This is a genomic window from Paenibacillus sp. alder61, from assembly GCF_020179875.1.
Classification (GTDB): domain Bacteria; phylum Bacillota; class Bacilli; order Paenibacillales; family Paenibacillaceae; genus Fontibacillus; species Fontibacillus faecis.
This window is the reverse complement of sequence record NZ_JAIUDG010000012.1, coordinates 57,672-173,014: the sequence shown is the minus strand read 5'-3', so window position 1 is coordinate 173,014 and position 115,343 is coordinate 57,672. Positions and strand designations below refer to the sequence as shown.

The following is a 115,343-nucleotide window of genomic DNA, read 5'->3' as shown; positions in this document are numbered from 1 at the left end:
TGACCGAACCGGATCCGAACGGACCGGAACGGTGCATGAAGATGGCGATTCGCGATGCGGGCATCGACGCTTCCGAGGTGGATTACATCAACGCTCACGGTACATCGACGCCGGTGGGCGACCGCTCGGAGACGATCGCCATCAAGCGTGCGCTGGGGGATCATGCCTCCAAAGTCGCGGTCAGCTCGACCAAATCGATGACCGGCCATCTGCTCGGCGCAGCCGGCGGCGTGGAAGCGGTCATCTGCGGTCTGACGCTGAAGAACGGCGTTATTCCGCCTACGATCAATCTGGAGCATCCGGATCCGGAGTGCGACCTGGATTATGTTCCGAACGTAGCCAGACAAGCCGACGTTAAAGTGGCCATGTCCAACTCTTTCGGATTTGGCGGGCATAACGCCACGATCATTCTGAAGAAATTCGAAGCATAAGGGGACAGTCTGTTGAGCGGAGATCTGAAGCAGTTACAACAAAAACTTCAACTGGCATTCCAAAACAGACAGCTCTTGAAACAGGCCTTTACTCATGCGTCTTATGTAAATGAGCACCGGTTCAGCCATCATGAGGATAACGAGCGTCTGGAATTTTTGGGAGATGCCGTGTTGGAACTGACGGTTTCGGAACATTTATATCGGATTTTCCCGGACCGGCCGGAAGGAGAATTGACCAAGCTGCGCGCGGCGATCGTTTGCGAGCCGTCCCTGGTCAAATTCGCCGAGAGTCTGGAATTCGGCAAATACGTCCTTCTGGGCAAAGGTGAAGAATTGACCGGCGGGAGGACGCGTCCGGCTCTTCTGGCCGATGTGTTTGAGTCCTTCGTCGGGGCGCTTTACCTCGATCAAGGGCTCGAGGCGGTTACGTCGTTTTTGCATCATCACGTGTTCTCCCAGATTACCTTGGACGGCAAGCTTCAAACGACGGATTACAAAACCGAGCTTCAGGAGCTTACCCAACATCACAACATGGGCGTACTGGAGTATCGGATCATCGAGGAGCGAGGACCGGCGCATGAACGGGAATTTGTGTCCGAGGTCTACATGGAAGGACAGGGATTGGGCCGCGGTACCGGCAGATCCAAGAAAGAGGCCGAACAGCAAGCCGCTGCGGTAGCGCTGGAGCGGTTGAAGCAGGAACTGTCCTAAGTGGAACATTCTCATAAGGAAGAGCCGCGTCTCTCGATTGCAGCCTTAGCCGACATCAAGTCGGTTAAGGCTGCTTTCGTGTTTATGGATAGCTTATAGTCTTGGGGCGGAGGAGCGGGCGCAAACCTCTTTTCTTCGCCTGTCCCGGGGGCCTGCGGTATGGTACAATAGTCGTTAGAGGTGATCGTGAACGTATGTTTTTGAAACGGATCGAGTTAGCAGGTTTTAAATCCTTCGCCGACAAAACGGAAATGGAATTTGTCCGCGGAATTACGGCTGTGGTCGGGCCTAACGGCAGCGGCAAGAGCAATATTTCCGACGGAATCCGCTGGGTGCTGGGCGAACAGAGCGCCAAATCGCTGCGCGGCGGCAAGATGGAGGATATCATTTTTGCCGGGAGCGATGCGAGAAAGGCGGTCAATTACGGGGAAGTATCCCTGACGCTGGACAATTCCGATCATGCGCTGCCCTTGGATTTCAGCGAAGTGACGGTCACCCGGCGGGTGCACCGCAGCGGGGAAAGCGAATACCTGATCAACAAACAATCCTGCCGGCTCAAGGATATCACCGAGCTGTTCATGGATACCGGAATCGGCAAAGAAGCTTATTCGATCATTGGACAAGGGCGGATCGAAGAAATTTTGAGTACCCGGTCCGAGGATCGCAGAGGGATTTTTGAAGAGGCTTCGGGGATTGTCAAATACAAAAGCCGCAAACGCGATGCTCGCCGCAAGCTGGATGAAACGGAGCAGAATTTGCTGCGCATTCACGATCTGGTCAGCGAATTGGAGGATCAAATCGGTCCGCTGAAGGAGCAATCGGAGAAAGCCCTGAAATATAAAGAGCTGCGCGAGCAGTTGAAAAATAAAGAAATTTCCCTGTACGTCCACCAAATCGAGCAAATCCACGAAACGTGGAGCGAGGCGAACAGCCGGCTGACCAAGCTTCAGGATGAGCATACCGCCTTGTCGACGGTCGTGTCCGCGCACGATGCCAAGCTGGAAAACGAGCGGCTGGCTCTGCGCCGGGTGGAGGATCAAATCGAGCTGCTGCAAGCCCAGCTTCTGGAGTATAGCGAGAGCTACGAAAAGAGCGAAGGCTTCGGCGAGGTTTTGAAGGAACGCGCCAAGAACCTGACGCAAAACCGCGACCAGCTTCGCCAGTCGCTTGCCGTGAGCGAAGAGCGGTATGCGCAGCGGGCTGCGGAGATGGAGGCGCTCGCGGCCAAATTCGCGGTTTCGGAGAAGCAGTTGACGGAGTTGCGGACCGAGCTTTCCGCCGAAGAAGCGAAGCTGGTCGGAGTGACGGGCGGAATCAGCCAGGAGCAGGAGGAAGGGCTGAAGGGCCAGCTCCTGGAGATCATGAACCTGATGGCCCATACCCGGAGCGAAATCCGTTATGCGGATCAGCAGAAAGAAGGCGTGCAGCGCAGAATGGCCCGCTCCGAGGAAGAGGGAGCCAAATGGCAAGACGAGCTCGATCGGCTCAAAGGCAAGAAGCAGGAGCTGGAGCGGACGCTCGAGCAGCTTGGCAAGGAAATCGCCGATTTGCGGAACAAGTATATCGCCGAGAGCGAGAAGCACCAGTCCCTTCAAAGATTGATGGAAGAAAGCCAAAACGGGATCCGTAAGTGGGAGCAGAAGCGAGAAGGCTTGATCTCCCGCCGGGACACGATGAAGGAGATGGAAGAGGATTTCGACGGGTTTGCGCTGGGGGTCAAGGAAGTGCTTAAGGCCGCGCGCAAATCGGCGCTTCACGGCGTTCACGGCGCGGTCGCCGAACTGATCCGCGTACCGGAGAAGCTGGAGATCGCCGTGGAGACGGCTTTGGGCATGGCGATGCAGCACATCGTCATGGAGAATGAAGCGGTCTCCCGCCAGGCGATCGCTTTTCTGAAGCAGCGCCAGCTCGGCCGGGCGACTTTCCTGCCGCTGGACGTCATCCGTCCGCGCCAGATCTCCGCCTCGGATAAGCGCATGCTGGAGGAAGCCGACGGTTTTGTCGGCATCGGCGCGGAGCTCGTCGGCTACGAGCCGCGCTATGCCGACATCGTCGGCAGCCTGCTGGGCAATGTCGTCTTTGCCAGCGATCTGGAGCGGGCGAACAAAATGGCGGCCCGCTTGCAATACCGCTTCCGGATCGTGACGCTGGAAGGCGATGTCGTCAACGCGGGCGGTTCGATGACCGGCGGCAGCCAGCATCGCAAGAACAGCAACCTGCTCGGACGTAAACGCCAGCTGGATCAGCTCGCCGCGGACATCGCCGAGAGCGACGAGATGCTGGCCAAGCTCCGCCAAGGCTTGCGGGATATCCGCGAGCAGCTGGCGGGCGCGGAGAAAGAGCTGGAGAAGCTTCGCGAGGCGGGTGACCAGAAACGGACGGAGGAGCAGGGCGTTGCCGGGACGCTGAAGCAGATCGACCACGAGTGGCGTCATGTTTCGGAGCAGTTCCAGCTCTACGGCCAGGAGAAGGGCCATTATCTCAAGGAGCTTGAGGACCTGGACAAGAGCAAGGCCGAAGCCGAAGCCAAGCTGCTTGAGCTGGAGAAGGAAGAACAGTCCGTTCAGCAGTCCATCCAGGCGGCGGAATTCGCCCGCAAAGCCAATGAATCGGCGAAGGAAGAACTGCAGGATTTGCTGACCGGACTGAAAGTACGGGAAGGCAAGCTGGATCAGGAGGTCTTCTCGCTGCGGGAGCAGCTCAGACGGTCCGAGGAGGATTGCAGCTTGCTTAAGCGGGAGCTCGATCAGAACCGCAGCATCCTTCAATCGATCGAAGCCGACCTGGCCCAGAACGAGCGCCAGTCGGTCACCCAGCGCGAGGAGCTGAACGACTACAAGCTGAAAAAAGCGCGCGCCGGCGAGCAGTTGGAGCTGGAGCGGGCTTCCCGCATGGCGCTCGTCAAGAAGCTCGAGGAAGGCGAGAGCGAGACGAAGGAGCAGCGCGTCGCGCTCAAAACCGTGGAAGAACAGCTTCGTCAGACGGAAATCCAGGCGAACCGGCTCGATGTGGAGCTCGATAACATCCTCCGCAAGCTGGCCGACGATTACGAACTGACGTATGAACGGGCGAAGCAGCTTTACGACGTTCCGGAGGACGTGCCGCAGACCCAGGCCGAGATCAAGGAGCTCAAACGGCAAATCTCGGTGCTCGGCGAGGTCAACCTGGGCGCGATCGAGGAATTTGAGCGCGTAAATGAACGCTACCGTTTTCTCAGCGAGCAGAAGGATGATCTGGTTGAAGCGAAAACGACGCTGTACCAGGTGATCAAGGAAATGGACGATGAGATGTCCAAACGGTTTAAAACGACGTTCGACGCGATCCGCCGGGAATTCGTTATCGTCTTCTCCAAGCTGTTTGGCGGAGGACGAGCCGATCTGATTCTGATCGATCCGGAGAACCTGCTGGAGACGGGGATCGACGTGGTCGCCCAGCCGCCCGGGAAGAAGCTGCAAAACCTGCAGCTTCTCTCCGGCGGGGAACGGGCGCTGACCGCGATGGCGCTGTTGTTTGCGATCCTGCAGGTCAAGCCAGTGCCGTTCTGCGTGCTTGACGAGGTGGAGGCGGCACTGGACGAAGCCAATGTGGCGCGGTTCGCCCAGTATCTCCGCGAGTTTTCGGAGCAGACGCAGTTTATCGTCGTGACCCACCGGAAAGGAACGATGGAGGAAGCCGACGTGCTGTACGGCGTTACGATGGAGGAAGGCGGGGTTTCCAAACTGGTTTCCGTCAAGCTGGAGGATGAGGAAACGATGGAAATCGCCTGAGACTTAACATAGATCTAGGAGGGAACCTATGAGTTTTTTTAAGAAACTGAAGGAAAGCATCGCTTCCAAAACCGAATCGGTCACGAAGCAGTTTAAGGAAGGGTTGGAGAAAAGCCGCAAGGGGTTTGTCGAGAAGGTCACGGAACTCATTACCCGGCGCAAAAAGATCGACGAGGAATTTTTCGAGGAACTGGAAGAAATTCTAATTGGTGCGGATGTCGGCGTTAACACGGTGATGAAGCTGATCGACGAACTGCGCTCCGAGGTGAAGAAGCGCCGGATCGAGGATGCGGCCGAGCTGCAGCCGATTTTGTCGGAGAAGCTGGTGGAACTGCTGCGCGGCGATGAAGACAACGACCTGCGTTTGAATCCCGACGGGATCACCGTCTTTCTGTTCGTGGGCGTCAACGGGGTCGGCAAAACGACGACGATCGGCAAACTGGCGCATCACTTCAAACAGCAGGGCAAAAAAGTGATTATGGCCGCAGGGGACACCTTCCGGGCCGGAGCGATCGAGCAGTTGGAAGTGTGGGGCAAACGCGTCGGCGTGGACGTGATCAAGCAGCAAGCGGGATCCGATCCGGCGGCGGTGATGTTCGACGCCGTGCAGGCGGCCAAGCAGCGAGGCGCGGACATTCTGTTGTGCGACACGGCCGGGCGTCTGCAGAACAAAACGAACTTGATGGAAGAGTTGAACAAAATTTTCCGCGTCATTCAGCGGGAGATTCCTGGCGCACCGCACGAGGTGCTGATGGTGCTTGACGCCACCACCGGCCAGAACGCGCTTAATCAGGCGAAGCTTTTCGGCGAGAAGAGCGGGGTGACCGGGCTCGTGCTGACCAAGCTCGACGGAACGGCCAAGGGGGGGATCGTCATTGCGATCCGTCAGGAGCTTAGCCTTCCTGTCAAGCTCGTCGGTCTCGGCGAGAAGATGGAGGACCTGCAGAAATTCGATTCCGAACAGTTCGTTCACGGCCTCTTCGCCGGCTTGATCCGCGAAGAGGAAGAAGCCGAGGAAAAAGCGGAGTAACCGATGTGGGCGAACGCCCATAAGATGATTGAGGACCGTTTCGTCGGGAACATTTGCATAACGAGTCATTTGCGGAGGTGAAAAGATGGCCAATACACATACTTATCCGCGGCGCGAGGAAATCGCCAATGCCATTACCCACGGCATCGGCGCGCTGCTCAGTTTGGCCGGATTGGTGCTGCTGATCGTATTTTCCAGCATGAAGGGAACGGCCTGGCACGTCGTCAGCTTCACGATCTACGGGGTGAGCATGCTTTTGCTGTACCTGTGCTCCACGCTGGTCCACAGTTTCAAGGAAGGGAAAATCAAGGATCTGTTCGAGTTCCTGGATCATTCGTCCATCTACATTTATATCGCCGGAACGTATACCCCGTTTATGCTGGTTGCGATCCGCGGACCGCTCGGCTGGAGTCTGTTCGGGATTGTATGGGGGATTGCGCTGCTCGGCGTCGTGTTCAAAGCGTACTTCGTGAAACGATTCCTGTTCATGTCCACGTTTTTTTACCTCATTATGGGCTGGCTGATCGTGATCGCCTGGGGGCCGTTGACGGCGGCCGTGCCGGAGCCGGGAATCGTGCTGCTTGTAGCGGGTGGGCTTCTGTATACGCTCGGCACGGTGTTTTACGTATGGAGGGCCTTCCCTTATCATCATGCGATTTGGCATCTGTTTGTTCTGGGAGGCAGCATCACGCATTTCTTCGCGATTCTGATGTACCTGCTTCCGCATCGGTAGGACGGATTGGAATGTTGATTCAGGGGGAGCCGCAGCTTGGGTTTACAGGCTGCGGCTGTTTGTTTTGTGAATATTTCGCATGTTAAGGAGTTTTACTTGACAATGCATGCGCGATTGGGTATGATTAGGAACGTTGATGCGCTGTAAAGTGTTTTTCCTTGACGGAGGGGGTGCCCAAGTGAGTCAGGAGAATAAGCTTGAGAAGACCAATCGGATCAACTTGTTGTTTGATTTTTACGAAGCGTTGCTGACCGAAAAGCAGCAGACGTTTCTCAGATATTATTTTCTCGATGATTTTTCCTTGGGCGAGATCGCCTCGGAATTTGCAATTAGCCGCCAGGCGGTGTATGAACATATTAAGCGGGCCGAAGAGATGTTGGAGGCTTACGAGGAAAAGCTGGGGCTGCTTCGGAAAGACGAAGAGCGCAGCGAACTGCTGTCCCGCTTGCAGCAAGTGCTTGAGGAGAGCGGGATGTCTCAGATACATAAAGAGACGGCCAAGCAGCTGCTCCGGCAAGCGGAACAGTTGTAGCCAAGCGGTTGGACAAGGACTATGGAACGGAGGTGACCGGTGAATGGCTTTTGAAGGTTTGACGAATCGATTGCAGAGCGTGTTCAGCAAGCTTCGCGGCAAGGGCAAAGTTTCGGAGGACGATGTGAACGAAGCGATGCGTGAAGTTCGCCTCGCTTTGCTGGAAGCGGATGTCAACTTTAAAGTGGTCAAGGATTTTATCGCCAAAGTGAAAGAGAAAGCTGTCGGCAGCGAGGTGATGGACAGCTTTACGCCGGGCATGGTCATCATCGATATTGTAAACAAAGAGCTGACCGAGCTGATGGGCGGCAGCCAAGCCAAGCTGGCGAAGAGCAACCGGCCGCCGACCGTCGTGATGATGGCGGGTCTGCAGGGCGCCGGGAAGACGACGACTTCGGCCAAGCTGGCCAAGCTGCTCCTGAAGGGCAATCACCGGCCGCTTCTGGTGGCGGGGGATATTTACCGCCCGGCGGCGATCAAGCAGCTGCAGGTGCTCGGCGAGCAGATCAAAGTTCCGGTATTTACGCTGCCGGAAGGCAACAGTCCGGTGGAGATCGCCAGACAGGCGCTGCAGCATGCGAAGGACAACGGCAACGACTACCTGCTGATCGATACGGCCGGCCGGCTGCATGTCGACGAGGCGTTGATGGAGGAGCTCCGTCAAATCCACGAGGTCACGAAGCCGGATGAAGTGCTGCTCGTGGTCGATGCGATGACCGGTCAGGATGCGGTAAATGTCGCCGAAAGCTTCAATGCGCAGTTGGAATTGACCGGGGTTGTGCTCACCAAGCTGGACGGGGATACCCGCGGCGGTGCGGCGCTGTCGGTCAAAGCGGTGACGGGGTGCCCGATTAAGTTCGCCGCTCTCGGCGAGAAGATCGATGCGCTGGAACCGTTCCATCCGGAGCGGATGGCTTCCCGGATTCTTGGCATGGGCGATATGCTCTCGTTGATCGAGAAAGCTCAATCCAATATCGATGCCGAGAAGGCCAAGGAAATGGAACGTAAGATGCGCAATGCGGAATTTACGTTTGATGATTTCCTGGAACAGATGGATCAGGTGAAGAAGCTCGGTCCGATCGATCAGATCATGGACATGATTCCGGGCATGGGCAAGATGAAACAGATGAAGGACATCAAGGTCGACGAGAAGCAAATGAGCCGGGTGGAAGCGATCGTGCACTCCATGACGAAGCAGGAGAAACAGAACCCGGACATGATCAACCACAGCCGCCGCAAGCGGATCGCCGCGGGAAGCGGAACTTCGCTGGCGGACGTGAATCGTCTGATCAAGCAGTTTGATGAAATGCGCCGCATGATGAAGCAGTTCTCGGACATGATGGGCCCGAAAGGCAAAGGGTCGAAAATGATGAAGCAGCTCGGCAAAGCGGGCAAAGGCATGAGGTTTCCTTTCCGGTAAGAGTTCGTTCGATTGCCGGATGAAATAGATTTAAATTTGATTCTTTAAAGGAGGTGAATTTCGTGGCAGTTCGTATTCGTTTGAAACGCATGGGTGCTCATAAAGCTCCTTTCTATCGTATCGTGGTGTCGAATTCCCGTTCCCCGCGTGACGGCCGTTTTATCGAGGAGATTGGTTTCTACAACCCGGTTGCTGAACCGGCTGTAGTGAACATCGACGAAGAGAAAGCGTTGAAATGGCTGCAAGACGGCGCGCAAGCATCCGATACCGTTCGCAACCTGCTCAGCAAAGCAGGCGTGCTGAAGAAATTTCATGAGCTTAAGCAGCAAAAATAATTGCTGATTTCGGAGGGTCCTAATGGAACAATTAGTCGGCGTTATTGCGAAGGCTCTTGTTGATCATCCGGACGATGTCCGTGTGGAGGTCGTGGAGAAAGAACACCTGATTGTCTATGAGCTGTCCGTACATCCCGACGATGTAGGGAAAGTGATCGGCAAACAGGGGAGAATCGCCAAGGCGCTCCGCACGGTTGTGGCATCGGCAGCCGTTAAGATGGATAAGCGGGTTACCGTGGACATCATGTCTTAAAAATATACGAAAGCGGGTTAGGATGTTTGTCCTAGCCCTTTTTCGTACATGCTGAAGCTTGAGGGAAACGGGAGAAGCCACCCGTACAGAATAGAATATAGCTCAAACCGAAGTTCGGGCGGATCTATCGCAGGACTGCGGCGAAATTGCGAAAAGTTGTTTGGGAGGTAAAAATGTCGGACTCATTATTGCAGGTAGGAAAAATCGTGAATACGCACGGCATTCGCGGCGAATTGAAGGTGCTGCTCCATACCGACTTTCCGGAGGTGCGCTTTGCGCCGAAGTCGAAGCTGTTGATGATCGATCCCGAAAAGGGCGGTCCCATTCAGGTAACTGTGGCGGCGGCCAGACCTTACAAACAGATGTATATCGTGAAGTTTGAGGAATACGGAAATATCAATGACGTGGAAAAATACAAAGGTTATGATTTGAAGGTGCCGAAGGAAGAAAGTGTGGAGCTGCCGGAAAACGAGTATTACTTCCACGAAATTATCGGGTGCCGGGTCGTGGACGAAGAGGGCCGCGAACTCGGCGTGATCGAGGAGATTTTGCGCCCGGGGGCCAACGATGTGTGGGTCGTGAAGCAGCCTAATCGCAAGCAGCTCCTGCTCCCTGTGATCGATGAGGTGGTCCTGGATGTGGATGTCAAAGCGAAGCTCGTCAAGATTCATCTGATGGAAGGACTGCTCTGACATGCGCATGGACGTCTTGACCCTGTTTCCGGAAATGTTTGAAGGCGTGTTTCACAGCAGCATTCTGGGGAAAGCCCGGGAAAAAGGCATTGTCAACCTGCACGCGGTGAATTTCCGCGATTATGCGGGAAACAAGCACGGCAGCGTGGATGATACGCCCTATGGCGGAGGCGGGGGGATGGTGCTGAAGCCGGAGCCCATTTTTCATGCGGTGGAGGATCTGCTGGAAAGACGTAGGGAAGCGGGGGAGGAAGCGGGTCGCCCTCCGCGGATCATCCTGATGTGCCCGCAGGGAGAAAGCTTTACGCAGCGGAAGGCGGAGGAACTGGCCGCCGAGGATCATTTGATCTTCATTTGCGGGCATTATGAAGGCTATGACGAGCGGATCCGCGAGCATCTGGTAACCGACGAGCTGTCGATCGGCGACTATGTACTCACCGGCGGAGAGCTGCCGGCCATGGTCATTATCGACAGTGTCACCCGTCTGCTCCCCGGCGTGTTGGGCAACGAAATGAGTGCCGTCACGGATTCGTTCAGCACGGGGATGCTGGAATATCCCCATTATACGCGTCCCGTGGAATTTCGCGGCTGGAAGGTGCCGGATATTTTGCTGAGCGGACATCATGCCAATGTGGCCGACTGGCGCCGTAAAGAAGCGCTGCGCCGGACCTGGCAGCGCCGGCCCGATCTGTTGGAGAATCTTGATTTATCCCCCAAAGACCGGAAGTGGCTGGAGGAATTCGAGAAAGAATCCGGGCGGAACATGCAGGAATAAAAGAAAATTGAAATAAATCCATCAAGGAGAACCGTCGTCGATGAGGCTGCGGTTCTTTTTTTCTTACTTGGGGAATAGGACGTCGCATCGTACTCATAGGATGAACTTGGTGATCCGATGGCGAAAGTGGGGTGGCGAACATGACGATGACATAGAAACGGTCACCTTTTACAGGCTTGCGGCATATAATGAAAACCTAATGTGGAAATGCGGAGTGCGCGGGGTGTTACATTCACGTCCAAACGGGGTAAATAAAATTGCAGGACCTTCGTTCGATGAGGGTCGCAAGGGTTGCAAGGAATGTAGGAGGCAAGTGAATATGGAACAACATGTGAACCAGACGGAATCTGTACAGCAGCAGCCGTTTTCCGATCAGGAAACGACCCAACAGGAAGACGATGTATTTATGACTGTGGATGATATTTTAAAATTTTACGGTGAACGAACCTAAGGTTTACTTCAAGGAGGTTATCATCATGCTTGAATTTTTGATCGATCCGCTCGAGACGGAACAGGAGCTGTTAAGCGAAGTACTGCCCTACGAATAAAAAGGGAAGAGATCATCTCACGGCGGTGTCGGAGACGTCTTTCTATAAGAATAGAGGCTAGAAAAAACACCTTATTCAGGTAGAAACCCGAATAAGGTGTTTTTGTTTGGTTGATATGATCGGAGTAGCGGGATTCGAACCCACGGCCTCACCCACCCCAAGGGTGCGCGCTACCTGACTGCGCCATACCCCGATAAGTTAAGTGTTAAAATTCGCGTGTTTACGCGGTTTCCCGGACATTGTTCGGTAGCTCAGGCGAAGGATTTGCGCCTCCATATACAATTTACATTACGATTATACTTCATAGGCGCACACCCTTGCAAGAATTAAACGCGCACCCCTGAGGATAATTTTCCGTACTAAAGTAGTTTTTTCGGTCTCATACCGCAAATCCCTTGTAGATTTCGCGTTCATCTCTTCGGAGGTGGGATCTATAGTTTGACTTTTGAATTGCATACTAGGTGCCTCGTCAGGCAACCTTGGCTAACAAGAATTCCTGCATATCTGCAAGTTTTTTTCCTGTTCGGAGCAAAAATTTCAAAATTCCTGCGATTCTGCAGGAATTTTCGACGAAACTAGCTCGTTTCTCTAAAATCGCTAGAAATACCTGCAGATTTGCATCTTTTTTCGCATACCCTTGTGGATCGGCCTAAATACCTGCAGATTTGCATCTTTTGGAGTTGGAAGCGCACCAGGCACCTTGGTAGTAGTGGGCTTAATACGGATTTGGATGTCTGTGGGTTTGAGACTGCGTACTTTTCGCGTATCACACCCACTTTAATTTATAATTGACGCAGCGGGTTCTCGTTTCCTCCTACTACGATGTCTCATGAGGCAATAGACAGCAGTGTAGAGGGTTCTTTTCACATTTTTCACCTGCAGCTCATTAGAATTAAAAGGAATTACTCCAGTTAATTTGGTGCATATGCGGCTTTAGAGGCGAAATAGCTGGAGAACCTCCCGCTAATTCGCTTGAAATTGAGTATATCGGTAATAGGGCCGCGAAATAGATGGAGTTTTTCCAGCTAAATCCGGTAGAAGAGCCAAGATCGGTACATTAACGGGAGATTTTCCCGTTAATGATGTGGGGATGTCGGTGACGTATCTCCGAAACTATTTCATATCCTTCCCCAACGCCAATTCTTTAGTTCAACCTATCTAGCCTTCTCAACATTTCCACCCGTAGTTTGGATAATCAATTCATTATTTTCATTAATTCTTTGCCTTAATCCTTTTAGTATTTCATGAACGCTATATTCCATCAGAAGGACACCCTTTCTGCTATCCCGCAAACCAGGATGTATATAAATTATTTTTTTCTTACTAGTGGGGCCCTTATCATTAAGAGCCCCGCATCGTTTACTTCATTCGCACGCTATTCCATCGCCGTCGCGGTCCAATTTTTTACGGTATCCCGGATCACCTTCGTAAAGAGGTGCGGCACCGGCCTCTCTGGCAGCGGAACAGTTTTTGTAGTACACGTCACTGCTCGATTTCTTTGTGGTGGTTGTTGTTCTTTTCTTGGTTGTTGTTTTCTTCGATTTGGATGTCGTCGTTTTCTTTTTCGTCGTCGTTTTTTTAGTCGTTGCAGTTTTATTCGCAGTTGCTTTCGTTGCCGCCGCAAAGCTGTCTTTTTCGGCCGCGGTTGAGGACCCCACGGACATCGTCAGCACAAGCGTACAGGACAGTATGAAGGTCACTATTTTTTTTGTCATCCTAACCTCATTTCCTTTCATGGTTGAAATTTCCTTGGTTTATTTCGCCATATGGTTCTTTTTTCCTCCCTCAAGAATTAAGAAAATGGCCAATTCCGTTACGGCTTGGACAGCCGGGCAGATCAATAAAGGTCTTTTAGGCCTTTATTTTGTCGAACTCGGCTGGGCAGTGAGAAATAGCGGAGTTTTAGGCCCTTATTTTTGGAAAAAGCAGGCCAAACCTTGATTTTGGTGCCTGCATCTGGGAAATAAGACTTTTTTGACCGCTATTTTCCCCGTGGAGCCGAATCGGCTTGAAATAACGCCCCAAAAGGCCGCTATTTCAGAGGGCGGTTTGAGAAATTGTAGGACTTCGGATTCAATCCGTCTATAATAGCTGCTTATAGCAATTTTTGATGAGGCTATGTCATTCAAAATTAACGGTTGACGGACAGAATAAGGATGAATAAAATGAGAAATGCAAACGTTTTCAGTATAGCGCTTACATATACGTTGTTTAATCATCTCTGAAAGCCGCGAGTTACCGGAATTGTCCGGCTTTGTCCCATAAAAGGGGCAGGGGACTTTAAACTTATTTGCGCAAGCGTTTGCATGAATTTTGTCGATTCCCGAAACAAAAAGGAGGCTATGCACAATGAGGTTGAGGTTGGATGCAGCAGGTAGGCGGGTTTGGGCTATTCTGGTAGTTGTTTCGCTGGTTGTCTCGATGATTTGGATCCCTCCCGCCGCCAAGGCGGAAACAACTCAGGCGAAGGTTGTTCTGGCAGGCGATTTGCAAACGCGTCTCGGAGCGGGCAAGGATTGGGATCCCGCGGCGGCGGCCACCGAGATGACGTATGTGGGCGACGGCGAGTATAGGTTCACCGGAACATTGCCGGCCGGTACATATGAGTATAAGGTGGCCATTGACGGCGATTGGAAAGAAAGCTATGGGAGCGCTCACTATAGTCATCCCGGCGGGGCTGGTTCGGAGGGGAGAATCCAGCTTCGTTTGACCGGGGATACCGAGGTTACCTTTTATTACAATCACAACACACACCGGATTGCGGATTCCACAGTTTACAAACCGCTATCGGCGGATCATTTGCCGCGAGTGACCGGCAGCTTCCAGCACGGAATCGGCGAATCCGCAAATCGGCCTCCAGCGGAAGCGGAGCTGATTCTGAAGGATCCGGACTATGACCAAGTGTATTCGGTAACGGCCGTGGTGTATGCCGGGGCTCATGAGTTCCAGATCAGCCTGGGAGATGGACCGGCAAGCGAGGTATATCCGAGTGCGAAGGAACCGCTTTTTTTGACGGAAGATCGCGAAGTCACTTTTTTGTATAATTCGATCGACCATAAAGTCTCCGTAGATTTCGCCGCTCCGCTTTCCGGAAATCCGGGTTCCGTGAACCCGGTGCCCGCCGACCATTTACGGGTTCACTATAACCGGACGGACGGGGATTACGGCAATTTGGGGCTCTGGCTGTTTGAGGACGTGGCGGCTCCGTCCACGGATTGGCCTGGAGGGGCGACCGCTTTTCCCGACGGGCAAACGGACAGTTACGGAGCCTATGTCGATATCCCGTTGGCGGCCTCCCCTAAAAAGATAGGGATGGTTGTCGTCAACACGAAAACCGGTGACAAGGATGGCGGCGATAAAGTCGTTGAACTGGTATCGCCGCAGATGAATGAGGTTTGGCTGAAGGAAGGGACGGATACGGCATACAGCTTTGAGCCGGTCGAGCTTCCGGCCGATACGGTGAGGATTCATTACGCCAGACAGGATCGGCAATATGAAGCTTTTGGGGTTTGGTTGTGGGGCGATGTCGAAAGCCCGTCCAGCGATTGGCCGACCGGAGCTACGATGTTCACGGGCGCGCAGCGCGACAGCTTTGGCGCTTATGTGGACGTCAAGCTGAAGAGCGGTGCGCAAAGCATCGGTTTTCTGATGCTTGATCCTTCCAAAGGGGATGCGGGGAAGGACGCGGGCGATAAAAGCTTTGCCATGATGGACCGTTTCCGCCACTTGTTCATAAAGGAAGGGGACAATACGGTCTATGTTTCCCCTTATGGGGAGACTCCGACCGGACTCGTATCGGCGGAAGTTGTGGCAGCAGGAAAACTGCGGCTGAGTCTTACTTCGACCGAAGGCTTGGAGCCCGAGACTTTAAAGCAGGAACTGCAAATCATGAACAGGGACGGCCAGGCCGTTACGGTCCAACGGGTGAATATGACGGGGGCGACAAGCGTAGAGGTGGAAGCCTCGTTCACTTTGGAAGAACTACCGCTTCAAGTAACATACGCGGGGAAAACCGTCTCGGCCGTGAGCGGCTGGAGAATGCTGGATGAGCTGTACTACTATGACGGCGATGATTTGGGTGCGACTTACCGGGCGGGCGGAGCGGAGTTAAAACTATGGGCGCCGCTGGCCGAAAAGGTATCCGTTCAAGTTTTTGATAAAGATGACGCGGTCCGTTCTGTCGGAGTACCCCTCGAACTGGACAAAGGCGACAAGGGGGTATGGTCGCTTGCGTTAAAACCAGGGGATATGGGGATTCCGGACTTCAAAGGCTACTTCTATCAGTATGAGGTAACCCATAACGGGGTCCCCAAGAAGGTGCTGGATCCGTATGCCAAGTCGATGGCGGAATTCAGAGTAAATACCAAAGGCACGGTAGGGCCCGACGGGGATCCGGTCGGTAAGGCGGCGATCGTAGATTTAACTGAAACGAATCCGCCGGGGTTTGATTTCGCGGATATTCCGGGTTATGAGCAAAGGGAAGATGCGGTGATTTGGGAAATTCATGTTCGTGACTTCACTTCGGATCCCGCCGTCGCCGCGGATCTGCACCAGACTACCTGGGGAACGTATGATGCTTTCGCCAAGAAGCTGGAATACCTTAAATCCCTTGGCGTGACGCATGTTCAATTGCTTCCGGTTATGGCCTGGTATTACGGGGATGAAGCCAATATGAAAAGCCGGGAAGCCGCTTACTCCGCTAAGGACAACGAGTATAACTGGGGATATGATCCGCACGGTTATTTTTCCCCGGACGGCGCGTACTCCGAAAATCCGGCCGATCCGCATCTGCGCATCAAAGAGCTGAAGGCGATGATCGATGCGATTCACGATGCGGGCATGGGTGTCATCCTGGACGTGGTTTACACGCATATGGCAAAGGCGGATTTTCTCAATGACATCGTACCTAATTATTACGCATTCCAGGATCAGAACGGCAACTTTATCGGAGGCTTCGGCAACAATCTGGCGACCAATCGTAAAATGGCTGAAAAATTGATGATCGACTCGGTCAAGTATTGGTTCACCGAGTACAAAATCGACGGGATGCGCTTCGATATGATGGGGGACGCCACCTATGAGGCGGTTCAAAACGCCTACAATGCGGCTGCCGCGATCCATCCGAAAGCGCTGTTTATCGGTGAAGGCTGGAAGACGTTCAGCGGCGCGATATCCGATCCGTCCCTTGCCGGCAAAGGCGCGGACCAGGATTGGATGGATCAGACGGACGACGTCGGCGTCTTCTCCGACGAGTTTCGCAATGAACTAAAATCGGGATACGGCAGCGAGGGGGAGCCCAGGTTTATCACCGGGGGCGCACGCGACATTCAGACGATCTTCAAAAACATAAAAGCCCAGCCCGGCAACACGCCGGCCGATGATCCCGGGGACATGGTCCAATATATCGAAGCTCACGATAATTTGACCCTGCATGATATCATCGCTCAGGCGACCAGGAAGGATCCGGCCGTCCCAGCCAATGAAGCGGAAATATTGAAGCGGTTAAGGCTCGGCAATTTGCTTACTCTGGTGTCTCAAGGCACCGCCTTTCTCCATGCCGGACAGGAATATGGACGGACGAAGCAGTGGCATGGACAGGGGGTTCCGGAGCAGAAGTATCACGAATTGAAGGATGAAAACGGGAAATCATTCGGTTATTTTATCCATGATTCTTACGATTCTTCCGACGCCGTTAACAAGTTCGATTGGACCAAGGCCACGGATGCGAACGTTTATCCCGAGCACGTGAAAACCAAGGAGTACACGGCAGGGTTGATCGAGTTAAGAAAATCGACGGACGCCTTCCGGCTCGGCGACCAAGCGTTGGTCAATACGAATGTGACATCGCTGCAGATTCCTGAAATAAATGCGCAGGATCTCGTTATCGCGTTCAAAAATAAAGCGACGGACGGCACCGGCAACTATTATGTCTTTGTCAATGCCGACAATAAAGCCAGGACGCTAACGCTTTCCGAAGATCTGACCTCGGGCGCCGTACTTGTCGACGACGATGAGGCCGGCAAAGATCCCGTTACGGTAAAGTCCGGATTTACGCTAACCGCGGGCTCGATCACACTGGAACCTCTAACGGCCGTGGTCATCCGGACCGATGCGGCCGCAGCCGTAATTCAAGGCTTGTCGGTCGACAAGGACAGCTATTCCTTGCCCATCGGAAAGACGCACCAAACGGCGGTTTATGCCAATTATGAGGACGGCGGCAAACGAACGGTAACCAAGCAGGCGGTATACGCCTCCAGCCGTCCGCAGGTCGCCTCGGTGACTAGTACCGGTCTGGTCCGAGGGAACGCGGAGGGGGTTGCGGTCATTTCCGTAACGTACGGCGGCTTCCAAAAAGAGATCACCGTTACAGTGACCGCCGATGCCGTAGACGCCAAGCGGTACGTACAGCTGAACTACATCCGTCCGGATCGCGATTATACGGATTGGAACTTGTGGGTGTGGAATACCGGAGTGAAGAACGACGAAATCCGTTTTGACAAAATCGAAAACGGGATCGCGACGGCCCTGATCGAGGTGTCTCCCGACGCCACAAACGTAGGATTCGTCCTGCGGAAGGGAACGGATTGGAGCACGGCCAAGCAGGATATTCCGGACGACCGGATCATCCCGCTTACCCCGGGGGAAGGTTTTACAAAAGTCAATGTAACTAGCATGGTGCATGCGTTGGATATTTTGCCGAGTATTCAGGGACCTGTCCTTGAGGACGGCAACATCACGTTCCTGTATCGGGACGATCAGCTGTTTCGTGAAGGCCGCCTCGATACGATATCCGAAGTGAAAGTCGTGATCAACGGAAAAGCGGAAACGCTGAGGTATATCCCGGAAAAAGAGTGGTTCAGCTACACCCTGAAGGGGGCGGCCCCGGGAACGTACGAATATACGTTTTTGGTCACCCGAGAAGGGGTAACCCGCGAGCTGACCGATCCGAAAAATACGGTGAACGGGAAATCCGTCCTTGTCTTCTCGGTACCGAAGGTTACCGTCGAAGCGGAGGTGAATCCGGGGACTATCGCGGCGGATGAAAACGCGGTGTTGAGCATCAAGGCGATGACGTCCGAATCCGAATCGGTGACGTTCAAGGAGGCGCATATCGACCTTTCGGAGCTGGGCGGACCGGCCAAGGTGAAGCTTGATCCGCAGCTTCTTGAGCAAAGCATCGCCGTGAAGGATACGGTGACGCCGGGGAACAAGAGCATACCGGTCACGCTGGTCGACCAGTACGGCAACCGCCACTCGGGTACGGCCAAGGTGACCGTTAGCACGCGGGCGCAGGCGGGGAAGGCCGATTTTGACTGGGATGAGGCGCGGATTTATTTTATTCTGACAGACCGGTTTATGGATGGTGACCCCGCCAACAATGCGGAAGTGGACAAAAATCACCTGGAAGCCTATCACGGCGGAGATTTCAGGGGCTTGATCGACAAGTTGGATTACTTGGAAACCTTAGGCGTCAACACGCTCTGGATTACGCCCATTGTCGATAACATCGATTATAATGTGGGAGCTGGATTTAACGGCAAACAGTATGGCTACCATGGCTATTGGGCTAAAGATTTTACCCGGATCGACGAGCACTTGGGCGACTTGGAAACGTTGAAAGAGCTGATCGACAAAGCGCATGACCGCGGCATAAAAATCATGGTCGATGTGGTTCTCAATCATACCGGATATGGACTAAAACCGGGGGATGACGCTCCGGGCGTCACCCAGCAGGATAAGGAGCGGTTTGCCGGCATGCTGCGGACGGACGGCGTCTCGGCGGATACGGACCCGGTGAAAGGCGAACTCGCCGGGCTGCCTGATTTGTTAACCGAAGATCCGGAGGTCCGGCAGCAAGTGATCGAATGGCAGGCGGGTTGGCTTGAGCGGGCGAGAACGGACCGGGGGGATACGTTCGACTATTTCCGGGTGGACACGGTCAAACACGTCGATGATACGACTTGGAAGGCATTTAAAAATGCGCTCACGGCGATCGACCCCGATTTTAAACTGCTCGGCGAATATTACGGCGCTACCGTCCAAAGCGACGGGGGGCAGCTGCAGAGCGGTCAAATGGACAGTTTGCTCGATTTTGGCTTTAAGCACGAGGCGAGAAAACTGGCGAATGGCGACGTTGAATCGGTCGAGGCCTACCTCGCCGAGCGCGAAGCCCGGCTGGACAATACGAGGATGATGGGGCAATTCCTCAGCAGTCATGACGAGGACGGTTTTTTGACCCATTATGTCAACGGGGATAAAGGCAAACTGATGGCCGCCGCAGCGATGCAAATCACGGCAAAGGGCCAGCCGGTCATTTATTACGGTGAAGAACTCGGACGTTCCGGCAAAAACGCAGGGGATATCAGCAAAGGGGAACTCGGCGAAAACCGGAGCGACATGCCGTGGGAACGGCTTGAAGCGGAGAATAAGCTGCTCACGCACTATCAAAAGCTCTTGAACATCCGGGGCGAGCATTCGAAAGTGTTCTCCAAGGGAGCGCGTACCCCGATCGCCGCCTCCAATGAGGAAGGCTACCTGGCGTTTGCCAAGCAATACGGCGGGGAGCAACTCGTGACGGCCATTCACGTGAAGGAGGAAGCCAAGCAAGTCACCTTGCCGGTTCCGTTTATGGCGGGCGGCAAAGTGAAGGATCTGTACGGCGGATCCGAGTACCGGGTGAGTGCGGAGCAAAAAGTCACGGTGACGCTTCCGGCCATGGCGGATGGCGGAACGGTTATTCTAGCTCCGGTTCCGGCGGGTGGCGGCAACTCCGGCTCCGGCGGCAACTCCAGCTCCGGCACCGGTGGCACGGGCTCGGACGCTGCCTCCGGATCGACGGCCGATCACTGGCCGGCGGCTCCCGGCCGAAAAGTAGTCGACGGGCAAACGCTACAAGGCGGCGATGCGAAGGTAACCATTCTCCTGGAGGCGGGTGACCAGGAAGCGATTCTTCCGCGCAATGCGGGGGAACTGCTCGGCTCCAAATCGCTTGAGCTGAGAAGAGCCGGTGTCGCATTGACGATCCCGTCCAAACTGCTTCAGGCCGTGGGAAAACAGACCTTGGAAGGTCCGTCCCGGGAGGCGTTCATCTCGATCAAGCTGCGGGAGTTGGCGGCATCCGAGTTGGACCCGCTGTGGGCGAAGGTGGCGGATACCGGTACGGTACGGCGCGGCGGCGCAATCATTGATTTGGGCATCGCCGTTATTACGAAAGACGGAACAACGAGCGGGCCGGAACCATTCCCGGCGCCCGTCACGATCTCGATCTCGCTGGATCCGGATAGCCATATCGACGGCAATCTGGCCGGAATATACCGGTTGACCGACGGCGGCTCGCTCATCTATATTCCCGGCCAACGGACGGGAGGGAAACTCGTAGCGGACATCACGCATGCCGGACATTACGCCGTTCTGGAGTTCGACAAGACGTTCACCGATCTCGTAGGTCACTGGGCGGAGCCTGCCCTGAAGCAGCTTGCGGCCCGGCACATCGTAAACGGGACCGGCGCAGCGGAGTTTCATCCGGGCCGGCAGCTTACGCGGGCGGAGTTTGCGGCCATGCTTGTTCGGGGATTGAATTTGGACGTTCGGGACGAGAGGGCTGCTAGTGATCGGGAACGCGCAGCCTGGTATGAGTCGGCGGTGACGACGGCCCATCATTACGGCCTGATGAACGGGAAAGCGACGGGCGGCTTTGCGCCGAACGATCCGATGACGCGCGAAGAAATGGCCGTTATGCTGATGCGCGCTTACCGAATGACCGAAGAAGCGATAACCGCATCTCCATCGATGACATACAAGGACAGGGGGCAAATATCCGCCTGGGCGGTCAAAGCGGTCGACGAAGCCGCGGTACTAGAGCTTATGAAAGGGCAAGGGGGCGGAAAGTTCTCCCCTAAAGCTTACGCGACCCGAGCCGAGGGTGCGCAGGCGGTGCTGAATTTGCTGACCAAGCTGGAGATGAAGTAAAATAAAAAGAGATAGAAATTCGATGTTTAGCGTTATGGATTAGGGAAATGACCAAATGCGCGGGCGAATCCCCCTTCGCCCGCGCACAATAAAACTCCTTGCTATGCATAGAAAATTATGATAAAATTCTTTTTGTTGTGAATTCGGTGGTCCTCTGCGGATGATGAGGGAGAACAAGGGGTTCTCCGGAAGAGGCATGAACACCTGAGTGGAAGGAGGGAGTCCTAGATGAATATCGTACAAGCGATTACGCAAGAACAACTTCGCAAAGATATTCCGAGCTTTCGTCCTGGTGACACTTTAAAAGTGTTCGTAAAGGTTATTGAGGGAACTCGTGAACGTATCCAGTTGTTTGAAGGTGTTGTTATTAAGCGTCGTGGCGGCGGAATCAGCGAAACTTTTACAGTTCGTAAAATTTCGAACGGTGTAGGCGTGGAAAGAACTTTCCCGCTTCATTCCCCGAAAATCGATAAGATCGAAGTGGCTCGCCGTGGTAAAGTGCGTCGTGCGAAGCTGTACTATCTTCGTGAACTTCGCGGTAAAGCAGCGAGAATTAAAGAAGTACGTCGTTAATTCGTTAACGATCAGGGGGCTTGGATTCATCAAGCCCCTTTACTTTTTTTATGAAGGAAATTTTGGTATGATTTCAGCGGAGCTGAGGCATCTTCTTATAAACAGGCTTTCCTTACATATTTGACGAAGAGAGGTCAGGAACTATGGAGCATCAAGTTCAATCCGAGCAACCGGTCTCGTCGGAAACCCCGCAAGATCCGCCCAAAAAGGAAAAAAGCGAGGCGATGGAATGGCTGAAAGCTATTGTCATCGCTGTCGTACTGGTTCTCCTGATTCGCTGGCTTTTCTTTGCCCCCTTTATTGTGGACGGTCCGTCGATGCAGCCTAACTTCCACACCGGCGAGAGGATCATCGTGAACAAAATTATTTACGATATCCGTGCGCCCAAGCACGGTGAAGTCGTCGTATTCCATGTTCCTTCCGAGGGGCGTGATTTTATCAAACGGGTGATCGGCGTACCCGGAGACACGGTGAAAGTGGAAGGGGATACGGTTACCGTCAACGGTAAGGCGATTGAAGAACCCTATATTCAAGGTATTCTGAATGAAAAACATAGCAATAATCAACTCTATAATACGGAAGCGAATTTCCCCAATGACTTCGTTCCGGAAGGCGTCGTGCCGGAGGGACACATCTTTGTGCTTGGCGATAATCGCTCCAACAGTACGGATAGCCGGCGAATCGGGTTCGTACCGTACGGCGACATTATCGGCCGCGCGGATCTCGTATTCTGGCCTTTGAAGGATATCCAGTTCATCAAGCATCATTAAACGACATCCGGTTGGCCTGGCTAATCGGGAGCTAGAGGTGAAAGAGCATGACAATTCAATGGTTTCCCGGACATATGACCAAGGCCCGCCGCCAGATCCAGGAGAAGCTGAAGCTGATCGACGTGGTGATCGAACTCATCGACGCCCGGCTTCCGTTATCCAGCAGAAATCCGATGATCGATGAGATTTTACAAGGTAAGCCGCGCCTCATTGTTTTGAATAAGGCGGATTTGGCCGATCCGTCGATTACTCGGCAGTGGATCGATTACTTTAAGGAAGAAGGCCATACGGCCGTTCAAGTGGACGCCACGAGCGGGCAGGGCGTGAAGGAAATTCCGGTAAAGGCGAAGGAACTGCTCAGGGACAAAATCGAGCGTCAATTGGCCAAAGGAATAAATCCGCGTGCCGTTCGGGCGCTGATCGTGGGGATTCCGAATGTCGGCAAGTCGACGCTGATCAACCGCCTGGCGGGACGGAGCATCGCCGCGACGGGCGATCGTCCCGGGGTGACCAAAGCCCAACAGTGGATTAAGGTAGGAACGGAGATGGAACTCCTGGATACACCGGGTATTCTCTGGCCCAAGTTTGAGGATCAGAATGTAGGTTACCGGCTGGCCTTGACCGGGGCGATCCGTGAGGAAATTTTGAATGTCGAGGACATCGCTTTTTTCGGAGTCAAATATTTGGCAAAGTACTACTGGGACCCGCTCAGGGAACGTTTTGACCTGAAAGAGCAGCCGCAGGATACCGAGAACCCCGACGAAATCGTGACCGTCATGGAAGAGATCGGGCGGAAACGCGGCTGTATCGTCAGCGGCGGCCGGGTGGATTTGGAGAAGGCTTCGGGAATCTTTCTTCGTGAGCTTCGGGCGGGAAAACTGGGCAGATACAGCCTGGAAGCCCCCTATTGACGTAAACGAACGTTATGGGATTCTTATACAAAGCACGCAATCCTTTGGGATTCGTGCTTTTTTTGTTGTTAAAGAGTTGATGTCTAATATAGGTAAGGTAAATTTTAGGCATCTACTCTCAAAATAGATAGCACGTGCCGATAATAAAGGTAATGCGTTGAAATGTCTTCAGTCATGTCCATGCATAACCAGACAAGTCGGCCGGAACTCGGAAGAACTTGAACTTCACAACCCAGAGGAGTAAGCTTGTAAGGGTTGCGTCATGAAGGAGGCACTATGAGCGATCTTTTAATTTACGAAAAAGAATACTGGCAGTCATACCGCAATATCGCCGGTATTGACGAAGTCGGACGAGGCTGTCTGTTCGGCGATGTGGTGGCGGCGGCGGTCATTTTGCCGCAAGGTTTAGTCCTGGAGGATGTCAATGATTCCAAGAGGTTGAGTCCGAAAAAAAGGGACATGCTGTATGATCTTATTATGGAACAGGCGGTCGCGGTAGGAATCGGCTATGCGGATTCCGAGACAATAGATCAAATAAATATTAAACAGGCTACGCGTCTGGCCATGAAGCAGGCGGTAGAGCGTTTGGCGGTAACTCCGGATTATCTTCTTATCGATGCCGAGAAAATCGATTCGCCGATCCCACAGTTATCGGTGATTAAAGGAGACGCCACGAGCCAATCGATCGCGGCGGCTTCCATCGTGGCGAAGGTGACGCGGGACCGTCTATGTCAGGGCACCTGGGATGCGCTTTATCCCGAATACGGGATTGCGGTACATAAAGGGTATGCCACGAAGTTTCACAGGGAGCAGATTCTGGCTCTCGGCCCAACGCCTATGCATCGCAAAAGCTTTATGCGGAACTTATTTGTGGAAGAACAAACCTTATTTTGATAAGCCCGCCCCGCAAGGGCGGGTTTTCCTTCATCGCAAGACATTTTTTATACAACTTGGGCGGACGGGAGTGGAATCATATGAATATTGGACCTTTACTGCGCGGGATGATCGGGGAGAGTCGGCCCGGCACACCGAAAACCCTGGATCTAAAAGCCGGTCAGGTCGTTCGGGGCACGGTGCTAAGCGTATCGGAGGACGGCCAGGAGGCGGTGATCCAGGTACAAGGGGTTAAACTGCATGCCGCGCTGGAAACCCCGCTGAAAGAAGGGCAGACGACATTACTGCAGGTACAGCCGCCGTCCGATGAAGGACTGCTCATGCTTAAGCCGATTCAGACTTCACCTGGAGGCACGATGTCAGCCGCCTCGCTGGCGAGCGCGCTCGAAGCGATGGGGATGCAGGACACCCCCGAGAATCGGGATCTTTTGCAATTGATGCAGACGAACGGAATTCCTTTGACCAAGGAAAACGCGGCGAAATTGCTGGCGCTGGCCAGCCAGAAACCGGCCGGAGCTCCGATGGCGGAGTGGGTTCATGCGGTGGGGATCGCCATGAACCGAGGCCTTCCTCTCACGGGCGAAACGGTTAGAGGCCTGCATCAGGCCGTGTTCGGTCCGCCGCTGCATACGCTTTTATCCACTTTGGAGGAGCAGCTCGGGCAGTGGCTCAGGCAAGACGCTTCGGCGGAAGCCGGTTTGCCTGCGAATAGAGATGCCGCAGGGACGGCATGGAGCGGAAAAGGCGGAATGCCCGCCGGGACGGCCCCGAACGAGGGGGCCGGAAGAGCCGTTGTGCCAACCGCTTCGCAAGAGGTGGCACCGCAAGGGAAGGCCGCGCCTTCGGACGGGGCCTTACGGCCGGTCGGCGGCGGCATGGCTGCGCAGGCCGCCGACTCGCCTGAGCCCCCCGCCACTATGGGCCAGGGGGCTCAGGCTAAGCCGGAGAGCGGGCTTTCGCCGCAGCTTCTGCAGAAGCTGCTGACCGTGCTCTCCGATGTAAAAGCGGCCGTGCTGCTGGAAGGCACGGCCGCGGGGAGCGCGTCCCCGTCCGCTGCGGGGACGGCCGGGACCGGCACCGCCAGCGGACAGCCGCTGGCGGGCGCCCCTGCCGCTGCCGGCGAAGGGCCCGCAGGGCCTTCGCCGCAGCAGCGCCCCACCCCCCACGCGGAGCCGTGGGTGGGGCGCGTGCTGAAGCTGCTCGGTGCGGAGCACGAGCAGCAGGTGCTGCGCGCGGGCGCCTCTGGCGAGCCCGCGCACAGCGCCGCGCCGCCGCCTGCCGGAGGCACGGCGGCGCAGGCCGCCCCGGGCGGCGGCGCGGGAGCGCACGCGCCGTCGCCCGGGGGCGCTGTGCCCGGCGGCGTGCCGCAGGCGGCGCCCGGGCAGCCGGGCCAGGCTGGCGCGGCCGTTCCGGCCGGCGCCGCCGGGGCAGGCCCGCAGGAAGCGGCGCCGACGCACCCGGCCGGGCCGGCGGTGCTGCCGGGCCCGGCTTCGCAGGAGGCGGCCGATTCCGCGGCGGCCCATGCCCGCGACACCTTGAAGAGCCTCCTGCTTCAAGTCGCCGCCGCCGACGACCTGCCGGCCCCGCTTCAGGAGGCCGCCCGGCAAGTCGTTCAGCAGTTGACCGGTCAGCAGCTGCTGTTGACGACGGACCGCACGGCTCCCTTCGCCCAGGTGACGATGTTTCTGCCGTTTATCGGACCCGACGGAGAGCAGACCGCCGCGGTACACATCGAATCGCGACGGGGAAGAAAAGGCGAGCTGGACGCGGATAACTGCCGGCTGTGGTTCGACTTGCAGATGAAAGCGTTGGGACAGCTGATGGTGGATGTGCAAGTTGCGGATAAAAAAGTGCTGCTCAAAATTTACAGCGAACGGGACATCGCCGGCGCCTTCCTGGAATCCAGACAACCGGAGATCGAAGCCGCGCTGGATGCCGCGGGATACCGCCTGTTGTCATTAAAAGCCGAGCCTTTAATCCCGCCGGGGGAAACGGGAGAAAAGCCGGGGCACGAGTTGGCGCCTTCCTTGTCCTACGCCCCCAGTCCCTATAAAGGGGTGGATTATCGCGTATGAGCGGGAAGGACGAACAGCGTGCGCTTTCCTTGAAGAAAGCCGTCGCCTTGAAATATGATCCGCAGAAGCACGATGCTCCGGTCGTTGCGGCCAAAGGCAGCGGGCTGCTGGCGGAGAAAATATTGGACCTGGCCCGGGAGAACGAAATCCCGGTTCAGGAGGACGCCGCGTTGGTCGAGGTGTTGTCCAAAATCGATCTGGACCGGCAAATCCCTCCGGAGCTGTATACCTTGGTCGCCGAGATCCTCAGTTTTATTTACCGCTCGGACAAGCTTGCGGAAAGAGGGATGGACCTTGAATAAACGTTACGCCTCTTTATCGGGGGACGGCAGTTCTTCGGCTCGTGATGAGCGTGTGGTCCGAGGGCGGCGGGCCGAGCAGTTGGCGGCCGATTATCTGGTCGAGCAAGGCTACGAAATTCTGCATCGGAACTGGCGCTGCCGCAGCGGGGAACTGGACCTCGTGGCCAAAAGGGATGGCGTGCTCGTCGTCGTGGAGGTACGCAGCCGAAAAAGCCGCAATTCGGCCTTCGGTACGCCGGCGGAATCTATGACGGCTCGCAAAATCAAGCAGGTTCGCGATACGGCCGCGGTCTATTTTCAACAAACCGGCAATTCCGCCGCGATCATTCGATTTGATGTCATCGCCGTCACGTTTGGCTACGGGGACGAATTCACCCTGGAACATATTCAGGCGGCCTTTTGAAACGGGTCGTAAAAATAAAACGAAGTTAAACAAAAGAAGAAGTACAAAACCGTGACGGTTCTGTACTTCTTTTTCTACTTTATGGCGCCGCGCGGTTTTAGCCCCCTGGAAAGCGAAGCCGTCCCCCCGCTTGATTTTGCTGGCATAGAGAGCGGCCGCCGCGATCCTCTCTTTTTTCTGCGAACGATCGTTCCGCCCCTGCCCGCCGATGTGACCGGCTTCGAGTAGGATAAACCGCTGCGGGTCATTCTGCTTCGTTTGGATCGGAAATTTCCTCCGGCCGTTCTCCGCTTTCTGCGTTTGATGCGCGTCCGTCCCCTCATCCCTCTCCCGATAGCGGGGGCCGCGGAGTAACGGGGTGCTTGTTTGCTCCAGGGCGTCAGGTTAAGGTAGTTCAGGTACAGTTCCCATCCCGGGGAAGTGCGGTCCCAACATTTATCGGTGCCGGCAAAGTGGACGATTTTATTCGTGTAGTCATGGTCAGCGGCCGCCATGTTAAAAAAGTTGAAACGCAGGTCGAGCGGGAGGTAGTTCCCCCCATAAACCGCATTTAAGGCATCCTGATCAGGCATGGAGGTATTCGGAAAGTTGCGGAAAAAATTCAGCGTTTCTTCATACCAGCCAGGGTTCTGGCGGATATTGTTTAGCCCGAATAATATTACCCCGGAGTTAAAATAGAGATCCGGATTTAATCCCATGGAACTGATCGTATGCGTTACATTCATAATATTCTGGTCCCATACGGCGCCCAAATAAGCCTCATTTAACTCGGTTTGCCACAGTTCTTCAATATCCATGTTCACCAGAACGTCGCAATCGAGATAGATGATTTTGTCGACCGGCACGATCGCCGGAATCAGCAGTCGATACAGGGAGGCAGGAGTCCAAACATTGACCGAGGCCACACTCTCCATGAGCTGACGCAGATCTTCGGGGAGGATTACCGGATAAAACTGGATCGTGTGGTTAAAACCCGTCGCCAAATCAAAAAGTTTCTGCCGGTTATCTTCACTCAGCGTTTCATCGTGCAAAATATGGACGTTCACAGGGGATTTGGTGTTATAGAAAATCGATGCTAGAACGACACCTGCATGCTCAGCGTATTGCCCATCCTTATCCTGAAAGGCCAAGGCCAGTTCAATCATCTGATTTATCCTCTCTTTAAGTAATGGTTGTATGCACATTATACGTTCGTGGAGAGGGAGTGGGTAAGGCGCTTTCCCCAGTCGGAAAGCCTAAATTCGCAATATCGCCCGTTAAAAAAGGCGGTTCTGGTTTGGCTTATTAGCCGGACACATCCGGCTGCCTTCGATCAAGCTGGCGATATTGAATCGCTTCGGCAACCTGTTCTTCCCGGATATCCTCCCGTCCCTCCAGATCGGCAATCGTGCGCGACAGCTTCACGATCCGGTCATAGGCGCGCATACTGAGTCCCAATGCCTCAAAGGAGGCGTCCAACAGCCGGGCTGCTCCTTGGCTCATCTGGGCATATTGTCGCAGCAGGCTGCCGGATAATTCGCTGTTCCTGGAAATCTTCAAGCCTTGGTAGCGCCGAAGTTGGATCTGTTCGGCCCGACGCACCTGCTCGCGCATTTCCTTCGTGGATAGCGGCTTCGTATCCTCCTGCCGACGCTGGGGGCGGGGGACTTCCACTTGCATATCGACCCTGTCCAGCAGGGGGCCGGAGATCCTCTCGCGATATTGGGCGATGCGAAAAGGCGAACAGGTGCACGACGGTTGCGGGAACTCCGAGCCGAACCAGCCGCACGGGCAAGGATTTAAAGAACCGGCGAGCAAAAAATGAGCCGGGAAGGTGAACGCCGCCCGCGAACGGCTGATCGTAACGACCCGTTCTTCGAGCGGCTGCCTGAGCACTTCCAGGACATTGCGGGAAAACTCCGGGAGCTCGTCCAAAAACAAGACGCCTCTGTGCGCGAGGCTGACCTCTCCCGGCTTGGGGATGCTTCCGCCGCCGATCAGGCCCCCGCCGGAGATCGTATGATGCGGCGAACGAAACGGCCGCCGGGTTATCAAGCCGTCCTGCTGCTTCAGCTTGCCGGCAGAACTGTAAATTTTGGTTACCTCCAATGACTCGTCGGGGGTAAGAGGCGGCAATATGCCGGGGAGGCGGCGGATCAGCATCGTTTTACCGGTACCGGGCGGGCCGATGAGGACAATGTTGTGCATTCCGGCCGCGGCAATGGTCAGGGCCCGTTTGATCGGCCGCTGCCCCAGGACGTCCAGATAGTCCTCGAACGGGATATCCGGCTGTTGGGAGGGACCGCCGCCAGGCACACGGTCTCTTGTTTGCATCAAATGGTCCAAGGAGTGGAGAACGACCGGTTCCGTACGATTTTGGTCCCTTTGGTGGGCCGGTACCAGTTCACGGAGATGGCCGATGCCGAAGACGGTGATTCCGTCGAGCAGCAGCGCTTCGGGGACGCTGACGCTGGGAACCAGGACAGCCTGGAACCCGTGCTTGCGGGCCAAATCCACCATCGGCAGAATTCCCGGGACCCCGCGCAGCGCTCCATCGAGAGCCAATTCACCGATGATCAGGAGATTTCCGCTCGCCGGAAGGGTGACCTGGCCGCTAGCGGATAAGAGCGCGAGCGCGATCGCCAGATCGAAGGCCGTGCCTTCCTTGCGCAAATCCGCCGGGGCCAAATTGATGGTCACCCGCTGCAGCGGAAAGGCGAAGCCGCAGTTTTTGATCGCCGCCCGGACACGGTCGACCGCTTCCCTGACCGCGGAATCGGGCAAGCCCACCACCTGGGTCTGCGGGATCCCGCTGGCCAAATCCACTTCGACTTCGATCAAAACGCCGTCAATCCCGTAAAGACAGGCGCTGTAGAGTTTTCCATACATAAAAAAACACCTCTCTCCCGTTCAAAGCCGTCTAGGCCGGATTTGGGAAAAAAGGTGCTTCCATATTTTCCATATTCTTATGTCCGTATCTTAGAAGTTTCCGCGGAAAAAGTCAAGTTGTCTATCTATTAATACAATCGACAATTTATAGCCGACCCAATGACTTAACTCCGTTAAGAACCGATCCAATATTTCATTGGATGGAAATCTGCATTCGAGCAGATAACAACTTTCCCCGCGTTGGGATGGGTTATGACGCCAAGGCCGACCATAAGCTTAGAAGACCGCCCAGCAAAAGGAAGGTGCCAAGGATCACCGCTACAAACCCGGAAAATTTCATAGACTCCAAATAAGATTCGCTCGGTTCCGAATCGCCCTTGATTTTCCACCCTTCGTTGAACCTCCAACCGAAAGAAGGCTTGTTTCTGACGAAAAAACCATAAGCGATGATCGCGATACCGGCCAGCATGAGTACAATGGCGATAAACATAAGCTCAGCTCCTTTCACAGGGAACGGGACTAATTTCAATACTACCAATTTATCGAGGGGATTGCGAGAGCCTTTCTCTTTCATGCGGGTTTGATTTTGATATCTACGCAAAAAAGCAAGTATAGACAGCACAATTCATGATTTCGTTCCTTTTGACGAAAACAAAGAAAAAACGCGGTTTCCATCGAAATTTAGCATAGCTAAAACGCTAACATAGCGGTAAACCGGTGTGCAAACCCATTAAATTCATCTCAAAATGAGATTATTATGATATAAAAAAGTTGTGTATAAATCATGAACTTTTTAAGGAAAGCGTTTTAAAAACATGGTACAATAATTTGGGTTTTACTATTGTTTGACTACCATTAAAACCGCCTGTTGATAGGAGGATTCCAAGCATGAATATCCATGAATATCAAGGAAAAGAAGTCCTTAAGCAGTACGGGGTCGCCGTCCCCAAAGGTCAAGTGGCATTTACGGTGGAAGAAGCCGTAGAGGCGGCGAAAGCGCTGGGCAGCCCGGTGGTTGTCGTCAAGGCGCAAATCCATGCCGGCGGCCGCGGGAAGGCCGGTGGTGTCAAGGTTGCGAAGAACCTGGATGAAGTTCGCGCTTATGCCCAGGAGATTCTGGGGAAGGTGCTGGTTACCCATCAAACGGGACCGGAAGGGAAGGAAGTCAAGCGTTTGCTGATTGAGCAGGGCTGCGATATCAAGAAGGAATATTATGTCGGTGTCGTAGTGGACCGGGCGACCGGGCGGGTCGTGATGATGGCTTCCGAAGAAGGCGGTACGGAAATTGAAGAAGTGGCGGCGAAGACGCCTGAAAAAATATTCAAAGAGGTAATCGATCCGGCGATAGGACTGCAGGCCTACCAGGCCCGGAGACTGGCCTTTGCCATCAACATTCCGAAGGAATTGGTGAATAAGGCTTCCCAATTTATGCTGGCGCTTTATCGCGCGTTTGTCGATAAGGACTGCTCTATCGCGGAGATCAACCCCCTTGTCGTTACAGGGGACGGGGATGTCATGGCGCTCGACGCCAAGCTGAACTTTGATTCCAACGCGCTGTTCCGGCATCCGGATATTTTGGCCCTGCGCGATTTGGAAGAAGAAGACGAGAAGGAAATCGAAGCTTCCAAGTATGATCTCAGCTACATCGCATTGGACGGGAATATCGGTTGTATGGTGAACGGTGCCGGCTTGGCGATGGCCACGATGGACATCATTAAAACCTACGGCGGGGACCCGGCCAACTTCCTGGACGTAGGCGGCGGTGCGACGGCCGAGAAAGTGACGGAAGCGTTCAAAATCATCCTCTCCGACTCTAAGGTGAAGGGGATTTTCGTTAATATTTTCGGCGGTATTATGAGATGCGACGTCATCGCCTCGGGCATCGTGGAGGCGGCGAAGCAGGTCGGGCTGGATCGTCCGCTCGTGGTTCGTTTGGAAGGCACGAATGTGGAGAAGGGGAAATCGATTTTGGCCGAATCCGGACTTGCGATCGTGTCCGCGGATTCGATGGCGGACGGCGCGCAAAAAATCGTTTCGCTCGTATCTTGATCTCATCACCATATCCATGAACGGGAGGCTCGAAGCATGAGTATTTTGGTCGATAAACATACAAAAGTCATCACCCAGGGAATTACGGGGAAAACCGCCCTTTTCCATGCCAAAGGGGCGCTGGATTACGGGACGCAAATGGTCGGGGGAACTTCGCCCGGCAAAGGCGGGACAACGGTGGACATCTCTTTGGAGAACGGCGAAACCGTCAGCCTTCCGGTGTTTAATACGGTCCGCGAAGCTAAGGAAGCTACCGGGGCTACCGCCAGTGTCATTTACGTACCTCCCGCGGCTGCCGCGGATTCGATTCTGGAGGCGGTTGAAGCGGAGATGGATCTGGTCATCTGCATCACGGAAGGCATTCCGGTGCTGGACATGGTCAAAGTCAAGAGATATATGGAAGGCAAAAAAACGGTTCTGATCGGGCCGAATTGTCCGGGCGTCATTACCCCGGGCGAATGCAAAATCGGCATCATGCCGGGATACATTCACTTGCCTGGCCACGTCGGTGTCGTATCGCGCAGCGGTACGCTCACGTATGAGGCCGTGCATCAATTGACGACCCGCGGCATCGGTCAGTCCTCGGCGGTGGGAATCGGCGGCGACCCCGTCAAGGGCTCGGAATTCATCGATATTTTAAAGAGATTCAACGAGGACGAGAACACCTATGCGGTCATTATGATCGGGGAAATCGGCGGTACGGCGGAGGAAGAAGCGGCCGAATGGATCCGCGACAACATGAAGAAGCCGGTCGTCGGCTTTATCGGCGGAGTTACGGCGCCTCCGGGGAAACGTATGGGTCATGCCGGCGCGATCATTTCCGGGGGCAAAGGGACGGCCAGCGAGAAAATCGCCAAGCTGGAGGAATGCGGCATCCGCGTGGCGCCGACGCCTTCCGAAATGGGAGCGACGCTGGTGAGTGTGCTCGAAGAGCGCGGGATCTTGAATACCTGCACGACACACTAGGAAAGTTCTGCTATAATCAAAACAGAGGTAAGCAACCTTCTGTTCCCTAAGGGATGGAAGGTTGCTTTTTTTGTTTGATTATAACGGAGAAAGAGGTCGGAAAGGATGAATAAGCGTTGGGTCCTGATCGGACTCCATGAATGCCCGGGTTTGGGGTGGAAGAGAATAGCGGGGATTTTGTCGAAAGATGAGGATTGGGTGCATGCCCTGGATTTCGAACCGGGCGATTGGACGGCAAGGGGGCTTGAACCCGAATTGGCCCTTCGTGTGACGGAGCGGTTCACGCCCGGCTGGATCGAAGAGCGAGCGGAAGTGATGCGACGGAAGGGCATTGAACCGGTCACGATTTTGGATGAGTCATATCCTATATTAATGAAGGAAACGGGAAAACCACCGTGGGTGTTGTATACCATCGGCAACCGGGAGCTCCTGAACCGATTATCCGTCGCTTTGGTCGGAACCCGGGTGCCGACCGCTTACGGCCGCAAAGTGGCTGCCTGGCTCGCGGAGACTTTATGCGGCTCGGGGATCACGGTCGTCAGCGGACTGGCCCGCGGCATCGACGGCGTCTGCCACGAAGCCGCGCTGCGGGCGGACGGATCGACCGTCGCGGTGCTGGGAACGGCGATCGACGTGGCTTATCCGCGAGAACATGCCGCGATGTACAGACAAATCGCGGAGCGGGGGCTGCTGGTGTCCGAGTACCCCTCGGGCACGCCGGGGCATCCCGGGCTGTTTCCGCAGCGCAACCGGATCATCGCGGGAATAACGCGGGGAACGGTCGTCGTGGAAGCCGATTCCCGCAGCGGTTCGCTGATCACCGCGGACCAGGCGCTGGAGGAGAGCCGCGACGTGTTTGCCGTACCCGGCCCCATCACGTCCCCAAAGAGCCGGGGGACATTGGGCCTTCTGAAGCAGGGGGCGAAGCTGGTGACGGAGCCCGGGGATATTTTGGAAGAATACGCGTCGCTCCTGCCGAGGGCCGGTGTGTGTCCCGAAGCGGCGGCGCCGGGAGCCGAGTTGACAACTGACGAGCAGGCCATATACCATATGTTGGAGCAGGGGGACGCTTCATTCGAGGAACTGCTGGCACGGTCCGGGTGGGATTTTGGACATTTACATTCAGTTCTGTTATCTTTAATCATGAAAAAAGCGGTAGTTCAACTGCCGGGTTCTGTTTATAGGATTATATAGTCCATTCTTCGGTGAGTGGTTTCTCATAATAAGGCTATATATCAAGAATTCTAAATATCGAGAAAATCAGTAGTGAGCTGTATGAGAGGAGGATGAACCTGTGGCGGATTCTCTCGTCATCGTCGAGTCGCCGGCCAAGGCGAAAACGATTGGCAAATATTTGGGAAGCAAATACATCGTGAAGGCTTCAATGGGGCATGTTCGCGATTTGCCCAAAAGTCAGATCGGGGTTGAGGTCGAGAACGATTTCAGTCCAAAGTATATTACAATCCGTGGGAAAGGTTCGGTATTAAAGGAACTAAAGGACGCTAGTAAAAAGGTGAAGAAAATTTATCTGGCGGCTGACCCGGATCGCGAAGGAGAAGCGATCGCCTGGCATTTGGCCCATGTTCTGGACGTGGACCAGACGGAAAACTGCCGCGTCGTCTTTAACGAAATTACCAAGGAAGCCGTTAAGGATGCGTTTAAAACCCCGCGCAAAATAAATATGGACCTGGTCAACGCCCAGCAAGCGCGGCGAATCTTGGACCGTTTGGTCGGCTACAAGATCAGCCCGCTTTTGTGGAAAAAAGTAAAGAAAGGCTTGTCGGCCGGCCGCGTTCAATCGGTTGCCGTCAAAATCATCCTCGACCGCGAGAATGAAATCTCGGCTTTTGTACCGGAGGAATATTGGAGCATTACGGCCAAACTCAAAACGGGCCAAACCCCGTTTGAGGCCAAGTTCCATCAATATAAGGGAGAAAAGCTGGAGCTCGGCAACGAGGATCAGGTGAAGGAAATTCTGAAGTCGATCGAGAAAGCGGAATTCCGGGTCGCCGATGTGAAGGAAAAGGAACGGCTGCGTCACCCCGCGGCTCCTTTCACGACCAGTTCTCTGCAGCAGGAAGCGGCGCGGAAGTTAAACTTCCGTGCGGCTAAGACGATGTCCGTGGCCCAGCAGTTGTACGAGGGCGTCGATTTGGGCAAAGAGGGGACCGTGGGTCTGATCACCTATATGCGTACGGACTCGACGCGGATTTCCACCACAGCCCAGGACGAGGCGAAGGAATATATCGTCGGCAAATTCGGCGGGGATTTCGTGCCGGAATCGCCCCGGCAGTACTCCAAAAAAGCGGCCGGAGCCCAGGATGCCCATGAAGCGATTCGCCCGACTTCCGCTATGCGGGATCCCGAATCGGTCAAGGCGTTTACCAGCCGCGACCAGTACCGGCTGTATAAACTGATCTGGGAACGCTTTATGGCCAGCCAAATGGCGTCCGCGATTCTGGATACGATGTCCGTGGACATTGCCGCAGGCGACGCGACCTTCCGGGCCGTCGGTTCCAAAATCCGCTTTCCAGGATTCATGAAGGTCTATGTGGAAGGGAACGACGACGGAGCCACCGAAGACGACAAGTTCCTGCCGCCTCTGCACAGCGGGGATAAGCTTGGCGTGGAAGAAATCGAACCCAAGCAGCATTTTACTCAGCCGCCCCCTAGGTACACGGAGGCCCGGCTTGTGAAAACGCTGGAGGAACTTGGCATCGGCCGCCCGAGTACGTATGCTCCAACGCTGGAAACCATTCAGAAACGCGGTTACGTGGCGATCGAAGAGAAGAAATTTGTGCCTACCGAACTCGGAGAGCTCGTCATCGAACAGATGGAGCAGTTTTTCCCGGAGATTTTGGACGTTGAATTTACCGCCCATATGGAGGGCGACCTTGACCACGTTGAGGAAGGTTCGGAGGATTGGGTAAGAGTCCTTGGCGAATTTTACGAGACCTTTGAGAAGCGGCTGGAAGTCGCGGAAGAAGAAATGAAGGAAATCGAAATCGAAGATGAGGTTTCCGATGAAATCTGCGAAAAATGCGGAAAGCCGCTTGTATATAAACTGGGCCGTTTCGGCAAATTTTTGGCCTGCTCCGGGTTCCCGGACTGCCGGAATACGAAGCCGATCGTCAAGGACATCGGGGTCACCTGTCCGAAATGTAAAGAAGGGCATGTCGTCGAACGCCGCAGCAAAAAAGGACGCGTGTTCTACGGCTGCGACAGATATCCGGAATGCGACTTCGTATCTTGGGATCGCCCGTCGCCGAAGCCTTGTCCGAAGTGTGATTCTCTGCTAGTGATCAAGCGCAACAAGCAGGGAGGCAAGCTGCAATGCACGGCTTGCGATTACACAGAGGCGATCGAGGAGCAGGAGGACGAAGCGGCGGCGGAATAATTCAAATGAGATGGAATTGAAATTTGCGAAACAGCCAGAGATGCGGGGGAATTCTAAAGTGACAGAGAAAAATAGGGTTACCGTGATCGGGGCGGGCCTGGCCGGCAGTGAAGCCGCTTGGCAGCTTGCGAGCCGCGGCGTGCCCGTAACGTTATATGAAATGCGGCCGGTTGTCAAAACGCCGGCCCACCATACGGATAAATTTGCGGAACTCGTATGCAGCAACTCGCTTCGGGCGAACGGTCTGACCAATGCGGTCGGCGTTTTGAAAGAAGAAATGCGCATGTTGAACTCGCTTGTTCTCGGATCCGCGGACCGGAATGCCGTGCCGGCGGGAGGCGCCTTGGCCGTCGACCGGGACGGTTTCTCCGGCGAGATTACGCGCACGCTTCATGATCACCCTTTGATCGAGGTCGTGAATGAAGAAATCCGGGAGATCCCGCGGGACGGTATCGTCATCATCGCCACCGGCCCGTTGACCTCCCCGGCCTTGTCGGAGCAGATCCGGAGTTTGACCGGCGAGGACTATTTTTATTTCTATGACGCGGCCGCTCCGATTGTGGAGAAGGATTCCATCGATATGAGCAAGGTTTATCTGGCCTCCCGCTATGACAAGGGAGAGGCCGCTTATTTGAACTGCCCGATGACGGAAGAGGAGTTCGATGCTTTTTATGAGGCGTTGATTACCGCTGAGGTCACCCAACTGAAAGAGTTTGAAAAAGAAGTTTATTTTGAAGGCTGCATGCCGATCGAAATCATGATGCGCCGCGGCAAACAGACCGCCTTGTTCGGTCCGATGAAGCCGGTCGGGCTTGTGAACCCGCATACGGGCAAGCTTCCGCATGCGGTCGTGCAGCTGCGTCAAGACAATGCGGCCGGCACACTCTACAACCTGGTGGGCTTCCAGACGCATTTAAAATGGGGGGAGCAAAAGCGGGTCTTCTCGATGATCCCCGGTCTTGAAAATGCGGAATTTGTCCGTTACGGGGTCATGCACCGCAACACGTTTATCAATTCGCCTAAACTGCTGCAGCCGACCTACCAGTTGAAGGAGCGTCCTACGCTCTTTTTTGCCGGGCAAATGACCGGGGTGGAGGGATATGTGGAATCCGCCGCTTCGGGTCTCATCGCGGGGATCAACGCGGCTCAGGCGTATGCCGGGCGGGAAGGGATCGTCTTCCCTGAAGATACGACGCTCGGAAGTATGGCCAGGTATATTACCACCGCGGACTTCAAGCATTTTCAGCCGATGAATGCGAATTTCGGGCTGTTCCCGAAACTGGATACCCGACACCGCAAAAAGGCGGAGAAGAACGAAGCGCTGGCTCGCCGCGCGCTCGACAGTCTGCGCGCTTTCATGGAGCGCACGGGGCTATAGGGCCGGTTTGAGGCATAGGATGATAAAGGGATTCAGGTTATATGCAAGTGGAATTGAGTGATGAAAGGAAGCGGTAGCTATGGTTCCTAGTTTTCATGCGACCACGATTTGCGCGGTTCGGCATAACGGCAAAGGGGCGATCGCCGGAGATGGCCAGGTGACCTTCGGCGAGAGCGTCGTCATGAAGCAAACGGCCAAGAAGGTTCGCCGTTTGTACAGAGGCCAGGTTCTGGCCGGCTTTGCGGGTTCGGTGGCCGATGCCATCACCTTGTTTGAGAAGTTTGAAGGGAAGCTGGAGGAGCATCACGGGAATTTGCAGCGGGCGGCGGTGGAACTGGCGAAAGATTGGCGTCAGGACCGGGTCTTACGCAAGCTTGAGGCGCTGATGATCGTGATGGACCACTCCGGCATGCTGCTTATTTCGGGGGGCGGAGAAATCATCGAGCCGGATGACGATGTGCTCGCCATCGGTTCGGGCGGAAACTTCGCCCTATCGGCAGCCCGTGCTTTAAAACGCCATGCCGGTCAGCTGGAAGCCAAGGACATCGTGCGTGAAGCGCTTCAGGTCGCGTCGGAAATTTGCGTGTACACCAACAGCAACATTATCGTTGAAGAATTGTGATCGGGGGAACGAACTTATGCCTAACGCCAATTTAACGCCCAGACAAATTGTCGCCGAATTGGATAAGTATATCGTGGGGCAAAAGCAGGCGAAGAAATCGGTTGCGGTAGCTTTGCGAAACCGCTACCGCCGGAGTTTGCTTAGCGAAGACGTCCAGGATGAGATCGTACCGAAGAACATCCTTATGATCGGTCCCACCGGCGTGGGGAAAACGGAAATAGCCCGGCGCCTTGCCAAACTGGTGGGGGCCCCGTTTATCAAAGTGGAAGCCACGAAATTCACGGAGGTCGGTTATGTAGGCCGGGATGTGGAGTCGATGGTGCGCGATCTGGTGGAGACCGCCATTCGCACCGTCAAGCTGGAGCGGACGGAGAAGGTGAAGGATAAGGCTGAGGAGCTAGCCAATGAACGGCTTGTGCACATTCTCGTGCCGTCCCCCAACAAGTCCAAGAACAGCCGCAATCCGTTTGAGATGTTGTTCGGTAACCAGAATGCCGGGGAGACGAGCGGAGCCAGCCAGGAGAAGTCCGAGGAGGACGGCGATCTGGCGGAACGCCGCCGCCAGGTCCGCTTTAAGCTGCTTGCCGGACAGTTGGAGAACGACATCGTGGAGATCGAGGTGGAGGATAATGCTCCAACCATGATGGATATGTTTGCCGGCCAAGGGAACGACCAGATGGGGATGAATATGCAGGAGATGTTCGGAAACCTGCTGCCGCGCCGCACGAAGCGCAGAAAATTGTCCATCAAAGAAGCGAGAAAGGTCCTGACCCAGGAAGAGGCGTCGAAGCTGATCGATCATGATGACCTGGTTCAAGAGGCGGTAGAGCGTGCGGAGCAAACCGGGATTATCTTCATCGACGAGATCGATAAAGTCGCCAGCCGGGGCCAAGGTTCCGGTCCGGATGTGTCCCGGGAAGGGGTTCAGCGCGATATTTTGCCTATCGTCGAAGGATCGACGGTGATGACCAAATATGGACCGGTCAAAACGGACTATATTCTCTTTATCGCGGCCGGCGCCTTCCATATAGCGAAACCGTCGGATCTGATTCCCGAGTTGCAGGGGCGTTTTCCGATCCGGGTCGAGCTCAGCAGCTTGTCGCTGGATGATTTTGTCTCGATTTTGACGGAGCCTCAGAACGCCTTGACCAAGCAATATACGGAGCTTTTGCGGACCGAAGACATTGAAATTGAGTTTTCTTCGGAAGCGATTCGCGAGATCGCCGCCATTGCGGCCAGCGTGAACGCCAATACGGAGAACATCGGTGCGAGAAGACTCCATACGATTCTGGAGAAGCTGCTTGAGGATCTTTCGTTTGAAGCGCCTGAATTAACTTTGGAAAAAATGACGATTACTCCCGAATATGTACGAGAGAAGCTGGGGGATATCGCCAAAGATCGTGATTTAAGCCAGTATATTTTATAAGCAAAGCAGGACCTGTTCTATTTTTCACCATAAATATTTAAGGCCGTAAGACCCAGTCCTTCCATCGGGTTTACGGCCTTTTTTCGTGGCCCCCAGGATTTAACATGGAAAAAGTCGCTGTCGAAATATTGCGAAAAATTGAAATAATTTCAAAAAGTGCAAAAAATATCGTCAATTTCGTCAAAGATAGTGCTTTTTTCTTATTGTAATAAAGTCGATTCTCCCTGAAACTTAGGATATATGACATTCTCCTATTTTTTTCTACACTAGGACGTTGGAAAGACGTAAAAAACTAGGTTTTTGTCGAAAAAAAGAGGAAAAGTTTGAAAGCTGTTGAATATCTTAAACCTGTACTAATTAATGAGTTATAAGGGGGGAAATTAGATGCAGTTATTGAATGGTATCGGGTTCCAACGCTTGGAAACCGCTTTGCAGGCGGCCAATCTTAGGCAGGGGGTTCTTGTCAATAATATTGCAAACGTAGATACCCCTTACTTCAAACGATCGGGTGTATCTTTTGAAAGTCTTTTGCAGCAAGAAATGAGCGGAGCGACAAGAACCCTGGAAGGACGCAGAACTCACTCGAAACATTTTGCAATAGGTCTATCGGCCCGTTTGCCCGGACCCGAAGTTCATACCGATCAGTCAACGATGATGAACAATAACCAGAACAATGTGGATATTGATAGCGAAATGACTCAGTTGGCTGAAAATCAGCTCCGCTACAATTCTTACATAGAACAAGTCAATTACCAAATCAAAATGAAGCGAACCGCTTTGGAAGGGAGATAACGCATTTTGAAGATCAGCAACGCTTTCACCATTAGTGCTTCCGCATTAACCGCCCAACGTCTGCGAATGGATGTCATCTCGTCAAATATCGCCAATGCCGAAACGACGAGAGCGCAGGTTGTGGATGGCAAAGCCGTCCCTTACCGCCGCAAGATGGTAGTGATGTCCCCGATGAAAAGCGACTTTGGCCAGGCTTTGGGCTCCGCGCTCGGAAACAGCCAGCCGAGTCAAGGCGTAAAGGTTACGCAAATCAAGGAAGATTCGGCTCCGTTTAAACCGGTCTATAACCCCACACATCCAGATGCCGACAGCGAAGGCTATGTTTATATGCCTAATGTGGACATTTTGAAAGAGATGGTGGACGTCATTTCCGCCTCCAGGTCCTACGAAGCGAACGTCACGGCTTTGAACGCCTCTAAAGCCATGATGACGAAAGCACTTCAAATCGGTAAATAGAATCTTTCAGAAAGATAGGAGTGTTGAGTTTTGATACAGGCTATGAATTTTAACGCCTTGAAGGCTGTAGACAACATTGATCAGCCAAGCAAACCGGTTTCCCCCACGCCCGCGGAATCGCTGAAAGAGTTCGGCGCTTATCTGACGGATGCCTTGAACGGAGTGGACGCCCAAGAAAAGAACGTACAGTCCATGAACAACAAATTTCTGCTTGGTGAAGTAAGCGCGGACCAGGTGATGATCGCCTCGGAGCAAGCGATGTTAAGTTTGCAGTTGACTACGCAAGTTAGAAATAAAGTGATAGAAGCTTATCAAGAGATTATGCGTACGCAAATTTAATAAAAAAAGCATGCTTCGGATGAGGTGACGTTGTGAACGAGAGAATTGCCCAGTATCGGGATAAATTGACCGGGTACTGGAACCATTTCAGCAAAAAACAGAAAACCTTGCTCATTTCCACTGTAGCTATCGTATTATTGGCCATCGTCCTGTTAACGATCCAGTTCTCAAAAACGGAATACGAAGTGGCCTTCACCGGGCTGGACTCTACGGATGCCGCCGGGATTATCAGTCATCTGGAATCGGGGAAAATCCCCTACAAACTCGGACCGGACGGTACCACGATCTCGGTTCCGAGCAAAGACGCCGCTCGCGTCAAAGTCGATGTGGGTTCCAAAGGAATCGTCCAAAACGGCTCCATCGGCTGGGAATCCTTCAACGAGAGTTCTTCCCTGATCGGGATGACGGACAACGAATTCGGCGTCAAATACAAGAGCGCATTGAACGGCGAGATCGAGCAGCTCTTGAAACGGATGCAGGGCGTAAACGACGCCAAAGTATTGATCAACCTGCCGGCCGAGAATGTGTTTGCCAGTCCCGAGGAGCAGGAGAAAGCTTCCGCATCCGTGGTGCTGACGTTTAAGCCGGGTTACCGACCTACGCAAGAAGCGATTGACGGATATTTTAACCTCGTTAAAACATCCGTGCCTAATCTGCCGGTCGAGAACATCTCCTTGTCTTCGAGCGACGACACCGTGCTGTTACCTGCGGGACAAGGCGGTAAAATCGGTTCGCTGACGACGGCGGTTCAGGAAAATATGGCTCTTCAGAAAAAGTTCGAGAGCGACGTAAAGCAAAGCGTCAAACAGTTCTTGTCCAGATTGATGGGTCAAGACAAAGTGGAAGTGCTGGTGACTTCCAAGCTTAATTTTGACCAGGTCAGCCAAAAGGAAAATCTGGTTACACCCGTAGATACCGAAAATATGAAAGGTATCGAAATCAGTGCGCAAAAAATCCAAAAGAGCTACACCGGTCAAGGAAGTCCTGACAGCGGAGTAGCGGGGACCGGTGAAACGGACGTTTCGAATTACCCAGGCACCGAAGCGGGAAGCGGGGGCTCCTCTTCGGAAGAATCTTCGTCTACGATCAACTACGAAGTGAACCGAATTACCAAGGATATTGTAGCCAGTCCCTACGTTATTAAAGATTTAACCATTAATGTTGCGGTTGAACCACCTGCCGGCCAACAAACTTTGGACGATACGACACAGAAGGCGATTGAGAACGTCTTGACCAATATCGTCGGTTCCTATTTGGCTGATTCCGGTACTACTTATACAGACGCAGATTTAATGAGAAAAGTTTCAGTGTACTCCCAAGCTTTTCATAATTCTGATGAAAAACGTTCCGGTTTGAGTCTCTCAAGCCCGATCGTATGGGGAGTCGGGGCCGCGGCGCTGCTCGCCATCGCGGGGATCGTATTCCTCCTGATTCGCAGAAGACGCAAGGCTGAAGAGGTGGAAGAAGAAATTCCTATGCCGCTTACACCGGAATTCCCTTCCATCAACTTGGAATCTGTTACAAACGAAAACCAAGTGCGCAAACAGCTTGAGACGCTGGCCAAGAAGAAGCCGGACGAATTCGTCAACTTGCTTCGCACCTGGCTGGCTGACGAATAGAGGTGAACGCATTGTCAAAATCAACAACAAGCCAAGTTTTAAGCGGAAGACAGAAAGCGGCAATTCTGCTCATTACGCTTGGTCCGGAAGTGTCCGCCCAAATCTTCAAGCATTTGCGTGAGGACGAGATTGAACAGCTGACCCTGGAGATCGCCAATGTCCGGAAAGTGGACAGTGCCGAGAAAGAGATGATTATGGCGGAGTTTCACCAAATCTGTCTCGCCCAGGAATATATTTCGCAAGGCGGCATCACTTACGCCAAAGAAATTTTGGAGAAAGCGCTCGGTCAATCGAAAGCGATCGATATCATCAATCGCCTGACGGCCACTTTGCAGGTCAGACCGTTCGATTTTGCCCGCAAAGCGGATCCGAATCAAATTTTGAACTTTATTCAGAACGAGAACGCGCAAACTATCGCCCTCGTCTTGTCATACTTGCAGTTCGAACAGGCCGCCGTCATTCTGTCTTCCCTCCCTCAGGAGAAGCAGGCCGAAGTGGCGCGGAGAATCGCGGTCATGGACAGCACGTCTCCGGAAGTCATTTCCCAAGTGGAGCGCGTCCTGGAACAGAAGCTATCCGCTACCGTGACCCAGGATTACACCAGCGCCGGCGGTATCGAAGCGATCGTTCAAATCTTGAACGGCGTCGACCGCGGGACGGAACGTACGATTCTCGACTCGCTGGAAATCCAGGACCCGGAGCTTGCGGAAGAGATCAAAAAGCGGATGTTCGTATTCGAAGACATCGTCAATATCGACAACCGTTCGATTCAGCGGATTATCCGCGACATCGAAAACGCGGACCTGCAGCTTGCGCTTAAAGTGGCGAGCGAGGAAGTTCGCGAGGCGGTTTTCCGCAATATGTCGAAGCGGATGTCCGACACGTTCAAGGAAGAAATGGAATTTATGGGGCCCGTGCGGCTTCGTGACGTGGAAGAAGCTCAAACCCGCATCGTAGCAACGATCCGCAGGTTGGAGGATGCCGGAGAGATTATAATCGCCCGCGGCGGAGGAGATGACATCATTGTCTAATTTGATCAAAGTATCCCAATACGTTCCGGTGGACATTTTGAAACAGCTGAATTTGGCCAAAACGTATGAGGCATCCGAGGAACAGCGATCAGACGATGATATGGCTACTGTGCAGGAAGAAGTGTTTTCGGCGCAGGACGCCGCGGCGGAAGAAGCCAGAAAACAGATGCTGGCCGACGCCAAGGCATTCGCGGAAAGCCAGGTGAAGGCCGCTTCCGATCAGGCCGAGCAGATGCTGGCCGAAGCCAGGCAGCAGATTGAAGCCTGGTGGACCGAACGGCGGGAGCAGGACGAACATTTGGTCGAAGCCGTGAAGTCGGAAGCTTTTAATGAAGGTTTTGAAGAAGGACGCGTGCAGGCGGAGCAAACCCTTAAGATCAAGATCGACGAAATGATGAGCGAGGCGAGCGCCGTTTTGCAGCAGGCTTATATCGAGAAAGAGCGGATCATCCAAGAAGCGGAACCGTTTTTGGTGGAACTGAGCTGCGCGATCGCCGAGAAGATCATCGACAGGCAGCTTGAGCTGAAACCGGAATATTCGGTGGAACTCATTAAGAAGAGTTTGTCGCGAAAAAGGGAGCAGGGTGTGCTGACGCTTTGCGTGTCGCCCTCCCAGTTTGCTTTTGTTCAAGCGGCGCGTGAAGAGCTTAGTCTGGTGATCGATTCGCAAGCGGAACTGCAAATTCTACCCGATGCATCGGTTCAGGACCGGGGCTGCGTGATCCGCTCCTCCTTCGGAAGTGTGGACGCCAGAATCGATACCCAGCTTTCCGAAATCAAGAAGGAACTGCTGCGGATTTCGCGGCAGACCGAGGAACGGGGAATGACGAATGACGATCATTAATCCGGCTCGTTATCTCGACCATCTCCGCCAGTTGGATCCGGTTCGGATCAACGGCAAGGTGACCCAGGTCATCGGTCTGATGGTGGAATCGGAAGGTCCGGACGCGAGCATCGGAGATGTTTGTTACATTTACCCGAGCAAGTCGTCGCAGCCGCTGCAGGCGGAGGTTGTCGGCTTCCGGGATAACAAGGTTCTGCTCATGCCGCTCGGCGAACTGACGTCGATTGGTCCGGGATGCGATGTGGTCGGCACCGGCAAGCCGTTGACCGTGCAAGTCGGTTCGGAACTGCTCGGCAAAGTGCTCGACGGTTTGGGTCAACCGCTTGACGGCTCCGTTCTTCCCTCGCGGATGAGCCACTATTCAACCCATAACAAACCGATGAACCCGCTCAACCGGCCGCGCGTGGCCGAGCCGATCAGTATCGGCGTAAGGGCGATCGACGGTTTGCTGACGATCGGGAAGGGCCAGCGGGTCGGGATCTTCGCCGGCTCCGGGGTCGGAAAAAGTACTTTGATGGGGATGATCGCGCGCAACACCTCGGCCGATGTCAACGTCATCGCGCTGATCGGCGAACGGGGGCGCGAAGTGCTCGATTTTATCGAACGTGATTTGGGCCCCGAAGGGTTGGAACGATCCGTCGTCATTGTGGCGACTTCCGACCAGCCGGCCCTGATCCGAATGAAAGGCGCGCTCATCGCCACGACGATCGCGGAATATTTTCGGGATCGCGGCTTGAACGTCATGCTGATGATGGACTCGGTCACCCGTTATGCCATGGCGCTGCGGGAAGTGGGACTTGCGATCGGCGAGCCGCCGGCCATGCGGGGGTATACCCCTTCCGTATTTGCCGCACTGCCCAAGCTGATGGAACGGGCGGGAACCGGGCCGACCGGTTCGATCACCGCGTTCTATACCGTATTGGTTGACGGGGACGACATGAACGAACCTATCGCCGACGCGGTGCGGGGGATTTTGGACGGGCATATCGTTCTGAACCGGAATATCGCCAATAAAGGACATTTTCCGGCCATCGACATTTTGGCCAGTATCAGCCGCGTCATGAAGGATATAGTGACCGATGAGCAAAACGATGCCGCCGAGAACTTGAAGAGGCTTCTGGCCGTTTACCGGGAATCCGAGGATCTCATTAATATCGGGGCGTATCAGCAGGGCTCGAATGCGGAAATCGATGAGGCGATCAGTTACATTCAACGGATCTGGGCCTTCTCGAAACAGAAGGTCAATGAAAAAGTGACGCTGCCCGAAGTGCAGGAACAACTTATTTCCGAATTTGCAAGGAGCTGACTAGGAAAGCATGAGATTCCGTTACGTATATCAGAAGGTCGTGGACTTGAAGTCCAATGAGAAGACTCAGGCTGAATGGATGCTGTCGGCGGCCGTAGGAATTCTACAGGCGGAGCAGTACTCTCTGGAACAGCTGGTGGAAGAACGGTCACGAACCCATGCGGCCATTCAAAACGAGATGGAGAACAAGGCTTCGATGATCAAGCTGCAGGAACTTCAACGGTATATGGACTATCTTGAAACCTGCATTACGCGAAAAATCGGAGATGTGCAGCGGGCGGAAGTGAATGTCGATCAGAAGAAAACCATTTTAACCACTAAAATGCTGGACGAAAAAGTGTGGTTGAAAGCCAGGGACAAAGCGAAGGAAAAGTTCCAGCAAGAAATGCTTCTTCGGGAACAAAACGAATTGGATGAAATGGCAACGGTCCGGTTCGCCATGAGAGCCCGTTAAAGGAGTCGGGGCGTACAATGGGTTTGCGAAGGAGGAGAAGAAATGGCACAGACTGAACTGGATGAGGAATTGGAGGAGTCAGGCGGAGGGTTTTCGAGGTTTCTGTTCTTTATGACCCCGATCTTGTTCACGATCGTACTGCTTGGCGTGCTGCTGACCTTGTTCAATGTAAATATCAAACGATCCTTGCTGGACATCGGCGAGAAAATCCCGATCGTCAAAGACTGGATCCCGGACGAGCAAACAGGGGATGCCAAGGAGTCGAAAAAAGACGAGAAAAAGCAGCAGGAAAGCACCGATGCAACCGTCAAACAGCTGAAAGAACAGGTGGCCAAACAGGAAGAGGAACTGAAACAAGCCAACCAGCTTGCGACCGAGCAGAGTACGAAGGCGAAGGAGCTCCAGGAACAGCTGGATACCGCGCAAGATGCGGAGGAAGAGCAGAAAAAGGCTGAAGAGGAAGCGGCTTATTTGAAAGAAGTCAAAAAGCTGGCCTCGATTTATTCCTCGATGAGTCCGAGCAAGGCGGCGGCGATTTTTGACAAGCTGACCACCGACGAAACGCTTCAGATGTTCAGTGTCATGAGCAACGAGAGCAAAGTGGCGATCCTGGAAAAGATGGATCCCGAAAAGGCGGCGAGTATTTCCATCCGATTGAAGGACGTGAAACCCGCGGAAGATCTGGCGATTGCGGCCTTGCAATCCAGGCTGAAAAAGGAAGCCGCGGAACAGACGCCCGCCAAAACCACCGGGAACGCGCTGGACGACGCGCAGCTCAGCCAGACGTTCCGCACGATGTCGGCGGACTCCGCTTCGAAGCTGATTATCCAGACCTATAAGATCAGTCCGGAAAAAGCTTTGAAAATCTTGAAGTCGATCGATGATACGACGCGCTCCAAAGTTCTTGACGCCATGACCAAAGCGGATGAGAAGCTGTCGGTGAAGATCGTTAACCAACTGGTCGGCAAGTGAGCAGCAGGGGATGACTTTTTGGACGACCTCTAGGGAAAGGAGGTGAAAAGAAAATGAGTCAACCATTAACTAATGTAGGAGCTACTACGGCTTCCGCAAAGACTTTGTGGTACGGAAACGCCGGTAAAGCGACGGGGACGGAAGGGGCGACAGCAACTTTTGGCCAAACCCTTGTGTCGATGCTTGCCGGTGAGGCGAACGCGCAAGACGGTCAGTTGACCGCGCAGTTGGCGATTATGTCCGGCTTGACGGAATCCTCGAACGGGATGGCGGCGGAAGGTGAGGGCGGAAGCTTGAAGACTCTCCTGGAAGACCTGCTCGAACAGTTGGAGCAATTGGATGAAGCGATGGCGGATGATAATCCGGAATTGCTGGCCATGCTGCAAGGCTGGCTGCAAAACGCGCTTCACTATCTCCAGAACATGCAGCAAGCCGCTGGTTCTGAGACGGCTCCAAACAATTCGGGGATTCCGGCGCTGGCCGAGCATGCCGAAACGATTCGATTCGCGGTTCAGGATACGCTGGTTCAACTGGTCGCGGCTTCTTCCAACGCTTCGGCAAACGCCGAGCTGAATTCGTCGCAGGCTAAAGCGCTTTTGGAATCGCTGCAGACGCTTCTTGCCTCGGCCGGAATCACCGGGGAAAGCAAGGCGCCGTCCGGAAAGTATGCATCGACGCTGGCTGAATTGAAAGGCATCGTGAAGGATAAAGCTTCGGTTCATGCGGATCGGAACGTGTCGGCCGCAGAGAAGAATACAGCGGAAGCCGCCAAAGTGCCGGCGATTTCCCAAGCCGAGACCGCTCCGGTCAAAGCTTCGGCCTCGGCATCCGCAGTGCTGCTGACGGGTGAAGAGACAAACGCCGCTGCCGTTGAATCTTCGGATGGCGAACATCCGCTCCAATCCGGGCATATTGTGACGGCGGGTCAATTGGCCCTTCGCGACGCGGCGGCTCCGCTGAAGGCACCGGCTCCTCCGGTACCGGTTGAAAAGTTCGGCGATGAAATGTCCCGCTTCTTGGTAAGCAAACTGGAGATTATTCAGGCCGGTGGCGTGTCTGAAGCGAAAATTTCGCTCTTTCCCGAGCATCTGGGGCAGGTAGACGTCAAAATTACGATGCAAAACGGGCAGTTGATCGCTCAGTTTATGACGGAGCACGCCTTTGCCAAGGAGTCGCTTGAATCCCAAATGGCTCAGCTCAGATCGGCATTACAGTCCCAAGGGCTTCAAGTCAACAAATTGGAAGTTACGCAAAATACGCCGTTGTCCTCCCATATGTACCAGGATGGACGTCAACCGGGAAGCGGTACGGGACAGCAGCAAAACGGAAAGCGTCGTGAGGTGGTTTCCGAGGAAGAACTGCTGGGCGTCCACGATCTGAACGAGGAATGGAATGAATGGATCTCGAGCGTCAGAGAGAGAGAAGGAACGTTGGGAAGTTCCTTTGTAGCTAGAGCCTAGCAGAAAGGAGGCTGATTTCATGGCTGAAGTTATACCGCCGAAGGTCAACTGGCCTCATTATTCGACAGAGAATGTCCAAAGAGCCAGCAAAAAGGATACCAAGCTGGGCAAAGACGATTTTCTCAAGCTGATGATGGCTCAGATGAAGTACCAAGACCCTATGTCTCCGATGGACAACAAAGACATGGTCGCGCAGATGGCGCAGTTCACTTCGGTCGAACAGTTGACCAACATCTCCGATCAGCTAAAGGCCATGAGCGCGTCGCTTGGCAACAGCTCGGGCTTAATCGGTAAAATGGTAAGCTGGGCGGGCGAAACGAAGACCGGCAACTACGATATTGCGACCGGAAAGCCGGAAGTGATCACAACGACGGAGCGTGGTTTGGTCGATTCAATCATCGTACGCGGCGGTGTTCATTATGTGAAAGTCGGCGATAAGGAAATCGAACTTTCCAAGGTTGAGAAGGTGGAAAACGCACCTGAACCGGAACCCGAGCAACCTGCCGGAGGAGACGGCGGTTCGGGCGGCGATACGCCTCCGCCTACAGGACAAGGAGCGGGTGCGGAGTGAGCGACCCAATCCGTGTAGGGCACCTGTATACCGGCCGAATTCAGCCGGGGGCGGTCCCCTACTCCAGAAATCAGCAGGCCGAGAGTTCCTCCCATGGATTAAGTTTTGAAGAGATGCTCCAGGATCGGCTGCTGCATTTCAGCAACCATGCCGTGAAAAGACTGGAGCAGCGCGGGATCGAACTTAAACCGGAGGAACTGAGTAGGATCGAGTCGGCGATTGACAGCGCGGCCGCCAAAGGCGCGAAAGAGACGCTGATCTTGATGAAAGATACGGCCCTGATCGTCAATGTGAACAACCGCACGGTTGTAACGGCATTGTCCGGGAACAGCATGAAGGACAATGTGTTTACTCAGATCGATAGCGCAGTAATTATTTCTTAGCATTTTGGCTGGCCCGGATTCGGAAGCCGATCAGGGCCGCGGATCGACTGAAGCGGTCCTAACCACAATTTTGTCCCAGGGAGGAATTTACGAAATGTTAAGATCCATGTATTCGGGTGTGTCGGGGATGCGCGGGTTTCAAACGAAGCTCGACGTCATCGGCAACAATATTGCCAACGTAAACACCGTTGGTTTTAAATCGGGACGCGTCATGTTTAAAGATATCATGAGCCAGACCATCGCGGGGGTAACCGCACCTACCGACGAGACTGGCGGTATGAACGCCAGACAAATCGGCCTCGGGGTGTCCATCAGCTCGATCGACACGCTGCATACCGGCGGAAGCGCCCAGACGACGAACAATCCGCTGGATTTGCGGATCGACGGGGACGGCTTTTTTATGGTCAAGCTGACTGACGATCAGGAGGTCCCATTTCTGACTCGTGCCGGTGATTTCCACCTGGACGCGAATCGCCGTTTGGTGACTTCCGACGGTTTGTACCTCTGCGATGAAGGCGGGGGGATAATGGAGCAAATTGCTGATGATGTTACCGCATTTTCGATTTCAGCAAATGGTGTCATCATGCAGAAAATGAACACCGGAGCGACCGAGCCCGGCCAAACCGTTGGAGTGGCCAAGGTCACTAACCCGGAAGGTCTTGAGAAAATCGGGGGCAATCTCTATCGCACGACCTTGAACGCACAAAACGGCGATCTGGTGATGTCTGCTCCGAATAGCCAAGAAAACGGGACGGGCGCTCTCGTACCGGGTCAATTGGAAATGTCGAACGTCGACCTGACGGGCGAATTTACCGAAATGATCGTGGCGCAGCGTGGTCTCCAGGCAAACTCCCGGATTATCACGACTTCGGATGAAGTGCTCCAGGAAATCGTAAACCTGAAGCGTTAAGATGAAGGTTAACGGGGGAGGAAAACCTTCCTTCCCCCGGTTTAATTGGGAGGTTAAACATGATTTCTGTAACCAAGCTCAACGGTGCGCAAATGTGGCTTAACGCCATTATGATCGAAACCGTGGAAGAAACACCCGATACATACGTGACCCTGGTCACCGGCAAGCGTATTATCGTGCTGGAGAAGGCGGCCGAAATTATCGCGATGATCAATGAATATTACAGCGAGATCGGTATCCACGCAGCAACTATTAAAGTGCAACAAACGGAGGAATTGTCATGAAAAAGATGGCACCATGGCTGATTACGATATTGCTGGCCATAACCCTGATCGTAATGGCCGCCTTTCTGCTCGTCAATCAGATGACGGGACCGGCTTCGGGCGGTGAAGTGAAGGCTGCGGTTGACGAAGTAACCGTTCCTAAACACTTGACTGCGGATGAACTGGTTGAAGTGACTTCAACCATTAATGATATCAAAACGAATCTATCCGATCCGAATTATGTCGTTGTCCTCGATTTTGCGTTCCAGCTCGATAGCGCCGCTTCCAAGGAGGCCTTTGATAAAATCAAGGATTTCAAAATCACGCCGATCATTATTAAAACACTGGCGGATACCAAGCCGGAAGAATTGAACGGGGCCAGAGGCAAGGACAACTTGAGTTCGAAATTGCTGAACCTGATCAACAAGTCGCTGCCGGAAGGAAAATTGATTCAAATCGATATTACCAAATTCATTATTACGGCGATCTAGACTAATATCGGTCTTTGATTATTTTTCCAAGGGGGTGAGTTGTTTGGTAGATGTGTTGTCGCAAAATGAAATCGATGCCTTGCTTGCCGCGCTTTCTTCGGGTGAGATGGATGCCGAGGAATTGAAAAAGGAAGAGACGCAGCGAAAAATCCGGGCTTACGATTTCAAAAGAGCGGTTCGTTTTTCCAAGGATCATATCCGTAGTTTGACGCGTATTCATGAAAACTTTGCCCGTTTTCTCACCACCTATTTCTCGGCACAGCTTAGAACGTTTGTCCAGATCAATGTGGTTCAGGTTGAACAGCTTCCGTATGATGAATTCATCCGGTCCATCCCGAAGATGACGATCCTTAACATCTTTGAGGCGGAGCCGCTGGAAGGCCGAATGGTGCTTGAGGTTCACCCCAATGTCGCATTCGCCATGTTGGACAGATTGCTGGGGGGGATCGGAACGGCGCCATCGAAAATCGGTTCTTTAACGGAAATTGAAACGATTATTATGGAACGAATTTTCAGCCGGGCATTCGAAAGCTTGCAGGAAGCTTGGAAAACCGTGATTGATATCAATCCGCGGATGGAAGCTCTGGAGACCAATCCTCAATTTATGCAAATCGTTTCTCCGAACGAAACGATCGCGTTGATTTCGCTCAGCACGAAGATCGGAGACACGTCAGGGATGATCAACCTTTGTATCCCGCATGTCGTAATTGAGCCGATTATGCCGAAACTTTCGGTACACCATTGGTTCGTCTCCCAGAAAAAAGCGAGGGTACCAGAAGAGGTGGATGCGCTCCGCCATCGTGTGAATAGAGCCAAGCTTCCGATCATCGCAGAGCTCGGGGAGTCCCAAATTACCGTTCAGGAATTTTTGGAGCTGTCCGTAGGCGATGTGATATCCCTGAACAAACCGGTGCAAGAAGGCTTGTCCATCAGGGTGGGCGATCGATTGAAATATATCGGAAGTCCCGGTACGTTAAAAGACCGAGTTGCCGTTCAAATTGATGAAATTGTCAGCGAAGGAGTTGAGGAACTTGACGAGTAAAGATTATTTGTCCCAGGAAGAGATCGATGCCTTGTTAAAACAGTCCAATCCGGACTCGGCACCTGAACCGACGGTATCCGATTACTTGTCGCCGTTGGAGCAGGACGCTCTGGGCGAGATCGGTAACATCACTTTCGGGAGCGCGGCTACGGCTCTCTCTACCCTGCTTAGCAAAAAAGTGGATATCACGACTCCCAAGGTATCCATTATCACGAGATCTCAGTTTGAAACCGAGTTCCCGAAACCGCATGTTGCCATTCATGTCCAGTATGTAGACGGTTTTGAAGGCGTCAATTCTCTGGTTATTAAAACTAGGGATGCCCAAGTTATTGCCGATCTCATGTTGGGAGGCGAAGGAAACCCGGCCGACGAGGAATTGAATGAGATTCATATCAGTGCCGTTCAGGAAGCGATGAACCAGATGATGGGTTCCTCCGCGACGTCCATGTCGACGATCTTTAACCGGTTTGTAAATATCTCTCCGCCGGGGATCGATATTTTGAACATGACGAACGGGGACGGTGTAGCCAGCCTGCCGCCGGATGAAACCTTGATCAAAATTTCGTTCCGGTTGACGATCGGCGATTTGATCGATTCGACGATTATGCAGCTGTTGACCGTTAAATTCGCCAAGGAAATGGTCGACAGCCTTATCAACGGCTCTTCCGAACCCGCGGCGCAAGAGACTGCAGCTGCAGCTCCGGCCGCCGCGCCACCGGCTTACGAGGCTCCGGCTCCGGCTTATCAACAACCGCCCGCGCCTGCGCAGCAGCCGATGGCGCCGCCGATGCAACAGCCGCCGATGCAGCAGCAGGGTTACTATTATCCGCCGCAAGAACGGCCTTACGGCGAACCGCAGCATTTTGGCGGGGTGCCCGGACGGAACGTGAACGTACAGCCCGTACAATTCGCCAATCTCGGCAATCCGGCATACGGTCAAGCCGACGTTAACAATTTGAACTTATTGATGGACATACCGCTTAAGGTCACCGTAGAATTAGGAAGGACCCAAAAGCAGATTAAAGATATCCTCGAATTGTCGCAAGGTTCGATTATCGAGCTGGACAAGCTTGCCGGCGAACCGGTGGACATTTTGGTCAACAACAAGTTGATCGCCAAAGGCGAGGTTGTTGTTATCGACGAAAACTTCGGTGTTCGCGTTACGGATATTGTTAGCCAGTGGGATCGCATACAAAATTTACAATAGTAGAAGTTTAGGGAGGATTTTAAATCAATGGCAAACCGAATTCTTATCGTAGACGACGCAGCATTTATGAGAATGATGATCCGGGATATTTTGACGAAAAACGGGTTTGAGGTTGTCGGGGAAGCACAAGACGGCGCGCAAGCGGTGGAGAAATTCAAGGAATTGCGCCCGGATTTGATTACGATGGATATTACCATGCCTGAGATGGACGGCATTGCGGCGTTAAAAGAAATCAAAAAGCTGGAGCCGAACGCCAAGGTAATCATGTGCTCCGCCATGGGGCAGCAGGCGATGGTTATCGACGCCATCCAAGCCGGCGCGAAAGACTTTATCGTCAAGCCGTTCCAATCCGATCGGGTTATCGAAGCGATCAACAAAACACTTGGATTGTAGGCGAAACCGATGTTTCTATCGCAAAACGACGCTCCTTCGTTTGGTGGGGATGTCAATCTTTGGGGGAATTTGATTAATGTCATTGTCGTACTGGCAATAATCATTGTTTTGATCGTAGTCTTAATCCGTTTCCTGGGAAAGAAAAACCGGTTATTCTCCCAAAGCCGTTCGATCCGTACGATGGGAGCTGTCGGTCTCGGTCCGAACAAGTCGCTCCAGGTGATCGAAATCGGCAGCAGCGTGTATCTTGTCGGCGTGGGTGAGAATATCACCTTGCTTGACAAGATTACCGATCCGGAAGAACTGGCGGCTTTGCAGCAGGCTTTTGAAGAGGAGGGGACGGAGTTTGCCGGAGTGACTTCGGTTCTGTCTGGCCTCGTCTCCCGATTCCGCAAAGCGCCTCCGCAGGAAGCGGAGGAACTCGAAGGGACATCGTTTCACGAAATGTTTCACTCCCAATTGCAAAAAATGCCTAGCCGTAAGCGTCAGATGGAGGAATTGCTGAAGGATCAGGAAGAACAATCTACAGATCGGTTGAGGGATTCATGAAGAACAAAGTGCTAATTGCGACATTGCTTTTTACGTTGTGGAGCGTTTTGGCAGTAACCATCGCTTCCGCGGCTCCCGTCGATCCTATTCCGGAGATCGGGATACAAATCGGGGGAAATACGGGAACAGAGGGCGGTACCAGTTCGCTGTCGCTCATCTTACTCATAACGGTGTTAAGTATAGCGCCGGCAATCCTGGTTCTGATGACCAGTTTTACGCGAATCGTGATTGTGCTCGGGTTTGTCCGCAGTTCGCTGGGAACACAGACTTCGCCGCCCAATCAGGTTCTGGTGGGACTGGCGCTGTTCCTGACACTGTTTGTCATGAGTCCAACGCTGTCGACGATTAATGAGGTGGCTCTGCAGCCCTACATTAAAGGGGAGATCACCCAGACGGAAGCTTTGAACAAAGCGGCCGTTCCCATGAAAAAGTTCATGTACTCGCACACGCGGCCGAAGGATTTGCAATTATTTATGAGTTACACCAAAACCGAGAAACCGAGCAGTTATGAAGAAATACCGATTTCGGTGCTGGTTCCCGCGTTCGCCATCAGTGAACTGAAGACCGCATTCCAGATGGGATTCATGATATTTATACCGTTTCTTATCATAGATATCGTTGTTTCCAGTGTGCTTATGGCTATGGGGATGATGATGCTTCCGCCGGTCATGATTTCACTGCCGTTTAAAATTTTGTTGTTCGTCTTGGTGGACGGATGGTACCTGATTGTGAAGTCTCTATTGGCCAGCTTCAACCCTTAGCGAGGCTAGGGATGTAAGGCGCGGCCAGGCGCATCCGGATGGATCTACTATTTCATAGAGGGGGAAAACGGTTATGAGTTCGGAGTTTATTATCGGTTTGGCCGGACAAGCCGTTTATACCGTGTTAAAGGTTAGCGCTCCGATGTTGGTCATCGGTTTGGTCGTCGGCTTAATTATCAGTATCTTTCAAGCCACGACCCAAATTCAGGAGCAAACGCTCGCCTTCGTTCCGAAAATTGTCGCCGTGCTGCTGGCCTTGCTGATGTTCGGACCGTGGATTTTAACGACGCTTGTCGATTTTACTTATGGTATCTTGAACAATCTCTCTAATTATATCGGTTAGGCTGCGGCGAACATGGAGATCATTTTACACGCAATTTCAGTATTTATGCTAATTTTTTGTCGAATGACAGCCTTTTTTGTAGTTGCCCCCATTTTTTCATCACGCGGCGTTCCCATGAACTTCAAAGTGGGGATTGCCGGAATTATCTCGTTGCTGATCCTGACGATTCAGGGAACGAATCAGGCCATTCCGAATGATCTGGGATACATTCTGCTCGTCTTTCGCGAAGTGTTGATCGGCTTATTGATGGGCTATGTGGCTTATCTGATCTTTTCCGTCATTCAAACGGCCGGATCGTTTATCGATATCCAGATCGGTTTCGGTATCGCCAACGTGATTGACCCGATGACCGGCGCGTCGGCCCCGGTAATCGGCAACTTTAAATACTTGATCGCCACGCTGCTGTTTCTGACGATCAACGGGCACCATTATTTGCTGGACGCGGTTATCCGCAGTTACAACTGGATTCCGCTCTCCAACGAAGCGTTTCAAAGATTGTATCACGGCAGTGTGACCGAGTTTTTGGTGCGTACCTTTAGCCAGGCCTTTACGCTGGCTTTTCAGATGTCCGCTCCGCTGGTCGTGGCCTTGTTTTTAACCGACGTGGCGCTCGGTTTTCTGGCCCGGACCGCACCGCAGTTTAACGTTTTTGTCATCGGGATTCCGGTGAAAATCATAGTTGGGCTGGTGGTGCTTCTGCTGTTGGTACCGGGGTTTATCGTCGCCTTCGAACACCTGTTCGAAGTGATGTTTAAGGCGTTGCACAATCTGTTCGGCACACTCGGAGATCGACCTACGTAAGGAGGGGAGTCGCTTATGATCTATCGGTACAGCCTCGATTTGCAGATGTTTGCCGGAGAGAAGACGGAGAAAGCGACACCCAAAAAACGTCAGGACGCGAGAAAAAAAGGTCAGGTGGCCAAGAGTCAGGAGGTTTCCGGCGCGCTCATTCTGCTGGCCACATTTATGTGCCTGATGGCTTTCGGCGCCTATATCAAGGAACGGCTCGTCGCCCTGTTCAGCGACGTTTTCTATCACAGGCTTACGACCGATGTGACGAAGGAGAACGTCATGGTGATGCTGGGGGATTACGGGGTGCAAATTTTGTTGCTGCTCGCCCCTGTCTTTCTGGTCGTCGTCGTTATGGGCGTGATCGCCAATTATGCGCAAGTCGGCTTTCTGCTTACCGGGGAACCGCTTAAGATGAAATTCAGCAAACTGAGTCCCATCCAGGGGTTTAAAAAGATCTTCTCCATGCATGCGCTTGTCGAATTTCTGAAATCGGTTTTTAAACTTGTGATTATCGGCTATCTCGTATATTCCACCATTTGGGGGGCAAGGAGCAGCATCGCCGCGTTAGGCAAGGTCCCGGTGGAGGAAGCATTTCATTTTACGGCAAAAATTACGATGAATTTGGGGATTAAAATCGCCGCGGCGCTGTTAGTCCTGGCGGTGCTCGATTATATGTACCAACGGTACGAGCACGAAAAAAGTTTGAAGATGTCCAAGCAGGACATTAAGGACGAATATAAAAAAATGGAAGGCGACCCGCTGATCAAAGGGAAAATCAGGGAACGACAACGCCGGATGGCCCTGCAACGAATGATGCAGGAGGTGCCCAAAGCGGATGTCATCATTACCAACCCGACGCATTTCGCCGTTGCCTTGAAGTACGACGGAACGCAAATGGAAGCTCCCCAGGTCATCGCCAAGGGGCAGGATTTCGTCGCCCTGCGGATTAAGGAGATCGCGAAGGAGCATGGCGTTGTGACGATTGAAAACAAGCCGCTGGCACGGGCGCTGTTCCAGAGAGCCGAGATCGGGGATACGATCCCCGGGGATTTGTTCCAGGCTGTAGCCGAAGTGCTTGCGTATGTATATAAATTGCAAGGCAAAGTGAAATAAGATCGGGATCGGAGGAAGAACCGGTGAAGAAGTATAAAGATCTATTCATCCTAGTCGGCATTATCGGTATTGTTCTACTAATGATCGTCCCGATCCCGCCGTTGCTTTTGGATATTCTTCTTATTATTAATATATCGATTGCTCTCATGATTTTGCTTGTCGCGATGAACACCAAGGAGGCGCTGCAGTTCTCCATCTTCCCGGCGATGCTGTTGATCACCACATTGTTCCGGCTGGCGCTGAACGTGTCGACGACCAAACTGATTTTGGGACATGCCGAAGCCGGTGACGTTGTCGCCACATTCGGTTCATGGGTTTCCCAGGGGCAGCCCGTCGTCGGTTTTATCGTGTTTCTGATTCTCGTGGTCGTTCAGTTTATCGTTATCACGAAGGGTTCGGAGCGCGTGGCCGAGGTAGCGGCGCGGTTCACCCTCGACGCGATGCCGGGGAAACAGATGAGTATCGATGCCGACTTGAACGCGGGGCTGATCAATGAGCAGCAGGCCCGCGAACGGCGGACCAAAATCGAACGCGAAGCCGACTTCTACGGCGCGATGGACGGGGCGAGTAAATTCGTCAAGGGCGATGCGATCGCCAGTATCATTATTTTGCTGATCAACCTGATCGGCGGTTTTATTATCGGGATGTCGATTCATGGCATGGCGTTTGATAAAGCGCTCTCCACTTATTCGATCCTGACGATCGGTGACGGCTTGGTCAGCCAGATTCCCGCTTTGCTGATTTCGACCGCCGCCGGTCTGATCGTGACGCGGGCTTCCTCCGAAGGGAACCTGGCCGAAGACATCACGGGGCAATTGTTCACCTACCCGAAACTGATCTATATTGTGGCCGGCACCCTTACCCTTTTAGGACTTTTTACCCCTATCGGACCATGGACCACCCTTCCTTTTGCCGGACTGTTGGTGTTTGCCGGACGGCGGATGCAGAAAAACATGAACCTCAAGGCGATTCAGCAGGAGATTCAGGAGGAGGAGCAGCAGATCGAAGAGGTGCGGAGTCCCGAAAGTGTTATCAATTTGCTTCAGGTCGATCCGATCGAATTCGAATTCGGTTACGGTCTGATTCCACTGGCGGACACGGGGCAAGGCGGGGATTTGCTTGACCGGATCATCATGATCCGCCGGCAGTGCGCGCTGGAATTGGGTCTGGTCGTACCGGTGATTCGAATTCGGGACAATATTCAACTAAAACCTAATGAATATGTGATCAAAATTAAAGGAAATCTCGTCGGCGGCGGTGAATTATTACTTAATCACTATTTGGCGATGAGTCCAGGGATGGATGACGACACGATAACGGGTATTGAGACCCAGGAGCCCGCCTTCGGTCTTCCGGCCCTCTGGATCGATGAATCCACGAAGGATAGAGCCGAGTTATCCGGCTACACGGTCGTGGATCCGCCGTCGGTGGTTGCGACGCATTTGACGGAACTGATCAAAAAGCACGCCCATGAACTGCTTGGACGTCAAGAAACGAAGGCTCTGGTCGACAATCTCAGAGAGAGTTATGCCGTGCTTGTCGATGAATTGATTCCTTCGGTGCTTTCGATCGGGGATGTTCAGAAGGTGCTGGCCAAACTGCTTCGCGAGAAAATTTCGATTCGGGATCTGGTGACGATCTTCGAAACCTTGGCCGATTACGGGACATATACGAAAGACCCGGACGTTCTCACGGAATATGTGAGACAGGCTTTGTCCCGGCAAATTACGCAGCAGTATACCCAGCAAGGGGAAACGATGCGCGTGATTACGGTAGGTCCTACGCTGGAGAAAAAAATCGCGGAAAGTGTCCAGCAAACCGAACAGGGGAGTTTCCTGGCGCTGGATCCGGTATCTACCCAAACCTTGTTTCAGAAGCTTTCCGAACAAATCAACCGTCTTTTGCAATCCGGTCAGCAGCCTATCGTTCTGACATCACCGACCATCCGGATGTATTTGCGTCAAATTATTGAAAGAAGTATGCAGGATATCCCGGTGCTGTCGTATAGTGAGCTTGAGCCGAATGTTGAAATTCAAAGTGTCGGAGTGGTGAACTTATGAGAGTGAAGCGTTATATCGTCGACACGATGCCTGACGCGATGGCCAAAATACGCACAGAGCTGGGTGCCAATGCCGTAATTTTAAGTACGAAGGACTTGAAGGTCGGCGGGTTTCTGGGCATGTTCGGGAAAAAGAAAATCGAAGTCATAGCCGCTTCGGAGGGCGAAGAGGATGTCCCGGCTGCGGCGAAGCCGCAGCCAAGGCCTGTGCGGCCGCCTGCGGCTCCCGTTGCCAGACAAGCGGTACCTGAGGCCTACCGCAAGTCCTCGCAGGCCTTGAATTCCGCTGCGGCTTCCTCAACGGACGAAACCGCGCCCCCTGCGGCGACGCCGCCGCGAAGGGAGGTTGCGGAAAGGCAGCCAGCGGGGGCTCCCTTAGCCGAGCCGCCTTCTTCACCGCCGCCCAATCCTTCCCCGCTTTCGGCAGACATCCGGGAGGCTGAAGAGCAGACGGCCGCCAGCCGCTGGGATGAGGCGATCCGGCAGGCCCGCCGGGAAATCGACGACCCGCCTTCTTCACCGCCGTTAACGGGGGCCCAGCCGATGCATTCAAAGGAAGAACGGCTTCTGGAAGAATTGCGGGAGATGAAGTCCTGGATCGGCCAACTGGCGAGGCAGCAGCATGAAAACCGCGAGCTTCCCGAACCTTTGCCGGAGCTCAAGCAAAAGCTTGCGGACCAGGAAATTTCGCCGGAGCTGATCGACAAATGGATCGATGCCGCTTACCAGGAGTGGATCGATTCCGGCAAGACGGCGGCGCCGGATTCGCTGGCGCTTAAAGTCCGGGAAGCGGCCGCGGACTTCCTCGCCGATCGCGTCGGAGAGGGGATCCGGGATGAGACGAAAATCGTTTACATCGCCGGTCCCACGGGTGTCGGCAAAACGACGACGATCGCCAAGCTTGCCGCCGATCAAATCTTTCGAGCCCAGAAAAAAGTGGGCTTTATCACGGCGGATACGTATCGGATTTCGGCGATTGAACAATTGCGAACCTACTCATCGATCTTGAACGTGCCGCTCGAAGTTGTTCAATCGCCGGGAGACGTGCAGAGGGCGATGCAGCGGCTTTCCTACTGCGACCTTATTCTCATGGATACCGCCGGAAGAAACTATCTGAACGAGATCCATGTCGCCGAGCTTCACAGTTTGCTCAGCCCTCATGAGAAAAGCGAAACCTACCTGGTTTTGAGCCTGACTTCCAAAACGCAGGATATGAAGAAGATTACCGAACATTTCAGCCGCTATGGACTGGATAAAGTGATTTTTACCAAGTTGGACGAGACCGAGAGCGTGGGGCCCATGTACAATTTGCTGGAGGAATATCCGCTTAGGGTTTCTTATATCGCCAATGGACAAAACGTACCCGATGATTTGTTGTCCGCGAATCAGGACCTGCTGCTTAATCTGATCTTGGGAGATCGTCCCTCATGAATGACCAGGCCCAATCACTGAGGAATTTGGTTTCATTGCGCGAGAAGCTTGCCGATCAGGCCAGAATCCGCACCCCGGCCCGGATCATCACGGTGACGAGCGGCAAAGGCGGGGTCGGGAAATCAAACTTTTCCTTAAACTTTGCGCTTGCTTTGAAATCGCTGGGCCGCAAAGTGCTCATCTTCGATGCGGATATCGGAATGGCGAATATCGACGTGTTGATGGGGGTGCGCCCAAGATACAGCCTGTATCATCTGCTTAAAGGCGAGAGGGACATTTCGGAAATCGTCGAATTGGGGACACAAGGGGTCCCTTTTATCGCCGGCGGTTCGGGAATGGCGGACTTATTCAGTTTGTCGGAGAGCGATCTGGATTATTTTACTTCCCAGATTGAACGCATTTCCGATGAAATGGAATATATCATTTTTGATACGGGAGCCGGACTTTCCAAAGAGACGCTGAAATTCATTACTTCGGCCGATGACTGTTTCATAGTCACGACCCCTGAACCTACGTCGATTACCGATGCCTACGCTTTAATCAAAGTAGTTCACGGGATAGATTCCGATGTGGGGTTCAGCCTGGTGATCAACCGGGTCAACGGAGAGGGAGAGGCCAGGCAGGTTGCGGACAAAATCTCCTTGGTCGCCAAGCAGTTTTTGAATCTGGATATCCCGACACTGGGGTACTTGAGCGATGATTCCCACGTTATGCAGGCGGTGAAGAAGCAGGTTCCGTTTTCGGCCGCTTTTCCCGGCTGCGCCGCCTCTAGGGATATCAAGAGGTTGGCCATGAAGTATATGGATGTTCCACGAGAAAGGTCTAATGAAACTTTGTCAGGAATCAAAGGGTTTGTGCACAAATGGTTAAGACGAGCAAAATGATTCTGCATAAAGGACAGGAGTGGAACGGAATATGCCTTATCGGGTAATGGTGGTTGACGATTCGGCGTTTATGCGAAAAATCATATCGGATTTAATCGAACAGGATCCGGACTTTGAAGTAAGCGGAACGGCCGCGAACGGACGGGAAGCCATCGAAAAGATCGGTTCGGTCTCACCGGATCTGATGACCATGGATGTCGAGATGCCGGAGATGAACGGGCTGGAGGCTTTAAAACGGATTATGAAGGAACATCCGCTTCCCGTGATCATGCTGTCCGGGATCAATGAACAAGGGATGCGGGAAACGATCATGGCCCTGGAGCTCGGTGCTTTCGATTTTATTCGGAAGCCCTCCGCGACGACAAGTTCCCATGATATCAAGCAGGTCGGGCGGGATCTACGGGAGCAAATACGGGCGGCCATGACGGCCAAAGAACGTAAGCTGGCCAGGGAGAAGACGCTGCAGCTTAAAGAGCTGGAAGTGGAGACTCCTCCGTCACGGCAAATCCAAATTCCAAAAGCGGCTATCGTCCCGCCGAAACCTAAGGCGGAGCAAGAGGGCTGGCGTTCGGGAGCGGAGCAGGCCGCCGCGGCCAAGGAAGACGTGAAGCGAGATACGAAGCGAACGATGCGGAAGGCTTCCGACCTTGGGGACGCCGCGGATCGTTCGAAGCGGGCTTCGGCATCCGCTGCTCCTTTGGAGCCGTTAAAGCCGAAGGTGAAGCGGCAAAGCGAAAGCGATCGGCCTGTGAAGCCGGCATCGGACATAGAGCCGAACGCGGCGGCTGCGAAAACGCCGCCTTCGCCGCCGCGGAGACGAACGTCGTTTACCGACCTGGTGGCGATCGGAACTTCAACCGGCGGACCTAAAGCTTTGAAGGCGGTGCTGGAGAAGCTGCCTGCCGATTTTCCGGCACCGGTTGTCATCGTACAGCATATGCCGCCGAATTTCACCAAATCACTGGCTCAGCGACTGAACAGCTTGAGTGCTCTGACCGTGGTGGAGGCCGAGGAGGGCATGGCGCTGCAGGCCGGGACCGCTTATATCGCGCCCGGAGGATTTCATCTACATGTCGTCTCGGGTACGGACGGAAGTTACAAGGTATCGTTATCGAAGCAGGGGCTGCGCAACGGGCATCGGCCGTCCGTTGACGTGATGTACGAATCTTTGCTTCCCCTGACCTCGCTGAAACGACATGTTGTTCTTCTTACCGGGATGGGGAGCGACGGGGCGAGAAGCATGAAGTTATTGTACGATTCCGGCGTTTCCTCGACGATAGCCGAAAGCGAAGAAACCTGCGTCGTATACGGCATGCCGAGGTCGGCCATCGAACTTGGCTGCGTCAGCCGGATTCTCCCGTTGCACGAAATCGGCCCCAAGCTTGCACAAGATGTGAAATAAACGGAATCTCTTGAAGGAGGTGCCTCACCATGGACATGAACCAATATTTATCCATGTTTATCGATGAGTCCAATGATCATTTACAGTCACTAAACGAAAATATGCTTGAGTTGGAAAACAACCCGGAGGATTTGAGCATCGTTCAGGTTATTTTCCGCTCGGCCCATACCCTGAAAGGGATGGCTGCCACCATGGGATTTGAGGATCTTTCCTCCCTGACGCACCAGATGGAAAATGTGCTGGATCTGGTACGAAACGAAAAGCTGAAGATGCAGGAGTTTATTTTCGATACCCTGTTCCAAAGCTTGGATGCTCTGCAGTCCATGGTTCAGGACATTATGCAGGGCGGTGAGGGAAAGGCCGACGTGAGCTCGATCGTGGCGAATCTGCAGGCGATCGTGCGCGGAGACATGGCCCCGGCTGGCGGAAGTCCCGGAGCGGGATCGGGCGTTACGGCGGATGCTTCCGGGGGAGCCGGGACGGCGATTCAACTGGATGAATTCCAGTACTCCGTTTTGGAGCAATCCATTTCCGAAGGCCACAAGGTGATGTACCTTGAAGTGGCGATCCGGGAAGACTGCCAATTGAAAGCGGCCAGAGCCTACCTGGTATTCGACCTGCTCGAACGGTACGGAGAAGTCGTTAAATCGCATCCTTCGGTCCAGGAAATCGAGCAGGAACAATTCGACCGCAGCTTTTCTCTCTATTACATAACCCAGAAAGAAGCCGGCGAACTGCAAAGCATGATCATGAATCTGTCGGAAATCGACTCGGCCCAAGTGGTCGTTTTGGATCATGAGACATTGGGACAACTGAATTCGGGAGCCAAGGAGACCGCTGCGGCGTCCGCGGTGGTCGAACCTGCCGCGACAGAGCCGGTTCCGAATGCAGCGCCAGCGAAGCAACCGAAAGCGGAGCCGACCAAAGCCGCCGCCAAGCCTTCGGGAACGGCGGCCGCACCGTCGCGGACCATTCGCGTCGATATCGATCGGCTCGACGTCCTGATGAATCTCCTCAGCGAGCTGCTGATCGATCGGTCTCGCATGGAACAGTTGGCGTATGAAGTTAAACGCTCCGATTTGACCGAAACGGTGGAGCATATGAGCAGGGTCGGCAGCGATCTGCAAAATATCGTACTTAAGCTGCGGATGGTTCCGATCGATACCGTCTTTAACCGCTTTCCGCGGATGGTTCGCGACTTGGCCAAATCACTCGACAAAAAAATCGATCTGATCATTACCGGCGCCGAGACGGAACTGGATCGCACGGTGATCGACGAGATCGGCGATCCGCTTGTTCACCTGCTGCGAAACGCGGTTGACCATGGGGTGGAGCCGACGGCGGAGCGAATCGCTTCCGGGAAACCGGAAACCGGAACGGTGAACTTGCGGGCGTTCCACAGCGGAAACCACGTATTCATCGAGATCGAAGACGACGGACACGGCATAGACCGCGACAAAGTATTGGCGAAGGCGCTCAAAAACGGTGTGGTTACGGAAGCCGAAGCCGCGACGCTGAGCGACGAGCAGGTGTATATGCTGTTATTCGCTCCAGGGTTCAGTACGGCGGAAGTGATTTCCGACATTTCCGGACGCGGCGTAGGTCTGGATGTCGTCAAAACGAAAATCGAATCCTTAAGCGGAGTCGTTTCGGTACAATCCACTTTGGGCAAAGGCACGAAGTTCTCGGTACAGCTTCCGCTGACATTGTCGATTATCTCGGCGATGCTGATCAAAGTCGGGTCGGAAAAATACGCTATTCCGCTATCTTCCATCGTGGAAACCGGGTTGATCAAGCGCGAGCAAATCCGGCAAGTTCATGGCTATACGATGGTTCCTTACCGGGATGCCCATATTCCGCTGCTGTCACTGGCTCAGCTGTTTGAAGTCAGCGATTTTGACGAAAGCGGCGAGGAGGAAACGGAAATCGTCGTCATTCGCAAAGGGGACCGCCTGGCGGCCTTGACGGTGGAGGATTTCATCGGGCAAAACGAAATCGTCATTAAAAATCTCGGAAAGTATCTTCCTGCCATTCAGGGCGTAGCGGGCGCTACGATCCTGGGAGACGGGCAAGTCGCCTTAATCATCGATCCGAATTCATTCATAAAATAATGCTGCTTGCTTTTTCGCCCGGGCTGGAGCGGTCGATCATCCGGACGGGACCATTTAAGGAGGGATTTTCATGGGAGAAGAATTAAAAGTAATCGTGTTTAAACTGGGGCATGAAGAGTATGGCATTGATGTGGACAAGGTCCAAACGATCGAGCGGATGATGCCGATTACGCGCGTGCCTAAAACGTTCTCGTTTGTCAAAGGCGTTATCAACCTGCGCGGGGTCGTTATCCCGGTCATCGATCTGCGGGGCCGGTTTGGTTTGCCGGAGGCTGAGTATACCGACCAGACCCGGATTATTATCGTCGCGGCCAATGAAATGGAAGTCGGTTTTATCGTGGATTCGGCCAACGATGTCATCGATTTGAATACGGATTCGATCGACACGCCGCCGGATGTGGTCGGCGGCGTCAAAGCCAAATATCTTCAAGGCGTGGCGCGCTTGTCCGATGAGCGCCTGCTGGTGATGCTGAATCTGTCCGAGGTATTGAATCGCAGTGAAATTATCCAATTGGAAAGTTTAGAGGGATAAGCGGTGGATCTGTTTAAGGACTTTGCGGAATTCAAAATGGACGTTCTCAAAGAGGTCGGCAATATCGGTGCCGGAAACGCGGCGACCGCTTTATCCAAACTGCTGGACAAGCCGATCGACATGGCGGTTCCCAAAGTCCAGATGCTGCCGTTTGAAGCGATTGCGGAGCGAGTGGGCGGCGCGGAGCGTATTGTACTGGCGATCTTCTTCCGGGTGGAAGGAGACACGCCGAGCAACCTGTTCTTCATTCTGAGCCCCGAAGCGGCGAAGAAGCTGCTTCACCGGCTGGCGGGTATCGAGGTCGAGAGCGAGGAAAGTTTCTCGGAGATGGAATGGTCCGCGCTCTCGGAAATCGGGAACATCTTGGCGGGGTCGTACATTTCCTCGCTGGCCGATTTCACCTCGTTGGCCATGACTCCGACCGTACCGGCGCTCGCTTTGGATATGGCCGGCGCGATTTTAAGCTACGGTCTGCTGCAGTTCGGAGAGATGGGCGACTCCGCCCTTCTGATCGATACCACTTTTATTGAAGGTCAGCATGAAGTCGAAGGACAGTTTTTCCTGATTCCAGACCCCGAGTCCTTCGATAAAATATTTACCGCTCTAGGAGTTCCGACCCGTCATGATTGATGAGCAGCACATTGTGAAAGTGGGAATGGCGGATTTGAACGTGATTCGCGGACAGGGGTTAATCCGCACCACGGGGCTAGGATCATGTGTCGGGGTCACATTGTTCGATCCGATGCTGAAGGTAGCCGGTCTTGCCCATGTGATGCTTCCTTCCTCGGAAATCGCGAGGGAAGGGGCGCTCAATTTGGCCAAGTATGCAGATACCGCACTGCCTGAGCTTGTGCGCAGGCTTTCGGAGCTTGGCGTAACGAAGAGCCGCCTGATCGCCAAAATGGCCGGAGGCTCCCAGATGTTTACTTTTGCGGGCAAAGGGGATTCCATGAGAATCGGCCCGAGAAATGTGGAATCGTGTAAAGTGATGCTAAACGAACTCGGTATACCGCTGGTGGCGGAAGATACGGGCGGTAATTATGGAAGAACGATTGAATTGGATTGTGAAACGGGTATTTTATTCATACGCAGTGTACAAATGGGTATAAAGGAATTGTAGCCATGTCAGGAAAATTGGGGTATTATCTTCTATTCGGATTTATCGGTTTTTTGATTACCTATGCGGTATCGGCTGGCAATAACTTGTTTATGACAAGTTTTATCCGCGGCTTGATCGCGTTCGCCGTATGGTTCTTGCTCGCTTTTGCGGCAAACTGGGTTATAACCTTCCTCAAAGAACAGGAGCCGCGGCCTGATGTCAGAGACCTTACGGACGCGCTTAAGGAACAGGATAAAGGTGCCAGTCTCGACCTTACGACACCGGATCAAAGTGAAGAATTAAACGATTTGTTGAAACAAACACCAAAGGACCAGTCACAGACTCAAGAGTTTACACCATTGAATCCGCCAAAATTAGTAAAGACACTTGACGATAAAGATCCTGAAGAGCTGGCTAAGGTCGTTCGTCACCTGACAGACAAATAAGGAGGGTGGAGGCAATTGAACGAGCGGAAGACATCCACTCTAAATTATGCCGATGTTTGGGAGCGTTGGAAGGAACACGGCGATTTGGAGGCCAAGAAACAACTTATCGAGAAGTATCTGCATATTGTCGACTACGTTTCGGGACGTCTGGCCGTAGGTCTGCCCAAGAACGTTTCCAAGGATGATTTGTCCAGCAATGGGGTGATGGGACTGATTGATGCGGTCGAAAAATTCGACTATAAGCGCGGCCTTCAGTTCGAAACCTATGCTTCCTGGAGGGTCAGGGGGGCGATCTTGGACGGATTGCGCCAAGGGGACTGGGTTCCCCGTTCCGTAAGAGAGAAAGCCAAGAAGATTGAAGAAGGATACCAGCAATTGGAGCAGCAATATCTCCGGTCCGTCACCGACGCGGAAATGAGCAAGCACTTGCATATCAGCGAGAAAGAGTTCCAGAGCATGCTGCAGGAAGTGGCCGTCATGACCCTCTGCTCTTTGGAGGATCCGATTCGTGAAGAGGAATCGGAGACTCGGCTCACTTTGCTTGTTGACGATAAGGCCAAAAATCCGGATTATAAAGTACAGGAGCATTTTTTGCGCGAATCGCTGGCCAAGGGAATCGAAAAATTAACCGAGAAGGAACGGACCGTCGTCTCTCTGTTATATTATGAAGATCTATCGCTGAGTGAGATTGCGGAGGTGATGTCCTTGTCGCCATCCCGGATCTCCCAGCTTCACTCCAAAGCGATTTTGCGGCTCCGCGGCACCTTGGACAAGCAGCGCGACTTGCTGATGAGAGAAGACTAGGTGTGCAGACCAATTGAATTATGAAGATGGAAGGAGGAACGAAACATGGAATTTACGGCCGATTTAGGGAAACTTCTTAGCGTCACCTTTAATGATGATAAAACCGTCGCTTATCTGCAGTTTACCCAAAAAGACGAAAATTTTTCCTGTACCAAGGATGCTTTATATCAATTTTTGCATCACCACGGCATCAAGTACGGGATTCAGGACGATATTGTCGAGCGGTTCGCTATCAATCCCAGAGAATATTTCTTCAGTAAAACCCCGATCGCCATCGGTTTGGATCCGGAGCCCGGGGAGGATGGAAAGATCCGCTATTCCGTCCCGCTTGAAGATGTACGGTACCAACCTCTGGAGACGGATGACGGTAAGGTGGACTATAAAGAAATTACTCGTTTGAACAATGTCCGGAAAGGACAGCTTATCGCCGAACTAGTTCCTCCGCTTCCCGGACGCCCCGGAACGGCGGTAACAGGGGAATCGATCCCCAACAAATCCGGGAAGGAAGCCAGATTCAAAATCGGGAAGAATGTGGTGCTGAGCCCCGATCAAACCGCCATGTACGCGGCGATTGACGGTTTGGTCACCATGACCGACAAAGGGAAGTTAAATGTATTCCCGGTTTACGAAGTGAACGGGGACGTCGACTACAGTACGGGAAATATCGATTTTGTCGGCACGGTCGTCATCCGCGGGAATGTACTGACGGGTTTTAAAGTCAGTGCTGCCGGGGATATTCGTGTTGTCGGCGGCGTTGAGGGAGCCGAGCTGTATTCGGAAGGCTCCATCGAAATTACCGGGGGAATTATCGGTTACAATAAAGGGCTGGTTAAAGCGGGCCATTCCATCAAAAGCTCCTTTATTCAAGACGGGAATGTAGTGGCCGGTGAGGATATCATCGTCAGTCAAAGCATTATGCATTCGAATATCCGCGCGGGGCGCGACGTTGTTTGCAACGGTACCAAAGGTTTGATCGTAGGCGGCAGCATTCAGGCCGGTGAACGGGTGATCGCCCGGGTGATCGGCAATCCGATGTCGACGACGACCTCCATAGAAGTCGGTGTACTCCCCGAACTCCGGAATGAGCTGATGGAGCTCCGGCAGAAGGTCAAAGACATTATGGCGAATCTCGAAAAGTCGGAAAAAGCGCTGTCCCTGCTGGACCAACTCGCTTCGTTAGGGAAGCTGACCCCGGAGAAGGTAGAGATGCGCTCCAAGTTGAATATGACCAAAAAATCGAACATTCAGGAAATGAACGAACTGAAAGAGCGGATGCTGACGATTGAAAAAACGCTTGAAGAAACGGTTCGGGCGCGGGTGGATGTCCTTAAAACGATCTATGGCGGGTCCAGGATCGTCATCGGACGGTACACGAAGTACATTAAGGAACCTTTGTCCCGTATGTCGTTTTACTTTAACGACGGGGATATCACGATGGCTGCATATGTCTAGTGATAACCAGCTTTTCGTTATGTCGAACATTTAAGGGCGGCCATAATCCTAGCGATGAGGTGATTCCATGAATTTGAAAGCCGTAGAAATGCAGATCGCGGTACCCCGGACCAATGAAGCCGGACGGATTCAACAGGAGAATCAGCAACGCCCTGTCATCGATCAAAACCTGCTCTCTGCGGAAAATATTAAGGAGCGGGAGCTTGAACGCCAGCGGAGCGCCAACATTGACGAAAGCGCACACAATACAAAAATAAAACGCGAGGGCCATTCCCCGGACCAACAGCGGCAGCAGCAGTCGCCGCAGGGTGAACAGCAGGAGGAGCAGGAAAAAGAGCACCCCGCCGAACATCCCTTTAAGGGCCGTCATATCGATTTGTCTCTGTAGCGGCCATTTTCCGCTTAGCCCACCGGGCAAGACGCTAATACGTACTTATTTAAACATCAAAGGTGAGGATTACATTGTCATTTGGAGACCCATGGTTTTATATTGTATTGCTGGGAGCCGCCGCCCTCGTTTATGCGCTTCTTCTCCCCGGCCGGAAGGCGACCCAGCCGTCTTCCCCGGGCAGCGCCTCGGAACTGGAAGCTACGCTGGAGCAGTTTATGTCGGAGATTGAAAAGGAAAACGAGGAGCTTATCGATTTGATAGCCGGGATGAAGCAGGACTTCGCCGCCAAGCAGCTTGCCCAGCAGGAGCAGCTTGTCGAGCTGCGCAAGCGCTTGGTGGAAGTGGAGCAGAACGCGCTTCAGTACAAATCCCGGCTGGATGCGCTGGATCAGCAGTTGTCCGCAGCTCCGTCTCGGCCGGCGGAAACCGCGAGCGAACCGAAGAGCGAGATCGCAGCAGCGGACCTTCCGGCCGCACGAACGCCCGAGATCGCCGTTGTTCAAGCCGAACCCGCAGCGGCTGTGGAGACGATGCCCGAAGAGGCGGCTCGGACGGAGTCGGTACGGGATCGATATCCCGAGCTGTTTCATTTGTATGAGCAAGGGAAATCGATGGACATGATCGCCAAATCGGTAGGCATACAAAGAGGGGAAGTCCAGTTGATTTTGCAATTGGCCAAAAGGGAGGAATCCCGATGATCCGAAACCGCCAGTTTATGATGGGGCTGGGCGCGGGACTCATTGCGGGCGCCTTGCTGCTGCAGTTGATGATGATCGGTCAAGGGACGGGAAAATTGCGGACCAAGGCGGAGGTCGAACAGGCGGCGGCTCTTTTGAATTTGAAAGTCGTGGAAGCGGACCAGGAGCTACTGACCGAGGAGGAGTGGAAGGCGAAGGGGGAAGGCGAAGGAACCGCCGGGGAACAACAGGCGGATTCGCCAAAGCAGCCGAAAACGCCGAATGCCCCGGGGACTCCGGAACAGCCGGTTCAACCCGAAACTTCAAAAACCCCGGAAACTTCGAAAGCGCCCGAAGCGTCCAAACCTCCGGGTGAGACGGCTGCGCCAAAGACCGAAACCCCGGTCAAACCCCAAGCTCCTCAAAAAACGACAGTGACCTACAAAATTTCCTCCGGGAGCACCCTTTCGGGAGTAGCGGAGGGGCTGGAGAAATCGGGGGTCATCGCCGATAAAACCGCCTTCTTGAAAGAAGCCAAGAGCAAGAAAATCAATACCAAAATCCGGACCGGCACGTTTACGTTCGAACCGGGAGAAGAGATCGGCTCGATTATCTCGAAAATCACGGCCCCTCCTGCGAAGTAAACCTGTCCGCCAGCTCCTGACAAGGAGCTTTTTTTGCGGCTCCGGACGCGAAGATGAAATTTGTCGGAAAAGCCGCGGCCCTGGTTGCATCGATTTTTCAGTTATGGTATATTAATTGACGGTGTTATAACGCACGCTGGTTGATTTCGTTAAGGGTGCTCTCATTGGGAGTCTTAACGGAAGATGACACTTGCGGAGGAAGCATCACAATAAAACCAAACTAGGAGGTGCGTGAAGATGGCAGTAATCTCCATGAAACAACTGCTTGAAGCAGGGGTTCACTTCGGACACCAAACACGTCGTTGGAATCCGAAAATGGATCGTTATATCTTCACCGAAAGAAACGGTATTTACATTATCGACCTGCAAAAAACGGTCAAGAAAGTAGAAGAAGCTTACAACTTCGTTAAGAGCGTAGCTGAAGAGAACGGGACCATCCTGTTCGTCGGCACCAAGAAGCAAGCTCAAGACTCCGTGAAGGAAGAAGCTGAGCGCGCGGGTCAATTCTACATTAACCAACGCTGGCTCGGCGGTACGCTGACCAACTTCCAAACGATCCAAAAGCGGATCGACCGTTTGAAACAACTCGAAACTTGGGAAGAAGACGGAACATTCGAAGTTCTGCCTAAGAAAGAAGTTATTATTCTTCGCAAAGAGAAAGATCGTCTCGAGAAATTCCTCGGCGGGATCAAGAACATGAAAGGGTTGCCTAGCGCACTCTTCGTTATTGACCCTCGCAAAGAACGTATCGCCGTTGCGGAAGCTCGCAAATTGGGCATCCCAATCGTAGGTATCGTGGATACCAACTGCGATCCGGACGAAATCGACTACGTTATCCCTGGTAACGACGACGCGATCCGCGCGGTTAAATTGCTTACCAGCAAAATGGCGGATGCCGTTATCGAAGCGAACCAAGGCGAGCAAACTACCGCCTAATATCGCAAACGTCCATAAAGTACAAAGAACGAATTAAATGAAAAGGGTGGTTGGTAGGTGTCAAACCTCTCACTGCCCTTTTTTTAAGATGAAAAGAGTCCCATCATTTAATATGTGGAGGTTATATAAACATGGCTGTTGATGCAAAATCTGTAAAAGAACTGCGTGAAAAAACAGGTGCGGGCATGCTGGATTGCAAAAAAGCACTCGAAGAAGCAAACGGTGATTTGACGAAAGCAACGGAACTTCTGCGTGAGAAAGGTTTGGCTGCTGCGGCAAACAAAGCCGGCCGAATCGCTACGGAAGGCGTTGTTGAGTCCTACATTCATGCCGGCGGCCGGATCGGCGTGTTGGTGGAAATCAACTGTGAAACCGACTTTGTTGCGAAAACGGATCAATTCAAGGAATTTGCCCGCGACATCGCGATGCACATCGCGGCCATGAGCCCTCGTTACGTTCGCCGCGAAGAAGTGCCTCAGGACGACATCGAGAAAGAAAAGGAAATTTTGAGAGCACAGGCCCTTAACGAAGGAAAACCCGAGAAAATCGTCGACAAGATGGTCGAAGGCCGGATCGGCAAGTACTACGAGGAATTCTGCTTGCTTGAGCAAGCTTTCGTGAAGGATCCGGACAAGACGATCGCCGCGCTCGTAAACGAGAAGATCAGCGCGATCGGCGAGAATATCACCATCCGCCGCTTTGTTCGCTATGAACTGGGCGAAGGCTTGGAGAAGAAAGTGGACAACTTCGTTGAGGAAGTTATGTCTCAAGTAAGACAATAAAGTAAATATTATAAAACGTCATGGATTGCATGCACGTTTGAAGAGTTGGAACACGCCGTGTTCCTTCTTTTTTAACCTGACACCCTTTACCCGGTTGTACATAGGGGGTCTATAGTGGAGGTATACATTTGGAACAGCCAGTTTTTAAACGAGTTGTCTTGAAGGTTAGCGGTGAATCGCTTGCCGGACAAAACGGATACGGCATCGATGCCGAAACGATTTCGTCCATTGCTCAGCAGGTAAAGGAAGTAACCCAGCTCGGTGTTCAGGTTGCGATCGTTTGCGGTGGAGGCAATATTTGGCGGGGGATTGCGGGCAGCGCGAAGGGCATTGACCGCGCGACGGCAGACTATATGGGAATGTTGGCTACCGTGATGAATTCGCTGGCCTTGCAGGATGCGCTTGAACAAATCGAGGTTCCGACACGAGTGCAAACCTCCATCGCCATGCAGCAAATCGCCGAGCCGTATATTCGCCGCCGCGCGATCCGCCATCTGGAAAAAGGCAGAGTCGTTATTTTTGCCGCCGGTACGGGGAACCCCTTCTTCTCCACCGACACGACCGCCGCTCTTCGCGCAGCGGAGATCGAAGCCGAAGTGATTCTGATGGCGAAGAATAAGGTCGATGGCGTATATTCCGCGGATCCGTTTGTCGATCCGAATGCCGAGAAGTACGAAACCCTTACTTATCTGGAAGTGTTGAATAAAAACCTGGGTGTTATGGACTCAACAGCTTCCTCGCTGTGTATGGATAATAATATTCCGCTGATCGTGTTTGCGATTACGGAACAAGGAAATATCAAGCGAGTCGTCCTGGGAGAGAAGATCGGGACGATCGTCAAGGGGAGTGTAGATTAAATGCCGCAAAGTATCAAAAGTCATGCCGAAGAACGCATGGATAAAGCGATTCAGGCACTTAAACGGGACCTCGCGACCCTGCGGGCGGGAAGAGCGACGCCTTCCTTGCTCGACCGCATTCAGGTGGATTACTACGGATCGCCGACTCCGATTAACCAGCTTGCCAACATTAATACGCCGGATTCGCGTACCCTGATGATTCAGCCATGGGATAAATCCTCCCTCGCCGACATCGAACGCGCGATTCAGAAATCCGATTTGGGTCTGACGCCGGCCAACGACGGGACATCGATCCGTTTAAGCATCCCGGCTTTAACGGAGGAACGCCGCGTGGAGCTTGTCAAATTGACGAAGAAGTTCGGAGAAGAAGCGAAGGTGGCCATCCGGAACATTCGTCGGGACGCGAACGACGATATCAAGAAGTTGGAGAAAACCGACATCTCTGAGGACGAGTCGCGCAGACACCAGGAAGACATTCAGAAGACCACCGACAAATTTATCGCGGAAGTGGACAAAGTGCTTGCTGCGAAAGAGAAAGAGATTATGGAAGTTTAAGAGACGATAATCGGCCCCTCCTTTTACGGTGGGGTTTTGTCTCTTTTTCATCACCAGCTGGAGGAAAAGCAATGATCAAGTTATTTGAGTCCTGGCGGAAAAAAGGCAGTCGTCCCGCAATCGAGGCTCCGTCCGGGGACAATATCCCGAAGCATGTCGCCATTATTATGGACGGCAACGGCCGCTGGGCGCGCAAGCTGGGGTTGCCTCGCATCGTCGGTCATCGGAACGGGATGAAGGCGGTCAAGCGGGCCACGATTGCGGCGGATGAGCTCGGGATCTCCGTGTTGACGCTCTACGCCTTCTCGACCGAGAACTGGAAACGGCCGAAGGATGAAGTTGATTTTCTGATGTCGCTGCCCCAAGAGTTTTTGGCTATCGAACTGGAGGAATTGATCGAGAAGAATGTCCAGGTCCGCATGATGGGGCACCCGAATGAACTTCCCGACCATACGGTCGCGGCGATGGAGGAAGCGATTGAGCGAACCAAAAATAATACCGGACTTATCTTGAATTTTGCGCTCAATTACGGAAGCCACCGCGAAATCACCGAATGCGTCAAGGAGATTGCCGTCCGTGTCCAGAACGGCAGCATCAAGCCGGAGGACATCACGCAGGACATGATCGGCTCGGGACTCTTGACCGGGGATCTGCCGGATCCCGATTTGCTTATTCGCACTGGGGGCGAACTTCGGCTAAGTAATTTCATGTTATGGCAGACGGCATACAGTGAGCTGTGGTTTACAGATCTGTACTGGCCGGAATTTGGCCGTGAACAGTTGTTTGCCGCAGTGGCGGAGTACCAAAGACGCACCCGGCGATACGGCGGATTATCCTGACGGATGGAAGGTGTAGACAGTTGAGACAACGGTTGATTACCGGCTTGATTGCCGGGGGCGGATTTTTGGGCATATGCTTGTGGGGAGGACTCGAATACCACGCTCTCGTCGTGATGATGGCGCTGATCGGGTTTTACGAGTTCGTGCGGATGATCGGATTGCCGGCATTCGGAGGAACCGCGGTCATCGGGTATGCGGGCGTGCTGTATGCCGTTTTCCCCTGGAGCTTGCTCCAACTGACAAATCCGCTTGGCATGATGGGATTCTTCTGGCTGCTCATGCTGCTGTTTTTTGTAGTTACCGTAGTATCCAAGAACGATATTCCTATCGGGCAAATCGCCCTTATGTTCCTGGGAACGGTTTATATCGGGTTGGGATTTGCTTATTTGGCGGCAACTCGCAGCACGCCGGACGGGCATGGGTTGTTCTGGACCATTCTGATGCTTGCCGCGATCTGGAGCAGTGACGCGGGGGCTTATTTCACCGGACGGCGGTTTGGCAAAACGAAGCTCTGGCCGGCGATCAGCCCCAACAAAACGGTGGAGGGAGCGGTGGGCGGCGTACTGCTGGCGGTTATTGTCGCGGCTCTGTTCGCCTTGTTCTCCGGGGGGTTACTTCCGGTCGGACGAGCTTTGCTGCTGGGAGGTTCCGCAGCGGTAGTCGGTCAAATGGGGGACTTGATTCAGTCCGCTTATAAACGGGTGTACGGGATTAAGGATTCAGGGACGTTGCTGCCCGGCCATGGAGGCATTTTGGATCGGTGCGACAGCTGGATTGCGGTTTTTCCCTTCGTACATATTCTAGGCTTGCTTCCGATGTACTAAATTAAATGAGCATGGGGGTAACGGGATGAAGAAGATTACGGTGATCGGTTCCACCGGATCAATTGGAACGCAGACGCTGGATGTCGTAAGGCAGCATCAGGATCAGTTTGAGGTAGAGGGCTTGGCCGCAGGGAGCAATGCGGAGTTGTTTGTGGAACAGGTCCGTGCTTTTCGCCCGAAAAAAGCCTCGGTCGCAAACCGGGAAATCGCCGATAAAGTGCGTTCGTCGATTCCTTCCGAGGTTCAGCTTTTTCATGGGGAAGAAGGGCTGGTGGAAGTCGCGGCCGGAACGGATGCCGATACGGTCGTAACGGCGATTGTCGGAAGCGCGGGGTTGCGCCCGACGCTGGCTGCAATTTCCGAAGGCAAGCATATCGCTCTGGCCAATAAGGAAACCCTTGTAACCGCAGGGCATCTCGTAACTGATTTGGCCCGAAAAAAAGGGGTATCGCTGCTGCCGGTGGACAGTGAACATTCGGCCATTTTTCAATGCTTGAACGGTGAGCGTGCGGAAGATGCAGAACGGATTACATTGACGGCGTCCGGCGGTTCCTTTCGGGATTTGAACCGCGACCAATTGCGCCATGTCACGGTAGAGGATGCTCTGAAGCACCCGAACTGGTCGATGGGAGCCAAAGTGACGATTGATTCCGCCACGATGGTCAACAAAGGACTGGAAGTGATCGAAGCCCGCTGGCTGTTCGGGATGGATTTCAAGCGGATCGGGGTTCTGCTGCACCCGGAAAGCATCGTCCACTCTTTCGTTGAATATCGTGACGGCAGCGTGATCGCCCAACTGGGAACGCCGGACATGAGGGTGCCGATTCAGTACGCGCTGACCTACCCGGATCGTTGGATCTCCGAAGCAAAACGCTTGTCCTTGGCCGAGGTCGGCAAGCTTCATTTTCGCGAAATGGATTTCGAGCGTTACCCTTGTTTAAGGCTGGCCTATGAATGTGGTAAAATAGGAGGCACGGCGACAAGTGTATACAACGCGGCCAATGAGGTAGCGGTTGCCCGCTTTTTAAACAGGGAGATTCCTTTTCTGCAGATTGAACATATTATTGAAACGGTTCTTTCCAGACATGAGGTCCAGGCCGAACCGGGTCTGGAGGCCATCAAGGAAGCCGACCGGTGGGCACGGGAAATCGCAAGATCGGTTTGATGGATAAGTTGCAGACCTTTCGTTCCGATCCGGTGGGTGTGGAAAAGTTCCGTCCCGGTATTCTCTTGTGCCTAATCGGAGAATAATGATAATCTGAAGGAATGTTGGACGATCCGTGGCCAAAGGAGGATGCTTACGATTGGAATTGCTTAAGATCATTTTTATGACGGTTCTCATGTTCTTTGTCATTGTGACGGTGCATGAATGGGGACATTACTATTTTGCCAAACGCGCCGGGATTTTGGTGAGGGAATTCGCGATCGGCTTTGGACCAAAGCTTTTCTCTTACCGAAGAAACGAGACGCAATTTACGCTCCGGCTGCTGCCTTTTGGCGGTTACGCGCGGATGGCCGGCGAAGATCCCGAACTGGTGCAAATTACGAATGGACAAACCGTAGCACTGCGGCTGTCCGGAGATGAAGTCCGCAAGATTTATCTGGATCGTTTAGACAGCCGGAAAGACGTCATCCGCGGCGAGGTTAGTGAAGTAGACCTGGAAGACCGGCTGCTGATCAAACTGGATGTGGACGGAGATGTGCAGGAGTACCGGGTACATCGCCAAGCGATGCTGGTAGCCAAGGGGAAAGAGACCCAAATTGCCCCAAGGGACCGCCAATACGGCAGCAAAACGGTCGGTCAACGGGCGCTCTCCATTTTTGCCGGGCCTTTGATGAACTTTATTCTCGCCTTTGTCCTGTTCGCCCTGCATACGCAGATGGCGGGAATTCCGCTGACGGAACCGACGCATCTGGAGGTCGGGGATGTCATGAAAGGGATGCCCGCGGATGAAGCCGGCGTGAAGCCGGGGGACATTATCCAGGCGGTGGACGGCAAGCCGGTGGGCACCGATGCCAACGGTTTGATCGAGAGGATCCAAGCCGCGCAAGATCGGCCGATGGTGTGGACGGTGAAGCGCGGGGAAGAGACGCTGGACATCACGCTCACGCCTCGTTCCGTGGAGAACGAGAAGGGGGGCAAGGTCGGCAGCACGATCGTCACGTATTTCCCTTCAAGGAGCGCTTCCTTCGGGGAAACCTTTACCGTGGCCGGCCAAAAAATGGTCGACACCACCCAAATGATCTTCCTTGGCTTTCAACAGTTGATCCAAAAGTTTTCCATGGACGATCTCGGCGGCCCTGTACGCACCTTTGAGGTGACGGGGCAGATCGCAAAGCAGGGAATCGTAAAGCTGACCCAATGGGCCGGGATACTCAGTCTGTATCTGGGGATTTTTAATCTGTTGCCGATTCCCGCTCTGGACGGAAGCAGACTTATCTTCCTTGGAGTGGAGGCGCTGCGCGGCAGACCGGTTGATCCGAACCGCGAGGGGCTCGTGCACTTCATCGGGTTTGCGATGCTGTTTCTGCTGATGATTGCGGTCACTTATAATGATATATTGCGTTTGATAGGTTAATAAACGGGAGGCTAATGGTTTAATGGCAAACGAGGAGAAACAATTCGTAACGGAAATAACCCCGCAGGGGGAGGATTTTTCCCGCTGGTATATCGATGTGATCAAAAAAGCGGACCTGATGGATTATTCGCCGGTTCGCGGCTGCATCGTATTCAAGCCGGACGGCTATGAGATCTGGGAACATATCCAGGCGGAACTTGACCGTCGCTTCAAGGAGACGGGGCATCGCAACGCATACTTCCCGCTCTTTATTCCCGAGAGCTTTTTCCAAAAGGAAAAAGAGCATGTGGAAGGTTTTAATCCGGAGCTTCCTTGGGTAACCGAAGCCGCCGGCGAGAAACTGGAGGAGCGCCTGGCGATCCGTCCGACTTCGGAGACGATGATCGGCCATATGTACGAGAAGTGGATTCAATCCTATCGGGATCTTCCGGTGCTGATCAACCAATGGGCGAATGTCGTTCGCTGGGAAAAACGCACGCTGCCGTTCCTTCGGACCAGCGAATTCCTCTGGCAGGAAGGGCACACGGCTCATGAGAACGAGCAGGAAGCGCGCGAAGAGACGATGCGGATGCTGGAAATTTACCGCGATTTCGTCGAAAATTATTTGGCGATTCCGGTCATCGTCGGTCAGAAGACGCCTTCCGAGAAATTTGCCGGGGCCGTGGACACCTACTCCATCGAAGCGATGATGAAGGACGGACGGGCCGTTCAGGCGGGGACGTCGCATTATCTCGGCACCAACTTTGCCAAAGCCTTCGATATTCAATACTTAAATCGCGACAACGTACGCGAGTACGTCCATACCACATCGTGGGGCGTTAGCACGCGTTTGATCGGATCGCTTATTATGGTGCACGGAGACGACCGCGGTTTGGCGTTGCCGCCGAAGGTGGCTCCAAAGCAGGTCATGATTATCCCGATCGGCCCGCCAAAAACCCGTGACGCTGTTGTGGGACGGGCGGACGAGTTGTTCGCCGAACTGAAGAAGGCCGGCGTTCGCGTCGGTATGGATGACCGGGCGGACGTTCGTCCGGGCTGGAAATTTAACGAGTATGAAATGCGGGGCGTTCCGGTCCGTCTGGAGATCGGTCCGCGCGATATGGAGAACGGGGTTTGCGTGCTTGTCTCCCGAATCAGCGGTGAGAAGAAAGTCATTGCCCAAGAGAATCTGGTGGAGGAAGTCAAAGCGATGCTCGATCAGGTGCACAACGAAATGTATGAGCGCGCCAAAGCCTTCCGGGAGGAGCATTTCTACTCCGTCGATACGCTGGACGAAATGAAAGCCAGCATCGAGGAGAAACGCGGCTTTACCCTCGCCGGATGGTGCGGATCGGAGGCTTGCGAACGCCATGTTAAAGACGAGACGGGCGCGACCAGCCGGAACATCCCGTTCCATCCCGAGGTTACAAAAACTACTTGCCTGGTGTGCGGAGAAGAAGCTCGTCATACCGTCGTTTTTGCCAGAGCCTATTAGTTATATCGGAACATGAATGGTGCAGGCTTCCGGCAGGAAACTGCCGACGGGGAACGGGGGTTCCCCGCCGGCGATCGCCGGGGGCTTTGTTTGTTTGAAGGTATGTCGGGTAGACGTGTTTCTAGCGTCATATCAATGCGGGGGAGGGGAAAGCATGTCCGACGCAAATGCCGAGGGGAAAAGAACGAGGCTCGAGTTATTGATGAAGCAGGCGGAGGTCCCGGCTTCCGTGGTGGATCCTTATTTCCTCGACGGGGTTATCGACCGCGTCGAAGTCAGCCGGACGAATAAGGAGTGGAAGATCTCGCTTCGCAAATCGACCCTGGTTCCGGCGCAGATCTACCGGATGTTCTGCTTACGGATCAAGGAACGGATGGGCCACATCGCGGACATTTCTTTTTTGTTTCAGTATGAGAACGAAGTAGCCGGAGCGGCCATTGTGCAGGAATATTGGAAGCTGTTCATCGAATGGGTGCAGCGGGAGGTGCCGTCCGTTAACGGCTGGATGGCCCGGGCGAGCTATGAAGTGGACGGCGATCTGGTGACGGTTACCTTCAGCGATGCCACCTCTTTGGAACTGGCTCGCAAAAAAAACATCGATAAGGCGATTCCCGCCTTTTACGACACTTACTTCGGTTTGGCGCTCAGAGTGAAGCTGCTGTCCGGCGAGAGCAGCAGCGAAGCGTTTGAGGAGTTCCAGCAGCGGATCGTTGAGGAAGAGCGGGAAGTCATCAACAAATTGATGGAAAGCATCCCCGTGGAGGCGCCGCCTGAGGAGGTCGAAGGCGAGATCATCAAGCTGCAGGTCGGTTATGACATCAAGGAGCCGGCCGTACCGATTCAGGAGATCAAGGATGAAGAGAAGAAAATTACGATTCAGGGAACCATTTTCGGTCTGGACCGGAAGGAGCTGCGCAACGGGAACACCCTGTTTACGTTCTACTTGACGGATTTTACCGATTCCCTGCAAATGAAAATGTTCGCAAAGAACAAAGAGGACTTGAAGGTCATGGGGCAACTGGCCAACGGAAAGTGGGTCAAAGCCCGGGGCAAGGTGGAGTATGATCGGTTTATGCAGATTCCCGAGTTGGTAATGATCCCTTCCGATCTGTGCGAAATATCCGCCCCGCCATCCCGGAAGGATAACGCCGAGGAGAAACGCGTCGAATTCCATCTGCACACCACGATGAGTACGATGGACGCGGTGACCTCGATCGGCGACTACGTCAAAACGGCGGCAAAATGGGGACATAAAGCGATAGCCGTCACGGACCACGGAGGGGTTCAAAGTTACCCCGATGCGGCCAAGGCGGCCAAAAAGAACGGCATCAAAATGATTTACGGCGTGGAAGCGAATGTGGTGAACGATAACGTCGCGGTCGTCCTGAATCCGCGTCCGGTCGATCTGGAGACGGCGACCTTTATCGTCTTCGATATCGAGACCACCGGCCTTTCGGTAACGCAGAACAAGATCATCGAGGTGGCGGCGGTCAAGATGAAAGAGGGCAAGGAGATCGACCGCTACGCTACGTTCGTAAATCCGCACGAGCGAATTCCGTACAACATTCAGCAATTGACCAGCATCACGGACGAAATGGTACAGGATGCGCCCGATGTGGAGCCGGTTCTGAAGCGGTTCGTTGAGTTTGCGGGCGATGCGATACTGGTGGCCCACAACGCCCGGTTTGACGTGGACTTCGTCAATGCCAAGCTGAAGGAACTCGGTATGCCTATGCTGGAGAACCCGGTGCTCGATACGCTGGAACTGGCCCGGATGCTGTTTCCGACCTTAAAAAACCACCGGTTGAACACGCTCGCCGCCAAATATAAAGTTTCGCTGGAAAATCACCACCGCGCGATCGACGATACCGTGGCGCTCGGCGAGATTTTGAACGGACTGCTGGATGACGCGGCCAAAATCGAAGGCATTACCTCCCTTGAGCGCTTAAACGATAAGGTGGGCAAGGATTTGTCCAACGCCCGGCCGTTTCACTGCGGAATTTATGCGCTGAATATGGTCGGCAAGAAAAATCTGTTCAAGCTGATCTCGATGTCCCATACGGAATACTTCAAACGGGTTCCGTGCATCCCGAAATCCAAACTTTCGGAGATGAGGGAAGGGCTTCTGATCATTTCCGGTTGTGAGAAGGGCGAGTTTTTCGAGGCCGTACTTAACAAGTCGGTGGAGGAGGCCGAAGGCATCGCGGAGTTTTACGATGTCCTGGAGATCCAGCCGCTCACCATGTATATGCATCTGGTGGACAAGGGGCTTGTCGGCAGCGTTGAGGAAGTGAAGACCGCGATTCGCAAAGTCGTGGAAATCGGAGAGAGATTGGGCAAGCCGGTTGTGGCTACCGGGAATGTGCATTATTTGGAGCCGCGGGACAAGATTTACCGGGACATCACCATCCACGGCATTACGGGTTTCAGCCCGCTGAAGGATATCCGCAAGCCGGACGCTCATTTCCGGACCACGGACGAAATGCTGGAGGAGTTTGAATTTTTGGGCAAGGAGAAGGCTTTTGAAGTCGTGGTCAAAAATACTTCCGGCCTGGCCGATACCTTCGAGGAGCTGGAACTGTTCCCGGACAAGCTGTACACGCCGATCATCGAAGGGGCGGATGAAGAAATCCGCAACACCTGCTATTCGACGGCCCGGTCAATCTACGGGGAAGACCTGCCCGAGGTGGTCGTCAAGCGTCTGGAAAAAGAGCTGGAGCCGATCATCAAGTACGGCTTCTCGGCGAACTATTTGATCTCCGAGCGGTTGGTCAAGAAATCCAATCAGGACGGATATCTCGTAGGTTCGCGGGGCTCGGTAGGCTCCTCGGTCGTGGCGACCTTCCTGGGCATCTCGGAGGTTAATCCGCTTCCGGCCCATTATATTTGCCAGAACTCCCAATGCAAGTACAGCGAATGGTTCCTCGACGGCAGCGTGCCGAGCGGTTTTGACCTGCCGGACAAGGACTGCCCGAAATGCGGCCAGAAGCTGAAGGGCGAAGGCCAGGACATCCCCTTCGAAACGTTCCTCGGGTTTAAGGGCGATAAAGTTCCCGATATCGATCTTAACTTCTCCGGGGAATACCAGCCGCATGCCCATAACTACACGAAGGTCCTCTTTGGCGAAAAGAGCGTGTTTCGGGCCGGAACGATCGGTACTGTCGCCGAGAAGACGGCCTTCGGCTTCGCCAAGAAATACGAGGAGGAGCACCACAAGCATTGGCGCGGCGCCGAGTTGAACCGCTTGGCGGCGGGATGTACCGGGGTCAAACGCAGCACCGGCCAGCACCCCGGGGGGATCGTCGTCGTTCCCGATTATATCGAAGTGGAAGACATCACTCCGGTTCAATACCCGGCCGACGATACGGGCTCGGAGTGGATGACGACGCATTTCGACTACCATGCCTTCGATGCCAACCTGCTCAAGCTCGATATTCTCGGACACGATGATCCGACGATGATGCGGATGCTGCAGGATTTAACCGGCGTCGACCCGACGACGATTCCGATGAACGATCCGAAGGTCATGAGCATGTTTAACTCCACGGAAGCGCTCGGAGTGACTCCCGAGCAAATCCGTACGCCGGTAGCCACCTACGGGGTTCCTGAGATGGGGACGAAGTTCGTGCGCCAGATGTTGGTGGAATCCCAGCCTTCCAGTTTTGCCGACCTGCTGCAGATTTCCGGCCTTTCCCACGGTACCGGAGTATGGCTGGGAAACGCGCAGGAACTGATCAAAAACGGGACATGCAACATTAAAACCGTTATCGGCTGCCGGGACGACATCATGCTGTTTCTGATTTACAAAGCCGGGATGGACGCGGGGCTGGCCTTTAAAATTACGGAAAGCGTCCGGAAAGGGAAAGGCTTGACGCCCGAGTGGATCGAGGAGATGAAGAAATGCAAGGTGCCGCAGTGGTACATTGATTCTTGTCTGAAGATTCAATACATGTTCCCGAAGGCGCACGCCGCCGCTTATGTTATCTCGGCCGTTCGGACCGCCTATTTCAAGCTGTACCATCCAATCGAATATTACGCGACATACTTCTCGGTACGGGGTGAGGATTTCGATATCGAGCTGTTCTGCCAGGGATATGAGGCGATTTATCGAAAGATCGAAGAAATTGAGCAAAAAGGCTTCCAGGCTCTGCCGAAGGAGAAAAACATGCTGCCGATTCTGGAGATGGCGCTGGAGATGACGGCCCGCGGCTTCCGCTTCAAGAATATCGACCTTTACCGCTCCGACGCCACGAAGTTTATTGTGGACGGCGACTCCCTGATCCCGCCGTTTTCGGCGCTTGCCGGCATCGGCGAGAACGCGGCGAAGAACATCGCGGCGGCCAAAGAGCAAGGGGAGTTCCTCTCCATTGAGGATTTCCAGCAGAAATCCAAGGCGAGCAAAACGATCGTGGAGCTGCTCGGCTCGATGGGCTGCTTCCGCGGCTTGCCGGAAAGCAACCAGCTCTCCCTGTTCTAGGCTTGTCGTCAAGGCGTTTTACTTGTCACTCTTACCGGACTATGTTATAATTTTTTTGGTAATCATGAAGATAGAACCGTTGTTTAAAGAGTGGGGAAACCCACTCTTTACTCTTTGGTATACAGGAAAGAACCATATGGAGGTAATGTACGCTTGAGCACACCGAAGATCAAAGCGGCCGTGGAAGAGATGGTCAACCCTTTTTTGGAGGAACATGGCTTTGAACTGGTAGACATCGAGTATGTAAAGGAAGGAAGCAACTGGTTCCTGCGCGTATTCGTGGATAAAGACGGAGGCATCGATATCGACGATTGCGGCCGGATCAGCGAATATCTCAGCGAGAAGCTGGATCAGAACGATCCGATTCCGTCCGCCTATTTTCTTGAAGTTTCTTCTCCCGGTGCGGAGCGCCCGCTGAAGAAGGCGGAGGACGTGAAGAAAGCCGTCGGCAAGGATGTATTCGTTACTACATATGAACCGGTAAACGGCTTGAAAGAGTTTGAAGGACGGCTCCTTTCGTTTGAAAATGAGGAGTTGGTCATCGAAGTCGGCAAGAAGAGCCATGCCATTCCATACAGCAAAGTTGCCAGCGCCAGGTTGGCCATCATTTTTTAGCAGGCATTCAATTGCACTGCGGGAGACTATGAAAGGGGGAACACGAGGCAAATGAGTATGGATTTTATCGAGGCCTTGAATGAACTGGAAAGGGAAAAGGGGATCAGCAAAGACATTATATTTGAGGCGATCGAAGCCGCTTTGATCTCCAGTTATAAACGCAATTTCAACACCGCTCAGAACGTGCGCGTGGATATGAACCGCCATACCGGGGCGATCAAGGTGTTTGCCCGCAAGCTGGTGGTTGAGGAAGTGCTCGACCCGCGCACGGAAATTTCGTTGCCGGCCGCCCGGGAAATCAATCCGAACTTCCAGCTTGAGGATATCGCGGAGATTGAAGTGACGCCTCGGGACTTCGGGCGGATCGCCGCTCAAACCGCCAAACAGGTCGTGACGCAGCGGATTCGCGAAGCGGAGCGCGGCCTGATCTATAACGCTTTTGTCGAGAAGGAAGAGGATATCGTCACCGGGATCGTGCAGCGCCAGGATTTGCGGAATATCTTCGTGGATCTCGGGAAGGTGGAGGCGCATCTTCCTTTGAATGAGCTGATGCCCAACGAGAAATTCAAGCACGGCGACCGGATCAAGGCCTATATCACCAAAGTGGAGAATACGACGAAGGGTCCGCAAATTTTGTTGTCCCGTACTCATCCCGGTTTATTGAAGCGGCTCTTCGAGCTTGAAGTTCCGGAGATTTTCGACGGGGTCGTGGAGATTCGTTCCGTCGCCCGGGAAGCCGGCTTCCGCTCGAAAATTGCGGTGTATTCCCGCAACAGTGAAGTGGATCCGGTCGGCTCCTGTGTGGGACCTAAAGGTACGCGGGTTCAAACCATTGTGAATGAGCTCCGCGGGGAGAAGATCGATATCGTCAAGTACTCCGACAATGTGGAGGAATACGTGGCTAACGCGCTCAGCCCGTCCCGGGTCCTTGAGGTTCAAGTGTTTGAAGCCGAGAAGATGGCCCGCGTCATTGTGCCGGATTATCAGCTTTCACTGGCGATCGGGATCAAGGGACAAAACGCCCGTTTAGCCGCCAAGCTGACCGGTTGGAAAATCGATATCAAGAGCGAAACCCAGGCGGAAGAGGAATTCGGAAGAGAGAAGACCGATCAGGAAGAAATGCCTCAGGATTCCGTTTCCATTGATTAGGCCGTTTGAAATTTGGGTCTAACAAACCGACCTGTTAGTAAGGAACGGGGGTCTGTACGATGAAACCTAGAAAAATACCGCTGCGCAAATGCGTGGCTTGCCAGCAGATGATGCCCAAAAAAACGCTGATCCGCGTCGTTCGGTCGCCGGAGGGTGAAGTATCTATTGACCTGACCGGCAAAAAATCGGGCCGCGGCGCGTACCTTTGCGGTCAGGTCTCCTGCTTCAAGCTTGCTCACAAGAACCGCGCGCTCGACCGGGCGCTGAAAGCGCCGGTGGGGCCGGAGGTTTATGAACAATTGGCCCGGGATTTCCTGGCGGTGGAGGAGGAATTCATCGCCAGCCGGGACCATGGGGAGGATGGCGATGAGTAAGCTGCTTAATCAGCTGGGACTCGCCACCCGGGCCGGGAAGCTGGTAACCGGAGATGAACTGGTATTGAAAGCCATCCGTTCCTCCGAAGCCAAGCTCGTCATCGTTGCGGGCGATGCCTCCTCCAACACCCGGAAGAAATTCCGAGACAAGTGCGCAACGTACAAAGTCCCCCTGATGATAGGCTTTGACCGCGAACGGCTGGGAACCAGTGTTGGACGCCCGGAGCGGGTTGTACTTGCGCTCACCGATCAGGGGTTTGCCGATATGATTGCTAAAGAAATCGTGAAAACGTCGGAGGTGGAGTATATTGAGTAAACAAGATAACAAAGATAAACTCAGGGTGTATGAATACGCCAAATCACTGAATATGAGCAGTAAAGAAATCATTACCATTCTTAAACGGCTTAATATCCCGGTTAATAACCATATGAGCGTCATGGAGAACGATGCGGTTTCCCGGGTGGAGCAGTTCTTCAAGGATATTAAGAGCAATGCCGCTGCGAAGAGAGAAAATCCGGGACGCGCTGAAGCTGCAACCAAATCGCCGGCTCCGGCTTCCGCAGGAGGAAGCCAGACACCGAAACCATCCGCCGGGGACAAAACCGGTCAGCGTGGGGATCATGTCCGCATTTCCCAAGATCAAGCCCTTGGAACCAATAAAAATCAACAAGAAAAGCAGGTAAGCATGAATAATAAAACAAATTCCAATCACACGTCTGCCTCAGGCAGCGCACAAGCCACGCAGGAAAGAACGAATCGTCCGTCAGGCAATCAGCAAGGACAAGGGGGACGTCCGCAGCAAGGCAACGGCTCGTCCCAAAACCGTAATGCACAGCAAAATCGCGGTCAAAACCAAGGAGGCGGAGCGCGCAACGATTCCTCCCGTCCGGGAAATGGAACCGCCGGAAACCGCGGCCCTCAGCAAAACCGACCTACCGGTACCGGAGGTAACGGAGCGGGGAACGCCAACCGCAGTCAAGGCGGCCAAAGCGGCCAGAACCAAGGTTACCGTAAAGGAAATGGCGGCGGCTCCAACAACAATAACAGATCCGGAAGAAACTTTGACGATAACCGTCAAGGCGGATATAAGAACAACCGCGGCGGAAAAGGCGGCCGCGGCGGAAGAAACAACTATAATCAACAGCCGCCGCGCGAGAAGATCGACAACACGCCGAAGAAAATTATCGTCCGCGGCACAATGACGGTGGGCGAAACAGCCAAGCTGCTCCACAAGGATGCATCCGAGGTGATCAAGAAGCTCATTTCTTTGGGCGTAATGGCAACGATCAACCAGGAGCTTGACATCGACACCATTCTGCTTCTGGCCGGCGATTTCGGCGTTGAAGTGGAAGTCAAGATTCCGGTCGAGGATGATCGATTCGAAACGATCGAAGAAGTGGACGACGAAGCCGATTTGCTGGAACGTCCTCCGGTCGTTACGATTATGGGTCACGTTGACCATGGTAAAACGACGCTCCTCGATGCGATTCGTTCGACGAATGTATCCGGCGGAGAAGCCGGCGGGATTACCCAACATATCGGAGCTTATCAAGTTGAAATTAACAACAAGAAAATCACGTTCCTCGATACGCCGGGTCACGAAGCCTTTACGGCCATGCGTGCCCGCGGAGCCCAATTGACCGATATTACCATCATCGTAGTGGCGGCAGATGACGGCGTCATGCCGCAAACGGTGGAGGCGGTCAACCACGCTAAGGCGGCAGGGCTGCCGATTATCGTGGCCGTTAACAAAATCGACAAGCCGGACGCCAATCCGGATAAAGTGAAGCAGGAATTGACCGAATACGGCTTGGTTCCGGAGGAATGGGGCGGAGACACGATCTTCGTCAACGTATCCGCCAAGCAAAAAATGGGTCTGGAAGACCTGCTTGAGATGATTCTGCTCGTGGCCGAGGTTAACGAGTATAAAGCGAACCCGGACAAACGCGCCCGCGGCGCGGTTATCGAGGCCGAGCTGGATAAGAACCGCGGTCCGGTCGCCCGTATTCTGGTACAGCACGGTACGCTCAAAGTCGGCGATGCTTTCGTGGCCGGCAACTGCTTCGGCCGTGTCCGCGCGATGGTGAACGACAAGGGACGCCGCTTGAAAGAAGCCGGACCGTCCACGCCGGTGGAAATTACGGGGTTAACGGAAGTGCCGAAGGCGGGCGATCCGTTCATGGTGTTTGAGGATGAACGCAAAGCGCGTTCCATCGCCGAGAAACGGGCCATTACGCAGCGGCAGTCCGATCTGGGAGCCAATACGCGCGTAACGCTGGACGATCTGTTCCGCCATATCAAAGAAGGGGAAATCAAAGACCTCAACGTCATTATCAAGGCGGACGTTCAAGGGTCGGTCGAAGCCCTCAAAGGCTCATTGGAGAAGATCGAAGTGGAAGGCGTTCGCGTCAAGATTATTCACAGCGGCGCGGGGGCGATCACGGAATCCGATATTATTTTGGCGGCGGCTTCAAATGCGATCGTTATCGGCTTTAACGTTCGTCCGGACAGCCAGACCAAGGCGACGGCCGAGCAGGAGAAGGTCGACATCCGACTGCACCGCGTAATTTACAACGCGATCGAAGAGATCGAACAGGCGATGAAAGGGATGCTCGATCCGGTTTACAAAGAGACCGTCATCGGTCATGCCGAAGTTCGCAATACGTTTAAAATCAGCAAAGTCGGCACCATCGCGGGCTGTATGGTTACCTCGGGCAAGATTTCACGCTCGGCGGAAGCTCGCCTGATCCGCGACGGTATCGTCGTTTTCGAAGGCAAAATAGACTCGCTTAAACGGTTTAAGGATGATGCGAAGGAAGTTGCGCAGGGCTATGAATGCGGGATTACCCTTGACAATTACAATGACCTCAAAGAGGGCGACGTAATCGAAGCGTTCATCATGGAAACCGTCGAACCGAAATAAGGTGAGGTGTCACAGATGGCAAAAAATCGTACCGGCCGCGTAGGCGAACAAATCAAGAAGGAACTTAGCGTGCTGATCCAGAATGAGGTGAAAGACCCTCGCATCGGATTTGTCACCGTGACCGGAGTCGATGTGACAAGTGATCTGTCGCAGGCGAAAGTGTATTTGAGCGTGTTCGGGGATGAGGAAGCGAAGAGCGCTTCCTTAAAAGGCCTCGAGAAAGCGGGAGGCTTCTTGCGGACCGAACTCGGCAAACGGATACGGCTGCGGCATACACCGGAATTGATCTTCAAAATTGACGAGTCGATTGCTTACGGCAGTCGAATCGAGAAGCTTCTTGGCGATATTTCGCATGAAGAGGAAAATTAGAATTTAAAGGAGACGGCAATGCAGACCAATGAACGGGAGTTCCGGCAGGCCCAGCGGTTTTTGACGGAGCATGACAATTTCCTGGTAGTGGCGCATGTACAGCCGGACGGAGACGCAGTCAGTTCTACCCTTGCGGTGGGCTGGCTTCTCTCATGTCTGGGTAAAAAATACGTTATGATGAACGAAGGGCCGATCCCGAAGCGGATGGAGTATTTGTGGGAAGCGGACAAGATCGTCAATCTTTCGGCAGCTCCTTTGGAGGCGGCTTACAGCCATATCATCTGCGTGGACTGCGCCGATTTCAGACGTACCGGCAAGAGCAGCCATTATTTTGCCGAAAATGCCGAGATCCTGAATATCGATCACCATCCGACGAACGACGGCTACGGGACTTGCAACCTCATTGTTCCGCATGCGGCGGCGACGGTTGAAATATTGTTTGATTTGATCGCTTTTATGGGTATGAGCTTGGACAAAGATGCGGCCACCTTGATATATACCGGTTTGTTAACCGATACCGGAGGTTTCCGGTATTCCAATACCACGCCGAAGGTTATGGCGACAGCCTCCAAACTGCTGGAATATGGCGTGGACGGTCCGGGCTTGTCCGAACTGCTGCTGGAGCAGATGACGCTGCCGCAGCTTCGGTTATTGACCCGTGCGCTAAACGGACTGCAAATCAGCGAGGACGGGAAGATCAGCTGGGTTTCCGTCAATGACGAGGATTTGCGGGTCACCGGGGCGATTCATGAAGATCTGGAAGGCATCGTCAACTATCCGCGGAATATCCAAGGGGTGGAGGTTGGCCTGTTGTTTAAGGTCATCAGCGAAAATGCGGTCAAGGTCAGTATGCGTTCGGCCGGCAAAGTCGATGTGGCCCGGGTCGCACAAAGCTTTGGCGGCGGCGGCCATGTCCGCGCGGCGGGGGCACGGATCGAAGGGACGCTGGAGGAGATCGTGCCTCAGGTGTTGGATCGGGTGAAGCTGCAGCTATGAACGGATATGAAGGAATTTTACCGATTTGGAAGCCCGCGGGTTTTACCTCACATGATGTCGTGGCGAAATGCCGGGGGATTCTGAAGATGAAACGAATCGGACATACCGGTACGCTGGACCCGGCGGTTACCGGTGTCCTTCCGTTATGTCTTGGCAGGGCGACGCGGATGGTGGAATATTTGCAGGAGCTGCCCAAAGAATACGAGGCTACGCTCGTACTCGGGCTGGCAACGGATACCGAGGATATGACGGGTACCGTGGTGGAGCGGTCGGATGGGGTTCAAGTGACCGAAGCTGAGATCTTAACGGTGTTTGAACGCTTCGTAGGGCAGATCTCGCAAATACCGCCGATGTACTCGGCCCTGAAGCAGGACGGCAAGCGTCTTTATGAACTCGCCCGGGAAGGCAAAGTGGTGGAGCGGCAGCCCCGCCAGGTCACGATCCATGAACTGGAGCTGCTGCGGTTCGAGGCCGATCCCGCACATCCGAGAATCTCTTTCCGCACCTTGTGTTCCAAAGGAACCTATATCCGCACGCTTTGCGTCGATATCGGCCGCGCCTTGGGGGTGCCGGCGGTGATGGGAGAACTGAAACGAACGATGTCCGCCGGAATCCGGGAGGACCGGTGTTTAACCCTGGAGCAGCTGGCGGACCGCGTGCGGGAAGGCGAACTGCAGTCCCGCCTTATCGCGGTGGATGAAGCGGTAAGCCATCTGCCGGCAAGCACGGTGGCGGAAGAGAAAGTAAAGGCGGCTCTGCAAGGGCAGCGCTTATCCCGTGCGGTGGTTCAGCCGACGGCGGAGCCGGGCGAAATAATCCGCTTGTACAGCCCTGAGCGGAAATTCCTCGGGATTTACCGCTCGGAGGAAGAAACGGGCGCAATTGCTCCCGTGAAGGTGTTTCCGCCCGAATAACCGGGCAAGCAAAGCGCTTTTGCTAAGCGCGAATCCGAGTGAAATAGCAGGTGAGACGAGTGGAAACAATAAACCTAACTTATCCTTTGACGGATGAAATCATCAGCGAGGTGGCCAAACCGCAGATTCTGGCGATCGGCCAGTTTGACGGGCTCCATCTCGGCCATGCGAGCGTCATTGAATCGGCGGTACGCCTAGCCGGACAAACGGGACTCCCGTCGGCGGTGATGACATTTCACCCGCATCCGAAAGAAGTTATGAAGAAGGGCGATTATGAGGGATATCTGACCCCTCCGGAGGAAAAAGAACGCATTCTCCGCGGGATGGGCGTGGACTATCTGTATATCGTCGAATTTAACGATGCCTTTTCGCGGGTAAGTCCGCAGAACTTTGTCTGCGGGATGCTGGTTCCGCTGCGGATTCACACCGCCGTTGTCGGGTTTGATTTCCGCTTTGGCTACCGCGGCGAAGGACATGCCGGGATGCTTCGGGAACTCAGCGAGAATACGATGGACGTCCTTACGGTTCCGCCTTATTTGATCGACGGCGAGAAGGTGAGCAGTTCGGGGATCCGCAAAGCGCTCCAAGAAGGCGACATTCAACTGGCAAACCGGTGGCTGGGGCGACCTTATTCGGTCAAGGGCATGGTCATGCACGGGGAGAAGCGCGGACGCCAATTGGGTTTTCCAACGGCTAATCTGCAGCCCGGTGAGCATTACGTCCTGCCGATCAAAGGGGTTTTCGCCGTTCGCGTCGACTGTGAAGGGAACACGCTGGAAGGCGTGATGAATGTCGGCGTGAAACCGACGTTCCACGATCAGGCGACCCGTCCGAATCTGGAGGTCCACCTATTCGATTTTGACGGTAATTTGTATGACAAATCGCTTCGGGTCGAATTGATCGATTTTATTCGGGAAGAGCGGAAGTTTGGCGGCATTGACGAATTGATCGCTCAGATTGCGAAGGATGCGGAAACCGCAAAGCAACGATTGAAGTCGGCGGTCGCGGAATAATCGGAAATAAGACGCGGCATTTACTTTTATATATTAATCATGTTATACTTGTTTAGGTTGTTTATGTGGGCTTTTATGACATAGACAAGATAACCTTGGCTTGGTTGACGGTCTCACCGTCCGACTACTAGGCTAACGGCGATTAGAAAAAAGGAGGTGAACAGGATGGCATTAACTCAAGAGCGCAAGCAACAACTGATTGAAGAGCACAAAACTCATGAATCCGATACAGGATCCCCAGAGGTGCAAATTGCTATCCTTACGGAGAACATCGTGAATTTGACGGACCACTTGCGTACACACAAGAAGGACCATCATTCCCGTCGCGGTCTTCTGAAGATGGTAGGTCAACGCCGTAAGCTGTTGGCATACTTGAAGAACAAGGACGTAAAGCGCTACTCCGCTTTGATCGAGAAGCTCGGATTGCGTCGCTAATTTGCCTTTGTTTAACCGAAGCAGCCTGGTCGCCGCCGGCTCCGCTGATGAAGCGGACGGCGCGCTTCTTGGTTGCTTTTTGCAAAGTAAATACATGTATGCCCACCAAGCTCCGTCAGGAGCTTTTGTTGTGAGTTGGACAAGTTCCGTGAACCCGGCTTTCGCTAATGATCCTTCTTTCGTTTATGAATCGGGCAAAAGCAGGAAATAATGAGACTTGTACCGAACTTTTATTTGTGATAAGGAGGGATTTCATGGAAAAACATGTAAAAATGCAGTTGGGAGGAAGACCTCTTATACTGGAAACCGGACGTTTGGCCAAACAGGCCAATGCCGCTGTGATGGTTAGGTACGGAGAGACTGCGGTTTTATGTACGGTAACGGCTTCCGCGGAACCGAAGGACCTCGACTTTTTCCCGCTGACCGTGAATTACGAGGAAAAGTTGTATGCGGTGGGTAAAATCCCCGGTGGCTTTATTAAACGCGAAGGACGCCCGAGCGAAAAAGCGATCCTGGCGAGCCGGTTGACGGACCGTCCGATTCGGCCGTTGTTTCCGGAAGGGTTCCGCAATGACGTACAAATTGTAAATTTGGTCATGAGCGTGGATCAGGATTGCGAGCCGGAAATTGCCGCCATGATCGGTACTTCCGCCGCGCTGAGCATCTCGGACGTTCCTTTTAACGGACCGATCGGCGGGGTGGCTGTGGGCCGCGTCAACGGTGAGTTCGTAATCAATCCGGACATCGCCCAACAGGAAGCGAGCGACATTTACGTGGTCGTTGCCGGAACGAAGGACGCCATTATGATGGTGGAAGCCGAAGCCAACGAGGTTCCGGAAGATGTGATGCTGGAAGCCATCATGTTCGGTCACGATGAAATCAAGAAGATCGTTGCCGTGATTGAAGAACTCGTGGCGGTTGCCGGTAAAGAAAAGATGGAAGTGAAGCTCCACAAGGTAAATGAGGATGTGGACCGGGAGGTTCGCGCTTATGCCGCGGACCGTCTGATCGAAGCGGTGAAAATCGTCGAGAAGCACGCGCGTCAAGACGCGATCGACGCGATCAACGACGAAACGGTAGCTTATTTTGAGGAGAAGTACATAGAGTCTCCGGATCTGCTTGGCGACGTAAAAGAAGTGCTTCATGATATCGTCAAGGAAGAAGTGCGCCGTCTGATCACCCATGACAAAGTTCGTCCCGACGGCCGGAAACTCGATGAGATTCGTCCGATAGAGTGCGACATCAGCTTGCTGCCGCGGACGCATGGTTCCGGTTTGTTTACGCGGGGACAAACCCAAGCGCTTAGCGTATGTACGCTCGGTGCGCTGGGCGATGTGCAAATCCTGGACGGAATCGACTTGGAAGAGTCGAAACGCTTTATGCATCACTATAATTTCCCGCCGTTCAGCGTAGGGGAAGCCCGTCCGCTGCGCGCGCCGGGACGGCGTGAAATCGGACACGGGGCGCTTGGCGAAAGAGCGCTTTCGAAAGTGATTCCGCCGGAATCGGAATTTCCTTACACGATCCGTCTTGTTTCGGAAGTGCTGGAATCGAACGGTTCCACATCCCAGGCGAGCATCTGCGCCAGTACGCTGGCCATGATGGACGCGGGGGTACCGATTAAAGCACCGGTGGCCGGCGTGGCGATGGGGCTGATCAAAGACGGCGAACAGGTCTCGATCTTGACGGACATCCAGGGGATGGAAGACCATCTTGGAGATATGGACTTTAAAGTGGCCGGAACGGCGGACGGTGTAACGGCGATCCAAATGGACATCAAGATCGACGGAATCGACCGGCAGATTCTGACCGATGCGTTGGCTCAGGCGAAGGAAGGACGCATGTTTATCCTTTCGAAGATGCTGGAACGTATCCAGAAGCCGAAAGAACAGTTGTCTCCGTATGCGCCTAAGATTACGATCATGAACATCAATCCGGACAAAATCCGGGATGTCATCGGGGCAGGCGGCAAGATCATCAACAAGATCATTGAGGAAACCGGCGTAAAAATCGATATTGAACAAGACGGCCGCGTATTTATCGCCTCGGCGAACGAGGAAATGAACAACAAAGCGCGTTCGATTATCGAGGGCATCGTCAAAGAAGTCGTCGTCGGCGAAATTTATGTGGGTACGGTGAAGCGGATCGAGAAATTCGGGGCTTTTGTGGAAATTTTGCCGGGCAAAGACGGCCTGGTGCATATTTCGCAGCTTTCGACGGAACGCGTTGCCAAGGTAGAGGATGTAGTCGCGATCGGCGATACCGTTACGGTAAAAGTGACCGAGATCGACCAACAGGGACGGATTAATCTTTCCCGTAAAGCGGTGCTGACCGCCGAAACGGAAAAATCGACTTCCTGATCACACCTATAGAACCGTACGGGAAAAGAGACAGAATGCGTTATTCTGGCTCTTTTTTTACATAACGCTTTTAAGCCCCATCCCGATTTTTCATGCGAGTCGCTGGAAGAACGACATATTTTCAGGCTTGTTCTCATAAAATGGGGACAAAACCCTTGAAGGGATGAGCCTGTGATGAATCGGAAAAAATTCGCGGTGGTCGGAATTTGCGCGGCATTGGTCTTAACGCTGGGAGAACTTACCGGAATTCGTTCCTTCGTTGATCAAGTGCTGCGCCCGAATGTGGAGCGGGATGCTTTCGGATGGCTGTCGGGCAGCCAGGGGGAAGAAGCATTGCTCGGACGGATCCGCCGCGAAGCGGAAGGTTTGCGAAGGGAGCCGATCGACGCCGTGGTGGATCGCGTTTGGAAGGCCATCCCCGGGTATAACGGCCGCGAAGTGGATATCGAGAGTACGTTTCAGAAAGCGAGATTAAAGCCCGAAGGCGCGGAAATCGAGTACCTGTACAAGGAAATCAAGCCGAAGGTGAATCTGGAGGATTTGGGGCCCCATCCCATCTACAAAGGAAACCCGAACAAGCCGATGGCGGCCTTTATGATCAATGTGGCCTGGGGGAACGAATATATTCCGCCCATGTTGGACACTTTGGATCGACATCGCGTAAAAGCCACATTTTTCTTTGATGGCAGTTGGCTGAAAAAAAATCCCGAGATCGCCAAAGAGATTCAAAAGAGAGGGCATCAACTTGAGAATCACGCCTATTCCCACCCCAATATGAGCCAGTTAAGCGACAGTCTTGCTCGGCTTGAAATATCGAAGACCAAAGAGGCGCTGAAGGAGACGCTTGGCGTGGAAAACCGGTGGTTTGCTCCCCCTTCCGGAGATTTCAACCAGAGGACGGTGGATCTGGCGGCTGAACAAGGCCTGAAAACGGTACTGTGGACGGTCGACACGATCGATTGGAAAAAACCGCCGGCATCCGAGATCGTGCGCCGGATCTCGGAGAAGGTGGGTCCCGGCTCGCTGATTCTAATGCATCCGACAGCTTCGTCGCGGGATGCGCTGGAAGGCATGATTCAGGTGGTTCGCGGCAAGGGCCTGCGATTGGGCACGGTGGAACAAACGCTGTCATCGGACCGGGTGGAACTTCCTCAAAGTTGAGCAATGCGTTTTTTTTTGATAGGATATTGTTGCATTTAAAGCTTATACTTAGATAAGCAGAATTTTGTTTTACGCGAGCGAGAGAGTCCGTAAAACGTTTAGGAGGGCCAGTACGTGAATAAAACGCAGTTGAAAAACGGCCTTCGGGTGGTTATGGAAAAAATCCCGACCTGCCGCTCGGTCTCGTTCGGCATTTGGGTGAAGAGCGGATCGCGGAACGAAACGTCCGAAATGGGGGGCATTTCGCATTTTATCGAGCACATGCTGTTCAAGGGGACGGAACGTTACAGCGCCAAGGATATCGCGGAACAATTCGATGCGATCGGCGGCAACGTGAACGCCTTTACATCCAAAGAATACACGTGTTATTACGCCAAAGTGCTGGACGAACATCTGCCGATCGCGGTGGATGTATTGGCCGATATGTTTTTTCGTTCGCTCTTTGACGAGGAAGAATTGCGTAAAGAAAAGAACGTGATTGTCGAAGAAATTTCGATGTATGAGGATACCCCGGACGATATGGTTCATGATCTGCTCGCCGAAGCGGCGTACGGCAGCCATCCGCTTGCGCTGCCGATCTTGGGGACGGAAGAGAAGCTGCGTCAGATGGAACCCGGCCATCTTCGGGCGTATATGAAAGAGAAATACACCATCGAGAATACCGTCATTGCGGTTGCCGGCAATATCGATGACGGCATCATCGACCTGCTCGAACGCTATTTTGGCGATTTCGACAATCGGGGGCAGAGCGATACGCTGGTGAAGCCCGACTTTTTGGGCGAACTGAAGTTTTACCGGAAAAAGACGGAGCAAAACCACATCTGCCTTTCGTTCCCGGGCTTGCCGATCGGGGACCGCAATCAATATGCCATGGTGCTGTTGAACAATGCGCTCGGAGGAGGCATGAGCTCCCGGCTGTTCCAGGAAATCCGCGAAAAGCGGGGGCTGGCTTATTCGGTCTATTCCTACCACAGCTCCCATGCGGATAGCGGGCTTTTTACGGTTTATGCCGGTACGGCGCCGAAGCAAACCAGGGAAGTGCTCGACTTGACCAAGGAAATTTTACATGACGTGGCCAAGCACGGTTTGACCGAAAGCGAGCTGCGCAAAGGCAAGGAGCAATTGAAGGGAAGCTTGATCTTGAGCCTGGAGAGCACGGGGAGCCGGATGAACCGTCTGGGTAAAAATGAACTGATGCTCGGGCGGCATTACACCCTTGATGAAATGATCGACCGGATCGAAGCCGTTTCGATGGAAGATGTCAATGAAGTCATCAAAACCATGTTTGCGCATCCTTACGCGCTTGCCATGGTGGGGGCTTCCGACCGCGTCCTGTCGGATATAAGGAGAGATGAACTTGTTATATGACGTACAATTGAACGTAATCCCGGGAAACGAGGATATCGAGCTGCCGCGTAAAATGTCGGAGCTCGCCTCCGGTTTTGATCTTTACGCCGCCGTAACGGAGGAGGTCGTGCTGCAACCCGGTCAGCGCACGCTAGTGCCGACCGGGATCGCCATCGCGATGCCGGGCGGGTTGGAAGCGCAAATCCGCCCGAGAAGCGGCCTGGCTTACAAGCATGGGATCACTTGCTTGAACACGCCGGGAACGATCGACGCCGATTACCGCGGGGAGATTAAGGTTCTGTTGATCAACTTGGGGGAAGAGCCGTTTGCGATCAAGCGGAACGAACGGATTGCGCAAATGGTGTTTCAAATCGTGCCGGAAGTCAACCTGATCCGCGTGGACGCGCTTTCGGAAACCGTTCGCGGAGCGGGCGGCTTTGGACATACCGGAACCCGTTAAACCGCATTTGAAGAAGACCTCGCTTTAATGCGAGGTCTTTTTGTTATTAGTTATGATTTCGCGAAGTTTGTCCAACTGGGCGTCGCGGCCAGTGGCGATATCGTTCCCCTCATCCCGAAACCTCCTCTTTTTACAAATCATACCATGGACAGACAATGAAAAATTACACAGACGTTTCACCACCCGCCCTTCTTCTGCATAGGATGGTCTATACTGTATTGCCTGGAAGGAGTGCCGATCTTGATGCTGACCGGTCTAACAATCGTCTTTCTGGGCGGTGATGCCCGCCAGGTGGAAGTGATTCATAAGTGCTTGGAACTGGATGCGTCGGTCCGGGTCGTCGGTTTTGATAAGCTGGAGCAACCGCCCGAGGGCGTGACGAATGAGAATTTAACCCCCGATCTGCTCAAGGAAGCGGATGTTGTGGTTCTGCCGGTGGTGGGCTGCAACGACCAGGGTGTCATCGGCGCGCCGTTTTCGAGTAAAGAGCTGGTACTGGAAAAAGAGCTGTTCTCCGTACTGCGTCCGGGAATACCGGTGTACACGGGAATGGCCAAAGCTTATTTAAAACAAATCGGAGCCGAGTGCGGCTTTCGGATCATCGAGCTTTTGGAGCGGGACGATGTGGCCATTTACAATTCCATTCCCACCGCCGAGGGCGCGGTGATGATGGCGATTCAACATACGGACACGACGATTCACGGTTCAAATTGCGTTGTGCTGGGGATGGGACGGACGGGGTTTACTTTAGCAAGGACTCTTCAGGGGTTGGGAGCGAACGTGAAGGTGGGCCTGCGCCGGAAAGCCGACGCAGCGAGGGCGGTTCAAATGGGCTGGAAGCCTTTCGTAGCAACGGATTTGACCGCTTACACCAGCGAAATCGACTTGATTTTTAATACGATACCGACTATGATAGTCACAGCGCAAATGATCTCTAAATTGCCTCGGCATACCGTGATCATTGACCTTGCCTCGGCTCCCGGCGGAACGGATTTCCGTTTTGCCGAGAAGCGCGGGATTAAAGCGCTGCTTGCTCCCGGTCTGCCCGGAATCGTCGCTCCCAAGACGGCTGGTATCATCATGGCGAATGCGCTAAGTCAGTCGATTCTGGAAGAGTTTCAATTACGGGGGGATGAAGGATGAACTGGCAAGGGATAACTGTAGGCTATGCCGTGACGGGATCGCATTGCACTTTGGAAGAGGTTATGCCGCAAGTACAGCGCTTCGTGGACGGCGGAGCCAATGTGGTACCGATTATTTCACAATCCGTGAAGATGACCGACACCCGTTTTGGCCAGGCTGAAGACTGGCAGAAACAGTTGAAAGATATAACAGGGAATGATATCATTTCATCAATTGTTGACGCCGAACCTTTGGGGCCGAAGAAACTGCTGGATGTGCTGGCCATCGCTCCCTGCACCGGAACGACAACCAGTAAGCTGGCCAATGCCGTGACCGACAGTCCGGTACTGATGGCCGCGAAGGCGACGCTCCGCAATGGACGTCCGGTCGTATTGGCCGTGTCGACGAATGACGGTTTGGGATTTAATATGGCGAATATCGCCAAATTGATCGTGGCCAAGAACATTTATTTCGTACCGTTCGGACAGGACAATCCGGTCAACAAACCGAATTCGCTGGTGGCCCGAATGGAGTTGGTTCCGGAGACCTGCTACGCCGCGCTTGAAGGAAAGCAGTTGCAACCGGTCATTATCGAGCGTTTCCGGGATTAGGCAATCATCATACCAAGAGATTTATTTCATTTACTATAAATCGTTATGTTAGAGAAGGGGAGACGTGCCAGATGAGCAGAAGGAAGTTTAATGTCGCCGTTGTCGGAGCAACGGGAGCTGTGGGGGAACAAATCATCGGATTATTGGAGAAAAGGGACTTTCCGGTCGAAAAGCTGAAGCTGTTGTCTTCAGCCCGTTCCGCAGGTACCGTTCTTCGTTTTAAGGGACAGGAAATTACCGTTGAAGAAGCTGGCCCGGATAGCTTTGCAGGCATCGACATCGCCTTGTTCAGCGCGGGCGGCGACGTCAGCAAGGCACTCGCTCCTCATGCCGTTCGCCACGGTGCGGTTGTGATTGACAATACCAACGCATTCCGCATGGCGGAAACGGCTCCGCTTGTCGTGCCGGAAGTAAACGAGCATATGATCGGTCAACATCAAGGGATTATCGCCAATCCGAATTGTTCGACCATTCAAATGGTGACGGCTCTTAAACCGTTACACGACCGTTACGGCGTTTCTCGGATTATCGTTTCGACATACCAAGCGGTATCCGGTGCGGGCGCCAAAGCGATCGACGAAATGCTGCGTCAGAGCAAGGAAGTGCTGGAGGGGAACGAAGTCAAGCCGGATATTCTGCCGGTTTCATCGCTGCCGGTGAAGCATCAAATCGCTTTTAACGCCGTACCTCAAATCGATAAATTCCAGGACAACGGTTATACGCTGGAAGAAATGAAGATGGTTCGCGAAACCAAAAAAATCTTTGGCGACGATTCCATCCAAGTTACCGCTACTTGCGTACGTATTCCGGTCGTTTACGGCCATTCGGAGTCGGTGTACGTCGAGTTGAAGAACGAATACGACCTTGAGGAAGTACGCAGTCTCCTTTCCGATGCACCGGGCGTTACCTTGGTCGACGACCCGGCTTCGCAAAGCTACCCGCTCGCAACGGAAGCGGCCGGCAAACCGGATGTTTTCGTCGGGCGGCTGCGCCGGGACCTGGACCATCCTCGCGGACTGAATTTGTGGATCGTTTCGGATAACCTGCTTAAAGGAGCTGCCTGGAATGCGGTGCAAATCGCCGAGATTGTAGCGGCGGGCAAGGAATAATTCATAATTTGGGCTTTCGGCTTGTTTTACTTAAATTGGAGGAATATCCATGCGCATTTTAGTGCAGAAATTCGGTGGCACTTCTCTCTCGTCGACGGAAGCGAGAGAGAAGGTCATCTCACATATCCGCCGGGAACTGGATAACGGTTACCGGCTTGTCGTTGTGGTTTCCGCGATGGGCCGGAAGGGAGACCCGTATGCGACGGACACATTGCTTGATTTGATCGCTTCCGGCGGCGGCTCGCTCCCGTCTCGGGAACAAGATTTGCTGCTTTCTTGCGGGGAGATCATCTCCGCGTCCATGCTATGCAGCCTGCTCCGAAAAGTGTCGGTCAGTTCCGTCGTTCTGACCGGGGCCCAGGCCGGGTTTCGAACGGACAGCCAATACGGAAACGCCAGAATTCTGGACATCGTGCCGACGCGCGTGCTGGAGGAACTGGAGCGCTATGACGTCGTTATCGTTACGGGCTTCCAGGGACAGAACCAGGTCGGCGATTTTACCACGCTGGGACGCGGTGGCAGCGATACCTCGGCGACAGCGCTGGGTGCGGCGCTGCATGCAGAGATGGTCGATATTTATACCGATGTGGACGGTATCCTGACCGCCGATCCTAGAATTGTCGAAGACGCCAAGCCGCTGGAGTACGTCAGCTATGCGGAGATTTGCAATATGGCCCACCAAGGCGCCAAGGTCATACACCCCCGGGCGGTGGAGATTGCGATGCAGTCCGGTATTCCGGTCCGGGTGCGGTCTACCTTTTCCCAGAGCGAAGGAACGCTGGTGGCGAATCCCGAAGGCTTTAAGGATGTGCAGATCGGTATCGTCGATCGTTATGTCACCGGGATCGCCTATGTGGCCAATGTGACGCAAATCAAGGTTGAATCTTCCGGCAAGGTTGCGGATAACCTGCAACTGAAGGTATTTAAAGCGATGGCGGAGAATGCAATCAGCGTTGATTTTATTAATGTGACCCCTTCGGGCGCAGTTTATACCGTATTCGACAGCGATGCGGTTAAAGCGCGTTCGGTTCTGGAGGGTTTAGGGTATGAGCCCGAGATTTTAAGCGGGTGCGCCAAAGTGTCCGTCATCGGCGGAGGGATCAACGGAGTGCCTGGGATTATGGCGAGAATTGTCGAAGCGTTGACGGAGCAGAATATTCAAATTCTTCAGTCCGCCGATTCCAATACCACGATCTGGGTGCTGGTCAACAAAGAGGATATGGTGCAAGCTCTCCGCGCCTTACATGCCAAATTTGAGCTGGGCAAGTAGTCGGAGTAATGCTAATGAATGCAGATGAGCCAAAGGAGGAGACGGCGTGGATTTCGGAAGATTGATTACGGCGATGGTGACCCCCTTCGACAGCGAGGAACGAATCGATTGGGAGCAAACCGGACGCTTAATGGATTATTTGATCGAAGAACAGAAGTCAGACAGTCTGGTGATTTGCGGGACGACAGGAGAATCTCCGACTTTGACCGACGAGGAAAAATTGGAGATGTTCGAATTTGCCGTCAAGCATGCGGCGGGACGCTGCAAAATCATCGCAGGGACGGGAAGCAACCATACCGCTCATTCCATCCACTTGTCTGTGGAAGCTGAAAAGCTGGGGGTTGACGCTCTGCTGATCGTAGCCCCTTACTATAACAAGCCGAACCAGGAAGGTTTGTATCGGCATTTTGCAAGTATCGCCAACGCGACCAAGCTTCCGGTTATGCTGTACAATGTACCGAGCCGGACGGTCGTCAGCCTCAGCAAAGAAACGACCCTGCGGTTGGCACAAATCCCGAACGTGGTGGCCACCAAGGAATGCGCCTCGCTGGAACAAGTGGCGGGAATCGCCGCCGAAGCTCCGGCCGGTTTCAAGGTGTATTCCGGAGACGATTCGGCGGCCCTTCCGGCCATGGCGGTCGGCGCTTATGGCGTCGTCAGCGTGGCAAGCCATATCGTGGGGCCGGCGATGAAGGAGATGCTGGATTTGTTCCTCGCCGGACGCGTCGATGCCGCGGCAAGGCTTCACCAGAAGCTTTTGCCGGTGTTTAAAGGCTTATTCGAGTGCCCTAATCCGGTAGCGGTAAAATATGCCTTGAACGAGTTGGGGCAGCATGTTGGACCCGTCCGTTTGCCCCTGGTGCCGCCGAGTGAAGAAGAGGCCGAAAGCATCAGACAACTGCTGCGATAAACCAATAATTTGCTGCATTTCCAAAAACCGATGCCCCATAAGAGGCATCGGTTTTTTCGCTGTAGAGCAAGGTAACGATATAAGGCGGTAGGCGGCTCACTTGTTTTTTGCCATTTTAATCATGTATAATGATTTCAAGTGACTGGGTGCGGTGAATTTTATTTGGAAGATATAAATGGATGAGAAGCACTGATCGGTGCGTTTTCCTTTACAAATTTACAACAAAAATTACGACGTCCAAAACATTTAGGAGGGTTAGATTCACTTGTCCAAAAAAATGAATAATGATAAACTGATGATCTTTGCCCTGGGCGGCGTCGCAGAAATCGGGAAGAACATGTATGTGGTTCAGTATGCCAACGACATCGTGGTCATCGATGCGGGACTTAAATTTCCGGAAGAGGACATGCTGGGCATCGACATCGTGATTCCCGATATCACTTACTTGACGGAAAACCGCGACAAAGTAAGGGGCATCGTGTTGACGCATGGTCACGAGGACCATATCGGGGGCTTACCTTATGTGCTCAAGAATCTGAACGTTCCGGTTTACGGAACCAAACTGACCTTGGGCTTGGTGGAGAACAAACTGAAGGAAGCGGGACTGCTCGGAGAAACCAAACGGATTTTAATCCACGCGGATTCCGAAATCCAGTTGGGTTCCACGATGAAAGCGACCTTCTTCCGCACGAACCACAGCATTCCGGACTCCGTTGGCGTGTGTATTGAAACGCCGGAAGGCAACGTCGTTCATACCGGTGACTTTAAATTCGATCATACACCAGTCAATGATCAATTTGCGGACTTGCACCGGATGGGCGAAATCGGGAAGAAAGGCGTGCTTGCTCTTCTTTCGGACAGCACCAATGCCGAGAAACCCGGATTCACGCCGTCGGAGAAAAATGTCGGGCTTGTGCTTGACGATATTTTCCGTAAAGCGGAACAGCGCGTTGTGGTCGCCACGTTCGCCTCGAACGTGCACCGGATCCAGCAGGTGATCGATGCGGCGTTCTCGACGGGCCGCAAAGTAACCATCATCGGCCGAAGCATGGTCAATGTCGTGACGATCGCTTCCGAGCTGGGCTATTTGAACGTACCGGACGGAATTATTATCGAGCCGGAAGAAGTCAACAAAATGGCCGCGGACCGGGTAGTTATTCTGTGTACGGGCAGTCAGGGCGAACCGATGTCCGCCTTGACGAGAATGGCGCGTTCCACGCATCGGAAAGTGGATATTTTGCCGGGAGATACCGTGATTATTGCGGCAACGCCAGTGCCGGGGAACGAGAAATACGTAGGCCGCACGATCGATGAATTGTTCCGCCTCGGTGCGGAAGTCATATACAGCGGTTCCAACTCCGGCGTCCATGTATCCGGTCACGGCAGTCAGGAAGAACTGAAGCTGATGCTGAACCTGATGCGTCCGAAGTACTTCATTCCGATTCACGGCGAGTACCGGATGCTGCGCAAGCACGCGTTGCTGGGCCAATCGGTCGGCGTGGAAGCGGACAATATTTTCCTCGTGGATATCGGGGATATCGTAGAAATTCAAGGTGGAGTTGCCCGCAAAGCGGGGAAAGTTCCCGCCGGGAACGTCCTGATCGACGGACTCGGGGTCGGGGATGTCGGGAATATCGTACTCCGCGACCGGAAGTTGCTGTCCCAGGACGGGATTTTGGTCGTGGTCGTCACCTTGAGCAAGCAGGACGGAAGTATCGTTTCCGGACCGGATATCATTTCGCGCGGTTTCGTATACGTTCGGGAGTCCGAGGGACTGCTGGATGAGGCGAACCGAATCGTATCCAGTACCTTGGAGAAATTGATGAGCGAAAATGTGAATGAATGGGCTTCGCTCAAAACCAGTGTGAAGGATTCGCTGGGCCGATTCCTTTACGAACAGACGCGCCGCAGACCGATGATCCTTCCGATTATTATGGAAGTGTGACGGGCGGCCGTTAAAGACCAGCCATACAATTGAATAATTGGGCACACAGTCGCCCTTTCTCCTGCCGGTAATATTGGACGGTTCCTTGCGGGAGAAGGGGCTTTTTTGCGTTTTCGCCAGGAAATCGGTGGCCCGAAAGAATAGAGGCGGACCGATAGTCGGCATACTAGCACATGACAGGCAGGGGAAGCAATCTCAGGGACAAGCGCCACCATAGATGTTAAAAGTCAATACCGCCCAGGCGGGTGAAAGGAAGCGTGATGAATTCATGAATAAACAGATCGGCAAAGGTTCCTCGGGGGACCAGGAGAATGAAATCCCGCCGGTTCAGCCCGATGGAGAGAAAAGACCGCCGGCCGTAACCGACATGATCCAGCAACTCGGTCAAACGGCCGTCCCTACTCAGGGGGAGTCCAATGTGTATTGCTTGACGATCATCGGACAGATCGAGGGTCATCTCGTCCTCCCCCCGCAAAATAAAACGACCAAATACGAGCATTTGATCCCTCAATTGGTGGCCGCGGAACAAAATCCGCGGATCGAAGGGCTGCTGATCATTCTTAATACCGTCGGAGGCGATGTGGAAGCCGGCTTGGCGATTGCGGAGATGATCGCGTCCCTCTCCAAACCGACGGTTACGGTTGTCATCGGCGGCGGCCATAGCATCGGCGTACCGATCGCGGTCGCTTCGGACTTTTCTTTTATCGCCGAGAGCGCGACGATGACGATTCATCCGATCCGGATGACCGGTCTGGTGATCGGGGTTCCGCAAACCTTCGAATATATCGAGAAGATGCAGGAGCGCGTCGTCCGGTTTGTGACCGCCCACTCGCGAATCCCGGAAGAAACCTTTAAAGAATTGATGTTTAAAACCGGTGAACTCAATCGGGATATCGGTACGGCCGTCGGTGGGAATGACGCCGTCAAATACGGGTTGATCGATGACATCGGCGGGATTGGAGAAGGGCTGAGCAAGTTGAACGCTCTGATTGAATCGCGCAGAGCCGCGATGACGACGGGAGGGATGACGCAATGACCCATTATACGATCCTGCCGGAGGAGGCTTATTGGGAACAGCCCGAGGTCGCCGATATGTACAGCGAGATCGAGATTGGCGGCGTGTTGATGCAGGTGCGGATGGAACCGGGCAACCGGGCGACGATCGTAAGGCTTCTGCGCTGCGGACTGGATGATTATTTGAATCCCGCTTACGCCCCAGGTCAGCAAGTTGTGTTTTTGCCGCTGCTGCTGAAGTAAAAAAGAGAACATCTGTATGGTACCCTCCAGCGAATATGGTATAATATTCAACTGGGGGGTGTTCCTGTTTTGGCACGCAAACGGAAGAAGAAAAAGGCAGCAATCGGCAGTATGCTCAAATACGAAATCTATGGGATCATCCTGATCACCTTATCCGTCATCGCCTTGTCCGGGGAGGCGGCCGTCGGACGCACCTTGTCCAAAATGTCGGCACTGCTCCTCGGCAAGTTTTATTTTGTAATTCCTTTAATCGGTATCTACGTCGGATTGGCGGTGATGATCGGACGAAAATGGCCGAATCGGTGGTCCACGCGAAAAACCGGTCTTCTGCTTGCCGCCTTGGCGTTCGTCCTTATGAGCACCATCTCGGCGATGAGCCAGAAACTGGCGTCGGTCGTTCCGATGACGTTCGGCAATATATTGGGCCAGATCCACCGGGATCTGCAGGGGTCCCTGTTTCATCCGTCCGCGGGAGATTCGGGGTTTAGCCTTCTATCGCTAAATATCAGCGGAGGTTACATAGGCGGGCTGGAATTCGCGCTGCTCTATTCCTTATTCGGTCTGGCCGGAGCCAAATTGATCATGATCGTGATGCTGGCGATCAGCTTTATGTTGGTGACCGGGCTGTCCTATGTGGATCTGGGCCGGATGCTCCGGGGCAAGATGGGGGGCTTGGGTGAACTGCTGGGCAAGAAGATCCGGATGCTCCGTCCGGTACCCGTGCCAAGCCAGGGAAAACGAGTCGCAAAACCGAGGATTCGCGAGGAGGAAGAAGAGGAGGAATTGGAGGCGGACATGCCTCCGGCTTCACCGATTTCCTCGGATTCTCCTCGAAAAAGACCGGTATTTTTTCAACTGTTCGGATATAAAGGGCAAAACTCAACCGTAACGGCGGACGAGGCCGTTTCCGGAGAGACGGAGGACCTCTCCGCCGCACCGATATCGGGCGTTCACGGTGGAGTAAATTGGAATGAGGTCGAATATGAGGGGAACGGAGGATCGGCCGGCCATCCGGAGAATGTTCGCGGTTACGATGAAGATGGGGGCCCGGGTTCTTTCGCCGACACCGGTCCGATCATCCGCGATTTCTTCGAACACATCCAGCGGGAGGGGCACTCCGCGGAGGAAGAAGCGGAGTGGGACGAGGCCCGGCCGATGGAAGGCGGTCCGACAGCCGGGGATGCCGATCCTCCGGCAGCGGAAGAAGAAGCCGGAGGACAGCCCGATAACCGCTTGGAGACGCCGCTTCGGGAAGGAGGCTCTCCGGAGGCGGGAGGGCCTGAAGAGGCGGCCGAAATGCCGCCGGCCCCGCCCAAACCGGCACCTAAGCCGTACAAGCTGCCGCCGTTCCGGCTGCTGTCCAAGCCGGCCGGCGGGGGCAAATCCGGCGATCAGGCGGATTATATGCAAACGGCGAGAAAGCTGGAGGCCACGCTGGAGAGCTTCGGCGTAAGGGCCCGCGTGCTGGAAGTCGTACGCGGCCCGGCGGTGACGAGGTACGAAATACAACCCGATATCGGCGTCAAGGTGAGCCGGATTGTCAATTTGACCGACGATATCGCGCTCGCGCTGGCTGCCAAGGATATCCGGATGGAAGCCCCGATCCCGGGGAAATCGGCCATCGGGATCGAGGTGCCGAATAATGAAGTATCCCTGGTGACGATGCGGGAGGTTATGGAGACGCCTACGTTCGTGGAAGCCGAGTCCAAGTTGTCCATCGCTTTCGGACGGGACATTTCCGGACAGACGATCGTCGGCAATCTGGCCAAAATGCCCCATTTGCTCGTCGCCGGCGCTACCGGCTCCGGGAAATCCGTTTGTATTAACGGAATCATCACGAGCATTCTGTACAAGGCCAAGCCGGACGAAGTGAAATTTATGATGGTCGATCCGAAAATGGTCGAATTGAACGTCTATAACGGCATTCCTCACCTGCTGACCCCGGTGGTCACGGATCCCAAACGCGCATCGCTCGCCTTGAAGAAAATTGTAGTCGAGATGGAGAAACGCTACGAGCTGTTCTCCAAATCGGGCTCCCGCAATATCGAGGGGTATAACTTGATGATGAAGGACAATCCGGACGCAGTGTTGCCTTATATTGTCGTCATCGTGGACGAGCTCGCCGATTTGATGATGGTTGCCGCCAACGACGTGGAGGACGCGATCGCCCGGCTGGCCCAAATGGCCCGGGCTGCGGGGATCCATTTGATCATTGCGACGCAGCGCCCGTCCGTGGATGTCATCACGGGGGTCATCAAAGCGAACATCCCTTCGCGGATCGCTTTTGGCGTATCCTCGCAGGTCGACTCGCGCACGATTCTTGATATGGCCGGGGCCGAGAAGCTGCTGGGCCGCGGCGATATGCTGTTCATGCCGATGGGCGCCTCGAAACCGGTTCGCGTTCAAGGGGCATTCATGAGCGATCAGGAGGTTGAAGCGATCGTCAATTATGTTCGCGAGCAGGGGCAAGCGGAATATGACGAAAGCCTGGTGCCTGAGGTCGAAGAGGAGTCGGCGGATCATGAGGAAGTTCTGGACGAGCTGTATGACCAGGCCGTACAGATTGTGCTCGAAGCCAAACAGGCTTCGGTATCGCTGCTGCAGCGGCGCATGCGCGTCGGATATACCCGCGCCGCGCGCCTGATCGATTCCATGGAGGCAAGAGGAGTCGTCGGCCCTTACGAAGGCAGTAAGCCGCGTGAAGTGCTGATGACGATCGAGCAATTTAAACAAGGGAAGATTCCGTCCTAGTTTAGTCCGAAGTTAACGGTTTTTCATGGATTGAAAGCTTCCGCCGGTAAATGGCGGGAGCTTTTTTGTGTATTGCATCGCTTTAAGCCCGGCAGAGTGATTTTTGCGCCGAAGCCTTTTGGTTGGGGTGCATAGGAAGAGCCTGGTCTTGTCATAATAAGGTCAGCCAACTATGTTAATTCCACAAAAGAAAGGTAGAGCTAAACATATGAAGAACATGAAAATATGGTTTGCCGCCGGTTTAGTGCTGCTTTTGTTCGGGATCGTTTACGGGGTCAGTCAATTCGGGCGATCGAACGAGGATGTAAGCACCCATGACGAGAAGCCAAAGCATGCCGTACCGGTTTTCAGCGATCAGGTGATCGATTACGGAGCGTTTGGCAAGGACGTTTACGAGCTTCAAGGACGGCTCGGTTTTCTCGGTTTTTACCACGGGAAGCTTGACAGCTACTTTGGGCCGAAAACAAGAGATGCGCTGAAATGGTTTCAGTCGGAGTTTGGCATGGAGGTAGACGGATTAGCCGGACCGAAGACCAAGCTGAAGCTGTATAACGCCACCAAGGATTGGAAGCCGGGCATGGAATATGCGACCGGGCAAAAAGGCGAACAGCAGGAGAGCGGCGCTCAGGGTCAGACCGCGGAAGGCGGAACGGCCGGGGCCGGCAATAATCAGGGGCAAACGGAGGGTGGCGACAGCGATAATCTGACGCCGGCCAGTGCGATGGGATTGTCCGAAAACGATCTGAAAATTATGGCCAACGCGGTTTACGGGGAATCCCGCGGGGAACCTTTTGAAGGACAGGTTGCGGTCGCGGCCGTGATTTTGAACCGGGTAAAATCGCCGAGTTTTCCCAATACGGCATCCGGCGTTATTTTTCAGCCGGGCGCGTTTACGGCGGTGGCCGACGGTCAAATTTGGCTGGAGCCCAACGAAACCGCGCGAAAGGCGGTTCAGCAGGCTTTGAATGGCTGGGATCCGTCCGGTGGATGTCTGTATTATTTCAACCCCGAGACAGCGACTTCAAAGTGGATCTGGACACGTCCGCAAGTAAAAACGATCGGGAAACATATCTTCTGTATGTAATTCAGAAATGGAAGGAAGCAGCCGCATGACGCCAGGTTGCTTCTTTCCTTTGGATTGGTATAGAATGGAACTGAATTTCTCTTTGAATCGTGCACCACAGTCTTTCGTAAAGGAGTTTTGGTCTTGAACAAGACGATATTTGAACGCGGCAGCGCGGGCCATATTCGGATTCATGTTTTGCCAACCAACCGCTTCAAGACGTTTGCCGTTTCCCTCTATGCGGGAATTCCGCTGGATAGCGAGACGGTCACAACGACGGCACTGACCCCATTCGTACTGAGAAGGGGGACGGTTTCTTATCCGGAAACGATTCAGTTCCGGGAGCAGTTGGAGTTAATGTACGGCGCCGGTTTCGGGTTTGATGTATATAAACGCGGCAATTATCAGATCGTTCAAATCCGGATGGATACGATTAATGATTCTTTTGTACAAAGCCAGGAGTCGCTGCTTGCCAAAACTTTCGCGTTTCTGGGAGAGGTCGTGACCAAGCCTGTTATGGAAAATAACGGTTTTCGCGCCGCCTATGTCACCACGGAACGGGAAAATGTCCGCAAGAAGCTGGAGAGCATCATTAACGATAAAATCCGCTACGCGGCGGAACGCTGTATAGAAGTCATGTTCGAGGGAGATCCATACCGGCTTCACCCGCTTGGGCAGCGCGCCGATTTGGATAACATTACGCCTGAAACGCTGTATGAAGCTTATCGGAATTGGCTGCGCCAGGCCAGTCTGGATCTTTATGTGGTCGGTGACACCACGCTTGCCGAGGTGCAGGAATTGGTGGAGAAGATGTTCGACCTGAACCGTTCGGATACGCCGAACTACGCTCCCGCGGAGAAGAATACGCAGCCTAAAGAAGTGCGTACGGTGAAAGAACGTCTGGACGTCAATCAAGGCAAGCTGAACCTCGGGCTTCGCACATCGATTACCTACAGGGATGACCAATATGCGTCCGCGCTTCTTTACAGCGGGATATTGGGCAGTTATCCGCATTCCAAGCTGTTCATGAACGTGCGCGAAAAAGAAAGCCTCGCTTATTACGCAGCTTCCCGTTACGACGGCCACAAAGGGCTGATGACGATCCAATCGGGCATCGAGATTGCCAATTATGAGAAGGCGCTCCGCATCATCCGGGAGCAATTGGACAGTATGCGTGCCGGCGATATCAGCGAATTGGAAATGACGCAGACCAAGGCGATGATTCGTAACAGCCTGCAAGAGATGCAGGATTCGGCGTTTGAGATGATCGCTTATGATTTCAACCGGGTTCTCTCCGGCAAAGAACGTCCGGTCGAGGATCTGCTCGCCCAGGTAGAGAAGGTCACCGCGGCGGATGTCGTTCAAGCGGCCGAGACGTTCCAGCTGGACACGATTTACTTTCTGACAGGGCCAAAGGAGGAATGACCGGTGGAAGCAATCCGCTACGACGCATTACAGGAAACCCTATACCGAGAAACGATGGATAATGGACTGCAGGTTTATGTTTTACCGAAACCGGGATTTCAGAAAACCTATGCCACTTTCTCCACGAAATACGGCTCCATCGACAACCGATTTCAGGTGGAGGGCCAGGAAGAAATATCGGTGCCGGACGGCATCGCCCATTTTCTCGAGCATAAGATGTTTGAGGAGCCCGAAGGCGACATTTTTGCCAAATTCGCTTCCCAGGGAGCTTCGGCGAACGCGTTCACGAGCTTTGATCAGACGGTCTATCTGTTTTCGGCCACCGAGAATATTTCCGATAACCTTGAAACTCTGATCAATTTTGTGCAGCATCCCTATTTTACGGATCAGAATGTGGAGAAAGAAAAAGGGATCATCGGGCAGGAAATCGGCATGTACCGCGACAATCCGGATTGGAGAGTATATTTTGGCTTGATCGAAGCGATGTACAAGGTTCATCCGGTTCATATCGATATTGCGGGGACGGTCGAGTCCATCGGGACGATTACGAAAGAGACGCTTTATACTTGCTATAATGCATTTTATCACCCCAGCAATATGCTGCTGTTCGTGGTCGGAGGGGTGGATCCGGAGGAAGTGTTCCGACTCGTGCGGGAAAACCAGGCCAAAAAGGATTACCCGCCGCAAGGGACGATCGAAAGAAAGTTTGATCCGGAGCCGAGCGGCGTAAACGAAGCCCGCAGAGAATGCAAACTTCCGGTTTCGCTACCGAAATGCCTGTTCGGGTTCAAGGAAACCAAGCTTGGGTTTAGCGGGGCGGAGCTGCTCCGTAGGGATCTGACCACCAAGCTGGCGCTAGATTTGCTGCTGGGGCCGAGTACGAAGTTGTATCAAAAGCTGTATGATATGGATTTGATCTCCGACAGCTTTTCACATGAATACAACAGCAATCCGAACTACGCGTTTTCCGCGATCGGCGGAGATACGAAGGATCCGGATAAGCTGCTGCAGGTCATTACCGAGGAGATCAAGAACGTGACCGCTTCCGGTTTCCGGGCGGAAGATTTCGAACGGGCCCGCAAGAAAAAAATCGGCGGCTACTTAAGAATGCTGAATTCACCGGAGAACATCGCCCACGAGTTCACGCGTTACCGTTTCCGGGGCGGTGATCTTTTCGACGTACTGCCGGTTTATGAATCGCTCTCCTTGGATGAGGTGAACGCGCGGCTGCGTGAGCACATCGATTGGAACCAGCTTGCCGTTTCGCTGGTGGTGAGTCCTTAACATGGCTTGGGAGCAGGGGATCGAGAAGAACATCGGAGATTTGACCGTGCTTATTACGGGGGCAAGCCGGGGAATCGGCGCGGAAATTGCGTTGCGCTTTGCCTCCGTCGGGATGAATGTGGTGATTCATTACATGAACTCGCACGAAGCCGCCAATGAAGTCGCCCGCAAATGTTTGGAACTTGGCGCGAGAGCCTACACGGTATCCGCGGATTTGAGAAGCAAGGAGCAGATTCTCCGGATGAAGGAAAAACTGGAGAGTCACGGATTCCGGCCCGACATCCTGGTCAATAACGCGGGCATCTCCCACTACGGCATGCTGGCTGATGTGGAGGAAGCCCAGTGGGACGACGTCATGAGCGTGAACCTGAAAAGCGTGTTCTTATGCAGTCAGGCCTTTATGCCTTATATGGTAGCGCAGCGGTTCGGTCGAATTATCAACGTCTCATCGATCTGGGGAATCTCCGGCGGTTCCTGTGAGGTCGTATATTCCGCGGCCAAAGGCGGCGTCAACGCGTTTACGAAAGCGTTGGCCAAAGAACTGGCTCCCTCGGGGGTAACGGTGAACGCCGTAGCGCCCGGAGCCGTTAAAACGGAGATGATGGCCCGCTTCGATGCGGAAGAAATGAGGCAGCTCGAGGAGGAAATTCCCGCGGGAAGACTAGCGTCTCCCGGGGAGATCGCCTCCTTGGTTTATTTTCTTGCGCTGCCTGAATCCGGCTATATAACGGGACAGATTATCAGCCCGAACGGCGGATGGGTGACCTGATGTTTTTCCCTTGGCGGCGACATGAATAAAGATCGGTGATAAGTGACATATTACGACTGTTGATTTTAAATCGCCAACCGAAGGAGGATTTAAAAAATGTCAACAGTACTCAAAAATTTTGATACTTGGAAAAAGTTCCTCGGGGACCGCGTCAAACACGCGGAAAACGCAGGGATGAGCGAGGAAGCGATCACGAACCTCGCCTATGAAATCGGCGGATTTCTTGACGACAAGGTCGATCCTCAAAACGAATCCAACCGCGCCCTAAAGGAAATTTGGGACGTGGGGGATGAAGAGGAACGGAAAACCATCGCTCGTCTGATGGTGAAATTGGCGAAGAGAAACGCATAGTTAGGCTTTGAAAAGCTCCCTACCCGGGAGCTTTTCTCCCATTTCCCCCCTCGGCTTGCCTTTCATTTCTATTTTATATATCATAAAACACGTATTGATGATTTCGTTTTTGACCGCCTTGAAAGAAAGTTGAAAAACGAATACGTTGAAAAAGCAGGAATATAGACCTATTTTGTCGAATGA

The 115,343-nt window shown here is 53.6% G+C and carries 105 protein-coding genes, 1 tRNA gene and 1 pseudogene (1 of these 107 only partly in view); 102 read left to right on the top strand and 5 right to left on the bottom strand.

Features of this window, described 5'->3' with window-relative positions:
* The 12 genes from fabF to LBW89_RS27510 all read left to right on the top strand — a co-directional run.
* Positions 1–431, top strand: partial view of a beta-ketoacyl-ACP synthase II gene (gene fabF, locus LBW89_RS14625; RefSeq protein ID WP_148449908.1) — the final stretch only. It extends 808 nt beyond the left edge of the window; 431 of the gene's 1,239 nt are visible here — the last part of the coding sequence; its start codon lies beyond the left edge, outside the window; its stop codon occupies positions 429–431.
* 12 nt (positions 432–443) lie between these two features.
* Entirely contained in the window at positions 444–1,142 is a 699-nt protein-coding gene (gene rnc / locus LBW89_RS14620) for a ribonuclease III (RefSeq protein WP_148449906.1), read from the top strand.
* 194 nt (positions 1,143–1,336) lie between these two features.
* Positions 1,337–4,909: a chromosome segregation protein SMC gene (smc, locus tag LBW89_RS14615; RefSeq protein WP_148449904.1), complete on the top strand. Its 3,573-nt coding sequence runs from the start codon at positions 1,337–1,339 to the stop codon at positions 4,907–4,909.
* Between the two features lie 28 nt (positions 4,910–4,937).
* The gene (gene ftsY, locus LBW89_RS14610) at positions 4,938–5,939 is read left to right on the top strand and encodes a signal recognition particle-docking protein FtsY (protein WP_148449902.1); all 1,002 of its coding nucleotides are present in this window, start codon (positions 4,938–4,940) and stop codon (positions 5,937–5,939) included.
* Positions 5,940–6,024: 85 nt separating this feature from the next.
* On the top strand, positions 6,025–6,672 hold the full coding sequence (trhA, locus tag LBW89_RS14605) for a PAQR family membrane homeostasis protein TrhA (RefSeq protein WP_148449900.1): 648 nt from the start codon (positions 6,025–6,027) through the stop codon (positions 6,670–6,672).
* A 178-nt stretch (positions 6,673–6,850) separates the two neighbouring features.
* A complete protein-coding gene (locus LBW89_RS14600) occupies positions 6,851–7,204 on the top strand; it encodes a putative DNA-binding protein (RefSeq protein WP_148449898.1) in 354 nt (117 codons plus the stop codon).
* 43 nt (positions 7,205–7,247) lie between these two features.
* Complete coding sequence (gene ffh / locus LBW89_RS14595; protein ID WP_148449896.1) at positions 7,248–8,624, top strand: signal recognition particle protein; 1,377 nt, start codon at positions 7,248–7,250, stop codon at positions 8,622–8,624.
* A 62-nt stretch (positions 8,625–8,686) separates the two neighbouring features.
* Positions 8,687–8,959, top strand: coding sequence for a 30S ribosomal protein S16 (gene rpsP / locus LBW89_RS14590; RefSeq protein WP_148449894.1), 273 nt, complete (start codon positions 8,687–8,689; stop codon positions 8,957–8,959).
* Between the two features lie 22 nt (positions 8,960–8,981).
* The gene (locus tag LBW89_RS14585; RefSeq protein ID WP_068780674.1) at positions 8,982–9,212 is read left to right on the top strand and encodes a KH domain-containing protein; all 231 of its coding nucleotides are present in this window, start codon (positions 8,982–8,984) and stop codon (positions 9,210–9,212) included.
* Between the two features lie 173 nt (positions 9,213–9,385).
* Positions 9,386–9,904, top strand: a complete 519-nt coding sequence (gene rimM / locus LBW89_RS14580) for a ribosome maturation factor RimM (RefSeq protein WP_148449892.1) — start codon at positions 9,386–9,388, stop codon at positions 9,902–9,904.
* Between the two features lies 1 nt (position 9,905).
* Complete coding sequence (gene trmD / locus LBW89_RS14575) at positions 9,906–10,679, top strand: tRNA (guanosine(37)-N1)-methyltransferase TrmD (protein ID WP_148449890.1); 774 nt, start codon at positions 9,906–9,908, stop codon at positions 10,677–10,679.
* 319 nt (positions 10,680–10,998) lie between these two features.
* Positions 10,999–11,130: a hypothetical protein gene (locus tag LBW89_RS27510; protein ID WP_263639163.1), complete on the top strand. Its 132-nt coding sequence runs from the start codon at positions 10,999–11,001 to the stop codon at positions 11,128–11,130.
* 216 nt (positions 11,131–11,346) lie between these two features.
* Here the strand turns inward: LBW89_RS27510 and LBW89_RS14570 are convergent.
* Together LBW89_RS14570 and LBW89_RS27900 are read right to left on the bottom strand one after the other, a co-directional pair.
* A tRNA-Pro gene (locus tag LBW89_RS14570) sits at positions 11,347–11,420 on the bottom strand.
* 1,171 nt (positions 11,421–12,591) lie between these two features.
* Positions 12,592–12,714: pseudogene (locus tag LBW89_RS27900) on the bottom strand (excalibur calcium-binding domain-containing protein); the annotation flags it as partial.
* A gap of 862 nt (positions 12,715–13,576) precedes the next feature.
* On the opposite strand from LBW89_RS27900, the gene LBW89_RS14560 reads away from it, so the two are divergent.
* The 8 genes from LBW89_RS14560 to LBW89_RS14525 all read left to right on the top strand — a co-directional run bounded on the left by LBW89_RS14560 (position 13,577) and on the right by LBW89_RS14525 (position 27,124).
* Positions 13,577–21,196, top strand: a complete 7,620-nt coding sequence (locus tag LBW89_RS14560) for a pullulanase (RefSeq protein ID WP_148449888.1) — start codon at positions 13,577–13,579, stop codon at positions 21,194–21,196.
* A gap of 228 nt (positions 21,197–21,424) precedes the next feature.
* Positions 21,425–21,769, top strand: coding sequence for a 50S ribosomal protein L19 (gene rplS / locus LBW89_RS14555; RefSeq protein WP_114495903.1), 345 nt, complete (start codon positions 21,425–21,427; stop codon positions 21,767–21,769).
* A 143-nt stretch (positions 21,770–21,912) separates the two neighbouring features.
* Positions 21,913–22,539: a signal peptidase I gene (gene lepB, locus LBW89_RS14550; RefSeq protein ID WP_148449886.1), complete on the top strand. Its 627-nt coding sequence runs from the start codon at positions 21,913–21,915 to the stop codon at positions 22,537–22,539.
* 47 nt (positions 22,540–22,586) lie between these two features.
* Positions 22,587–23,450: a ribosome biogenesis GTPase YlqF gene (ylqF, locus tag LBW89_RS14545; RefSeq protein WP_148449885.1), complete on the top strand. Its 864-nt coding sequence runs from the start codon at positions 22,587–22,589 to the stop codon at positions 23,448–23,450.
* A gap of 276 nt (positions 23,451–23,726) precedes the next feature.
* The gene (locus LBW89_RS14540; RefSeq protein WP_148449883.1) at positions 23,727–24,344 is read left to right on the top strand and encodes a ribonuclease HII; all 618 of its coding nucleotides are present in this window, start codon (positions 23,727–23,729) and stop codon (positions 24,342–24,344) included.
* A gap of 80 nt (positions 24,345–24,424) precedes the next feature.
* A complete protein-coding gene (locus tag LBW89_RS14535) occupies positions 24,425–26,419 on the top strand; it encodes a flagellar hook-length control protein FliK (protein ID WP_225039421.1) in 1,995 nt (664 codons plus the stop codon).
* Positions 26,416–26,721 (top strand): EscU/YscU/HrcU family type III secretion system export apparatus switch protein, encoded by a 306-nt coding sequence (locus LBW89_RS14530; RefSeq protein WP_148449879.1) that lies wholly within the window; start codon positions 26,416–26,418, stop codon positions 26,719–26,721. The genes LBW89_RS14535 and LBW89_RS14530 overlap by 4 nt, the downstream gene beginning before the upstream one ends.
* Complete coding sequence (locus LBW89_RS14525; RefSeq protein WP_148449877.1) at positions 26,714–27,124, top strand: YraN family protein; 411 nt, start codon at positions 26,714–26,716, stop codon at positions 27,122–27,124. Before LBW89_RS14530 ends, LBW89_RS14525 begins: the two co-directional genes overlap by 8 nt.
* 74 nt (positions 27,125–27,198) lie before the next feature.
* On the opposite strand, the gene LBW89_RS14520 is transcribed toward LBW89_RS14525, so the two are convergent.
* From LBW89_RS14520 to LBW89_RS14505, 3 genes are all read right to left on the bottom strand, one after another.
* On the bottom strand, positions 27,199–28,269 hold the full coding sequence (locus tag LBW89_RS14520) for a glycosyltransferase family 8 protein (RefSeq protein ID WP_225039420.1): 1,071 nt from the start codon (positions 28,267–28,269) through the stop codon (positions 27,199–27,201).
* 139 nt (positions 28,270–28,408) lie between these two features.
* Complete coding sequence (locus LBW89_RS14515) at positions 28,409–29,992, bottom strand: YifB family Mg chelatase-like AAA ATPase (RefSeq protein ID WP_225039419.1); 1,584 nt, start codon at positions 29,990–29,992, stop codon at positions 28,409–28,411.
* Between the two features lie 250 nt (positions 29,993–30,242).
* Entirely contained in the window at positions 30,243–30,482 is a 240-nt protein-coding gene (locus LBW89_RS14505; protein WP_225039418.1) for a DUF6199 family natural product biosynthesis protein, read from the bottom strand.
* Positions 30,483–30,880: 398 nt separating this feature from the next.
* Between LBW89_RS14505 and sucC the strand changes: the two genes are divergently transcribed.
* The 82 genes from sucC to LBW89_RS14095 all read left to right on the top strand — a co-directional run bounded on the left by sucC (position 30,881) and on the right by LBW89_RS14095 (position 115,160).
* Entirely contained in the window at positions 30,881–32,041 is a 1,161-nt protein-coding gene (gene sucC, locus LBW89_RS14500; protein ID WP_148449871.1) for an ADP-forming succinate--CoA ligase subunit beta, read from the top strand.
* A 36-nt stretch (positions 32,042–32,077) separates the two neighbouring features.
* Positions 32,078–33,007 (top strand): succinate--CoA ligase subunit alpha, encoded by a 930-nt coding sequence (gene sucD, locus LBW89_RS14495; protein ID WP_148449869.1) that lies wholly within the window; start codon positions 32,078–32,080, stop codon positions 33,005–33,007.
* 105 nt (positions 33,008–33,112) lie between these two features.
* Entirely contained in the window at positions 33,113–34,201 is a 1,089-nt protein-coding gene (gene dprA, locus LBW89_RS14490) for a DNA-processing protein DprA (protein ID WP_225039417.1), read from the top strand.
* A gap of 100 nt (positions 34,202–34,301) precedes the next feature.
* The gene (topA, locus tag LBW89_RS14485) at positions 34,302–36,404 is read left to right on the top strand and encodes a type I DNA topoisomerase (protein ID WP_225039416.1); all 2,103 of its coding nucleotides are present in this window, start codon (positions 34,302–34,304) and stop codon (positions 36,402–36,404) included.
* Positions 36,405–36,462: 58 nt separating this feature from the next.
* Positions 36,463–37,782 (top strand): methylenetetrahydrofolate--tRNA-(uracil(54)-C(5))-methyltransferase (FADH(2)-oxidizing) TrmFO, encoded by a 1,320-nt coding sequence (gene trmFO, locus LBW89_RS14480; RefSeq protein WP_148449864.1) that lies wholly within the window; start codon positions 36,463–36,465, stop codon positions 37,780–37,782.
* Positions 37,783–37,861: 79 nt separating this feature from the next.
* Positions 37,862–38,404 carry an ATP-dependent protease subunit HslV gene (hslV, locus tag LBW89_RS14475; protein ID WP_148449862.1) on the top strand — a complete coding sequence of 181 codons (543 nt, stop codon included), beginning with the start codon at positions 37,862–37,864 and terminating at the stop codon, positions 38,402–38,404.
* 16 nt (positions 38,405–38,420) lie between these two features.
* Positions 38,421–39,830 carry an ATP-dependent protease ATPase subunit HslU gene (hslU, locus tag LBW89_RS14470; protein ID WP_148449860.1) on the top strand — a complete coding sequence of 470 codons (1,410 nt, stop codon included), beginning with the start codon at positions 38,421–38,423 and terminating at the stop codon, positions 39,828–39,830.
* Between the two features lie 384 nt (positions 39,831–40,214).
* Positions 40,215–40,622 (top strand): flagellar basal body rod protein FlgB, encoded by a 408-nt coding sequence (gene flgB / locus LBW89_RS14465; protein ID WP_148449858.1) that lies wholly within the window; start codon positions 40,215–40,217, stop codon positions 40,620–40,622.
* Positions 40,623–40,628: 6 nt separating this feature from the next.
* A complete protein-coding gene (gene flgC / locus LBW89_RS14460; protein ID WP_148449856.1) occupies positions 40,629–41,078 on the top strand; it encodes a flagellar basal body rod protein FlgC in 450 nt (149 codons plus the stop codon).
* A gap of 30 nt (positions 41,079–41,108) precedes the next feature.
* Positions 41,109–41,417: a flagellar hook-basal body complex protein FliE gene (fliE, locus tag LBW89_RS14455; protein WP_412067004.1), complete on the top strand. Its 309-nt coding sequence runs from the start codon at positions 41,109–41,111 to the stop codon at positions 41,415–41,417.
* A gap of 32 nt (positions 41,418–41,449) precedes the next feature.
* The gene (gene fliF, locus LBW89_RS14450) at positions 41,450–43,036 is read left to right on the top strand and encodes a flagellar basal-body MS-ring/collar protein FliF (protein ID WP_225039415.1); all 1,587 of its coding nucleotides are present in this window, start codon (positions 41,450–41,452) and stop codon (positions 43,034–43,036) included.
* Between the two features lie 11 nt (positions 43,037–43,047).
* Complete coding sequence (fliG, locus tag LBW89_RS14445) at positions 43,048–44,067, top strand: flagellar motor switch protein FliG (RefSeq protein ID WP_148449852.1); 1,020 nt, start codon at positions 43,048–43,050, stop codon at positions 44,065–44,067.
* On the top strand, positions 44,060–44,911 hold the full coding sequence (locus tag LBW89_RS14440; protein ID WP_148449851.1) for a FliH/SctL family protein: 852 nt from the start codon (positions 44,060–44,062) through the stop codon (positions 44,909–44,911). The genes fliG and LBW89_RS14440 overlap by 8 nt, the downstream gene beginning before the upstream one ends.
* Positions 44,898–46,217: a flagellar protein export ATPase FliI gene (gene fliI, locus LBW89_RS14435; RefSeq protein WP_148449849.1), complete on the top strand. Its 1,320-nt coding sequence runs from the start codon at positions 44,898–44,900 to the stop codon at positions 46,215–46,217. Before LBW89_RS14440 ends, fliI begins: the two co-directional genes overlap by 14 nt.
* Before the next feature lie 10 nt (positions 46,218–46,227).
* Positions 46,228–46,671: a flagellar export protein FliJ gene (gene fliJ / locus LBW89_RS14430; protein WP_148449847.1), complete on the top strand. Its 444-nt coding sequence runs from the start codon at positions 46,228–46,230 to the stop codon at positions 46,669–46,671.
* 42 nt (positions 46,672–46,713) lie between these two features.
* Positions 46,714–47,643, top strand: a complete 930-nt coding sequence (locus tag LBW89_RS14425) for a MotE family protein (protein ID WP_148449845.1) — start codon at positions 46,714–46,716, stop codon at positions 47,641–47,643.
* Positions 47,644–47,696: 53 nt separating this feature from the next.
* Complete coding sequence (locus LBW89_RS14420; RefSeq protein WP_225039414.1) at positions 47,697–49,103, top strand: flagellar hook-length control protein FliK; 1,407 nt, start codon at positions 47,697–47,699, stop codon at positions 49,101–49,103.
* Positions 49,104–49,122: 19 nt separating this feature from the next.
* On the top strand, positions 49,123–49,674 hold the full coding sequence (locus LBW89_RS14415; protein WP_225039413.1) for a flagellar hook assembly protein FlgD: 552 nt from the start codon (positions 49,123–49,125) through the stop codon (positions 49,672–49,674).
* A complete protein-coding gene (locus LBW89_RS14410) occupies positions 49,671–50,057 on the top strand; it encodes a TIGR02530 family flagellar biosynthesis protein (protein ID WP_225039412.1) in 387 nt (128 codons plus the stop codon). Before LBW89_RS14415 ends, LBW89_RS14410 begins: the two co-directional genes overlap by 4 nt.
* A 94-nt stretch (positions 50,058–50,151) precedes the next feature.
* Positions 50,152–50,967: a flagellar basal body rod protein FlgG gene (flgG, locus tag LBW89_RS14405; protein ID WP_225039411.1), complete on the top strand. Its 816-nt coding sequence runs from the start codon at positions 50,152–50,154 to the stop codon at positions 50,965–50,967.
* Positions 50,968–51,026: 59 nt separating this feature from the next.
* Positions 51,027–51,251, top strand: a complete 225-nt coding sequence (locus LBW89_RS14400; protein WP_148449836.1) for a flagellar FlbD family protein — start codon at positions 51,027–51,029, stop codon at positions 51,249–51,251.
* The gene (locus LBW89_RS14395) at positions 51,248–51,721 is read left to right on the top strand and encodes a flagellar basal body-associated FliL family protein (protein WP_148449834.1); all 474 of its coding nucleotides are present in this window, start codon (positions 51,248–51,250) and stop codon (positions 51,719–51,721) included. The genes LBW89_RS14400 and LBW89_RS14395 overlap by 4 nt, the downstream gene beginning before the upstream one ends.
* A 43-nt stretch (positions 51,722–51,764) precedes the next feature.
* The gene (gene fliM / locus LBW89_RS14390) at positions 51,765–52,763 is read left to right on the top strand and encodes a flagellar motor switch protein FliM (RefSeq protein ID WP_148449833.1); all 999 of its coding nucleotides are present in this window, start codon (positions 51,765–51,767) and stop codon (positions 52,761–52,763) included.
* Complete coding sequence (gene fliY, locus LBW89_RS14385) at positions 52,753–53,970, top strand: flagellar motor switch phosphatase FliY (RefSeq protein WP_225039410.1); 1,218 nt, start codon at positions 52,753–52,755, stop codon at positions 53,968–53,970. Before fliM ends, fliY begins: the two co-directional genes overlap by 11 nt.
* A gap of 27 nt (positions 53,971–53,997) precedes the next feature.
* The gene (locus LBW89_RS14380) at positions 53,998–54,363 is read left to right on the top strand and encodes a response regulator (protein WP_148449831.1); all 366 of its coding nucleotides are present in this window, start codon (positions 53,998–54,000) and stop codon (positions 54,361–54,363) included.
* Positions 54,364–54,372: 9 nt separating this feature from the next.
* Positions 54,373–54,912 (top strand): flagellar biosynthetic protein FliO, encoded by a 540-nt coding sequence (locus LBW89_RS14375; protein WP_225039409.1) that lies wholly within the window; start codon positions 54,373–54,375, stop codon positions 54,910–54,912.
* Entirely contained in the window at positions 54,909–55,673 is a 765-nt protein-coding gene (gene fliP, locus LBW89_RS14370; RefSeq protein WP_148449829.1) for a flagellar type III secretion system pore protein FliP, read from the top strand. The genes LBW89_RS14375 and fliP overlap by 4 nt, the downstream gene beginning before the upstream one ends.
* 73 nt (positions 55,674–55,746) lie before the next feature.
* Complete coding sequence (gene fliQ, locus LBW89_RS14365; RefSeq protein WP_148449828.1) at positions 55,747–56,016, top strand: flagellar biosynthesis protein FliQ; 270 nt, start codon at positions 55,747–55,749, stop codon at positions 56,014–56,016.
* 12 nt (positions 56,017–56,028) lie between these two features.
* Positions 56,029–56,817, top strand: coding sequence for a flagellar biosynthetic protein FliR (fliR, locus tag LBW89_RS14360; protein ID WP_148449827.1), 789 nt, complete (start codon positions 56,029–56,031; stop codon positions 56,815–56,817).
* A 15-nt stretch (positions 56,818–56,832) separates the two neighbouring features.
* On the top strand, positions 56,833–57,921 hold the full coding sequence (gene flhB / locus LBW89_RS14355) for a flagellar biosynthesis protein FlhB (protein ID WP_225039408.1): 1,089 nt from the start codon (positions 56,833–56,835) through the stop codon (positions 57,919–57,921).
* A gap of 23 nt (positions 57,922–57,944) precedes the next feature.
* Positions 57,945–59,981, top strand: a complete 2,037-nt coding sequence (flhA, locus tag LBW89_RS14350; protein WP_148449825.1) for a flagellar biosynthesis protein FlhA — start codon at positions 57,945–57,947, stop codon at positions 59,979–59,981.
* Positions 59,978–61,411: a flagellar biosynthesis protein FlhF gene (flhF, locus tag LBW89_RS14345; protein WP_225039407.1), complete on the top strand. Its 1,434-nt coding sequence runs from the start codon at positions 59,978–59,980 to the stop codon at positions 61,409–61,411. The genes flhA and flhF overlap by 4 nt, the downstream gene beginning before the upstream one ends.
* Positions 61,408–62,295, top strand: a complete 888-nt coding sequence (locus LBW89_RS14340; protein ID WP_148449823.1) for a MinD/ParA family protein — start codon at positions 61,408–61,410, stop codon at positions 62,293–62,295. Before flhF ends, LBW89_RS14340 begins: the two co-directional genes overlap by 4 nt.
* A 31-nt stretch (positions 62,296–62,326) precedes the next feature.
* On the top strand, positions 62,327–63,697 hold the full coding sequence (gene cheB, locus LBW89_RS14335) for a protein-glutamate methylesterase/protein-glutamine glutaminase (RefSeq protein ID WP_225039406.1): 1,371 nt from the start codon (positions 62,327–62,329) through the stop codon (positions 63,695–63,697).
* 29 nt (positions 63,698–63,726) lie between these two features.
* Positions 63,727–65,808: a chemotaxis protein CheA gene (locus LBW89_RS14330; protein WP_225039405.1), complete on the top strand. Its 2,082-nt coding sequence runs from the start codon at positions 63,727–63,729 to the stop codon at positions 65,806–65,808.
* A gap of 70 nt (positions 65,809–65,878) precedes the next feature.
* The gene (locus LBW89_RS14325; protein ID WP_148449820.1) at positions 65,879–66,340 is read left to right on the top strand and encodes a chemotaxis protein CheW; all 462 of its coding nucleotides are present in this window, start codon (positions 65,879–65,881) and stop codon (positions 66,338–66,340) included.
* 36 nt (positions 66,341–66,376) lie between these two features.
* A complete protein-coding gene (locus LBW89_RS14320; RefSeq protein ID WP_263639175.1) occupies positions 66,377–66,970 on the top strand; it encodes a chemotaxis protein CheC in 594 nt (197 codons plus the stop codon).
* Entirely contained in the window at positions 66,963–67,460 is a 498-nt protein-coding gene (locus LBW89_RS14315; RefSeq protein ID WP_148449818.1) for a chemotaxis protein CheD, read from the top strand. The genes LBW89_RS14320 and LBW89_RS14315 overlap by 8 nt, the downstream gene beginning before the upstream one ends.
* 2 nt (positions 67,461–67,462) lie before the next feature.
* The gene (locus tag LBW89_RS14310; protein WP_148449817.1) at positions 67,463–67,885 is read left to right on the top strand and encodes a hypothetical protein; all 423 of its coding nucleotides are present in this window, start codon (positions 67,463–67,465) and stop codon (positions 67,883–67,885) included.
* A 15-nt stretch (positions 67,886–67,900) separates the two neighbouring features.
* Positions 67,901–68,689, top strand: coding sequence for a FliA/WhiG family RNA polymerase sigma factor (locus tag LBW89_RS14305; protein WP_148449816.1), 789 nt, complete (start codon positions 67,901–67,903; stop codon positions 68,687–68,689).
* Positions 68,690–68,734: 45 nt separating this feature from the next.
* Positions 68,735–70,141 carry a DUF342 domain-containing protein gene (locus LBW89_RS14300; RefSeq protein ID WP_148449815.1) on the top strand — a complete coding sequence of 469 codons (1,407 nt, stop codon included), beginning with the start codon at positions 68,735–68,737 and terminating at the stop codon, positions 70,139–70,141.
* A 67-nt stretch (positions 70,142–70,208) separates the two neighbouring features.
* A complete protein-coding gene (locus LBW89_RS14295; RefSeq protein ID WP_148449814.1) occupies positions 70,209–70,529 on the top strand; it encodes a hypothetical protein in 321 nt (106 codons plus the stop codon).
* A gap of 74 nt (positions 70,530–70,603) precedes the next feature.
* Positions 70,604–71,230, top strand: coding sequence for a DUF6115 domain-containing protein (locus tag LBW89_RS14290; RefSeq protein WP_148449813.1), 627 nt, complete (start codon positions 70,604–70,606; stop codon positions 71,228–71,230).
* The gene (locus tag LBW89_RS14285) at positions 71,227–71,853 is read left to right on the top strand and encodes an endolytic transglycosylase MltG (protein WP_148449812.1); all 627 of its coding nucleotides are present in this window, start codon (positions 71,227–71,229) and stop codon (positions 71,851–71,853) included. Before LBW89_RS14290 ends, LBW89_RS14285 begins: the two co-directional genes overlap by 4 nt.
* Positions 71,854–72,090: 237 nt before the next feature.
* Positions 72,091–72,789 carry a 30S ribosomal protein S2 gene (rpsB, locus tag LBW89_RS14280; RefSeq protein WP_148449811.1) on the top strand — a complete coding sequence of 233 codons (699 nt, stop codon included), beginning with the start codon at positions 72,091–72,093 and terminating at the stop codon, positions 72,787–72,789.
* Between the two features lie 131 nt (positions 72,790–72,920).
* Entirely contained in the window at positions 72,921–73,571 is a 651-nt protein-coding gene (gene tsf, locus LBW89_RS14275) for a translation elongation factor Ts (protein WP_213504810.1), read from the top strand.
* 128 nt (positions 73,572–73,699) lie between these two features.
* On the top strand, positions 73,700–74,428 hold the full coding sequence (pyrH, locus tag LBW89_RS14270) for a UMP kinase (protein WP_148449809.1): 729 nt from the start codon (positions 73,700–73,702) through the stop codon (positions 74,426–74,428).
* Positions 74,429–74,983 (top strand): ribosome recycling factor, encoded by a 555-nt coding sequence (gene frr, locus LBW89_RS14265; RefSeq protein ID WP_148449808.1) that lies wholly within the window; start codon positions 74,429–74,431, stop codon positions 74,981–74,983.
* Between the two features lie 71 nt (positions 74,984–75,054).
* On the top strand, positions 75,055–75,822 hold the full coding sequence (locus LBW89_RS14260) for an isoprenyl transferase (protein WP_225039404.1): 768 nt from the start codon (positions 75,055–75,057) through the stop codon (positions 75,820–75,822).
* Positions 75,823–75,842: 20 nt separating this feature from the next.
* Positions 75,843–76,646 carry a phosphatidate cytidylyltransferase gene (locus LBW89_RS14255; RefSeq protein ID WP_225039403.1) on the top strand — a complete coding sequence of 268 codons (804 nt, stop codon included), beginning with the start codon at positions 75,843–75,845 and terminating at the stop codon, positions 76,644–76,646.
* A gap of 25 nt (positions 76,647–76,671) precedes the next feature.
* Complete coding sequence (locus LBW89_RS14250) at positions 76,672–77,811, top strand: 1-deoxy-D-xylulose-5-phosphate reductoisomerase (protein ID WP_225039402.1); 1,140 nt, start codon at positions 76,672–76,674, stop codon at positions 77,809–77,811.
* A 139-nt stretch (positions 77,812–77,950) separates the two neighbouring features.
* Positions 77,951–79,225 carry an RIP metalloprotease RseP gene (gene rseP, locus LBW89_RS14245; RefSeq protein WP_225039401.1) on the top strand — a complete coding sequence of 425 codons (1,275 nt, stop codon included), beginning with the start codon at positions 77,951–77,953 and terminating at the stop codon, positions 79,223–79,225.
* Between the two features lie 22 nt (positions 79,226–79,247).
* Positions 79,248–80,699, top strand: coding sequence for a proline--tRNA ligase (gene proS / locus LBW89_RS14240; RefSeq protein WP_213504806.1), 1,452 nt, complete (start codon positions 79,248–79,250; stop codon positions 80,697–80,699).
* Positions 80,700–80,853: 154 nt separating this feature from the next.
* Positions 80,854–85,176 (top strand): PolC-type DNA polymerase III, encoded by a 4,323-nt coding sequence (locus LBW89_RS14235; RefSeq protein ID WP_225039400.1) that lies wholly within the window; start codon positions 80,854–80,856, stop codon positions 85,174–85,176.
* Between the two features lie 153 nt (positions 85,177–85,329).
* Entirely contained in the window at positions 85,330–85,791 is a 462-nt protein-coding gene (rimP, locus tag LBW89_RS14230) for a ribosome maturation factor RimP (RefSeq protein WP_148449801.1), read from the top strand.
* 51 nt (positions 85,792–85,842) lie between these two features.
* Positions 85,843–86,940: a transcription termination factor NusA gene (gene nusA, locus LBW89_RS14225; protein ID WP_148449800.1), complete on the top strand. Its 1,098-nt coding sequence runs from the start codon at positions 85,843–85,845 to the stop codon at positions 86,938–86,940.
* A 59-nt stretch (positions 86,941–86,999) separates the two neighbouring features.
* A complete protein-coding gene (gene rnpM, locus LBW89_RS14220) occupies positions 87,000–87,314 on the top strand; it encodes an RNase P modulator RnpM (protein ID WP_213504803.1) in 315 nt (104 codons plus the stop codon).
* On the top strand, positions 87,307–87,630 hold the full coding sequence (locus LBW89_RS14215; protein ID WP_148449798.1) for a L7Ae/L30e/S12e/Gadd45 family ribosomal protein: 324 nt from the start codon (positions 87,307–87,309) through the stop codon (positions 87,628–87,630). Before rnpM ends, LBW89_RS14215 begins: the two co-directional genes overlap by 8 nt.
* Positions 87,623–90,238, top strand: coding sequence for a translation initiation factor IF-2 (gene infB / locus LBW89_RS14210; protein WP_225039399.1), 2,616 nt, complete (start codon positions 87,623–87,625; stop codon positions 90,236–90,238). Before LBW89_RS14215 ends, infB begins: the two co-directional genes overlap by 8 nt.
* 15 nt (positions 90,239–90,253) lie before the next feature.
* Positions 90,254–90,607 carry a 30S ribosome-binding factor RbfA gene (gene rbfA, locus LBW89_RS14205; RefSeq protein ID WP_148449796.1) on the top strand — a complete coding sequence of 118 codons (354 nt, stop codon included), beginning with the start codon at positions 90,254–90,256 and terminating at the stop codon, positions 90,605–90,607.
* 18 nt (positions 90,608–90,625) lie between these two features.
* Positions 90,626–91,603 (top strand): DHH family phosphoesterase, encoded by a 978-nt coding sequence (locus LBW89_RS14200; RefSeq protein ID WP_225039398.1) that lies wholly within the window; start codon positions 90,626–90,628, stop codon positions 91,601–91,603.
* Positions 91,600–92,517 (top strand): tRNA pseudouridine(55) synthase TruB, encoded by a 918-nt coding sequence (truB, locus tag LBW89_RS14195; protein ID WP_225039397.1) that lies wholly within the window; start codon positions 91,600–91,602, stop codon positions 92,515–92,517. Before LBW89_RS14200 ends, truB begins: the two co-directional genes overlap by 4 nt.
* Positions 92,518–92,576: 59 nt before the next feature.
* Complete coding sequence (locus LBW89_RS14190) at positions 92,577–93,530, top strand: bifunctional riboflavin kinase/FAD synthetase (RefSeq protein WP_213504799.1); 954 nt, start codon at positions 92,577–92,579, stop codon at positions 93,528–93,530.
* A 165-nt stretch (positions 93,531–93,695) separates the two neighbouring features.
* Complete coding sequence (rpsO, locus tag LBW89_RS14185) at positions 93,696–93,965, top strand: 30S ribosomal protein S15 (protein ID WP_076168040.1); 270 nt, start codon at positions 93,696–93,698, stop codon at positions 93,963–93,965.
* A 254-nt stretch (positions 93,966–94,219) separates the two neighbouring features.
* The gene (gene pnp, locus LBW89_RS14180; protein ID WP_225039396.1) at positions 94,220–96,325 is read left to right on the top strand and encodes a polyribonucleotide nucleotidyltransferase; all 2,106 of its coding nucleotides are present in this window, start codon (positions 94,220–94,222) and stop codon (positions 96,323–96,325) included.
* Between the two features lie 174 nt (positions 96,326–96,499).
* The gene (locus LBW89_RS14175) at positions 96,500–97,486 is read left to right on the top strand and encodes a polysaccharide deacetylase family protein (protein WP_225039395.1); all 987 of its coding nucleotides are present in this window, start codon (positions 96,500–96,502) and stop codon (positions 97,484–97,486) included.
* A 114-nt stretch (positions 97,487–97,600) separates the two neighbouring features.
* Positions 97,601–98,854, top strand: a complete 1,254-nt coding sequence (locus LBW89_RS14170) for a M16 family metallopeptidase (protein ID WP_225039394.1) — start codon at positions 97,601–97,603, stop codon at positions 98,852–98,854.
* On the top strand, positions 98,844–99,293 hold the full coding sequence (gene dut / locus LBW89_RS14165; RefSeq protein WP_148449789.1) for a dUTP diphosphatase: 450 nt from the start codon (positions 98,844–98,846) through the stop codon (positions 99,291–99,293). Before LBW89_RS14170 ends, dut begins: the two co-directional genes overlap by 11 nt.
* Before the next feature lie 243 nt (positions 99,294–99,536).
* Positions 99,537–100,436 carry a dipicolinate synthase subunit DpsA gene (gene dpsA, locus LBW89_RS14160; protein ID WP_225039451.1) on the top strand — a complete coding sequence of 300 codons (900 nt, stop codon included), beginning with the start codon at positions 99,537–99,539 and terminating at the stop codon, positions 100,434–100,436.
* Positions 100,433–101,026 carry a dipicolinate synthase subunit B gene (locus LBW89_RS14155; RefSeq protein WP_148449788.1) on the top strand — a complete coding sequence of 198 codons (594 nt, stop codon included), beginning with the start codon at positions 100,433–100,435 and terminating at the stop codon, positions 101,024–101,026. Before dpsA ends, LBW89_RS14155 begins: the two co-directional genes overlap by 4 nt.
* 71 nt (positions 101,027–101,097) lie before the next feature.
* Positions 101,098–102,135: an aspartate-semialdehyde dehydrogenase gene (locus LBW89_RS14150; RefSeq protein WP_225039393.1), complete on the top strand. Its 1,038-nt coding sequence runs from the start codon at positions 101,098–101,100 to the stop codon at positions 102,133–102,135.
* A gap of 49 nt (positions 102,136–102,184) precedes the next feature.
* On the top strand, positions 102,185–103,405 hold the full coding sequence (gene dapG, locus LBW89_RS14145) for an aspartate kinase (protein ID WP_225039392.1): 1,221 nt from the start codon (positions 102,185–102,187) through the stop codon (positions 103,403–103,405).
* 46 nt (positions 103,406–103,451) lie between these two features.
* Positions 103,452–104,315, top strand: coding sequence for a 4-hydroxy-tetrahydrodipicolinate synthase (gene dapA / locus LBW89_RS14140; RefSeq protein ID WP_225039391.1), 864 nt, complete (start codon positions 103,452–103,454; stop codon positions 104,313–104,315).
* A 265-nt stretch (positions 104,316–104,580) separates the two neighbouring features.
* On the top strand, positions 104,581–106,260 hold the full coding sequence (locus LBW89_RS14135) for a ribonuclease J (protein ID WP_148449784.1): 1,680 nt from the start codon (positions 104,581–104,583) through the stop codon (positions 106,258–106,260).
* A 268-nt stretch (positions 106,261–106,528) separates the two neighbouring features.
* On the top strand, positions 106,529–107,296 hold the full coding sequence (locus LBW89_RS14130) for a ClpP family protease (protein WP_225039390.1): 768 nt from the start codon (positions 106,529–106,531) through the stop codon (positions 107,294–107,296).
* Positions 107,293–107,517 (top strand): YlzJ-like family protein, encoded by a 225-nt coding sequence (locus tag LBW89_RS14125; RefSeq protein ID WP_225039389.1) that lies wholly within the window; start codon positions 107,293–107,295, stop codon positions 107,515–107,517. The genes LBW89_RS14130 and LBW89_RS14125 overlap by 4 nt, the downstream gene beginning before the upstream one ends.
* A gap of 69 nt (positions 107,518–107,586) precedes the next feature.
* A complete protein-coding gene (locus tag LBW89_RS14120) occupies positions 107,587–110,268 on the top strand; it encodes an FtsK/SpoIIIE family DNA translocase (RefSeq protein WP_225039388.1) in 2,682 nt (893 codons plus the stop codon).
* Between the two features lie 208 nt (positions 110,269–110,476).
* Positions 110,477–111,352, top strand: coding sequence for a spore cortex-lytic enzyme (gene sleB, locus LBW89_RS14115; RefSeq protein WP_225039387.1), 876 nt, complete (start codon positions 110,477–110,479; stop codon positions 111,350–111,352).
* 123 nt (positions 111,353–111,475) lie between these two features.
* Positions 111,476–112,756 carry an EF-P 5-aminopentanol modification-associated protein YfmF gene (gene yfmF, locus LBW89_RS14110; protein WP_148449779.1) on the top strand — a complete coding sequence of 427 codons (1,281 nt, stop codon included), beginning with the start codon at positions 111,476–111,478 and terminating at the stop codon, positions 112,754–112,756.
* A 3-nt stretch (positions 112,757–112,759) separates the two neighbouring features.
* The gene (gene yfmH / locus LBW89_RS14105) at positions 112,760–114,040 is read left to right on the top strand and encodes an EF-P 5-aminopentanol modification-associated protein YfmH (RefSeq protein WP_225039386.1); all 1,281 of its coding nucleotides are present in this window, start codon (positions 112,760–112,762) and stop codon (positions 114,038–114,040) included.
* Between the two features lies 1 nt (position 114,041).
* Positions 114,042–114,809 carry an elongation factor P 5-aminopentanone reductase gene (gene ymfI, locus LBW89_RS14100; RefSeq protein ID WP_225039385.1) on the top strand — a complete coding sequence of 256 codons (768 nt, stop codon included), beginning with the start codon at positions 114,042–114,044 and terminating at the stop codon, positions 114,807–114,809.
* A 96-nt stretch (positions 114,810–114,905) separates the two neighbouring features.
* Positions 114,906–115,160: a DUF3243 domain-containing protein gene (locus LBW89_RS14095; protein ID WP_148449776.1), complete on the top strand. Its 255-nt coding sequence runs from the start codon at positions 114,906–114,908 to the stop codon at positions 115,158–115,160.
* Positions 115,161–115,343: the final 183 nt, after the last annotated feature.

Bases quoted from the DNA above. Each gene is read 5' to 3' on its own strand.
- smc (WP_148449904.1), top strand. From the start codon at position 1,337: ATGTTTTTGAAACGGATCGAGTTAGCAGGTTTTAAATCCTTCGCCGAC.
- ftsY (WP_148449902.1), top strand. From the start codon at position 4,938: ATGAGTTTTTTTAAGAAACTGAAGGAAAGCATCGCTTCCAAAACCGAA.
- trhA (WP_148449900.1), top strand. From the start codon at position 6,025: ATGGCCAATACACATACTTATCCGCGGCGCGAGGAAATCGCCAATGCC.
- ffh (WP_148449896.1), top strand. From the start codon at position 7,248: ATGGCTTTTGAAGGTTTGACGAATCGATTGCAGAGCGTGTTCAGCAAG.
- LBW89_RS14585 (WP_068780674.1), top strand. From the start codon at position 8,982: ATGGAACAATTAGTCGGCGTTATTGCGAAGGCTCTTGTTGATCATCCG.
- rimM (WP_148449892.1), top strand. From the start codon at position 9,386: ATGTCGGACTCATTATTGCAGGTAGGAAAAATCGTGAATACGCACGGC.
- trmD (WP_148449890.1), top strand. From the start codon at position 9,906: ATGCGCATGGACGTCTTGACCCTGTTTCCGGAAATGTTTGAAGGCGTG.
- LBW89_RS27510 (WP_263639163.1), top strand. From the start codon at position 10,999: ATGGAACAACATGTGAACCAGACGGAATCTGTACAGCAGCAGCCGTTT.
- LBW89_RS14560 (WP_148449888.1), top strand. From the start codon at position 13,577: ATGAGGTTGAGGTTGGATGCAGCAGGTAGGCGGGTTTGGGCTATTCTG.
- rplS (WP_114495903.1), top strand. From the start codon at position 21,425: ATGAATATCGTACAAGCGATTACGCAAGAACAACTTCGCAAAGATATT.
- lepB (WP_148449886.1), top strand. From the start codon at position 21,913: ATGGAGCATCAAGTTCAATCCGAGCAACCGGTCTCGTCGGAAACCCCG.
- ylqF (WP_148449885.1), top strand. From the start codon at position 22,587: ATGACAATTCAATGGTTTCCCGGACATATGACCAAGGCCCGCCGCCAG.
- LBW89_RS14540 (WP_148449883.1), top strand. From the start codon at position 23,727: ATGAGCGATCTTTTAATTTACGAAAAAGAATACTGGCAGTCATACCGC.
- LBW89_RS14535 (WP_225039421.1), top strand. From the start codon at position 24,425: ATGAATATTGGACCTTTACTGCGCGGGATGATCGGGGAGAGTCGGCCC.
- LBW89_RS14530 (WP_148449879.1), top strand. From the start codon at position 26,416: ATGAGCGGGAAGGACGAACAGCGTGCGCTTTCCTTGAAGAAAGCCGTC.
- LBW89_RS14520 (WP_225039420.1), bottom strand. From the start codon at position 28,269: ATGATTGAACTGGCCTTGGCCTTTCAGGATAAGGATGGGCAATACGCT.
- LBW89_RS14515 (WP_225039419.1), bottom strand. From the start codon at position 29,992: ATGTATGGAAAACTCTACAGCGCCTGTCTTTACGGGATTGACGGCGTT.
- LBW89_RS14505 (WP_225039418.1), bottom strand. From the start codon at position 30,482: ATGTTTATCGCCATTGTACTCATGCTGGCCGGTATCGCGATCATCGCT.
- sucC (WP_148449871.1), top strand. From the start codon at position 30,881: ATGAATATCCATGAATATCAAGGAAAAGAAGTCCTTAAGCAGTACGGG.
- sucD (WP_148449869.1), top strand. From the start codon at position 32,078: ATGAGTATTTTGGTCGATAAACATACAAAAGTCATCACCCAGGGAATT.
- dprA (WP_225039417.1), top strand. From the start codon at position 33,113: ATGAATAAGCGTTGGGTCCTGATCGGACTCCATGAATGCCCGGGTTTG.
- hslV (WP_148449862.1), top strand. From the start codon at position 37,862: ATGGTTCCTAGTTTTCATGCGACCACGATTTGCGCGGTTCGGCATAAC.
- hslU (WP_148449860.1), top strand. From the start codon at position 38,421: ATGCCTAACGCCAATTTAACGCCCAGACAAATTGTCGCCGAATTGGAT.
- flgB (WP_148449858.1), top strand. From the start codon at position 40,215: ATGCAGTTATTGAATGGTATCGGGTTCCAACGCTTGGAAACCGCTTTG.
- fliI (WP_148449849.1), top strand. From the start codon at position 44,898: ATGACGATCATTAATCCGGCTCGTTATCTCGACCATCTCCGCCAGTTG.
- fliJ (WP_148449847.1), top strand. From the start codon at position 46,228: ATGAGATTCCGTTACGTATATCAGAAGGTCGTGGACTTGAAGTCCAAT.
- LBW89_RS14425 (WP_148449845.1), top strand. From the start codon at position 46,714: ATGGCACAGACTGAACTGGATGAGGAATTGGAGGAGTCAGGCGGAGGG.
- LBW89_RS14420 (WP_225039414.1), top strand. From the start codon at position 47,697: ATGAGTCAACCATTAACTAATGTAGGAGCTACTACGGCTTCCGCAAAG.
- LBW89_RS14415 (WP_225039413.1), top strand. From the start codon at position 49,123: ATGGCTGAAGTTATACCGCCGAAGGTCAACTGGCCTCATTATTCGACA.
- flgG (WP_225039411.1), top strand. From the start codon at position 50,152: ATGTTAAGATCCATGTATTCGGGTGTGTCGGGGATGCGCGGGTTTCAA.
- LBW89_RS14400 (WP_148449836.1), top strand. From the start codon at position 51,027: ATGATTTCTGTAACCAAGCTCAACGGTGCGCAAATGTGGCTTAACGCC.
- LBW89_RS14395 (WP_148449834.1), top strand. From the start codon at position 51,248: ATGAAAAAGATGGCACCATGGCTGATTACGATATTGCTGGCCATAACC.
- LBW89_RS14380 (WP_148449831.1), top strand. From the start codon at position 53,998: ATGGCAAACCGAATTCTTATCGTAGACGACGCAGCATTTATGAGAATG.
- LBW89_RS14375 (WP_225039409.1), top strand. From the start codon at position 54,373: ATGTTTCTATCGCAAAACGACGCTCCTTCGTTTGGTGGGGATGTCAAT.
- fliP (WP_148449829.1), top strand. From the start codon at position 54,909: ATGAAGAACAAAGTGCTAATTGCGACATTGCTTTTTACGTTGTGGAGC.
- fliQ (WP_148449828.1), top strand. From the start codon at position 55,747: ATGAGTTCGGAGTTTATTATCGGTTTGGCCGGACAAGCCGTTTATACC.
- fliR (WP_148449827.1), top strand. From the start codon at position 56,029: ATGGAGATCATTTTACACGCAATTTCAGTATTTATGCTAATTTTTTGT.
- flhB (WP_225039408.1), top strand. From the start codon at position 56,833: ATGATCTATCGGTACAGCCTCGATTTGCAGATGTTTGCCGGAGAGAAG.
- flhF (WP_225039407.1), top strand. From the start codon at position 59,978: ATGAGAGTGAAGCGTTATATCGTCGACACGATGCCTGACGCGATGGCC.
- LBW89_RS14340 (WP_148449823.1), top strand. From the start codon at position 61,408: ATGAATGACCAGGCCCAATCACTGAGGAATTTGGTTTCATTGCGCGAG.
- cheB (WP_225039406.1), top strand. From the start codon at position 62,327: ATGCCTTATCGGGTAATGGTGGTTGACGATTCGGCGTTTATGCGAAAA.
- LBW89_RS14330 (WP_225039405.1), top strand. From the start codon at position 63,727: ATGGACATGAACCAATATTTATCCATGTTTATCGATGAGTCCAATGAT.
- LBW89_RS14325 (WP_148449820.1), top strand. From the start codon at position 65,879: ATGGGAGAAGAATTAAAAGTAATCGTGTTTAAACTGGGGCATGAAGAG.
- LBW89_RS14320 (WP_263639175.1), top strand. From the start codon at position 66,377: ATGGACGTTCTCAAAGAGGTCGGCAATATCGGTGCCGGAAACGCGGCG.
- LBW89_RS14315 (WP_148449818.1), top strand. From the start codon at position 66,963: ATGATTGATGAGCAGCACATTGTGAAAGTGGGAATGGCGGATTTGAAC.
- LBW89_RS14310 (WP_148449817.1), top strand. From the start codon at position 67,463: ATGTCAGGAAAATTGGGGTATTATCTTCTATTCGGATTTATCGGTTTT.
- LBW89_RS14300 (WP_148449815.1), top strand. From the start codon at position 68,735: ATGGAATTTACGGCCGATTTAGGGAAACTTCTTAGCGTCACCTTTAAT.
- LBW89_RS14295 (WP_148449814.1), top strand. From the start codon at position 70,209: ATGAATTTGAAAGCCGTAGAAATGCAGATCGCGGTACCCCGGACCAAT.
- LBW89_RS14285 (WP_148449812.1), top strand. From the start codon at position 71,227: ATGATCCGAAACCGCCAGTTTATGATGGGGCTGGGCGCGGGACTCATT.
- rpsB (WP_148449811.1), top strand. From the start codon at position 72,091: ATGGCAGTAATCTCCATGAAACAACTGCTTGAAGCAGGGGTTCACTTC.
- tsf (WP_213504810.1), top strand. From the start codon at position 72,921: ATGGCTGTTGATGCAAAATCTGTAAAAGAACTGCGTGAAAAAACAGGT.
- frr (WP_148449808.1), top strand. From the start codon at position 74,429: ATGCCGCAAAGTATCAAAAGTCATGCCGAAGAACGCATGGATAAAGCG.
- LBW89_RS14260 (WP_225039404.1), top strand. From the start codon at position 75,055: ATGATCAAGTTATTTGAGTCCTGGCGGAAAAAAGGCAGTCGTCCCGCA.
- LBW89_RS14250 (WP_225039402.1), top strand. From the start codon at position 76,672: ATGAAGAAGATTACGGTGATCGGTTCCACCGGATCAATTGGAACGCAG.
- proS (WP_213504806.1), top strand. From the start codon at position 79,248: ATGGCAAACGAGGAGAAACAATTCGTAACGGAAATAACCCCGCAGGGG.
- LBW89_RS14235 (WP_225039400.1), top strand. From the start codon at position 80,854: ATGTCCGACGCAAATGCCGAGGGGAAAAGAACGAGGCTCGAGTTATTG.
- nusA (WP_148449800.1), top strand. From the start codon at position 85,843: ATGAGTATGGATTTTATCGAGGCCTTGAATGAACTGGAAAGGGAAAAG.
- rnpM (WP_213504803.1), top strand. From the start codon at position 87,000: ATGAAACCTAGAAAAATACCGCTGCGCAAATGCGTGGCTTGCCAGCAG.
- LBW89_RS14215 (WP_148449798.1), top strand. From the start codon at position 87,307: ATGAGTAAGCTGCTTAATCAGCTGGGACTCGCCACCCGGGCCGGGAAG.
- rbfA (WP_148449796.1), top strand. From the start codon at position 90,254: ATGGCAAAAAATCGTACCGGCCGCGTAGGCGAACAAATCAAGAAGGAA.
- LBW89_RS14200 (WP_225039398.1), top strand. From the start codon at position 90,626: ATGCAGACCAATGAACGGGAGTTCCGGCAGGCCCAGCGGTTTTTGACG.
- truB (WP_225039397.1), top strand. From the start codon at position 91,600: ATGAACGGATATGAAGGAATTTTACCGATTTGGAAGCCCGCGGGTTTT.
- rpsO (WP_076168040.1), top strand. From the start codon at position 93,696: ATGGCATTAACTCAAGAGCGCAAGCAACAACTGATTGAAGAGCACAAA.
- pnp (WP_225039396.1), top strand. From the start codon at position 94,220: ATGGAAAAACATGTAAAAATGCAGTTGGGAGGAAGACCTCTTATACTG.
- LBW89_RS14175 (WP_225039395.1), top strand. From the start codon at position 96,500: ATGAATCGGAAAAAATTCGCGGTGGTCGGAATTTGCGCGGCATTGGTC.
- dpsA (WP_225039451.1), top strand. From the start codon at position 99,537: ATGCTGACCGGTCTAACAATCGTCTTTCTGGGCGGTGATGCCCGCCAG.
- LBW89_RS14155 (WP_148449788.1), top strand. From the start codon at position 100,433: ATGAACTGGCAAGGGATAACTGTAGGCTATGCCGTGACGGGATCGCAT.
- LBW89_RS14150 (WP_225039393.1), top strand. From the start codon at position 101,098: ATGAGCAGAAGGAAGTTTAATGTCGCCGTTGTCGGAGCAACGGGAGCT.
- dapG (WP_225039392.1), top strand. From the start codon at position 102,185: ATGCGCATTTTAGTGCAGAAATTCGGTGGCACTTCTCTCTCGTCGACG.
- LBW89_RS14130 (WP_225039390.1), top strand. From the start codon at position 106,529: ATGAATAAACAGATCGGCAAAGGTTCCTCGGGGGACCAGGAGAATGAA.
- LBW89_RS14125 (WP_225039389.1), top strand. From the start codon at position 107,293: ATGACCCATTATACGATCCTGCCGGAGGAGGCTTATTGGGAACAGCCC.
- sleB (WP_225039387.1), top strand. From the start codon at position 110,477: ATGAAGAACATGAAAATATGGTTTGCCGCCGGTTTAGTGCTGCTTTTG.
- ymfI (WP_225039385.1), top strand. From the start codon at position 114,042: ATGGCTTGGGAGCAGGGGATCGAGAAGAACATCGGAGATTTGACCGTG.
- LBW89_RS14095 (WP_148449776.1), top strand. From the start codon at position 114,906: ATGTCAACAGTACTCAAAAATTTTGATACTTGGAAAAAGTTCCTCGGG.